This is a genomic window from Mycoplana dimorpha, from assembly GCF_003046475.1.
Classification (GTDB): Bacteria; Pseudomonadota; Alphaproteobacteria; order Rhizobiales; family Rhizobiaceae; genus Mycoplana; species Mycoplana dimorpha.
Map to the genome: position 1 here is coordinate 1 of NZ_PZZZ01000002.1, position 115343 is coordinate 115343.

The window sequence follows — 115343 nt, forward strand, 5'->3', positions numbered from 1 at the left end:
GTTGATAGGCCGGGTGTGGAAGCGCAGCAATGTGTGAAGCTTACCGGTACTAATCGCTCGATCGGCTTGATCGTTCTCATTGTTCATGCTCATCGCATGAACAATGAACACTCTTTGTCCTGACGCGCTGAAGCGCTCCGGACGGGCCGCGCCACGAGGCGCGACGGCCGCTGGCCTTGCGAAGCGATGCTTCGACGAGTGCCCAGGGTGCCGCCCGAGGAAAGAGTTCATTGAAAGACGTGTTCAAAGACAAAAGAGGCTCCGCCTCGCCAGCTTCTCACATCAATTTGCCCTTAGCCGACCTGGTGGTCATGGCGGGGTGGCTGCACCCGTTCCCATTCCGAACACGGCCGTGAAACGCCCCAGCGCCAATGGTACTTCGTCTCAAGACGCGGGAGAGTAGGTCGCTGCCAGGTCTGCTAAAGGCAAATCGATGAACCAATCTTCTCGATCACCGACCGGTCCAGCCGGCACTTGAAAGGGCCGCGCACGCGGCCCATATGCGTTGAAGCGCAAAGAATAACGCGGGGTGGAGCAGCCCGGTAGCTCGTCAGGCTCATAACCTGAAGGCCGCAGGTTCAAATCCTGCCCCCGCAACCAGAACCACCATCCAAACCGCCTCTCAAAAGCTCCTCCGCATAAGCGCCGAGGAGTTTTTTTGCGTTTAAGCGCCAAGTCTGGCGCAGCGGCAGCTCGCGGCTGCCGCCCCGCCAGGCGAGTGTCCAGGTCATGGAAAAGTCAGGTGAGTTCGTCCGGGAGGTTTTACAAACTCGAGGCGGCGCTCGCCGGCCGATGCACGGCCGCCGTTTATTGGCCGTTTGATCAGCTCACGATCCTCGGGGCTGAGGAAGACCGGAATGGCCCACTCGCTGTCGCTGGCGTCAGCATCGCCGCCTACAGCGACAGGCGCCGGACGCGTCGGTAGCACTCGCAGCTTCTGCTCTCCAGAGCGTCGCGATTGAGTACCGCCAGCGAGCCGCGCCAATAGACGAGAATGCCGTCGTCCTGCAGTCGCGAACACACTTCGTTCACGGTGGCCCGCCGCAAGCCAAGCACCTCGGACAGCGCCTGCTGCGTGATCTGGAACGCATCGCCCGTCACCCGGTCAAGGGCGTGCAGCAGCCACCTGGCAATGCGCTGCTCGGCGACATGCAGGCTGTTGCATGCCACCGCCTCCATGGTCTGGGTAATGAGCAGCTTCGCGTAGCGGAGAATGGTTTCGCCCACGCAGGGGAACCGTTCGAGCGCCGCATCGAGGTCGGGGATGGGCATCAATGACGCATAGCCCGAAACCCGCACGATCGAGCGGCTGATGGCATTGCCGCCGCCCATCAGGAGCACGAACCCCAAAAAACCCTCAAGCCCGATCGAGGTTTTCTCGACGCCTCTGCCGTCCTGCATGACCGCCATCAGCGAAAGCACGCCCTCGTGGGGAAAGACGGCATGCGTGAAGGGCGCGCCATCCTCATAGATCATCTCACCGGCATGAATTTCCCGCGTGCTCGAGCGTTCCATCACGAACGTCTGCGCATCGGGGGGTAGCGCACGGATGATCCGGTTTCTGATTTCGAAGCTCCGAGAGATGTCGCGTCCTTTCCAAGCCAGCAAACATGACGATCGTCAAATATGACGATCGTATCGGAACCAAAAAGTATAATGAACGGTCCGCGGCCGGGCAGACACCTTCTCCCCAGGAAAAGGCGGCAAGGAACAAGCATCGGGCCAGATCGATGCGGGTATCCGGGGATCCGGTTTTTCGGGGCCGCCTTCGCGTCGGCTCCTCTCCGCTACCATTACGGTATTCGAGGGTTCGCTTTACCGAAAAATGCTCAGCCTCCGCGTGCCGAGAGCCTGTGGCGTTGGCTTGCATTGTCAACGCTGCTGTGTATACCTGATGTATACATCACTAATGAGTTAGGTGCATCGAGCCGAAATATCACCTTTGAGGAGCATGGGATTGAGCTTGCAAGACGGACACGACGAGATTGTTCTGGCGGTTGAGGCGGTGTCTGAACTGGCGATGCGGGTGCTGACGCGGAATGGTCTGTCGAGCGCGCAGGCAGAGCCGCTGGCTCGCGCAATGGCGGCGGCCGAGCGCGACGATTGCAGATCCCATGGCCTTCAAAGGCTGCTGGGCTGCCTGGACACGATGGCCCATCCACGCTTCAACAGGAACGCGGATCCACGGCCGCAGGAGGTCTCGGCCGCGGCCACCAGGATCGATGCCGATTTTGGCTATTCGCTGCTCGCATTCGAGCGCGGACTGCCGCTGCTGGTGCAGAAGGCACAGGCCCTCGGCGTGTCGGTTCTGGCGATCAACAACTGCTTTCACTCCACCGCGCTGTGGCCGGAAGTCGAAGCCATCACCGCCCATGGCCTGGCGGCGCTTGTCATGAACCCGAGCCACAGCTGGGTTGCGCCCGCCGGCGGCTCCAAGCCGGTGCTGGGAACCAACCCGATTGCGTTCGGCTGGCCTCGCCAAGGGCATCCGCCCTACGTCTTTGACTTCGCCACAAGTGCGGCCGCACGCGCCGAGATCGCCCTCCACCGCAGGGACAACAAGACGATCCCGGTGGGGTGGGGCATCGATTCCGATGGCAACCCAACCACCGATCCGCAGGCCGTCCTGTCCGGGGCGATGCTGACGTTCGGCGGGCATAAGGGGTCGGCGCTCGCCACCATGGTCGAACTGCTGGCGGGGCCGCTGATCGGGGACATGACGAGCATGCAGTCGATGGACTTCGATGCCGGGGCGAAAGCCGCCCCGTGCCACGGAGAGCTTGTCATCGCCTTCAACCCGGCTCTGCTGGGCCGCGACAGCATCGAGCGCAACGATCAGGCGGCCGAGGCGCTCTTTGGCGCAATTGCCGGTCAGGGAGCAAGGCTGCCGTCGGAGCGGCGCTACCGGGCACGGCTGCGAAGCGATGCCGAGGGTATCAGGGTTTCCCGTGCGCTTCACGACCGGATCCTCGCCCTCGCAGGCGGCTGAGGACCCGCGGGTTCCGATTGCGCCTCGGAGATCTCCAGATGGCCGAATTGCGCCGCGTTTCCGGCATGTTTTCACGCGGCTGAACCCTCCGGGTGGCCGCATAGCCGGTTGCGGCGATCCGTCGATCCCGTCATGATCCCGCAGCGACCGCGGCAATTATTGTGATCCGGCCAGACATCTTCGCTCTTGCAGTGAAGGTGCAACGGATGCAACCTGTCCCGCACAAGGATCCCAGCCATCCGGCCCGATGACCGTGGCAAGGAGGGACATCGATCGTGTTCGGACTGACCGCGCTTGAACTGGCCCGTATCCAGTTCGGTTTCACCGTTTCCTTCCACATCATTTTTCCAGCCATCACCATCGGGCTCGGCAGCTACCTGGCCGTGCTCGAGGGGCTTTGGCTATGGACGAAGCAAACCGTCTACAAGGACCTGTATTTTTTCTGGGTGAAGGTATTCGCCGTCAATTTCGCCATGGGTGTCGTCTCGGGGCTCGTGATGGCCTATCAGTTCGGCACGAACTGGAGCTACTACTCGGCCTTTGCCGGCAGCATCACCGGTCCGCTGCTTGCCTATGAGGTGCTGACGGCCTTCTTCCTCGAAGCCGGCTTCCTTGGCGTCATGCTGTTCGGCTGGAACAGGGTGGGTCCCGGTCTGCATTTCCTCTCGACCCTCATGGTGGCGCTGGGCACGCTCATCTCCGCCACCTGGATCCTTGCCTCCAACAGCTGGATGCAGACGCCGCAGGGATTTGAGGTCGTCGACGGGGTGGTGGTGCCGGTGAACTGGTTCTCGGTGATCTTCAATCCTTCCTTCCCCTATCGCCTCGTCCATATGACGCTCGCCGCCTATCTCACCACCGCGCTGTTGGTCAGTGCCTCCGCAGCCTGGCATCTTCTGCGCGGCGACGACAACGACCGCCTCCGCACCATGCTGTCGATGGCGATGTGGATGATCCTCGCCGTCGCGCCGATCCAGATTTTCGTCGGCGACCTGCATGGCCTGAACACGCTCAAGTACCAGCCCGCGAAAATTGCGGCGATCGAAGCACACTGGGAAAACAAGCCGGGCCAGGGCGTGCCGCTCGTCCTGTTCGGATGGCCGGACATGGCGGCCGAGGCGACGCATTACGCCGTCGAGATACCCAATCTCGGCAGCTTTATCCTGACGCGCGAGTGGAACGGCCAGTTCCCCGCGCTGAAGGAGTTCGCCCCCGAGGACCGGCCGAACTCCACCGTGGTGTTCTGGAGTTTCCGGGTGATGGTGGGGCTCGGCCTGTTGATGCTGCTTCTCGCCCTCTGGGCCCTGTGGCTGCGCTGGAGAGGTCGCCTGTACGACACCCGGGCGTTCCTCCACCTGGCGACATGGATGGGACCCGCCGGGCTGGTCGCCATTCTCGCCGGCTGGTTCACCACCGAGATCGGACGTCAGCCCTGGATCGTTTACGGCGCCATGCGGACGAAGGACGCCGTGTCCAATCATTCAACGCTGACGATGAGCATCACCCTCGGTGTGTTCGTGGTGGTCTATGTCTTCGTGTTCGGCATCGGCACCCGCTACATGCTGAAGCTGATCGGGAAGGGACCGGACAACAACGAGGAGGTTCCGCCCGAGAAGGACTCGCAGCCGCATCGCCGCCCGGCACGGCCGCTTTCAGCAGCACCCGACGATGTCGACGCGCAGCCATCGACCAGTTAACCAGGAGAGACCGGAGCAATGGGCATCGATCTTCCCGTCGTCTGGGCCGTCATCATTGCCTTCGGGCTGATGATGTATGTGGTGATGGACGGTTTCGACCTCGGCATTGGAATCCTGTTCCCCTTCATTCGCGATCGGGCGGATCGCGACGTCATGGTCAATACCGTGGCGCCGGTGTGGGATGGCAACGAAACCTGGCTGGTTCTCGGCGGCGCCGCCCTGATGGCGGCTTTCCCGCTGGCCTACTCGGTCGTCCTCAGCGCGCTCTATCTGCCGCTTGTGTTGATGCTGCTCGGTCTGATCTGGCGGGGCGTCGCGTTCGAATTCCGCTTCAAGGCCGACGAACATCACAAGTCGTTCTGGGACAAGGCGTTCATGGGGGGCTCCTATGTCGCGACCTTCTTCCAGGGCGTCGCACTGGGAGCCTTCCTCAGTGGCTTTCCGACCGACGGGCCGACCTATCTTGGCGGAGCGCTCGACTGGATCACGCCGTTCAGCCTGTTCACCGGCGTCGGCCTGCTCGTTGCCTATGCGCTGCTCGGCTCGACCTGGCTGATCATCAAGACCGAAGGTGACCTTCGCGCCCGGATGGTGGCGCTGGCGCGGCCGATCACCCTTGTGCTTCTCGCCGTCATCGGGGTGGTCAGTCTCTGGACGCCGTTCGAACATCCGGCGATCGCCGCACGCTGGTTCACCTTCCCCAATATCCTGTTCTTCTCGCCGGTTCCGATCCTGGTCCTGCTGACGGCCTGGGCAATCTTGCAGACCCTCGAGCGCGATCCGCATGCGGCTCCGTTCCTGCTTGCCCTGTTTCTGCTGTTTCTCGGCTATAGCGGCCTGGGCATCAGTCTTTGGCCCTACATCATCCCTCCGGACGTTACGATCCGCGCAGCAGCGGCTCCGCCCCAGAGCATGGGGTTCACCCTGGTCGGAGCGCTGTTCATCATCCCGATTATCCTCGGCTACACCGCCTGGTCCTATTACGTCTTCCGCGGCAAGGTGAAGGCCGGCGAAGGCTACCATTGAGAGATGCACCGATGGACCACCACCAAACGCCAGGATCCTGGCCGAAGCGGCTCGGCTGGCTTGTGTTGATCTGGGCTGCAAGCGTGCTCGCGCTCGGTGCGGTCGCGCTGGCCTTCCGCCTGATCATGAACATGGCGGGCCTCACCGCCTGACCATCCGGATGGCTCTGCAACGAGGCTTGCGGCATACGCAGATTGGAGCCCTAGAGGAGCCATTCGATCGGAAGCAAGCCGAGGATCCGAAGGAGCAGGCGCGACATGAAATTCGTGCCCGGCTCTGTCTGGTGGAAAATCCGCACGCCGTCGGTTCCGATTTCCGCCCATGCGATTGCAGCGTCTCCGGTCAGTTCGGGAACATAACTGACCTGATGGAATCGCTCCGAAAAGTAGGTGGAAAGATCCTTGGCCATGCGCGGACTGTCGATCAGGACACCCATTTCGGTATTGAGAAACACGGAGCGAGGATCGAAATTGAACGAGCCGATGAAAATCCGCTTCTCGTCGACGGCAAGGGTCTTGGAGTGGAGACTGGCGCGCGAGGATCCTGCACGGCCTTCCATGTGGGGCTCGTCCCGTGCCGAATACTCCGGCTTGAGCTCGTAAAGTGCCACCCCCGACCGCAAGAGCTGCGGCCGATACTTCGCATAGGCGCTGTGCACGACGACGACGTCGGTCGCCGCTTGCGAATTGGTGAGTATCCTCACCCGAATGCCACTACGCGCCAACGCTGCGAGCATGTCAGAGAAAGCCCTGCCGGGAATGAAATAGGCGGAAACGAGATCCACCGACTGCGAAGGCTTCGAGAGCAGTGCCATCAGTTGCGGGAAAAGCAGGTCTTTGTGCTCGGCTTCGCCCATTCCCTTGGCCGGGTCATCGCTTATCACGACAACCTCGGTCCACTCGAAGCTCAGCGTGCCCGCGACGATCTGCCTGACGAGGTTCGAGCTCCGCAACCGTTCGAAATAGAGCCGCCCATCCGTCGAGCTCGCGGCCTTGCTCGCATCGGACACCATCCGGTCGAGCGCGTTTTGATTCACTTGCCCAACAATGCGGGCAATGGGGTGAGAAGAGCGGCTCTGCCAGTAGCGATCGAAGTCTGCGCCGATGTCGACGGCTGCCTTCCCTGTGACCATAACGTCCGTGTCGAGGAACTGCACGCCGCTTCCGAAGCCGAAGTAAACATCGCCGATGTTGCGGCCCCCGAGGATGCTGACGGCGCCATCCGCGGTGAGCGACTTGTTGTGCATCCGCCTGTTCAGGCGGACGAAGTCGAAGGCATAGCCCAGTGGCTTCAATCTGCGGAAAATGAAGGGGTTGAACAGCCGAACCTCGACGTTGGGCAAGGCATCGAGTGCGGCGAGATCGTTGTCCAGTCCCCTGAGCCCGTTGTCGTCGAGCAGCAGGCGAATGCGGACGCCGCGTCCGGCTGCCTTGCGCAGTTCATCGAGCAGGATCAGCCCTGTCGTGTCGCGCGCCCAAATGTAGTACTGGACATCGAGGGCAACCTCGGCTTCTCGGATCAGCGCGATCCTCGCGGCAAGCGCATCCGGGCCGTCGAGCATGGATATCACGCCGCTGCCGCCGTTTTGCCGTGAAGGCGGCTCCAAGGCGAGCCGGCCGAGCACCGTTGAAGTCGATGCCTCGACAGCGCGGGTGATGGTCCGCCCCTCAAGCGATGGCGGCCTGAATGCAAAATGCGCGGTGGCCAAAACCGCGATGACCAGGGCCACCGTCATCCCGATTCTTGTCAGCACATTTCTCGCGCTCCCCCTCTGACCCCGGACCGGAACAGCCTGAAGGGAGCCCGGTCTCGCGAAAAGAATATCGGAGGATACCGCACCGATAGCATTCGCGAAATGACAACGATCCGGCGCGATCAGGCTTCATCCGTCTCTCATGGACGCCCAAGCAATGCGGATCGACAGGCCAGTTCATAAATGACCGGTTCTGCGGCTGCCTTGCGCAGCGGTCGAGATCGCGGTGGCCGAGGAGCGCGGACCGGTCGGCAGGGAGGCCTACGGATCGTGCGGGTCACGTTCAAAGGGCCAATTCGCGGTTCAGTTCACGACGCCAAGGTTTTTGGGCCGTTGAGCAACGCAGTTCGGGCACCTCAGCGCGCGACGAAGGCCACGAATGCATTGGTTTATCAACTGGCCATGGGCGTCAATTCTCATTCCGGGCAATCGACGCCTTCCCGCCCCGGCGCCTATTCCACGTAGTACTTGGCGTACTGCTTGCGGAACTTTTCCGCGCCGCCCTGATCGGCAAAGGCGGGGAGTTCCTCCATGTCGGTCTTGTTGAGCACGACGCCGAGGATCTTTGAATTGATGTCGATCTCGGCATCCAGCATCTCCCTTACCAGCCGCGCCGGCGTCTTGCCCCACTCCAGGACAAGGATGAAGCCGTCGGCGTGCTGCGCGAATGCCTTCGAGTCGACCAATGGGCCGAGCGGGGCAAGATCGACGATCGTGTAGTCGAATGTCTTGCGCGCGTTCTCCATCAGCGTCGCCATCCCTGGCGCGGTGAAGATTTCGTTCGTGTAGTGGAAGCCCACATCGTTGCTGTCGGTGGCGATCGGCAGGACGGCCAGCCTGGTCTGCTGGTCGACCTTGACCGTGGAGGACCAGGAAACATCATCGAGCACGGCCTCGACCAGCCCGGCCTGGGGCACCGGCTTCAGCATGCGGCTGAGGCTCGGATTGCGCAGGTCGGCGTCGACCAGAAGCGTCCGTTTGCCGGCCGAGGCGAGCAGCAGCGCGAAATTGGCCGCAACGGTGGTCTTTCCCTCGCCCGGTGCGGCGGAAATGATGCCGATCACCCGGTTTGTCCGCCGCTGCAGCAGCACCTCGCAAGCGTGCTTGGCGTGGCGCAGCGTCTCGGCGAAGGCCGATTTCGGCGCCTCGCGGACGATGCGGGTCATCTGCTCGAGCGGCATTGCGTCCTCGATTTCCCCGACCTCGCCGTCATCCACCTGCCGCGGCTTTAGAATGTCGCGCAACGCGAAGCGCTTCTTCGGCTTGCCGCCGATCAGCGGCAGATAGCCGAGCGAACGATGCCGCAGCAGCGAGCGCACGTCGCTTTCGAGCCGCAGCCCGCGCTCTTGCATTTCCAGAACGAACGCCAGTGCCCCGCCCGCCATCATGCCAAGCACTGCCGAAAGCGCCAGCACCATCGTTTTCTTCGGGCTGGAGGGCGCGACCGGCACGCCCGCCTCGGAGATCACGCGCGCCTTGGCGATCGGGAAGGAGCGTTGCTGGGACGCCTGCTCGTAGCGGTTAAGATAGGATTCGTAGACGGCCTTGATGGCCGTGGCCTTCTGCTCCAGCTCGCGCAGCTTGACCTGCGCCTCGTTGGCGTCGGAATTTTTGCCCGCCACAGTGTCGATGCTGTCGCGCAGCGAGGTCTCGCGCGAACGGGCGACCTCGTACTCGTTGCGGAAGGTCGCGGTCATCTGCTGCAACTCGCGGAAGATCTGTTGGGCGAGGTCCTGCTGCTCTGTCCGCAGCGCCACGGCCTGCGGATGATCGGCGCCAAAATCCTTCGTCACCTCCTGCTCGCGCTTGCTGACGGCGGCATGGCGCGTGCGCAGGGCCTGGATGGCGGAGTTGTCGATCTCCTTGGTGGCCATGGCCGAATTGCGGACCGCCCCCTCCGGGCCCTGATCGACGATCGACTTCAACTGCTCGTAACGCGCCGATGCGCTGGCGGCGTCCGCCTGGGCGATGATCAGCTGGCTGTTGAGATCGGCGAGTTGCTGTTCCGACATCAGCGCACCGCGTGTCGAAGTCAGCTTGTTCTCGCGCTTGTAGGTTTCTACCTCCATGGCGGCCGCCTGGGTGCGCTTGCCGAGTTCGTCGAGCCGCTCCTGCAGCCAGACGGAGGCGCGCTCGGAGGCTTCAAGGTTCGCGCTCAACTGGTCGGAGAGGTAGGCGTCCGCATAGGTGCGGGCGACCAGCGCCGACAGCTGTGGATCGGGGGAGGTGAAGGCGACCGACAGGACCGAGCTTCGGCCGACCCGCTCGACCCTAAGCGATTGCTGCAGCTTCGCCGCCGCCTTGTGCCGCTTGGCGTTTGCAGCCGCCTGCTCAGAAACGGGATCCCCTCCGGAGAAGATGCCGGCAACCGCCTTTACCCAGTCCTTGATGGTCGCGACCGGCGAGCGAGGCGGATCGACCAGGTCAGCTTCGCCGGAAAGGTCCGCCTGGTCGACGACGCGCAGCGCCAGCTTTGTGGATTTGAGCAGTTCCACCGTGCTGGCGATGCGCGTATCCAGTTGCTGGGCGTTCTGCGGGGAGGCGTTCTCCTCCTCGGCATAGCGGGACAGGCTGTCATCGAGCAGGATCTGCGTCATCGACGTGTAGAGCGGCGTGGCGATGCCGAGATAGCCGATGCCGCCGACGACGAAGATGCCCGTGCAGACCGCGATCGTCCTCAAGCGCCGCTGCGCTGCAGACAGCAGCCGGTCGATGTCGATAAAGGAATCGGAGCTTTCGGCCTGTCGCGGCAACGGTCTGGTCAACGGTAGACTTCTCTGGTTCATGACAACCTCGCTTTCCCGGATCGGGAAACCCGCCCCGGCGCGGGCCGGGACAGGTCGATAATCGGTTTGGCGTGCTTATGCCGCCTGTATGCGGCCTTGATGAGACAAGACCATGTCCCTAACGGACTCGAATACCGGCCCGCCGATGTCGTCCCGGCCGAGGGCGAGGGCGACGTTGGCTTCGATGAAGCCCTGCTTGGAGCCGCAGTCGAAGGTGCGCCCCTCATAGGGATGGGCGTGGAACGGCCGGCCCTTCGAGAGCCGCAGCATGCCGTCGGTCAGCTGGATCTCGTTGCCGGCGCCGCGCGGCTGGCGGGCGAGGATATCGAAAATCTCCGGCTGCAGGATGTAGCGGCCGTTCAGGTAGAAGTTCGACGGCGCGTCCTGGGGCTTCGGCTTCTCCACCATTTCCGTGACGGCGAAACCGTGCGCTACCGTGTCACCCCTGCCGACGATGCCGTATTTCGACGTCTCGGAAGGCGCACACTGCTCGACGCCGACGACGTTTCCGCCGACCGAAGAATAGAGGTCCATCAGGCCGGCCATGCAGCCGCGGGGACCGTGGCAAACCATGTCGGGGAGCAGCAGCGCGAACGGCTCGTCGCCGATCAGTTCGCGCGCACACCAGACGGCGTGGCCCAGGCCGAGCGGTGCCTGCTGGCGGGTGAAGCTGACCGAGCCGGGTGCCGGCAGCATCGCTTCCAGTTCGCAGACCTGGGCATCCTTGCCGGAGCGCGACAAGGTGGAGATCAGTTCCGGCGCGTCGTCGAAGTGATCCTGGATCGCCTGCTTGTTGCGGCCGGTGACGAAGACGATGTGCTCGATGCCGGCCTCGCGGGCCTCGTCGAGCGCATATTGCACCACCGGACGGTCCACGATCGTCAGCATCTCCTTTGGCATGGCCTTGGTGGCGGGCAGGAAACGGGTCCCGTTCCCTGCGACCGGAATCACGGCTTTGCGCACGGGTCTGAATACTTCCACGGCGTTATCCTTTGCTGCTATGTGGGCCCCTGCCCGAAATGGTTGATCCCGCCGCGCTCGCGCCGGCTCTCCTTGCCGCCCGACCGCCCCGCACGAGGCGGCGCAGGCGAGCTGCGATCGGCATGCGCAGATGCCGCAGCGCCGCCGGATCGGCGATTGCCGTGCGAAGCGCGCGGGCGAGCGCGCCGTTCTTCAGGTGCTCGACGAGGCTCAGGAAGGAATAGGCCTCGTTCAGGCTTCGGGTCCGCCGGCGCTGCGCGGCTGTTGCGGCCGGACCAAGGCTGTGATCGACGACGAAGCGCTGGTCGGACAGGATCATCGCCTCGACGTGGTGCTTCCGAAGTACCCGGGAAATGGAACCTTCCCGGACATGATAGACGTAGCCGGCCACCGGCTCGACGACGCATCGGCCGCCCCGTGCCAGCGCCGAGGCGAGCAGGATGTAGTCCTCACCGATCGAGAGCGACTGGTCGAAGCGTAAGCCATGTTCGACGAGGAAACTGCGCGCGAAGACGGGCTTCATGTAGCCGAAATTGTGCTCGCTGCGGAACAGGACGTTCGAGGCGATGAAGGCCGGCAGCGTCAATAGCGTCTGGCGCTCCAGTTCCGCCTCCGCGAACATCCGGGTTCGCGAACCGTCGGCAGCGACAACCTCGAGATTGTCGACGGCGATCTGGGCACCGGCCCTGGTAGCGCGCGCGATCAGCCGGGCCAGACGGTCGGGCTCGACAGTATCGTCGGAATCGAGGATGGCGACCCAATGCCCGCGTGCGATCTCCAGACCGGCGTTGCGAGCGCCGCCGGGGCCGCTGTTGCGCGGCAGCGCGACCAGGCGGACGCGCGGATCCGCTATGGCTGCGACGACCTCGCGGGTATCGTCGGTGGAGGCGTCGTCGACGACTACGACCTCGACGGCGACGCCTTTCTGCGCCAGTGCGCTGTCGATCGCGCGCACGACCGTTCCGGCGGAATTGTAGGCGGCGATCACGAATGTGACGTCGGGTATGTCGGTCATCGGGTGCTGGCCTCCGGCAGACCGTATTGCTCTATCTCGCGAACCCCCATGAGACCGCTGACGACGCCGGCGTGCATGATCGCGCGCAGGCCGTAGCCGTAGCGGCGCGCGGGGGCGAAGATCGTCACGACGGAAGCCGCGGCGCAGAAAAGCACCTTGGCGGCTGCAAGGCCCACCTGCGCCGGGCGTCCCCGGCCTTCCGCCTGCTGAGCGAGGAGGCGGCCATGGGTCTGGCCCATGCGGAAGCGGCGCTTGGCAAGCCAGCCGAGCGTGGCGCGGCCGGCAATCACCGGTTCGTATACCCAAGCGTCGGGAGCAAAGGCGATGCGGGCGCCGCCGCGTTTCGCCAGCGCAAAGAACTCCGTGTCCTCACCGCCGGTCTTTCCGAGCGCGAGGCTGAAGCGTCGGCCGGCAAGCCCACTCGCCGTCAGCCGCAGCAGGACGTTGCAGGTATAGCCGGTGCGAATCTCGCCGCGGACCCAGACCGGGCGGGTCGAGTGAAAATCGGCCTGCCGCATCCACTCCGGGGCAGGGTCGCCATACTTCGCCTTGACGGGGCCGAGCACCACGTCCGCATCGCTCGCTTTCATCTGCTCCATCAGGCGAAGCAACCAGTCCGGCGCGGCCGTCTCGTCGTCGTCGATGAAGGCGAGGAACTCGCCGCGGCTGTGGTCCAGGCAGGCATTGCGCGCGATCGAGATGTTCGACGCCGGGCAATGCACATAGTCGATCCCGAACGGCATCTCCGGGCGCAGTCTCTCGACCAGCGCCTCGGCGCTCGGCGTGATGTCGTTGTCGGCCACGATGATCCGCACGGAGCAGTCGTCGGGCACATCGAGCAGGGCGAGCGAGCGCAGCGTTTGCTCCAGATGCGGACGCCGGAAGGTGCAGACGGCGATGTCGACGCAGCAGAAGGGCAGGGCGGTCGTCGGGGTCATGGCGCCACCTGCGCGCCGGTTCCGTAGACCGGCGCCTGCCTGCGGCGACGATCCAGAAGTTCGCGCCAGAAACCCGCCGACCAGGCGAAATGCATCACCATGGCCGAAACTGCGGCAAGCGGGCCATAGGGATTGCGTTGGCCAACGGCCATCCACACGCCATAGCCAAGGCATGCGGCCACCCAGAGGCCGGCGGGCAGGACTGCGGCCCAGTTGATGAAGGCAAGCAGCGCACCCGCCGTCACCGGTACCACCGAAAGCGGTATCATCTGGCGCAGGCTCGGCCGGGTGCGATGCTTCAGCACGTTGCGGGCCCGGCCGCGGCCGTAGGCAAAATACTGCCTGAAGAGCGGGCCGACGCTGGCGCGCGGATAATAGACCATGCTCGTCTTGTCGGTCATCCAGATCCGGTAGCCGGCAGCGTTCAGGCGGAAGTCGAGCTCGGCATCCTCATTGTGGGTGAAGGTCTCGTCGTAACCGCCGACCGCCTGGAATGCGGCGATCCGCATCAGGGCGTGATGGCCATGGTCGGTCCAGTGGCTGGCAGCGCCAAGGCGATGGCGAGCGCCGCCGTTGCCGAGCTTGGAGTTCTGGGCGACGGCGGTCGCCTTCTGGAAGGCGCCGAACCCGACCGTCTGCATGGCGACGACGACAGAGTCGGCGCCCGTCGCCGTGGCCTCGTCGACCAGCTGCTGGCAATAATCGTCCGGATAGTCGCCATGGGCGTCGATCCGGATCAGGTAGTCGTGCTGCGCCCCGAAGGTGGCGACGGCGAGGTTCACCGCCGCGCTCTGGATGCGCTTCGGATTGTCCAGCAGCACGACCTGCGGCTTTTTAGCCGCGATGTGGCGGACGATATCCCGCGTCCCGTCGGTACTGCCGCCATCCACGACGACGAGCGTCGCCTCGAGGGCTTGCAGCGCGCCGCCGAGCCTGTCGATCAGCGGGCCGATATGAGCGGCCTCGTTAAGGCAGGGGATGACGATCAGGCAGCGCACGGAGTTGAGGGTTTCGTCAGTCATTCAGGTCCGCCTCCATGGCTGTGGTCTGCGCCGGCGTCCGAAGACGACGGGTCGGTCGCGGTGCGCCGGCCACTTGCGTCAGCCGACGCACCAGCGCCTCGCAGTCGCGGCGCCCGGCGGCCCATGGTCCGGTTCCCTGCCCGGCGATGCGTGCGAAACGCTCGAGGTAGTCTTCCTGATCGATTGTCGAGAAGAGCTCGACCAAGTTGTCGACGGTGGCATCCGCAAGAACCAGCCCGATGTCCCTGCCGGCGATGTAGCGGGCGGTTTCGGTTCCGGAGATAGCGATCGGCACGGTGCCGTAGCGGCAGCCCTCGTAGAGGCGGTTCGGCAGCAGCCAGGCCGAGTTCAGGCCTTCCTCGTAGAAGTCGATCGCCCAGCAGAACTGGACCTCGTCGTAGATCTCGGCGAGGTCTTCCGGATTGCGATAGGCGCCACGGAAGGTCATGAACGGCTCGCCGCGCATGAAGGTGTCGAAGTCCTTCAGCTCCGCATAGGCCGGCCGGCCGCGGATCACGACCTCGACCTGTCCTTCCATCGCCCGGGAGAAGCGCGACAGCAGGTCCAGCGACTTGCGGCAGCGCAGCGCCCCGAACCAGCCGATCCGCCAGGGTTCACCCGCCTCCGGGCAGCGCGGCTGCGGCGCCGAAGGACGATCGTCGTGCAGTTCCAGGACCTTGTTCTCGAGCAGCAGGATCGGCGCGTCGATGCCGGAGAGCGGCCGGAAGTAGTTTTCGATGAAAGCGGGCGAACTCGTGACTAGCAGCCGCGCGGTCCGCCCGAGCCCTGCTTCGGCGGCTCTCATTACCCGGCCCAGCCAGTCGCTGCGCAGGAGCAGGCGATGGATGTCCAGGCATTCGTAGACGATCGGCACGTCGCCGCCCATGACGGCCACGGCCCGGCGGGCGATGGCAAGCATTTCTAGGTTGCGCGCGATGATGAGGTCGGGTCGTTCCACGCCCTTCAGAGACTGGCGCAGCCTGTAGCAGGCCTTGGCGACCGCTCCGGCGCGCTGCAGGAAGCGGGCATCCTCGGTCGTGCCGAGATCAATCGGCGCCACGTCGTTGATCGCAGCACCCGACTTCCCGCCGCGCCGAAAGCCGGCAAGCGTAACGCTTGCATTGCCCGCCTGCAGGCCGAGCACCCGGCGCCGGACCGCGGGGTCGGCAAGGTCGTGCGCCAGATAGAGAATTCGCAGCATCGGGGTTCCGTCTTCTGGCCCGAACGGGCCGGGCTGGTTGCGTGTAAAATCCCGGCTGGCGCGGCGTGCGCCTGCCGGGATCGACGATGGTGGGGTAGTGCTCAGTTCAGCGTGCACGCCACGGATTCGGAGAACTGGCACTTGTCACCGGGCGCAGTGAAAGCGATCCGGTCAATCTGCATGCTGGTCGGGGCGGTGTAGGAGAACGCGCCCATCCAGTTGCTCAGCGTGTCGGTGCCCCAGAGGCTGACAAAAATCTTCTGGGCGTTGACGGGGAGTTTCGTCGCGTCCGTCACCTCATGCACCAGTCGCCCGTTGACGTAGTAGCGCAGGCGCTCCTTTTCCCAGACGAAGGCATAGTCGTTGAAGCCGCGGTTGGCGCCGCCGGGCACGTCCGCCAGCGCCTCGTTGCCGCCCTTGCCGGAGACATACTGGTTGAGCTGCACCTTGGCCGGGTTCTTGCCGAGAACCTCGAAATCGATCTCGTCATGGGGCTTCTTGTCGGCCGGGCCGATATAGGTGAAGAAGGCCGAATTGAGCCCGGAGCCATCGGCTGTCTTCATCCGGACCTCGTAGGTGCCGTAACCGAAGCGCTTGCGCGTCTGGATCTCGCCGCAGGTGAAGTCCCGCTCGCCGAGCTTGCGCTTCTCGAAGGTGAGCGATAACACGCCATCCTTGACTTGCACCTGGTCCTTCGACCAGGTGCAGTTCTGGTGCGCGCCGTTGTTCCAGCCGTCGGAGACGTACCAGACCGATGTGTCGAGCCTATCGAAGTTTTCCACGAAGGAGGCGCCGGTCGCGCCTTCCTGAGCGAAGGCGGGGACGGAGAAGGTTGCCGCAAGGATCGCCGCAAGAGCGGGTTGGATGGTTCGTTTGATCATGGCCGATAACACCTTTCAGCGTTGCGAGCTCGCCGAGCAGCCTGCGGGCTGCGCGGAAGGGACCGCGCCACTGGCGGGCGATCCCATTGCGTTGCCGCGCCTGGCGCGGTTGCCCGTCAGGAGCGCGTGCAGGGTGGGGAGCCCTTGCCGCACCAGGGCGTGGGAGGGGATGAGGATCGCGAACGCCAGCAGCGGCGCTGCGAAATAGAACAGCGGGTAGTTCTCTGTGCCGAGCCGGTTCCACGCCATCCAGAGCGCGACCAGCAGCGGATAGTGGGCGCAGAAGATCCAGAAGCTGAGACCGCCACCGGTTGCCAACCGTCCGCCGAGGCGGGTTTGTACGAGAAATGCGGAGAGTGCCCAGGCACCGACAATGCCGGAAAGCGCCGTCGCCGAGCGCAGCGCGTCCAGCCACACCGGGAATTCAGGCCCGGTGACGTAGAGGCCGACGGACAGCAGCAGCGCAGCCGAAAGGACCGCGAGCACGATGGCGCCCGCATGCCGGTCCACGGCCTTGAGATCGATCCGGTGCAGCGCAACGGCAATTCCGACCCCGAAGCCGAAGAGGATCGACTTCTTCAGGAAAAGGCCGTTCGGCACCGGCAGAACGGCATAGGCGAGGAATGCCAGCAGGGTGGCGCGGGGATGGTGCATCAGAAGATAGCCCAGCACCGGCGACAGGAGCAGGCATAGCAGTAGATCGCGCAGGAAATAGAGCGGCAGGTTAATTGGCCAGCCTTCGGCGGCAAAGGCCAGGGTCGCCACCTCCCGCGGCGTGGCCCCGACGACGTCGGGCAGATACCCGGCGCCGATGCCGTTCTTCTGGGCGAGCCAGACGAGCACGAGGAAAGCGCCGTTCCAGAGCAGGAAGGGCACGAGAACCGTCCTTGCCTTCGAGCGAAGCATCGTGCCGTAGCTGAAGCCGTCCAGTCCGCGCCGGAACAGGAGATATCCGGAGATCGCGCTGAGGCAGGGAACGCCGACCCGGAACAGGCTGTCGCCGAGGAACACGCGCACCCAGTCGATCAGCCCGTTCGCACCCGTGAACGGGCTATTTGCCGGATCGTAGGGCACGTGCACGAAAACGATCCCCGAGATCAGCAGTATGCGCATCAGGTTGATTCGCGACGACACGTTCGCGTTCATTTCCACGATGTCAGCCACCTCTATCTGGGCCGTTGCCACAGCCGGTTCAAACAGAGCGGACCGGTACCGCTTTCCTACGAAGCGACGCCAAGTCCGCCGAGAAAGGGTAGGTCGCATCGGGCAGGAAAATATGGCAGTGCAGCAAAAAACGATTCGCATGGGGTTGCAGGGCGGCGTCGATCGGCGGTGAAATCCCGGTCTGCTGACCTCGATCCGTCCGCCGTCTGTCCGGAAAACGGCCGAAGGCACAGGGTTTTGCAGAATCCGCTTATAGAAGCGCAGGCAGGCAACGGCAGATTGCATTGAAAGCCGCGAATTTATTGGAGAATTTGCCGAAACTTGCGATTTGGCAGTTCAATCGCGCGGCGAGAACGGCGGAATATGGCGGACCTGTGGCAGCCGGACCGCGGTCTGCCGGCTTATTCGGCAGGTTCGGCCGCAGCGACAGCCGCAGGCTTGCGTGCGAGTTCGAGGAGCCTTCGCAGGAGGCGCCGCTCGGTGACGAGGAGGAGCGCGCCATAGACGAAGCCGCCGATCAGCGCTCCTGCGACGACCTGCAGCGCGGCGTTCGGCACCAGCGCGCCGAAATGGACAAGCAGCAGCCGCACCACCAGCGCCATCACGAGCGCCGTGAACATGGGGCGGCAGGAGAGCAGGAAACCGCGCCAGAACGGCGTGCCGTCAGCCCGGAAGACGACGTAGGAATAGCCGACGAGCACCAGGCCGTTGACGATGCAGAGCCACACCATCGCCTCGACCAGCGAACCCTGGTAGGCGCCGTAGGCCACCGCAACAGTCGTGACCGCCGCCCGCAGGATGGCCCACCAGAAAAGCGTGCCGCCGCGGCCGATGCCCTTCAGATAGGGGATAAAGGTGCTGCAGGGCGTCAGAATGCCTTTCGACAGGGCCAGCAGTCCCAGTACCGGCCAGGCATAGGCCCACTGATGGCCGAACAAGGTCATCATGGCCGGCTCGGCGATGGCCCACAGGCCGAACATCATCGGCGCCAGCAACACGGTCGTCACCTGGGTGCTGAGCATGAGCGCATTCGAGCGCCGCGCGCGGTCCTGCATCATGCTGCCGAAGGCCGGGAAGAGGACGCCCATGACGGCCGACAGGACGACCTGGTTCGGAATGCTCGAGAACCGGTTCGCCGCGGAATAGGCGCCGGCATCCGCCAGGCCGAGAAAGCGCGAGATGATCACCATCGGCGACTGGAAGCTGACGAAATTGGCGATCTCGGAACCCATCATGCCGAGGCTGAACCGCGTCATCCCGAGTACTTTGCGCATCGAGAATGAAAAGCCGGGCACATACCGTGAGACGGCAAAAAGGCCGGCGATACGGATCAGCGCGGACAGGAAGATCTGCGCCACGAGCGCCCAGACCCCGAGCCCGGCGAGCGCCAGCAAGACGGCTGCGAGCGCACCGGCCGATTCGGAGATCATGTTCCAGAACGCGTCCTTGCTGAACTGCATGCGCCGCGCCAGCAGCGCATAGGCGACGTCGCCACCGAGCTGCAGCGGCACCAGCAGGCTCAGGATGCGCACCAGATAGGCCGCGTCGGAGGCCCCGAGCAGCGTTGCGACCGGCTCCGCCCACACGAAAAGCCCGAGCGCCATCAGACAGGAGATCGCCAGATTCGCCCAGAAGACGGAGTGGATCGTCTGCATGTCCTCGTCGCGCTGGACGATCAATGCCGATGCCAGACCAGCCCCCGCGATCATGGCCATGAACTGCACGATCGTAAGCGCGACGGCGACCGCGCCGAACTCCTCCGGCGACAGGATTCTCGCCAGAATCGGCACCGTGACAAACTTCAGCCCGAATGTGCTTGTCTTGGATAGCACGCTCCATCCCACGTTGCGCGTGACCGATTTGGCATTGACGACGGTGGGCATGGCAGCATCCTGAGCAAGCTGAAGAGAGCGAAAACCGCTTGAGGATCAACGCTGTAGGTAAGGCCTAACCCGATGGGAAAAGACCAGGCACACCTCTTTTAGGAAGACCGCAAGGGCGAAAAGATGGCGAAGCTGACTGTTGCAATCCCATTCTACCAGAAGGAACCAGGCATCCTGAGGCGGGCGCTCGCCTCCGTGTTCGCCCAATCCTTCGCAGACTTCGACGTCATCGTGGTCGACGACCAGTCGCCCTTTCCGATCGATGAGGAACTGGCGCCGCTTGCGCCCGAGCAGCGCGCCCGCATCACCGTCATCCGGCAGGACAATGCCGGTCCCGGAGGGGCGCGCAACACGGCGCTCGACAATACCCCGCCCGGTACGGAGTTCGTCGCCTTCCTCGATTCCGACGACGTCTGGGCCCCTGATCATCTGCGCAACGCCTATGATGCCATGACCCGTTTCGGGGCGGATTGCTACTGGGCGTCGATCACCGGCGGCGAGGCATTCTATTATCATTTCGGCGTCGCCGATCTCGAAAAGACCGAGCGGGTCGAGCGCCTGCAGGACGAGCCGCTCTTGGTCGAGATCCCGGAGCTTTCCAGCGTCATGCTGAAGAACTGGAGCTTCCTCCACCTCTCCTGCATGGTGATCGGCCGAAGCCTGTTCGAGACGGTCCGCTTCGATCCAAAGCTGCGGCTTGCCGCCGAGGACGTGCTGTTCTTTTGCGACTGTGTGCTCGCGGCAAAGCGTGTCGTTCTGTGCGATGCGCCGGGTGCCGTGCGCGGCGAGGGGATCAACATCTTCCACGGGATTGACAACGATTCCCCGCAGTTCCTGAAACAGCAGTTCAATACCTGGGTGGCACTCGACACGCTTGAGGGCCGGTTTGCGCGCCGTTCGGCCGAAGCGGCCTCCATCCGCTCCTACAAGAGCACGGCGCGACGCCAGGCGCTCTGGAGCCAGGCCCGGCTCGTCAAGCGCCGCAAGCTGCCGCAGGTGGAGCTGCTCGCCAAATGGGTCTGGCGCGATCCCGCGCTGTTGCGCAGCGCCTTCGAGCTCGCCGCTGGCAAGTTCTCGCGCTGACTGCCGCCACCTTACAGACAGACCCATCGCGACAAGGAGACCTGCATGAGGCCCTATTACTGGGAATCGCACCATGGCAATTTCGGCGACGACCTGAACCTCTGGCTCTGGGACTTCCTGTTGCCGGGGTTCCGCGGGGTTCACCCGGATGTCCTGCTCGTCGGGGTCGGCACCGTGCTGAACCGCGCGCTGCTGCCGGAAGGCGGGCGCAAACTGGTGCTGGGGAGCGGCTTCGGCTACGGGTCGCTGCCGGACATGGGCGATCGGGGCGAGTGGGATATTCGTTGCGTGCGCGGCCCGCTCACCGCGCGCAAGATCGGGGTCGATGAAAGCCTCGGTATCATCGACCCCGCCGTGATGGTGGCCGAGATGCCCGAGTTCCGGCATCTGGCGAAGGCGCACCGCATGAGTTTCGTGCCGCATTGGGAGTCGGCCATCGCCGGGCTTTGGCCGGAGGTCTGCGCCACGGTCGGCGTCAACTTCATCGATCCGCGCGGCGATGCGAAGGAGGTGATCGCCGAGATCGCCCGATCGGAGCTGGTCATCGCCGAGTCCATGCACGGCGCGATCCTGGCCGACGCCTTCCGGGTTCCCTGGATCGCGGTGACCACTTCGCGCAACATCAACAGTTTCAAGTGGAACGACTGGGCGAGCACGGTGGGCGTGAACTATCGGCCGCGCCAGGTCCCTGTGTCCAGCCGGGCCGAGGCGATCATCAAGGGCACGCGCTTCTGGGGCGTCGGCTTCGAGTCGCGGTCGCCAGCCGAGGCGCCGGCGGAGCGGTCTGACGGCGAGCTGATAGTGCGGACGCCGGCTCGGACATCGCTGCGCTCGGCTGCCAAGCAGATGCTTGCCGCGCCCTCGGCGCTGGCACTGTGGCAGGCAAGCCGGGCCGAGCCGCAACTGAGCGCCGATGCGGTGCTCGCCGAGCGCAAGGATCGCTTCCTTGCCGTTCTGGACGGGGTGCGGCGCGATTATCTTTGACGCCTCACCGCCATGTCGATCGTGGCTTCCTATCCGGAGCGGGAGGGGGCGGCGAGCAGGTAGCGGACCGCGCCGGTCTCCGGCGCCGCAGGCACGGAGCGACGGAAGCGCGCCGTCTTGTCGGTGAATATGCCGCCGGCGATCGCCGGAAATGCCGCCGGATTGGTCGCCACATAGGCCAGTGCGCGCCGGAACCCGCCCTGCTGCTTCAGATCAAGAAAGTGCCGCAGCTCGTAGCGCGCCCGGATATGGCGCTCGTGGCGGCTGATCAGCGACCGCGCCCGCGGCGACAGGCCGGATTGCGACAGCATTGCGCGATCGGCCTCGTAAAGACGCTTCAGGTCGTCGGTCCGGTGGCTGCCGCTCAGCGAATCTCCGCGCACGACGGCGCCGTAGCCGCAGCTATGGATAACCTTGTAGCGTGCGCCCTGCGCAAGGGCGCGGGCATAGAGGTCGTAGTCTTCGCCAAGCCGCAGCTGTTCCTGGTAGCGAAGGGCGTGCCTGTCCAGGAATTCGCGGCGCATCAGCGGTTTCAGAAAGCCGATTTCGCCCCTGCGGACGCCGCGCCGGGAGATGTTGCCGGCAACGAAGCCCGCCAGGGTGAGGGAATATGGCCGCGGCTCGAGATCGGCGATTTCGAGGGCGCGTGAGGCGCTGGATTGATCGACGAAGGCGATGTTGTCGGCGATGAAGTCCCAGTCGTCTTCTGCGAGCAGGCGCGAAAACCGTCCCGGCAGCAGGAAATCGTCGGCGTCGAGCACGGCAAGGATCGGCGCTCGGGAAACACGGATCGCATGGTTGCGGGCGGCGGAAGGGCCGCGGTTCTGGTCGAAGCGGTGGACCTGCAGCCGCCCGCTCGAATCCGCGGCGGCAAGCGCGGCAGCGCCGGTGTCGTCGGTCGACCCGTCGTCGATCACCACAACTTCGCTGGTTTCCCGCTCGCCGAGCGCCGACGACACGGCGCGTCCGATGGTCAGGGCAGCGTTTTTTGCAGCGATGATGACGCATATTCCATTGTTCATCGTCCCGGGGGCCTCCGTTGCGTGTGCGTCCATCCAGACGCATGTCCTTTGGCGTGCCGGCGCCTGGGCGCGTCACGGCACGGCGGCAACATGGGGGACGATCGTGTCGCCATCGCGACCAAAGCTCGTCTGCGCACAGGCCGACGTGCTTGGACGGACCATGTCGTGGAGCGGCGGCAGGCTAGAGGTTGGGCTGCCCGGGCTCTTTCAGCCGGGATATGCGGAGGGATGCGGCAGAATTCTCCGCGGCGGTTCGGGCGGTTCCTTCGACCCTGCGTCGCCTCTGGACTTCCTTCCAGACCAGGAAGACCACCCCTGCAAAATAGCCGATTTGCAGCAGAATGGCGCACACAAGCGTCTTGACGAGCGTTTCCGCCGGCGAACCCGTCAGGCCGTAGGTTGCGGCTGCGAAGACCAGCAAGGCGCCGATCATGCTCACGAATACGCGCGGACCATACATCGGTTAGCCTGCAATCGTCTGCTGAGTGAAAAACATCATTTCGAGGTGAGCTCCTCCGGGGCGCCCCGGCTTTGTGCCGAGTATACCGACCGCATCGCGCCGGTTCAATCGCCGGCTGTTTTCATCGCAGGACCCGCCGGGTGCAATTCAACATACCGTTATCGCAGGAAAAATGCGGCGAATCGCCGACGCGACGGGCCCCCTCATTGCCGCATTCGTGCCGCAATGCAGCAATGGCGAGAGCCGGGAGATGGCCGGATACAGCCTGTGGTAGGCGCAGCCACCCCGACCCGATAACGTTTTATTACAGGCTCCTGCGCTGTTGGCTCCCTTCGATTTGCACGTTCAGGAAATGTTGCGGCGCATCATTTCGCGATAGGGCAAATTTAAACCACGGAAAAATCTGGAGTTCGATAGACCACGCAGGCCGCTTTATAGCTTGGACCAGTTTAGAGCGCCAGTTTTGCTCGTTTTTCGGCTATATGCGGGAATATCGGATAATAGTAGTAACTTTCAGTGGCCACTTCGTTCCTGGAACTACTAGAGATTACACCGCTGCAGGGCGCTATTCATATATAAGCGCCTTCTGAAACGATGCGGGCCCGCCGGCAGCTCGCAAAAATATCCTTTTGAAAACAAATTATGACCATACGCGACGGTTTGGATAGCGCCGCCCCAAGTGGGCTGGACCAATTCCAAACGGGTAACGGAGCCAATTCTATGAAATCCGCGACACAATCGGCCGGCACAACTTTACCGAGCGCCGCTGGCCCCGCAGTCCCGCCGCTCGGCGGCGTTTCAAAGCGCGGGTGCGACATCGTGGCAGCAGTGCTGGCCCTTGCTTTCCTGGCCCCGGTCTTTCTGCTGATCGCGGCGCTGGTCAAGGCTTCCGACGGAGGCAGCGTCTTCTATGGGCACCGCCGCGTCGGCCACAACGGAAGAAGCTTCCGCTGCCTGAAGTTCAGGACCATGAGGGTGGATGCCGACCGTGTTCTCCAGGATTATCTGCGGGCCAATCCGCGAGCGTACGAGGAGTGGCGCAGCACGCGCAAGCTGAAGGACGACCCCAGGGTCACTGCTGTCGGCGCGGTGCTGCGCAAGCTGAGCCTCGACGAACTGCCGCAGCTTATCAACATCCTGCGCGGCGAGATGAGCGTCGTCGGTCCCCGCCCGGTGGTCGAGGACGAACTGGACCTATACGGGGGCGCTGCGGCCTACTACCTGCGTACCCGGCCGGGGCTGACCGGCCTGTGGCAGGTCAGCGGCCGCAACGACGTCTCCTACGCCACGCGCATCGCATTCGACACGCAGTATGTCCGCACATGGTCGCTCGCAAGGGATCTGGCCATCGTCTGCCGGACCATCCCCGCGGTCTGCCTGTCACGCGGCAGCTACTGATCGAATCTGCACCGCTGGCCGTCGGCTCGCTCCGCAGGGAGCGGGCTCTTGCCTAGATAACGGAACCATCCATGAGAACAGTTGAAAAGCCGGCACTGTCCCGCCTTCGCACCGCCGCCGCGGGACTCGCCTTCGCCTTTGCGCTCGCCCTTGCAGGACAGGCGGCCGCCGAGGAATACCGCCTCGATGTGCTCGACAAGCTCCGCGTCCGGGTCGTCGAGTGGCAGACGGCGGAGGGAGCCGTGCGCGACTGGTCCGCGATCAGCGGCGATTACGCCGTCGGTGCGTCCGGCGCCATCTCGTTGCCGCTCGTCGGCGAATTGCCGGTGTCCGGCCGGACTACTGCCGAGGTGGCCGACGAAATCGCACAGCGCATGCAGAAGCTGTTTGCGCTGCGCGACCTGCCATCCGCCTCCGTCGAGCTGGCCCAGTACCGGCCGATCTATGTCGCCGGCGAGGTGCAGAAGCCAGGCGAATATCCTTTCGCGCCCTCGATGACGGTCCTCAAGGCCGTCAGCCTCGGTGGCGGCCTGAAGCGCGGCGATGCCGGCCAGCGTTTCGCGCGGGATTTCATCCGCGCGGACGGCGATGCCTCGGTGCTGGTTGCCGAGCGCAACCGCCTGCTCGTCCGGCGCGCCAGGCTGCAGGCCGAACTGGCGGACAAGGACAGCATCGCCCCGCCGGCGGAGCTGAAGGATGCCCCTGACCTGGCGGCTCTGATTGAAAGCGAAACGGCGCTGATGGTCTCGCGCGACCGGCGGCAGAAGGTGCAACTGGCTGCCCTGGCAGACCTCAAGACACTGCTGCAGACCGAGATCGCCTCCCTGAACAAAAAGGCCGAAACGCAGGCCCGCCAACTGTCGCTGGTGGAGGAGGACCTGCAGAAGGTCGACAGTCTCGCGGAGAAAGGCCTGACCGTGAGCTCCCGCAAGCTCTCCCTCGAGCAGCGGGTCGCCGACGTGCAGGCCTCGCTGCTCGACATCGACACCGCCGCACTCAAGGCCAAGCAGGACTTTAGCAAGGCCACCCAGGACGAGACCAACCTGAAGAACGACTGGGACGCGGCACTGGCCCAGGAGATGCAGAACACCGAGCGCGAGCTCGAGGCCGTGACCTTGAAGCTTGCGACCAACCAGCGGCTGATGTCGGAAGCGCTGGCGCAGTCGGCCGAGGCCGCCGCCATGAAGGAGAACGCCACCGAGGCGGAGATTGCGTTTGTGATCGTCCGCGAGAAGGACGGCCGCGCCACCGAAATCCCGGCGACGGAGACGACGCAGGTTCTGCCAGGCGACGTGATCAAGGTGCAGTACAACGTCGCCATGCGATGAGGATGCAATGAGGATCGCCAAGCCAAGTCTGGTGACGCCCGGAGCGAACGGCATGTACGGCGTTGCCGCCGTGGCTGCCTCGCTGTTCGTCTTCGCCTACTCGTCGCGGTTCGGCCAGGTGTCGATCCTTGCCTATTACGGGCTGTGGCTGCCGCTCGTGCTGGTCGACTATCGCCGCGTGCTCGGCAACTACACGCGCTATCTGTGGATCTTCGCCTTTGCGATCTTCGCCTGCCTGACGATGTTCTGGTCGGCGGCGCCCTCGCAGACGCTACGCACCGGAATCCAGTACCTCTCGCATGTGGTCTGTGCGCTGATTGCGATGCGCACCATCGACAGCCGCACGCTGGCGCGCGGCGTGCTCATCGGCGCCGGCCTCGTCCTTGCCTATTCCTTCGCCTTCGGCGTCTACCACGCCGATCCGCTCGACGGCACCGTCAGCTTCGTCGGCGCCTTTTCCTCGAAAAACCAGCTCGGCTTCTACGCCTCGCTCGGCGTCTATTTCGCGGTGGCCGCCATCCTCTTTCTCGGCGAGCGTCGCCTGTGGCTGGCGGTCGGCGCCGCCGTCGGCCTGCTCTCGGCCTATGCGCTCGTTCAGTCGCAGTCGGCGACCTCCGTCCTCACGACGGCTGCGATCGCCGGCTGCGCGTTCGGGCTTGCTATGCTGACGCGGCTTTCGCCGCAGCACCGGAAGGCGCTGTTCGTCGCCGGCTCGGTGGCTCTCGTCGTTGGCGGGGCCGCCTTCATATCCGCAGGCGGCTACGAAATGGTGCTCGGCGCCTTCGGCAAGGACGCGACGCTGACCGGCCGCACCTATCTCTGGCAGCAAGGCATCGAGGCCGCCGCCGCTACCCCATGGGTGGGGGTCGGATACCAGGCCTATTGGGTCCAGGGCTTCTCCGAAGCCGAGCGCCTATGGGAGGAATTCTATATCGGCACCCGCTCCGGGTTCCATTTCCACAACACCTTCATAGAGGCCGTGGTCGAAACCGGAGGGATCGGGCTGGCGCTGCTGTGCATGGTCGTCGTCGTCACGGTGGCCGGGCACCTCCGCCGCTTCCTCTCGGCCGACGGCGATCGCGAGGCAGCCGTGCTGCTTGGCGCGGGCCTGCTGCTGGCGATGCGCGCCTTCGTCGAGATCGACATCATGAACCCCTATCACGTCGGCTCCTTTCTCCTTTACTTCGCCGCCGGCAAGCTGACGCTTCCCGCTCGACGGAGTGGGCCGGTTTCGGTGCGATGGCCCGCGCCGAGGCTTGCGGCCGCCACGCTCGCCCGGACCTGGCGATGAGGACGCTCTACGGCATTCAGTATCTGCGCGCGGCGGCGGCGATTGCCGTCGTGCTGTTCCATGCCGCCGAGCGGACGGGTGGGCACTTTGGCATCGGCGCGGCCGGGGTCGACGTGTTCTTCGTCATCAGCGGCTTCGTCATGTGGCTGGTCAGCGAGCGCCGGCCGGTGACTCCGGGCCGCTTCCTCACCGATCGCATCGTGCGCATCGTTCCGACCTATTGGCTCGCGACGGCCGTGATGGTGTTCGGCGCCTTTGCGGGCCTCTTCCCGAATCTCTCGCTTTCGATCGGCCATTTGCTCGGCTCTCTGCTGTTCATTCCCGTCGCCTCGCCGAGCAGCGGCGAGGTCTGGCCGGTGCTGGTGCAGGGCTGGACGCTGAACTACGAGATGTTTTTCTACGCCATTTTTGCTTTGGCCCTGCTGCTGCCGAAACGGAAGCGTTTGCCGGCGCTTGCCTTGACGTTTGCGAGCCTGGTGGCGGCAGGCATGGCGCTGCAGCCGGACGATCCGCTGCTTCGGACCTACACACGGCCGATCATCCTGGAATTCGTCGCCGGGATGGCGTTGGGGCGGTTCTGGACGGAAGGACGCGTTCCGCCGCCGCCAATCGGCGCGGCGCTCGTGATCCTCGCGATCGCCGGTTTCGCGGCGATCGAGTTCTTCCGGCTGCCGTTTGACGAGTGGAACTGTGGGCCGCTGGCCATCGCCCTCGTGCTTGGCGTCCTGAGCCTGGAAGCCAAGGCACGGCTGCGTCTTCTGCCGCCTCTGGCCTTTCTCGGCGACGCGTCCTATTCGATCTACCTCTGGCACACCTTCGCGGTCTCCGTGGTCGCCAAGTTCGCGGCGCGGTTCGAGCTCGCAGCGCCTGCCGCCTTCGCACTGGCCTGCGTCCTCGGCATCCTTGCCGGCGTGGCCGCGTATGTGCTTGTCGAGCGGCCGTTGCTGACTGCGTCGCGCGGCCGACGAAACCGTGCAGCGGCCACCAGTGCCGCGCTCACCGCCGAGGGTAGGAGCTGACGTGATCCGGCTTCCGGCAGCCGGATTACGTCCTGACTTACCTCCGGATTGATCGCGCGAAGTTGCCGGTCACCGCGTGCCGGCCTTGTCGCTCCCCGTTCCAGTGCCCGATGCGGACAGGCTGGGTACGCCCTGGCAAGCTGCCCTCCACCCGAGGCCGTCCACGGTGCCGCCTTGGGGCCGGTACTCGCACCCCACAAAGCCGGTGTAGCCGAGGGCGTCGATCTCGGCGCAGATCTGGGCATCGTCGAGTTCGCCGGTGCCCGGCTCGTTTCGCCCGGGGACGGCGGCGATCTGGATATGGCCGATATGCGCCATCATCGATCGCAACGCCATGATCACGTCGCCGTGCAGGATCTGGCGGTGGTAGATGTCGAACTGCAGCCTGACGTGCGGCTGGTCGATCTCTGCGAGGAAAGCGAGGGCCCGGTCGAAATCGTTGAGGAAATAGCCGGGCATGTCGCGCCGGTTGATCGGCTCGATCACCAGCCCGACTCCGGCTTCGCCGGTCCGGTCAGCTGCGAAGCGGAGGGCATCGCGGTAGCTGCGGACGGCCGACGCATCGGATGCGTCGGCGATGCCCGCCATCATGTGCAGCAGCGGCGTGCCGATCACCCCGGCGTACCGGATGCCAAGGTCGACTGCGGTGCGGAACTCCTTCGAACGGTGGGGCAGGGCGGCGAGGCCGCGGTCTCCCTTCGACCAGTCGCCCGGAGGCATGTTGAAAAGCGCCTGCTTCAGACCGGCCGCCTGCAGCCGCGCCGCGACAACCTCGGCCGGGTGATCGTAGGGAAACAGGTACTCGACCGCCTCGAAACCGGCATCCGCCGCGGCCTGGAATCTGTCCAGGAAGGCGTATTCGTTGAACATCATGGTGAGGTTGGCGGCAAAGCGCGGCATGTCAGCTTTCCTGCCTGCCGCCGGGCAGGTCGATGCCGGCAATGTTTGCCAGCAGGCGGGCGACGGAGCTGTCGTCGTCGCGGCCCATGCCGGCGGCCTCGGTCATGACGAACAGCTGCAAGGCGGCGCTTGCGATCGGCAGCGGGAACTTCTGACGACGCCCGATATCGGAGACGATGCCGAGGTCCTTGGTGAAGATCGAGACGGCACTGTGCGGCGTGTAGTCGCCGGCCAGCACATGCGAAATGCGGTTTTCGAACATCCAGCTGTTGCCGGCCGACTTGGTGATGACATCGAACACGCGCGAGATGTCGAGGTCCAGGCTCTTGGCGAAGGTGATCGCCTCGCAGGCAGCAGCGATGTGAACGCCGGCCAGAAGCTGGTTGACGATCTTGAAGGATGAGCCGACGCCGGGTTCCGCGCCGAGCTCGTAGACGGTGCCCGCCATTGCCTGCAGCGCCGGCCGGGCGGCTGCGAAGGCATCTTCCGATCCGGAGGCCATGAAGGTCAGCTCGCCGCGGTCGGCCTTGACCCAGCCGCCGCTGATCGGCCCGTCGAGATAGAGAAGCCCGCTTTTCTCGGCACGGCGGCCGAATTCCCGTGCCTCCGTCGGCGCCATGGTCGCGCAGGATATGATAACAGATCCCGGCGTCAGGGAGGCGATGATGCCATCAGGGCCAAAAAGGACGGACTCCGTCTGGGCGGCGTTGACGACGACGACCACGACGATGCGGGCGGGCTCGACCGCATCGGCCGGATTTCGGCAAGCGGTTCCTCCGGCCTCCGCCAGCGCGGAAAGCGCATCGGGGTCGACGTCGAATCCGCGCACCTGAAACCCGCCGCGCAGCAGCGATCGCGCCATCCCGAGCCCCATCGAGCCGAGGCCGATCACGGCGACGCTGGCGGCTTCTTGGTCGGGCTCAGTTGCCGCGTTCTCGCGATCCAGTATCATCGACAGCACTCCGGAAAGATGTTGAGGCGAGTATCTCAGCGCTAACATCAATTTCAGAACACATCCCCTAGCCAAGATCAAGCGGTATATGTTAGCGCTGAGATCGGAACGACGTCCAGGGAGACGGGTGGATGCAGACGGCGACGCTGGCGCATGTGGCGCGATTGGCCGCGGTGAGCGAGAACACCGTCTCGCGGGTTATCCGCAACAAGGGACCGATCGCGGAAGAGACCCGCAGGCGCGTCCTGGCGGCAATAGAGCAGCTCGGCTACCTCCCGAACCGGGCCGCGGGCGCGCTGGCGTCGTCCTCGTCGCTGATCATCGGCGTCCTTTTGCCGTCGCTGTCAAATATCGTGTTTCCCGAGGTCCTGCGTGGCATCCATGCCGGGCTGGCCGACACGCTGTACCAGCCGATGATCGGCGTCACGGACTATGACCTCGACCAGGAGCAGCGGCTGCTGGCCTCCCTGCTGGCCTGGCAGCCGGCCGCGATCATCACGACCGGCTTCGAACATACCCAGGCGAGCCGGCGCATGCTGGCGAATGCGAGGGTCCGCGTCGCCGAACTGATGGACATCGACGCCAGGCCTATCGACGTCGCGGTCGGGCTATCCCATCGCAGCGCGGGCGTGGCGACCGCGCGGCACCTGGTGAGCCGGGGTTATCGTCGCATAGGCTATGTCGGGCACGACTGGACAGCCGACCGCCGCGCCGCCTTGCGCTACGAGGGCCTTTGCCAGGGATTGCAGGAGGCCGGCCTGTCGCTGGTCGCCGAACAGCGTTTCGATGGGCCGAGCTCGACGCTTGCCGGCCGCGATACGCTGGCGCGCCTCGTCGAGGGGGACGCCAGCGTCGACGCCGTCGCCTTTTCCAACGATGACATGGCGGTCGGCGGCTTCATGCACTGTCTGGCGGCCGGTATCGCGGTGCCGGGGAGGCTGGCGCTCTTCGGCTTCAACGGCCTCGAGATCGGCCAGGTTCTGCCGAAGCCGCTTGCGACGATCCGGTCCAACCGGTTCCTGATCGGCAGGGTCGCCGTCGAGAAGCTGCTCGAATCCGGCGAACGATCGGCCGAACCGCAGGTGATCGACACGGGCTTCGAAATCGTCGCGGGGGCAACCGCGTGAGTCTGAGCCAGGGGAGGAAAACATGCTTCTGGGCGCCATAGCCGACGACCTTACAGGCGCGACCGATCTCGCCCTGATGCTGTCGCGCGAAGGAATGCGAACGGTGCTTGCGGTCGGCGTGCCGCCGGACGATTTCGAATACCAGGGCGCCGACGCCGTTGTGGTGGCCTTGAAGTCGCGCACCAGTCCGGCGGCGGAGGCAGTCACGCTTTCGCTTCGCGCACTCGCCTGCCTGACCGGGTCGGGGGCCCGGCAGGTCATGTTCAAATATTGCTCCACCTTCGATTCCACGCCCGAGGGCAATATCGGGCCTGTCGCCGAGGCCCTGCTGGAGGCGCTTAAGACGGATATCACGATCGTCTGCCCTGCCTTCCCGGCAAACGGTCGAACCGTCTATCAGGGGCACCTCTTCGTCGGCGACCAGCTGCTGTCGGAAAGTCCGATGAAGGACCACCCGCTGACGCCGATGACCGATTCCAGCCTTGTCCGGCTGATGCACGCGCAGACGCGCCTGCCCGTCGGCCTTGTCGACCGCAAGACGGTTGCAGGTGGTCCTGCCGCTGTTCGGGATGCCTTCGAACGAGCCCGCGGCCAAGGAACGAAGCTGCTTGTCGTCGATGCGATCTCCGACGACGACCTGCGGGTGATCGGGGAGGCCGCGGCCGGACTGCGGCTCGTCACCGGCGGCTCGGGGATCGCAATCGGGCTTCCGGAAAATTTCCGACGGGCCGGTCTGCTCGGCGTTAGCCGGATAACGAGCCGGTTCGCCGCGCCGCCCGGCCGGGCGGTTACACTGGCGGGGTCCTGCTCCAGGGCGACCCGAGACCAGATCGCGACGGCGCTGGCAGCCGGAACGCCGGCCTTCAGGGTCGATCCTGTCGCGATCGCCGAGACACGGCTGTCGCCGGGCCAGGTGGTTGAATGGGCAGTGGCTACGGAGGGAGTGCCGCTGATCTATTCCAGCGCCGAGCCGCAGGCAGTGCGGGATGCGCAGCAGCGGCTGGGGCGGGATCGCGCCGGCGAGATCGTCGAACACTTCCTGGCCGATGCCGCTGCAGGGCTTCTGGACCGCGGCTTCTCCCGCTTTCTCGTGGCGGGTGGGGAGACCTCCGGTGCGGTTGTCGGGGCACTCGGCGTACCGGCGCTTCTGATCGGTCCCGAGATCGATCCCGGCGTGCCCTGGACGCTCAGCCTCGGCAGCGAGCGCCCGCTTGCGCTGGCGCTTAAGTCGGGCAATTTCGGCGGCACTGGGTTTTTCTCGAAGGCCTGGGAGATGCTGTCATGACGGCGATCCTTTCGGAAGAGACCCGCATGCGCGACGAGATCGTGGAGGTTGGCCGGTCGCTGTTCGACCGGCTCTTCACCTTCGGCTCGACCGGCAATATCAGCGTCCGGCTCTCCAGCGGCGAGACGCTGATGACTCCGACCAATACCTCGCTCGGCCGGCTGGACCCCGGTCGCTTGTCGAAATTTTCCGCCGACGGCGTGCACATTGGCGGCGACAAGCCCACCAAGGAAGCCTTTCTCCACCAGTGCATGTATTGCCAGCGGCCGGAGGCCGGCGCCGTGGTCCACCTGCATTCGACCCATGCGGTGGCCGTCAGCATTCTGGACGGCCTCGATGAGACCGACCTGCTCCCGCCGCTCACGGCCTATTACGTCATGCGCGTCGGGCGCCTGCCGCTCGTTCCCTACTTTCCGCCAGGCGATGCCGCGCTGGCCGAAGCCGTGGCGGCGAAGGCCCGGGAAAGCCACGCGGTGCTGCTCGCCAACCACGGGCCCGTTGTGGCCGGCGCGACCCTGAGGGACGCCCAGTACGCCAGCGAGGAGCTGGAGGAGACCGCGAAGCTGTTTCTGCTGTTGCGCGGCGAGCGCATCCGGCCGCTGACCGGCGCGCAGCGTGACCTGTTGCGGGAAAGGTAACCGCCTCGGAAATCCGGATTGCACGCGTGTCGGCCGATGCGCTGCACAATGCCTTTGCTGCACTGCCGCTACGATCTGCCGTTGACTAGTCATACTTTTGCCCGTTCTATGCAACTGATCTGGTGGACCAACCAGTAGTCAGTTAACGGCGAAAGGGCAGAATGAACGGGCGACCGATCCTCACGCAGATGCCGGAAGTCGGGCACAGGCTCGACCGCCGCACCGCGCGCGACGTGATCGCGGAAAAGCTCATGGTGCTGATCGCCACCAACATGCTCCGCCCCGGCGACGAGCTTCCCGGCGAACGCGAACTCGCCCAGGTTCTCCATGTCAGCCGCGAGACCGTGCGCGGCGCGATCCAGACGCTTGCCGCACGCGGCATCGTCGAGGTTTCGCAGGGCAGCCGGACGCGCGTCGCCAATGTCGATCTCAGCGATGTCACCGTGACGATCGCAACCCCGAATGCCATCGACAGCTACGATCTCGACAGCGTCCACGCCGCGCGGCTGCACATCGAGTTGAAGGTCGTCGGCGACGCGGCCGAGCGGATCGATGTTGCGACGCTGGAGAAGCTCGACAGCCTTCTCGAGGCGCAAAAGCTCTGCGGCAGCGATCCGATGCGCTTTTTGATCTGCGACCGCGAATTCCACCTGGCGATCTACCGGGCCTGCGGCAATACCCTGCTCGCCGATTTCGTCACCGATCTCTACACCTACATGATGAATCACCGTCGCATCGCCATGTCGCGCCCCGGCGCGATCGAGGCGAGCTACGAGGACCATGCCGGGATCGTCGCGGCCCTGCGGCGACACGACCGGACGGCGGTGGTCGATGCCTTCCGGCATCACCTGATGCGCATCTACGAGACGACGCGGGAGCTTTTGGGCGAAGCCGCGCCGGCGCACGAGCATACACGGGGAGATACGGCACGCTGATCCGGTCGGACCGGACGGCACAACGGGGAGGTTGGCCGCGCATGCATGTGATGGTGATAGGCGCTGCCGGAATGATCGGCCGCAAGCTGGTCCAGTCGCTGGCCGCCGACGGCACGGCGATCGGTGCCGAGATCGAGCGGCTGACGCTGGTCGACGTCGTCGCGCCGTCCGTGCCGCCCGCATTTCCGATGGCAGAGGCACTGGAAATCGATCTCTCCCAGCCGGGCTCGGCCGCGCCGCTTGTTGCCAGGCGTCCGGATATCATCTTCCACCTTGCCGCGGTCGTGTCCGGCGAGGCCGAAACCGATTTCGACAAGGGCTACCGCGTCAATCTCGACGGGACGCGGGCACTGTTCGAGGCGATCCGCCAGGAGGGGGAGCGCGAGCCCTATCGGCCGCGGGTGCTCTTCGCCTCGTCGATCGCCGTGTTCGGCGAGCCGTTCCCCGAAAAAATCGGCGACGAGTTCTTCACGACGCCGCTGACGAGCTACGGCACGCAGAAGGCGATCTGCGAGCTGCTGCTGGCGGACTACACCCGCAGGAGGTTCTTCGACGGTGTCGGCATCCGCCTGCCGACGATCTGCATCCGCCCGGGCACGCCCAACAAGGCGGCGTCTGGCTTCTTCTCCAACATCCTGCGCGAGCCGCTTTCGGGGAAGGAAGCGGTGCTGCCGGTCGACGAGAGCGTGCGGCACTGGTTTGCAAGTCCACGCTCTGCGGTCGGCTTCTTCCTGCACGCCGCGCGCATAGACACGGCGGCGATCGGGCCGCGTCGCAACCTCACTATGCCCGGGCTTTCCGCCCTCGTCGGCGAGGAGATCGAGGCGCTGCGGCGCGTTGCCGGCGACAAGGCCGTGAAGCTGATCCGCCGCGAACCGGATCCGGCGATCCGGCGGATCGTCTCCGGTTGGGCGACTGATTTCGACGCGAGGCGGGCCCTTGCGCTCGGCTTTTCGGCGGAGAAAAGCTTCGACGAGATCATCCGCATTCACATCGACGACGAACTGGGAGGAAGCATCTGATGGCGCGCGCAGGGCAGACAGGCAAGGGCAGGATTGCGCTTGTCACCGGTGGCGGCACCGGGGTCGGGCGGGCGATCGCCGAAGCGCTCGCGGCCGAAGGCTACGCCGTCGTTATCACCGGCCGGCGGATGGAGGTGCTGGACGCCTCTGCCGCCGCCATCGCCGGCAATACAGGCGCCACCGTTAAGGCGGTGCCCTGCGACATCGGCGACCCGCTGCAGGTGTCGAGCCTGTTCGAGACGATCCGCACGCAGTTCGGCCGCCTCGATCTGCTCGTCAACAATGCCGGCAGCAATACGCCGGCGATCCCGATGGAGGACCTGACCTTCGAGCAGTGGAACACGGTGGTAGCGGCCAATCTCACCGGCGCCTTCCTGTGCACGCAGCAGGCGCTGCGGCTGATGAAGGCGCAAGAGCCGCGCGGCGGACGCATCATCAACAATGGCTCGATCTCGGCGACCACGCCCCGCCCGCACTCCGCCCCCTATACAGCCACCAAGCACGCGATCACCGGGCTGACGAAATCGACGGCACTCGACGGGCGGCCGTTCGACATCGCCTGCGGCCAGATCGACATCGGCAACGCGGCGACAGAGATGACCTCGAAGATGAGCTCCGGCGTGCTGCAGGCCAACGGCGAGATCGCCGCCGAGCCGACGATCGCAGTCGAGCACGTCGCCAACGCCGTCATCTACATGGCAAGCCTGCCGCTCGATGCAAACGTGCTCACCATGACGGTGATGGCGACCAAGATGCCGCTGGTCGGCCGCGGCTAGCGGCCGGTTTTGAATGATCTGGATTGCGGCAGAAGGCCAGGGAGGCCCGCCGCAGTTGCCGGGTCGATGCGAATGAAAAGGTTCTGGGAGGAACGCATATGGCAGGTGTCGACTTTGTCGATGTGAGAAAGTCGTTCGGGGCCTTTCCGGTGATCAAGGGCGTCGACATCGGGATCGAGGATGGCGAGTTCGTCATCCTCGTCGGACCGTCCGGCTGCGGGAAGTCGACTCTGTTGCGGATGCTGGCTGGTTTGGAAAACATCACCGCAGGCGAGATCCGCATCGGCGGGCGCGTCGTCAACGCGCTGCCGCCGAAAGAGCGCGATATCGCCATGGTGTTCCAGAACTACGCGCTCTATCCGCACATGACCGTTGCCGACAACATGGCGTTCTCGCTGATGCTGGGCGGAGCGGCCAAGGCCGAGATCGACAAGCGCGTCAACGCGGCGGCCGGCATCCTCGGCCTTTCCAAGCTGCTCGACCGCTATCCGCGTCAGCTTTCCGGCGGCCAGCGCCAGCGCGTCGCGATGGGCCGGGCGATCGTGCGCGATCCGCAGGTCTTCCTGTTCGACGAGCCGCTCTCGAACCTCGATGCCAAGCTGCGCGTCGCCATGCGCTCCGAGATCAAGGAACTGCACCAGCGGCTGAAGACGACCACCGTCTACGTCACTCACGACCAGATCGAGGCGATGACGATGGCTGACAAGATCGTTGTCATGCACGACGGCATTGTCGAGCAGATCGGCGCGCCCCTGGAACTCTACGACCGCCCCGCCAACCTCTTTGTCGCGGGCTTCATCGGCTCGCCGGCGATGAACATGATCCACGGCCGGCTGGATCCGGACGCTCCGGGCCGCTTCCTGGCCAATGACGGCACCGCGCTGCCGGTCGCAAGCCCGCCGGCGGCTGCCCGCGGCCGCGATCTCGTTTACGGCCTTCGTCCCGAATACATGACGCTCGCCGACGACGGACTGCCGGCCGAGGTCGTGATCATCGAGCCGACCGGCTACGAGACCCAGATGATTGTTCGCCTCGGCGGAACCGACGTCACCTGCATCTTCCGCGAGCGCGTCAACGTCCGACCGGGCGAGGTGGTGCGTCTCAGCATCGACGCCGGTCACGTGCATCTCTTCGACGTCGAGACAGGCCGAAGGCTGTTCGACTGAATACCACCCGAGACGTCCAATGCGCGGGAAGAGGAGCCCGTCGCAGCGGTTCGATCGGGCGGGCCGTTTCCGGCGATGCCGGGAGCCGATGCCGCAGCATCCGCCACACGGGACGGCGGTTGCGCGGAACGCACATTCCCGTATTTCAAGGAGGAGCATTATGACAATCAAGAGACGTGATTTTCTTGCAGCTTCCGCCGCTGCGGCAGGCGTTGCCGGCCTCGGCATCCGTCCGGGTTTTGCGCAAGCCGCCGAACCGACCTACACGCCGGAACCGGGCGCGAGCCTCCGGCTTCTGCGCTGGACCCCCTTCGTGAAGGGCGATGAGGACGCCTGGCTCGCCAACACGGCGAAGTTCACGGAAGCAACCGGCGTGCAGGTGCGCGTCGACAAGGAGAGCTGGGAGGATATTCGCCCCAAGGCCGCCGTTGCCGCCAATGTCGGCTCCGGCCCGGACCTGGTGATGTGCTGGTTCGACGATGCCCACCAGTATCCCGACAAGCTCGTCGACCTGACGGAGCTCGCCAACTATCTCGGCGGCAAGTACGGCGGCTGGTATGACGGCATGAGGGGCTATGCCGCACGCGGCGACAAGTTCATCGCCATGCCGCTGACGGCGATCGGCAACGCCGTCGTCTACCGCGACAGCCACATGAAGGCGGCCGGCTTCAGCGAGTTCCCGAAGGACACCGACGGCTTCCTGGAACTCTGCAAGGCGATGAAGGCCAAGGGCACGCCCGCGGGCTTCCCGCACGGCAAGGCCGTCGGTGACGGCAACAACTATGCCCACTGGCTCCTGTGGAGCCACGGCGGCAAGATGGTCGACGAAAGCGGCGTCGTCACCATCAACAGCCCGGAAACGCTGAAGGCGATCAACTACGCCAAGGCGCTTTACGAAACCTTCATCCCCGGAACGGAAAGCTGGCAGGACATCAACAACAACCGCGCCTTCCTGGCCGGCCAGGTGTCGCTGATCGCAAACGGCGTCTCTGTCTATTACGCCGCGAAGAAGGACCCGGCACTGGCGGAGATCGCAGCCGACATCCGTACCACCAACTTCCCGATCGGCCCGGTTGGACAGAGCGTCGAACTCTGCCAGACGAGCTCGCTGCTTCTGTTCAATCACACGAAATATCCGGAAGCCGCCAAGGCCTACATCAAGTTCATGATGGAAGCCGACCAGATGAACGCCTGGATCTCCGGCTCCAGCGGCTATTGCTGCCAGCCGCTGAAGGCGTTCGCCGACAACCCGGTCTGGACCGCCGATCCGATCCACGCGCCTTACGCCAAGGCGTCCGAAATGCTGCGCCCGAACGGCTATGCCGGCCCGCTCGGCTATGCCTCGGCCGGCGTGATGGCGGATTACGTGCTCGTCGACATGTTCGCCGCGGCCGTGACCGGTCAGATGTCGCCGGAAGATGCGATGGCCGAGGCCGAGCGCCGCGCCAACCGCTACTACCGCGTCTGACCCAGAAGGGCGGCCCACAGGCCGACAACCGGGAAGGCGCGGTCATGCCACCGCGCCTTCCACCCCTGCTGCGAAAACGAGAGTTCTTGCAGCAGTAGCAGGCCGTCCGGCACGCGCACAGGCGCTGCCATCCAAGGAAGATGCCCCGGGAGAAGTTCGATGACGACCGTGCCCACCACCCAGATGACCGCTACGAGCACGTCCTGGCTGCAGAACAACAACGTGCTCGGCTTCCTCTTCATGCTGCCGGCGGCGGTCTTCCTCGTCTGCTTCCTGACCTACCCGCTCGGCCTCGGCATCTGGCTCGGCTTTACCGACACCCGGATCGGCCGCGACGGCATCTTCATCGGGTTCGAGAACTACGCGTTTCTCGCCCGCGACCACGTGTTCTGGCTGTCGGTGTTCAACACGCTGCTCTACACCTCGGTCGCCTCGGTGCTGAAGTTCGCGCTCGGGCTCTGGCTGGCGCTGCTCTTGAACGAGAACCTGCCGTGCAAGTCGTTCTTCCGGGCGATCGTGCTGCTTCCCTGGGTGGTGCCGACGGTGCTTTCGGCGCTGGCTTTCTGGTGGATCTACGACAGCCAGTTCTCGATCCTCTCCTGGTCGCTGATGAAACTCGGGCTGATCGACGGGCCAATCAACTTCCTCGGCGACCCGACCAACGCGCGCATCTCGGTGATCGCCGCCAATGTCTGGCGCGGTATTCCCTTCGTGGCAATCTCGCTGCTCGCCGGCCTGCAGACCATTCCCGCCTCGCTGCAGGAGGCTGCCTCGCTTGACGGAGCGACGAGCTGGCAGCGCTTTCGTTATGTGACATTGCCGATGCTGACGCCGATTATCGCTGTGGTCATGACCTTCTCGGTGCTGTTCACCTTTACCGATTTTCAGCTCATCTACGTGCTCACCAAGGGCGGGCCGGTGAACGCCACACACCTGATGGCGACGCTCTCCTTCCAGCGCGGCATTCCGGGCGGCCAGCTCGGCGAGGGGGCTGCGATCGCGGTTGCGATGATCCCCTTCCTGCTCGGCGCCATCATGTTTAGCTTCTTCGGTTTGCAGCGCCGCAAATGGCAGCAGGGCGGCCAGGATTGACTTTCGGAGACGACGATGACCTCGACCGCAAACGCCAAATCCGACGCTCTCACCGATAATGCCGAGGGCATGAGCTACCTGAACCGCCTGCCACGGCGAATCGTGACGCTCTACCTGCCGATGGCCGTGTTCGTCTTCGTGCTGCTGTTTCCATTCTACTGGATGGCGATCACGGCGGTGAAGCCGAACGCGCAACTGACGGACTACAACAACTACAGCCCCTTCTGGGTGGTCGAGCCGACGCTCGATCACATCAAGTACCTGCTGTTCGAGACCTCCTACCCGGGCTGGCTGTGGAACACGATGCTGGTCGCGGTCTGCTCGACCTTCCTGTCGCTCGCCGCCTCCGTCTTCGGTGCCTATGCGATCGAACGCGTCCGCTTCACCGGCGCCCGGCCGGTCGGACTGATGATCTTTCTCGCCTATCTGGTGCCGCCGTCGATCCTGTTCATTCCGCTCGCCTTCATCGTCTTCAAGCTCGGCATCTACGATAGCCGGCTGGCGCTGATCTTCACCTACCCGACCTTCCTGATCCCGTTCTGCACCTGGCTGCTGATGGGCTATTTCCGCTCGATCCCCTTCGAGCTCGAGGAAAGCGCGCTGGTCGATGGTGCGACGCGCTGGCAGATCCTTGTCCGGATCATCTTGCCGCTTGCCGTTCCCGGCCTCATCTCGGCCGGCATCTTCGCCTTCACGCTGTCCTGGAACGAGTTCATCTACGCGCTCACCTTCATACAGTCCTCGGAAAACAAGACCGTGCCGGTGGGCGTGCTGACCGAACTCGTCAGGGGCGACGTGTTCGAATGGGGGTCGCTGATGGCGGGCGCGCTGTTCGGCTCGCTGCCCGTGGTGATCCTCTACTCCTTCTTCGTCGACTACTACGTCTCGTCAATGACTGGCGCGGTGAAGGAATAGCAATCAAAGGGACGGGTCAGCCGGACTGCGCACAAAACCAAGCCGGCAGCGATGGTGTAACGCTGCCGCAGGACAGCGTCGCTGCGCTAACGGAACCGGCCGCGCGGCCGCCCGCATCGTGTTGCTCCGGCAGCGAACACTCCAGCTCCATCAATAACGCATGCCTCGCCTGCAGGCGTGTGCCTTCAAATTGTGCAGATGCGAAACCATATGATGAGTACCGCACAAATGGAGAGAAGAGATGAGCATCCGCAAGAAAATTCAGGACATCAGAGCGCGTCGTCGGGCTATTCGCGAGCTCAACATGCTCGATGACCATTCGCTCGCCGATATCGGCATTTCGCGCGCGCAGATTCGCACCGTCGTCCACGGCGGCCGTTGAGGCGGCCGGCTCGTCCCCGGGCCATCAAGCCTAAATATCACGCGTCCAGATCCATGTCCGTCAGCCCGCCGCAAGGCGGGCTTTGCGTTTGGGTCACGGACTCCGGAGGCAGTGCGACTGCCGCCTTCGCACCTCACAATCTGTCCCGAGCTCTCCGCGCCTGTGGTGTGGAGACTGAGGCTGCTGCATGCCGCCGGCAGGGCCTGTCAGGTAATCCGCGCAGAGCCAGCACGAGCAGCGCGATATCGGAGCTGCGATCCCTTGCTCAAGTCACGCAGGCCGAGCATCCATCAATTGGTTTAGCAGCCATACATTTGTCCAACTGGGATTCTGGTCGGTTTCGGTTAGAAACAACATAGGCTTAGGCCTTCATAGCGGCGATTGAGGCTGCCCTCCGATGCGGCTCGCGACCGACACAAGGAGACTTCATCAGAACTGTCTCGCAACAACTCTCCGAACCAGCCGGAACTGCATTTGTATATTTTCGCGTTCATGGGGGGCGAATGAATTCAGTCGAGTGCATGGCCGCCCATGGCAATGTCCGTGCGCCGCATGCCAGCCATTTGAGAGCGAGTTGACATGGAACGATCAGTAATCGCTGTCATCGTGACGTACAACCGTATCCACTCTTTGAAGAAAACTGTTCAGGCGGTGCTCAAGCAGAGTTTTCCGATCCGCGAAGTCATATTCGTCGATAACAAAAGCACGGATGAAACTCCAATATATCTGCGAGAGTTGGCGCAACGGGGAGCGACTTACCCAATCCGCGTCGTCAGCATGGAAAGGAACGAAGGCGGTGCGGGGGGATTTGCCAGTGGCGTCCAGGAAGCCTACGAACGCGGCGCTGATCTTATATGGCTGATGGACGACGACTGCATCCCAGACCCTGATGCACTTGAGAAACTCGTGCACGCTTTTGAGGTCTTGACCGAAAAGTTAACCGCTGCTTCGGCCACGCCGGCCGAGCTTACGGAACCCGGTTTTGTATGCTCCAACGTCAGATGGAGAAACGGCGAAGTCTGCGAAATGAATATCCCAAACCCGACAGGTGACTGGAGCCGATACTACGTTCCGGAGAATCCCTATGTCGGCGTCGATCAGTGTTCTTTCGTTTCAATGCTTGTAAATGCGCGCGTAATCGACGCGGTCGGCTACCCGGTCCGTGAATTCTTCATATGGTTTGACGACGTCGAATTTTCGAGGCGCATTGCGGAGAGATATGCAGGATTTGCAATTCTTGACAGCCTTGTCGTCCATGACATGCCTCACAATAGAGGTGTGCACTTTAGTGATGTGAGCACGGAGAACGTCTGGAAGTACCGCTACGGTATCCGCAACGAGGTAGCCTATCTGGCCTCCAGCCCCTTGGGCATGCTGAGGGCCGCTCGCTTTATTGCCGCGCAAGTCTCCCATATGTCCGCCAACAAGGTGCCCCTGTCGCTTCGGGCGCAGATTCTGTTTGCGGGACTGTCCGGTTTCACCTTCCGCTATCGGGCGAAGATTCGGTATCCGGCAGTCCGCTGTCAGTTGCGAAATAGTTCGACCATCAAATCTATTTCTCCTCACCCCGAAGGCGCGGAAACAGATGTATGATTGGCTGATTGTCGGAGCCGGATTTGCCGGAAGCGTTCTTGCAGAGCGTTTGGCGTCCCAGCGAAACGAACGAGTTCTCCTAGTCGACCGTCGACCTCATGTCGGTGGCAACGCGCATGACTATTATAACGATGACGGAATACTCATTCATCAATACGGGCCGCACATCTTCCATACCAATTCAAAGCAGATTTTCGACTATCTGTCTTCGTTCACCAAATGGCGGCCTTACTCGCATAGGGTTCTTGCCGAAGTGGACGGAATGCTTGTTCCGATTCCGATCAATCTCGATACGGTGAACCAGCTTTATGGCCTTGACCTCAACTCGGAACAACTGGCTGACTGGTTTAGCGCGCGCGCGGAGAAGGTGGACTCGATCTGCACGTCCGAGGATGTGGTTGTGTCGGTGGTTGGGCGAGAGCTCTACGAGAAATTTTTCCAGGGATATACGCGCAAGCAGTGGGGGCTGGATCCTTCGAAACTCGACAAGTCGGTGACGGCCAGGGTGCCCGTCCGCACCGATCGCAATGACCTATATTTTTCGGATGAATACCAGTTCATGCCGCGTCATGGCTACCACCGGCTCTTTGAAAATATGCTGCGCAGCAGCAACATTCATGTAATGACGCAGACCGACTATCGTGACGTTAAGGACAGGATACCCCACAGGCGTGTAATCTACACTGGTCCGATCGACGAGTACTTTGAATTCTGCTTCGGACGGCTACCGTATAGATCGCTCCAGTTTGAGCATGTAACCCGCGACGTTCCTTGGCACCAGCCGGTCGCTGTCGTAAATTATCCTCAGACAAAGGACTACACGCGCGTTACGGAGTACAAGCATCTTACCGGGCAAAGTCATCCTAAGACGACGCTTTCGTATGAATATCCATCGGACGTAGGTGATCCATACTACCCTGTTCCGAATGCAGAGAATCAGGAGCGGTTCAAGAAATACGAATGTCTGGCAATGAACACGCCTGACGTGTGGTTTGTGGGTCGTCTTGCCACTTACAGATACTATAACATGGATCAAGTCGTGGGGCAGGCGCTCAGTACTTTTCGGCGCATCTGCAACACTGTTGAGACCGGTTCATAGCCATGCGAACTCTAACCTCGTTGTGCAAAAAGGAGACGGCCGTGATCGCCCAGGCGGCTTCGGCCTTCAGGTGCTGCTAGCAGGTTGCAACGTGCTTCACGTTGTCGCCAAGCATCCCTTCTTGCCACGCAACTTGGCGCGTTAATCGACGGAGCGTAGCGTAACCGGTCCGGCCGACGCAATCGTGCAGGACAAGGGCAAACTCGCCGCTGGCCATCAGCGCCTCCGTCAGCTTTTGCCCGCCTCTCGAATTCGAACCATCGACGAACACAAGTCCAGCGAAATCTGCGAGGCGGTCCGGGTCGATCAGCAGGGCCGCTCTTGCCGTGACGTAGACGAGATCACCGGGGCGAAATGCAAAACCAGACTCCTTGCCGGTGACCTCTTTGGCACGAACCTGAATGAGTTTCGGGGACCAGGGACTATTTCTCAGGCTCTGCCTGAACGATCGCTGGCCCAGGTTCAGCAACGAAGGCTCCAGGATTACCCCTCGCAAGGCCGGCTCACCCGAGGTGACCCTGCCCACATGCAAGGTCCAGTCGTTCTCGGTAAGGCGCTTCTTCAATCCTCGCAATCTGGCTTTGGCGCGGTCCACGACAATGCTGGAAGTTGCCCTCGCGGCCCTCTTGATGGCGGCGATGCGGGTGCTAGGACGTGCCGCAGGTCCCATCTTTGACAGATCGTCGCCTGCCTGGACCGCCGCGGCGAGCGCATCCTGGCCGCAGGCTCGTAGCATCCGGTTCAATTGTTGTAGCCATTCATGCTCGTCGGAAGCTGGCAAGGGTGCAATCGATGCCCGCCAGGTGCCGCCGCTGGATAGCTGTGTGACGTCCAGTTTCAAGACGGCGCGGATTCGATCGAGTTCCTGGTGGACAAGGTGGGGGAACTGCAATGCCCTTTCTGTAGCTGAATCAACATCTCCGCTACACAGGGCAATCCTGATCCACATGGCCCATGCGACAGGATCCGGATCCTTGCATTTGTGATACGCAAACGTGAGGTCCAGCCATTTCTTCAGGCTTTGCCGGGCATCTTCGGTGCGCCCTTGCATCAACTGGCAATAGGCAAGACCGACAAGAGCCTCGGGAATGAACGCGAAGTTCAGGCACCGCAAGAAGCTCTCTTCTGCAGCATCCAGCGTGGAAGCAGCAATCGCCTCCCAGCCCTTCCGGAGCAGCATTCGGTCCAGGCCCCTGCCAACCACCTGGTAGCTGCTTTGACGAGCGAGTCCCGATACTATCCGAAATCCCCCGGTAGGGCTCTCCTGGACGATCGTCTCGCCTGCCTTGAGCTGACCCCTCAGATCGAACCACTCTCTGATCTGGCGTCTCTCTGCCATGGTGTGGCGAGCGTGCACCAGGTCGTGCCCGGCCTTCGCAATGTCGTTGCGCTTTTCCTCGTCAGCAAAGAGGGCGTCGAGTTTATCGGCGATGTCTTCAGGCGTGGCGAAAACGCAGTTCTCCATATCGCGAAAGCCGATATTCTCCAGTGCTGCAGTACGTTCAGCAACGAGACATGCGCCGGTTGCCGGGATTTCCAGGTGCTTTCGAACGAGATCCCGGGTAACTGAGCCGCAGGTCGGCACGAACCTTGCGGCACTGAGCAGTCGAGCATAGTTTTCGCCGAAAGGGGTCTGCGGCGCTCCGGACTGCACTTTCCAGCCGTTGTGTGGGCATATCATCGTCGGGTACCGTGCAGATACGGTGCGCGAGATCGCATTCCGCCATGGATAGAACCCGATCTGACTGCCCGTGATCAGGATCGGTATGTTCTTTTCTAGGCCGTAGTCGCGGAAAATTGCGGGATCGATGAAGTTTGGCCAAGTGTAGAGGCGGTCAGCAATCTCTGGAGTATATTCACCCATAGCGACTGAGTGAGTAAAAAAGGTTTCGACCCCCCATTCGGCCATATCGGCGATGAAGGTCGCTCTCGCCGAATCGAATGCGTCGGCATGAAGGAAGCCGAGCTTCGAGATTTGCGGATGAGCAGAAACATTGCGGAGCTGCCGCTCACCTGAATCTACGCCTGACTCGAATAGTACAACGTCTGGCTGAATCCGGTCGCAGATTTCGTCGTAGTCTCCAGCAGGAGGCAGTTCAATCACCTCAAAAAACTGACCAAGGCATCGACTTTGCTCGATTACGTGCGTCTTCAGGAATTCCGGCATGCCGGTGCGCAGTGACCTGAAGAAGATGAGTCTCGGAAGCGGCCTCTGCAAATCGGGCATGGACATTATGCGCGCGCTCCTTGTTCCGGGATTGTGACGCCGCTGCAGCGGCCACTTGCGCTCTGATTGAGGAGGTCGGCAGTCATCGCGCAATATGCGACAGCGTCGGGTGCACTTCCCCTATTCTGGTCCATTCGACGCAATTCGGCGGTGCCCCACACGCGTTGACAGTAGCGCCCATCAGGATGTTCTCCGAAGCGTGCCACTGCTGGGGTCGGGCGACAAGCGGTGCCTCGATCCTGTCAAGCAAGATACCAGGGATTCGCCCGGGCCCAGGCCACCGTTTGGGCGATGCCGGTTTCGACTTCGGTGGTCGCCTGCCACCCGAGCCGCTCGCGGGCCTTGCTCACATCGGGGACGCGGCGTTCGATGTCTTCGTAGACAGCGCCATATTTCTTGCCGGTCTCGATTGCGGTCGCGGTCAAGCTGCTTGCGCTGTGCCGGAGGCACATGTCGACGACCTCGGCAATCGTCACCTCGGCTGGGTTGCCGAGGTTGAAGACCTCGCCCACGGCGTTCGCGTTCGTCGCAGCGCGTATCACGCCATCGACGACATCGCCGACATAGGTGAAGCAACGGGTCTGCCTGCCCCCGTCGTAGATCTCCGGTGCCTCGTTCCTCAAGGCGCGGTAGATCGATTGCGAGACCACATAGATCGGGTTTTGCCGCGGCCCGTAGACATTGAAGAAGCGGACGATCGACATCGGCATGCCGCTCTTGCGGTAGACGCCAAACAGCATGTGCTCGATCAGAGCCTTGCTGGTGGCGTAACTCCAGCGATCGACGCTGGTCGCGCCGAGCACCCGGTCGTCGGTTTCCTTCCATGGGACCACGGGATTGCGGCCGTAGACCTCGCTGGTGCTGGTGAAGAGAATCCGCACATCGTGCTTTTCGCAGAGCGCGATGAAGTTGCGCGTGCCGATGATCGCGATGTCGATCAGGCTGAGCGGGTCCTCCATGTAGTGGCGAACACCGACCACCGATGCCAGGTGATACAGCGTGCTCGCCTCCGGACGGAAGAACCGCTCGATCGTCGCCTTGTCGCGGATGTCGCCCTGGATGTAGTGGAAATTGGCGTGACTGCGCGCCTCTCGCAGGTTGTTGGCGCGCTCCAGCGGCACGACGTCGAGGCCATGGACCACGACGCCGTCTGCGAGCAGGCGATCGATGAGGTGACTGCCGATCATTCCGGCGGCGCCGGTTACCATGACGCTGTTCAACGCCCCACTCCCTTGTAGGCCAATCCCAAAGTCTGCAGTTCGCCGATCTCGTCGCGGTTGAAGTATCGCCGCCCGTCGTAAACAAGTGCGCCGGGCGCCGCGAGGCTGGCGATGCGCTGGGGCGACAACGTCTTGAAGTCGTCGTGCCCGACCAGGAAAATGACGCCGTCGGCATCCCGCAAGGTGTCGTCCATCGACGGATTGAGCGCCACGCCCCAGCCGTCCGCGTCTTCCTTGCGCACCATCGGATCGTGGATCTCGACCGTTCGGAAACCTTCGCTATGCAGTGCATCCAGTAGCGGCATGACCGGCGTGAGGCGCACGTCGCCGGAATTGGTCTTGAATGCGAGGCCGAGCACGGCCAGGCGGAGGTCGGACAGGACACGGTCCTGGCGCCGGGCCCATTGGGCGATCTGCGAGGCGCAGTAGGCCGGCATGCCGGCATTGACCGCGCGCGAGGTCTGCGGCGTCAGCAGGTCGGCGCCGTGGCGCGCCCCGAGCGCGTGCACGAACCAGGGATCCTTGGTCAGGCAATAGCCGCCGACACCATTGGACGGGGTGAGGATGTTGACGTAGTGCTGGCCCTTCTTCAGGCTGTTGGCGCCGGCAATCACCTCGAGAACGTCGAGATCATGGGGGAGCGCATCGCAAAGCTTTGCCAATTCGTGCGCCAGGGCGATGTTCAGGTCGATCCAGAGGTTGTTCGCCAGCTTGACCATCTCGGCGGCCTCGGGCGAGCTGACGACGATAACGTCCACGCCGAGCGTCTGCCTCCAGAACGACTCGGCGGCCGCGTTGCTGGCCGCGTCGATGCCGCCGACGACGATCGGCAGGCTCTGCAGCTCGCGCAGCGCGTTGCCCTCGGCAAGTCGCTCCGGACTGAAGGCGACGAGCACGTCGGCCGACTGCCGCAGCCGATCGGCCACCAGCGAGCGCGTCACCCCGGGGGGCACCGTGCTCTTGACCATCACCAGCTGCCCGTCGTGCAGGTAGGGCGCCACGGATTCGGTCGCGGCGCGGATATGGCTGACATCCGGCGTGAAGTCTTCAGCAAGCGGCGTGCCGACGGTGATCAGGACGACGCTTGCTTCCGCCACGCGCGAAAAGTCGCAACTGAAGCGCAGGCGTCCGCTGGCCATCTGTTGTTCCGACAGTTCGCCCAGTCCGGGCTCCTTGATCGGCCGTTCGCCGTGCCGGAACGCTGAGATAAGGCGTTCATTGACATCGATTGCGTCGACGTCACATCCCTTGGATGCGAGAACTGAAGCGATGGTCGACCCGATGAAGCCCGATCCGACGACAGCAACTTTCCACATGAGACCCCGCGCCAGTACGGAAAGACGTGCCGCCATCCTTGCACTGGCAGCTCCGCATCGTAATTTGTCCTGTTGGCGGTTGGCCTAACCAATCCGGCGTAGCTCCGGCCGGGGGTTCGAAACGTTGCCCCCGTACATCGGCCAGTCTCCTCCCAAAGTCGGGTGCGACGTGTGAAGCGGCGCGGCCGCGTCACGTAGAGCGTGAGCCTCGGGCCGGCACGCGCGTAGGCAGAAGGCTAGAGCAGTCCCGGACCTAGCCCTTTTTGGTAAACGCGCTGCACTTCTTCTGCAAGGCGCCCCATGGGATACTGCCTTAAACGAGTGCGGGCGGTTTCAATGGGGCATTCACAACGCAGTTGAAACGACGACGGTTACTGCTCTCTAGCTGGTGTGCAGGCCTTTTCTTGGGGTGGAGATTATGTTCTCGAGCATCGCAGCCGTGTTCAAGGAGCGGCGCAGGCGCCCCCGAGGTTCATCGCAAAACCTTCCCCTTTCACCCGCACTGCCGGCGGCGCGCCGATATGATGCGAATTGCGTCGAAGTCGTGCCCATCAAACTTGACGCCCGTCATTCGGACCAGTGGGACGCCTTTGCCCAAGAGTGCGGCGCATCCTTTCAGTCCGCTCATGCCTGGCTTCGGGGCTGGTCGCTGAAAACCCGGTTTCGGCAACGCCTCGAACTTTTTGCGTTTTACCGATCCGGCGAGAAGATCGGACAATGTGCTGTCGGTGTTTCCAAGAGCGAGCGGGCCTTTCTCGACGCGCTGGCATTGAAGCCCGGGTGCGAGCCGCTGTGGGCGGACTGCATGGCCGCGGCTCTTGCTCATCTGGGCTCCGGGCAATATCGCTACGGCTGGCATCTCACCTTGGAAAAGAGCCGTGAAACGGATCTCCGGGCTCTGTCCGGCGTGACCATTGAGAGCGTGCGTCCACTGACCGTGCAGGCCATCGATTTTCGCCGATGGCCAAGCTGGGACGGGTTTTGGGCCAGCACGAGCAGCAACACCCGCCGAAACGCGAAGCGGGGCGAACAGGCTGGACTGAGAGTTGCGGTTCGAACGGGTCTGGCCTGCCTCCTTCACGTGGTGGCAGTCGCTCGATTGCGTTCGATGATGTATGAGCGAAAAGGGATCGAGTTTGATCGCGTGCGTACCGTGGCGGCCTATGTCGGCGGTCATCTTACGGCACCGCAATACCGTCTGGCCGCGATCGCCTCCGACGGCAAGCATCCGCTGGCCGGCTTCATCGGCTATGAATTCGGCATGCATACGTATTACCTTGCCGGCGGCTCGCGGGGTTCCAACAATGGCGCGGCGTGGTACCTGCAGAAGCTGATGCTGCAGCGGGCCTGGGAGCGAAGTGGAGGGCGCGCCAAATTTATCCTGGGATACGTCGACTATGCGATACACGACGAGGCGGTGGGGGGAGGGCTGCTGCGGTCGCGACGGTCCGTCAACGCGTCGGATCATGAAACAAGCGTTGTGACCTTCCGGTATGAGCCGTGAAGATAACAGGCATCCCGCCTAAGGTTGGGTGTCAGCGCCGCCGCAGGCCGACGGTAGAGGATTGTCCGGCGTCACCTCGCGGGGGCGGGGAGCCTTGTTCTTCGGGTACTCGATGTTGCCGGAAAAGGTAGTATCGGAATTCTGGACGGCGTAGTAGTTCCAGTGGCCCTTCTCGATATGGTTGTTGGTGATCTTGATGCCGGTGGTCGAATAACCGTTGACCCCGCCGTAGCTATAGATGGCGTAACCAGCGTCGCCGATCATCAGATTGTTGTTGACCCTCACGTCGTTGATCGAGCCGAAGTCGCTCTTGATGATGATGTTCGATGTCTGGCGGCTGTCGATCGTGTTGCCTTCGATCAATACGCCGTTCTGCCCACCCTGCACCGAAATGCCATCGTAATGTGGCTCGCCAGCGGCCTCGAGATCGTGAATGTAGTTGCCCTTCACCACGCTGGAACCACCCGACAGCACGATACCGTTCTCCGATTTGGAGATGTCATTGCCGATGAAGGTGCCGGCGCCCAAAATGGCGGCGTTGCTCTCGGCCCCATAACCGGGCCCGATGAATTTGCAGTTCTTTACGGTGATGTTCTTGCCGTTCTCGGCCTGGATGCCCCACCAGCCGTCGAACTTGACGACACAGTTCTTGATCACGACGTCCGGCGCGGCAACGTTTAACTGGCCGGTGATGATCTTGCCTTCGATCACCGTGCCAGGCGTCTCGATGGTCATCGGACCGGTATAGTCCGTCAGCTGCGTGCCGGGCGGAACGCCCGTATTGGAAGCGTCCGGAAAGCCCGCGCGTGTGCTGGCCCCGGCATCGCCTTCACAGGCGGCCGCATACAAGAATGCCTGTCGTTGCTGCGAAGACGACCCGGTGCCTGGAGCGGGCGGAACCGTCATGCCCAAGGTCACGAACAGCACCGCCACGGGCGCTGCAACTCGAATGCTGACAGCAAGGCAGGACATCGACCCATCTCCCCAACCAGCAAAAATCGGTGCTTCCACTATGCAGAGCGACGATACTGTAAAGCACTTTTACAAGCTTTGGGCCGGCGGACCCGAGCGTTGTTGCGGGATATCACTTCAAACATCTTCCTGGCTGGTCGTCTAAGGCTTCACCACCCCCGCTGGGCGGAGCCCGTTCCAGCAACCAGTAATACACGTTTGCGGCGGCCATGGGGCCGCCGCAAACAGGCTTTGACATTTGGCGATGAGCGCCGGCAGTGCCGGCGCTCATTCCATCTGAGGGCATGGACTTAGAGGATGAAGTCGCTTGCGGACAGCTTGACGATGCCCTGCAGCTCCAGTTCGAAGTCGTGACGGCCGTCCCCGTTGATGTCGCCCTGGATGATGGTGACATCCTTGTCGGTACCCGGGCGGTCTTCCGTCCGCCAGGCCAGTGCGCCGGGCTTGCGATCAAACAGGGCGTTGTCCTGGGCAATGAAATGGAAGGTACCGTTGCCCTTGGCCGATCCGTTCGCGTCGATAGCCGACAGGTCGATCTTGTCCTGTCCCTTCTGGAAGTCGGTGATGACGTCCCGGCTGGAGTCGGACCCCGCCTCTGCCGCCGACTTGAAGGCGAAGGTGTCGGCGCCAGCGCCGCCCGTCAGGAGATCCTTGCCCGGGCCACCGTGGAGCGTGTCGTTTCCGGCGCCGCCATCCAGCTTGTCCGCGCCGTACCCGCCCTTGAGGACGTTCTTGCCATCATCACCGATCAGCACGTCGTTGTACTTGGAGCCGGTCACGTCCTCGATGCCGATGAGCTTGTCGCCCTGCGCATGGCCACCGGAGGCGGTGCCCGCCTTCAGGTTGATCTGCACACCCGCCGGAGACTTGTCATAGCTCGCCCGGTCCGTCCCGCTGCCGCCGTCCAGCACGTCCGCGCCGGCGCTGCCCAACAGGACGTCGTTGCCGCCCAGACCCTTCATCGTCTCGTTGCCGCTGGTGGACTGGCCGGCGAGCGGCATCCTGTCGTTACCGTTGGTGCCGAGGTAGACCTTGTCCGTGGTCGGCGGGTTCGGATCCGTCGTCGGCGGGGTCGGGTCGGTCGTCGGCGGCGTCGGATCGGTCACCGGCGGCGTCGTCGGGGTGTCCGTATTCGTCGAGCCGTCCAGGAACAGGTCGGTGGGCTTGGGAGCCTGGTTGTTGGGGTATTCGATGTTGCCGGAAATGTGGGTGTCGGAATCCTTTACGGCGTAATAGCCGTAGTGGCCCTTCTCGACGTGGTTGTTGGTGATCTTGATGTTGGTGGTCTTGTAGCCGTTGACGCCGCCGTAGCTGTAGACCGCATAACCGGCATCGCCAATCAGCAGATTGTTGTTGATCGTGACGTTGTTGATGTTGCCGAAATCGCTCTTGATGATGATGTCCGACGTCTGAGTGCTGTCGATCGTGTTGCCTTCGATCAGCACGCCATTCTGGCCACCCTGAACCGAGATGCCATCATAATGCGGCGAACCGGCGGCCTCAAGGTCGTGGATGTAGTTGCCCTTCACCACGCTGGAACCACCCGACAGGGTGATACCGTTCTCCGACTTGGAAATGTCGTTGCCGATGAAGGTACCGGAGCCCAGGATGGCGGAGTTGCTCGAAGCTGAATAGCCCGGACCGACGAACTCGCTGTTCATGACGGTGATGTTCGGGCCTTTTTCAGCCTGGATACCCCACCAGCCATCGTACTTGATGACGGAGTTCTTGATCACGACGTCCGGTGCGGTAACGAGCAGCTGGCCCGTGATGATCTTGCCGTCGATCACGGTGCCGGCCTTGGTGATCGTCATCGGACCCGTGTAGGCCGTCAGCTGCGTGCCGGCCGGAACACCCGTGTTGGATGCATCCGGGAAGTGGTTGGCGGTGGCAGCAGCAGGCGCCGCGGCGGCGGCGGCAACCGGGGCGTCAACGGACGGAGCTGCGTCGATGCCATGCTTCGAGGTGCTGCCGAGGGGTGCAGTCGGCGCGGTTACATCAGAGACGCCGACCGGCTTGGTCGAAGAGAGTTCGGTCGACGACTGGAGGTCGGATTTGACGGAGGTTGCGTCGGTCTTATCGGAAACCGACAGATCCCGCCAATCAGCCTTGCTGTCGTGGCGGCCGGAGAACCGCGAGCCGAAGTCGTCGAGCATCTTGCTGACGCGTTCATTGTAGCCTTCGGCATCGATCTTGCCGGAAACGTTCGACAGAAGGTCGAATAGCTTGTCGAGCGTCAGAGCTGCAGTCTGGCCCTTTTCGTTGATGGCATTGTCGATCAGGTCGACATGCGTCTTCTCGGCCAGAGCACCGGCCTTGGTTACATCGCGAATTGTGCTTGTCACTGCTTTTTTGCCTTTCTCCCCACCCTAAACCCTTTGGAGACGGTGGTTCATCTTCGCTGGAAGCCGGAAGTAGTTTTTGTGTTGTCCGGCGTTACGGCGGGGATAATTAGTTTGACTTCTCCGGCGGCGCAACAGGTCAGGTAGGTAAGCAAAATCAATGCGATAGCCTTATTGCTGCCACATTAAGCCGTGGATTTTCGCCTTTACTTTTGAAATAGTTGCAAGAATCCGGGATGCCCAAATTGAGGCAAGGATTCACTCGTTCCTGACCGCCGGAACATCACTGCACAACTTGACGCGTCGGAAAAGCCACTGAAAACATTAGCGGATTCTTATTAAGGGTCGCCGCGCTGGGCGCTTATTTCCCGCAGGAGGCGAGTTCAGTGATTTTTTTGTGAATATCGCAATTTTACAATCCTGCGGAGCAATGGGGCGCGCTGCAATCGCCTCCTCTCGCCCGTGCCGTGCGCTTCCACGCGAATCACAATCGCGAATCCCGGGCCACCGAGACCAGCTTGTCCGTCTGGATCAGGCGGAAAAGGTCTCTGCGCTGCTCAAAATCACGGGCGGCGTCCCGCAAGGCATCCACGCCGCACCTGCGGGGCACGCTAAAGCAACGAATGTGCTGAGCGCGCGCGCGAGAAAGAGAAAGAGAGAGAGAGAGAGAGAGAGAGAGAGAGAGAGAGAGAGGCTCAAGATGGATCCGGATAGCCATCCATCCAGTCCTTTCGCCGCTGCCAGACGATCCGCCATTCGTCGCCAGCCCGCTTCCAGCGTTCGCGGCCGGTGAGCGCGCCGAGAACCGGAACGCCGGTCGCCCTCAACCACACCGCAATCCGCATGGCAATGCGGGCCAGGCTCAGCTGCCATGCGGGCCAGTGCTTTTCGGCAAGCGTCATCTTGCCGGCAAACAGCTTCACCATCTTGCCGGAATAGACCTGCTCCGATGCGCCACCGAAATGCACGATCTCTGACGTTGGCGTGAATCGCGGCCTGGCCCCGAAGGCGCGCGCCCGCAGACACAGGTCGGCCTCCTCGGCATACATGTAGAAGCGCCGGTCAAACCCTCCGAGCTTGCGCCAAAGGTCGGCATCGATGAGCAGATAGCAGCCGGAGACGATGTCGACCTCGCGTTCGCTTTGCCGGTCGAAGCCGCCATAGGCTTCCGAATTGAACAGCGCGGAGTGCGGAAACAGCTTCTGAAGCCCGAAGCCATAGCAAAAGACCGACCAGACCGACATCCGCGCCCAGATCGACGAGGGATCGAGCCGCCGTTCGCCGTCGTAGGTGCGGCCCCCCCAGATCCGCGCCTCGGGCGTGCGCTCGGCGAAGGTCAGCAGGCTTTGCAAGGCCCCCGGAAGAAGGATGGTATCGGGATTGAGCAGCAAGATGCGCCGCCCCCGCGCCCGTTCCGCCATCAGGTTGTTGGCCCGGGCAAAGCCGAGATTTTCGTCCGAGGCAAACACATGGAGCCGCTTGCCGAGTTGGTCGGCGAACTTGGCCTTGATCTGGTCGGCGGATCCATCCGGGCTATTGTTGTCGCACAGCAGCAGTTCAAAGCTCACGCCGGTACCGGTGTCGAACACTGACTGCAGGGCTGCGATGGTTATTGTGGCGGTGTTGTAGCTGACCATGATGATCGACAGGTCGGGGCTGGCCGGTGCGCCGGTCGTAGAAGCGGGTGTCTGCGTCACGTTGTTCACCTCAAGTCATCGGGCGAGTTGGTGCATTCACCGGTCCCAGTCGTGGCGATCGCTTGCCGGCCCGCGCACCAGGATGCGGGCCATCGCATAGCCGCGGTAGGTCCGCACCGCACAGAGACACGCAAAGGCCGTGGCGCGTTGTGTCAGGCCGGCCACGCGGGGTGACGTCAGGACCGTCGGAACCTCGATGAGGGGAGAACCGGAAACCGCAATTGTCCTGCCGATCCATTTGGCGATTCCCCACGGCCCCGGCGTCTTTCCCTCAAAATCATGAGCGATGAGGCGGTCCCACTTGCGGCTCAGTTCGGAGAATTTCTTGCGCGCCGGGTGATAGACGATCATCGGGGCGACATATTCGATGCGGTAGCCCAAGGCCTTCGAGCGCAGTCCCCAGTCTCGATCTTCGGCAATGCCGATACCAGCGAAGGGGCCGACATGACGCAGGACGTCCGGGCGCATGGCAAGATTGCCCGTGCCGGAGAATCCCTTCTTTATATAGTCTTTGTTGCGGTAGGAGTAGATCGCCTCGTAGAGCTCGAGGAATGTTGGTCTGGTCGGATCGGCAAACCCGACCTGTACATCGCCGCCGATGATCTGTGTGTTCGGATTGGCGAATGCCTTTTCTATGTGATGCAGCCAGTCCCGATGCGGGTAGCAATCCGCATCGATGAAGGCCAGCACATCGCCTTTGGCGGTCGCAGCACCCAGGTTTCGGGCAGGACCGGGCCCTGGCGTCTTCTCGGACAATAGCGTCACCCCGGGCCATTCAGCGCAGACGGCTTCCGGCATCCGGCGCGAGGCGTTGTCGACCACGATGATTTCGACACCCGCCTGCACGTCTCGCTGTGCATGCAATCTCGATAGACAGACTTGCAGCTGGTCTTCCTGATTGTAATGCGGAATGATCACCGAAATCAGCATGACACGGCCTTCAGAAGAACATCTGCAACCTCGGTGCGCCGTAGCTGGGGCAGGCCGGAGGCATATTCATCGATCCTGCTATCCATGACGATCACGCATCCTTCCATCACTTGCCGAAGTGCGCGCCACCGCAAACCAGCCAGCGAACCTGCCGACACTGGCTGGGGTGAAGGGGTGAAGGGTTTGTCGATCACGATGCAGAATAATGGCGCTGATCATGAGCCTCGAACCTTCGGCGGAACAGGTCGGTATAGGTCTTGAGGTATCGGGCTGCCTCACCCGTCCAGCAAAAGTCGCGTTCTGCCACGGCTCGACCAACCATGCTCATCTTTTGGCGCCTTGCCGGATCGTCGATGAGGGTGAGGATGCCGTCTGCCAGGGCCTTGGGAGAGTGTTCCGGCACCACCAGCGCAGCCTCGCCGGCTTCCTTCGTCGCCTGGCCCAGATTGAACTGAACGATAGGCAAGCCCAGCATCATGTACTCGAAGACCTTGTTCATCGACAGCTTGTCGTTGAGTTCGCCTGGCGGGTCGGGAATGACCCCGACCTCGAATGCCGACATATGAGCCAACAGTGTTGGACCGCTGAGGTAGCCTGTGAACTGCAGCTGCTGGCCAAGCCCGAGCCTGGCGGTCAACGCCTTCAGGCGGTTGAGTTCCGGTCCGTCGCCGATGATGAGGCAGTTGATGTCGGACCGCTTCCGCACATGCAAAATCTCGGCGAAGGCATGGATCAGCGTTTCCACGCCATCCTGCTGGCCCATGATTCCGAGGTAACCGATCAGGTGCTTGCCAGATGCAGTCAGCGATTGATCAGCGGCGGTAGGCCTGAACCGGGATGCCTCCGGGTAGCTCTTGACGACGACGACGCGATCCGGCGCCATTGCGCCTCGCTCTACGGCGATATCGCGAAAAGCCTCGTTCGTTGCGATGCTCGCGTCCGCCAGGCGAAAGGTCTGCTTCTCGAAGAAGCGCAGGAACCTGTAAAGCAGATCCTTTCGGCCGAACTTGCTGACATACAGCTCCGGGCTGAGGTCGTGGTGGTCGAACACGAAGGAGGTGCCGAACAGAACCTTGTGAAGAAGTGCCACCAGAAAAAGCAGATCGGGCGGATTGCAGGCCTGAATGACATCAATCCGCCGCCGCCGCCGGACCCGAAACGACAGACAGAAATGATAGGTGAGGGCCGTGAAGTACTCGAGGAAATATCCGGTCGCGGAAACTGCCTCCCGTAGCGGATGTCGATAGATGTGGACGCCGTTGACGACCTCATAGCTCTTGTCGTGACCGCGGCCTTTCGGACAGATCACCGACACTTCATAGCCCGCGTCGATAAGTGCAACAGCCTCCTGCCAGACCCGGCGATCAAAGGGAACCGGCAGGTTTTCAACCAGTATCAGGATGTGGTGCTTCATGGAAAACGGCTGCCTCCGGCTCGCGTCCGCGACCTGAAGGGCCAGAATAGGGCGGCCGGTACTTACCTCTCCAGTTGGCAAAGTGGATAGTTGCATGGCCTTTCGTTGACGGGGGAGCGTTCTTATTTGCCGAGCACCACGCCTGATCGCGGCATACGTAGAGGTGTGCCTTGAAGAACGCCGAGGCAATGCGGCGTCTTCTGGCCCTTCGCTTCATCCATGGCGGGACGTCTGCATCATGGACGCTCGCCGCAACCAGTTCGCCGCCCGTCTCGACGCAACCGGCGTTCTTCTGATTGCAGGCAGGTTGCGGCGCCTATCAACGCCATCGCTGCCACCATGCGAGAGATTGGAAACGGGCTAATTTGCTCTCAGCAGTGATCGATACAATGCCTCTTCAACAGCTGCTCCTGCTGTGTCCCAGGACATCGTTAGCACACTTGCTGCGGCCCTTTTCGAATGGGCGTCTGCATCCGGAGCGCAAACCACGTCATCCAGTGCTGCCGCCAGGCCACTGGGGGTGAGCGGGGCGTATCGGACATACGGGTTGTCCAGCACCATGCGATTGTGGCCGGCATCGTTGACCACCGGAATGCAGCCGCAGGCGAGCATTTCGTGTGGCACCAGCGAAACATTGGTCAACGACAGGGCGAGGCCCGCACGGCAGGAATTGTATACATCGTTCAGCTTTTCAGGGCTCGCCACGCCGTGATCGATGAACTTCAAGGAAGTGCCAGCCATGTCTGTGCCGAATAAATGCAGTTCGATTCCCGGCTGGCGCTTGGCAAACAGCTCCAACGCCAGAAGTCCCAACTCAACGGCTCGACGCGGTGTCTCCGGGCGGGCGTAAAAGGCAATTCCCGAACGTCTTGCCGATGCTTCGTAATGGTATCGGGCCGTGTCGCAGCCGAATGGAAAGCTGTCGGTGTCCATCCCGAATTCACGAGACAGCTTGTCAGCCAGCCATCGGCCTGCAGTGATCCCGTGAAAACCCATGCGATAGGTGTTTTCGGCAAGCGCGCTGTTCGTTCCGACCGGATAGAAATAGGGCTCGTAGTCCTGAACGAAATAGAACCGCTTTCCGGCCGTCCCCGCATTATAGACCGCGTAGGCGGACGGCCAGCTGGTCGCCACGACCGCGTGCGCGTCGCTCATCCCGTTTCGCACCCACCCGATCTCGCAGGTTATGCCATAGTGCTGGCGTGCCAGATGCTCATAATACTTCTGGTCGCCGCCATAAGGGTCATAAAAGTAGACGCGGTTTTTGTGGCCCTTGGCTTGCAGGTACCTGATGATACGCGAAATCGTCGTGTGGCCGCCTGAGCCCGGGCCGGCGGGGACCATCACCCAGTTGATCATGATCGGCTGATCGGCGACGATCGGGAGGAGGCAGTTGAGCGGGCGGCGCTCGAGGTCAGCGGCAATCACGTCCTCGGGTCGCACTTCCCAGGTGAACTTCCGAGGCTTGATCCAGTCCACTGCCTTGGCGCGGACCCGATCGGCGACGGCTGTGAAGCCCTCGTTTGTCAACAGATTATAGATCTGGCGCGTGCGGCGCTCGATCTGCAGACGGGTAGAGCTCAACGCGGAGCCGAGCGTCTTCCTTCCTTGCTTTTGCCAGCGAGCAACCTCAACGGCATCGACACTTGTCGTCAGCTTGTCAGCGACGCCTGGCCTGCAATGTGAATAATCGCTGCTGTTTCTTATCTTGTTGTCCATCAGCCGAATCCACCCAAACTGTCGATCGCTCGCGAGCCGTGTTGGAGGTAGAGAGCAGGCGCTATTCTGGTTTCGCGTCAAGCGCATCGGCCGTACTCTGTGATCGACACAGTTCACCTTCCATCGGCGAAATTCGGCGATATTTCCCGCACAGGCAGCGATTTGAAGGCCCGCTATCAACGATCTCGACACTAGCATGCAATGTTGCAGATCGCCGCTATTCATTGGTTTAGGGTGCAATCCCTCACTCGTTGCAACTCATCATTCCGTCTGCTGTCTTGGCGAACCTTGGCGGCGTGCTGGTGAATGGCTGGTGCGATCCGCGCGTGATGGCTGACTGCTTCTGGGACGTGGCCGATGAAAGCCTGTCTTGTCTGCTGCTTGCGATATCTTGCTCGCACGAGTTTCGCGTCCGCCGCGGCCGCCTGATGCTTCGCGGCCGAGCTTCGCGTCGAGTATCCAGGCGCCACTGCCCATCAGGAACAGGAACCACACATAGACAGCCGCCCAAAAGTGCACTGTCGAGCCGACGATCAGGAAAACTGTCATGCAGATCACATAACCGCTGCGATAGGCCGCCTCTCTTTCATCGAGTCCCTTCTTGAAGGCGGCTCCGAACAAAAGCGATCCGTAACAGGCAAGGAGCAGGATTATCGCCGGAATGCCGTGTCGCATGGCAATCAGCAGCCAGAAATTGTCGACGCTTTCCGGCATCCACCAGGGGCGTACCCAGGTGCCCAATCCGATGCCGAAGACGGGATGGTTGGCGACCGACGCTGTACCGGAATCCCATATCGCCAATCGCATCCAGCCCGTCTGAGGATCAAACGTAAAACGCGAAATGTAGAACTGGACGGCGGTTTGATTTGAGCCGATCTCGACGGCGAGATAGCCCATGAACAGTATTCCAAACAGCAGGGCCCATCTGTATCGGAATGCTCGCAGTGCCCTCTGCCATCCAACGAGTCCCCACTGCAACAGGAGGCCGGCGATCGGTGCCGAGGACAATGACAGGAATGCGGATAACGACATGACCGCAGGCAGCCAAAGTGCCCGCCCGCCCTTGCCATAGCCCAGAACCGCGTAGGCGAGTACGACGAGACTGCCGCAGAACGTGCCGTAAAGGATGGAGTGATTAAAGGGCCCCTGTACGCGCCAGAGCCCCATGCGGGGTTCCATCGTCGTGATATCGACGGTCGGAAAAACCAATGCCAGTGTGGTGAGCAACGGTTTGTGGCTCGTTAGCGATTCATATATCGCGAAGGGAAGCAAGATGATGATCAGTTTGCAAACGAACCTGACCATCGCGTGGAAGTCGTCTGCGGTGCGGATGTAGCATCGCGCCAGAAAATAGGCGCCCAAGGTTTCGATGTTCAGCATGCCGATCGCCTCGATCATGGCGAACGGGCCGCCAACGATGGCAAGGCTCAGCGAGCTCCAGAGGCTGAACAATATGACCGTGACGTCTGCGAAGCGGATGGGGCCTGCTTTCCCCCGGACCCACGCGAACAGGCACGGCAGCAGCATCAGCAGTAAAACGATGCGGTAGACCGACAGATTCATCGGCCCGATCGGGATGATCCACGGGGTGACCAGACCGACCAGGAAGGCCTGGACCGGCCAGGGAAGGCGAGTGTTCTTCGAACTGATCAAGCTTGCGCGAAGAGATCGAGGGCGACGTTTAGCAAGCGCCGTGCTCGGCATCCGCGCTGCCGGTGCGGGATCATCGGTCCAACCGGACGTATGACTTTGCATCGCGGGCTCCACATTATCCGTGTGCGTGTTGTGTCCAACGGCTTCTCGGCGGATCGCCACTTCTCAATGCGGGCTCCAGCGAAGAAGCTGCATGCCCAAACCCGGTGCAAGACGCCCACTCACGGCATTGATCGCCCGCCAACAGGAAAGGCCGAAAAGGTGTTTGAGCTCAACTTCGCCCATCTCAGCATTTCCAGATCCTGGGACACATCGTGCATAGAGGCGCAAATCTCTGGACAAGGCAGGTGAGTAATTGATCGATGATCAGGATGCGCGGCTGAGCATCGTTCTGACTCAATACACTTTCCACGCATTGCTCAAGATACCTCCCATACCGATGATTAGGTATGGGGACATCGAGCGCCGATGGACGTTCGCCGCTTCCAATCCCGTGCCTACCAGGCGGTGTGCTCGGCGGCACGTAATTTCCCCGTGTCTGTCGCTGCTGCGCTCTGCGCAGGCACACCGGTGCCGGCCGGGAAAGCTCGTCGCCTCCTTCGCGCGCAGGCGCGACTGCTGATCCATAACATCGCAACCGAACGAGCCAAACAACTTGCCAAGTTAAGCGCAAGCATCTCGCCAGCATCCGATCAATATGCGTTACGCACTTCCATATTCGGTGAGTATTGTAGGCTCTCGGGCACATTCGCCTTTTGGGGGATGGTGATCCGAAGGATCAGCGTCGAGCTGCGCGAAGCAGCCGAGAAATCAAGCTCGATTCAACAAAAGGTCAGCAAATCGCCGAGCCGATCTCATACTCCCAAGGAGGTAGGCGGGTGATCGTTCGGACATGCCAGCGGCTGAAAGCGGTACAATTACCGAGCGGCGGACCGCATCCGCGGGTTACGCCCCTGTGCGACGACTGCGCTAGGCAGGAACGTTATAATAGGGTAAATAAGCTATGTCTCATACGAAATCTTCCAGTTTTAGTAGCGGCAAATCACGGGGGAGTTTTTAGGCCTTTATGTACAATCGAGGCCGACACACGCCTTCCATCGTGTTCCTGCGATACAGGGATATATTGTGCGTTTGTAGGGAGTAACGTGGCTATGATAATGTCAAATGGCAACGAAATAGCAGGCAAACTCGACCACCCTATTGCAATCGGCACGTCCGGCACAATGAACAAGAAGAATTTCGGCGAGGTAAGCTCCGCAAGAGAGCGTTCGCTTTTGATCATCGACAACAGGGCGCTGGATCGAGAGTGCCTGGCGCAGTGCATATCCGCGCACAAGTCCGACATGGAAGTGGTGGCGTTCGGTTCTGTCGAAGAATGGAAGCGAAAGCGCCATGACTATCCACCGCTCGCCGCCGTTTTGCTCAACGTGGGTGGGAGAAAGGTAGCCGAAGCTGCCGTCGCCGACGAAATACGAAAATTTTCGGCCGAATTCGAGGCGCCTGTCATCGTCCTTGCCGACAATGATGACCTGGCGCAGATCATGAAGGCGCTGGAATGCGGCGCCAAGGGGTATATTCCTTCATCCGTCAGTATAGACGTCTGCATCGAAGCCATTGCATTGTCGCTGGCCGGCGGAATTTTCGTTCCCGCCAGCAGCGTCTTCGCCATGCGCCAGGTACTCGAGACAGGTAACCCGGTCGCGCGACCGCTGGCCGGCATGTTCACCGCACGGCAGGCCGAGGTCGTCGAAGCATTGCGGCGCGGCAAGGCCAACAAGATCATAGCCTACGAACTCAACCTGCGGGAAAGCACCGTCAAGGTTCACATCCGCAACATCATGAAGAAGGTCAAGGCCACCAACCGGACCGAAGTTGCCTACAAGATCAATGATCTGCTGCCGGCCGACATTCCCTCCGATACGTCAAGCCGACTGGAGCACTGAGCAAAGCATCCAGCCCTCATGTCTTTAGGCTCCACATTTTCGTGGAGCCTGAACTTTTTTGAGGTTGCCATCGGCGAGTTTCCCGGCAGCTCGCTCTCCACCCGCAACCTTCATCCTCCTCCCGGCACGTCAGTCATAAGCCAGTACCGCGCAGCACGACGAGCGGTGTCCGCGACAGGATCCACATGTCGGTGCTGAGCGACATCATGCGATAATAGCGTGTGTCATGCACGGCCCGCTCGGCGAAGGAGCAGGCGTTCCGGTCGCTGATCTGCCACAGACCGGTCAGGCCCGGGCGCATGGCGAAGTAGGCGGTTCCGGGATATTCGGCGCGCTGTTCGGGCAACATCGGCCGCGGTCCGACCAGGCTCATTTCGCCGCGCAGCACGTTCCAGAACTGTGGCAGCTCGTCGAGCGAGTATTTGCGCAGATATTTCCCCACGCGCGTTATCCGGGGGTCGTGCTCAAGCTTCTGCTTGCGCTCCCATTCAAGTCGCGCCGCAGGGTCGCTGTCCAAGTGCGCCCGCAGCTTCTCGTCTGCACGAGGCACCATGGTCCGAAGCTTCCAAAGCTGGAATATGCGGCCGTTCTTGCCGAGACGCGGCTGACAGAAGAAGGCCGATTCCCCGTCCATCCGCACCAGCAGCGCGAGCAGCCCGACGACGGGCAGGACCATCGGGCTGATCATCAGCACGAAGAGAACATCGATCAGACGCTTGGAGGGGAGATAGAGCGATCGCGAACCAATCGCCGGGATCAGATCTGGCCTGGAAGCAAGCCGATGGGAATGCGGCACGTGGTCTCTCGACATTACAGCCTCCGCATACGCTGAACAAAGCTGCAAGCGGCGACGTCACGGCGGCCCAGTAAAATGGCGTCGGCAAGCCAACGGCACTCAACGTCGTTGGCGGACGGCGTCTTGAATTCGGTCTCGCTTGAGCAACCTTATATTAACCTTATGAAATGGTGTCACAATAAATCGCTGATTAGACAATTCGATCTAGCCTGCGGGCCGTGCCGCGCTCCTCCAGGGGGGGAACTGCTGCGTGGGTGTGTGCTGCCGGCCGTGACCGGCAGACCGCCGCGTGCGGTCAGTTGGCGGCGTGATCCGTCCCGGCCGGCCTACTCTGGTCGTTTCTTTGCTGCGATGCCGCTCCTGCTACGGGAGACGGCGCAAAATGAGGCTGGCTCTGTTAGCGCCACAAAGGTTCGCTTGCGCCGGCAGCAGCCCTTGATAAGGCATTGGTCGGACAGTGCTACCCAAATGGATTAGCAGTGGTCGGATGCGGCTCACCCACCATTGACGATCTATCCTGCTTTGCAAGCGCCCTCGAAAATGGCCGCCATCTTGCACCGCAAGGAATGCTTTATGATCAGCAGCGCGGATTTGCGATTTTATCGATCTCTCCTGGTGAGACGGCTACCGCTGATTATCCTGAGTGCGCTGGTCGTGTTCGGCCTGGCGCTGGTCGCGGCGAATGTGATGTCGGAAAAATACAAGGCGGTCGCCAAGGTCTTGGTCGAGGCGCCGCAGATTCCCTCGGAGCTGGCGCGCTCGTCCGTGGCCATCGGCGCCATCGAGGAGATGCAGATCCTGCAGCAGGCGATCATCACGCGCGAAAACCTTCTCGACCTGGCACAGCGATATGGTCTTTACGCCGGAAGCGAGGTGAAGCCCGCGGACGAGGACATCGTGGCGGATCTGCGCTCACGAATATCGTTCGAGGAGCTGATCCAGGATTCTTCGGCACGGAGTCAGGGCACGACCATCGTGCAGGTCTCTGTTACCGGACGAGATCCGCAGCTTGCGGCTCAAATTACGAATGAAGTCGCCAGGATGCTCGTCGCCAAGAACCAGCAGCGGCGGACCGACCGTGCGGGCAATACCCTGCAGTTCTTCAACCAGGAGGTGGCGCGCCTTGGCACCGAGTTGAGCAGGGTCGAGGCGGATATCCTGAAGTTCAAGACGGACAACAAGGATACCTTGCCCGACAGCATCGAATTCCGTCGAACCCAGCAGAACAGTCTTCAGGAAAGAATAGTGGCGCTCGAGCGAGAAGAGGCCGAGTTGCGCTCAAGGCGAAGCAGCCTCATTGCTACCTACACCAACACCGGCCGCCTGTCGGACGCGTTGCCCCTCACCCCCGAGCAGCAGATGTTGGCGGACCTCAACAGGGCGCTCGTCGAGCAGCTGTCGATTTTCTCCGACAACAGCCCGAGCGTCGCCTCTCTGAAATCGCGTATCGCCGCTCTGCAGAGCAGGGTGCTCGAGCGCCAGCCACGGCAGGCGGAATTGCGCGACAAGGCGCAGCGCGATGCAACGGAGCAGGCCTCCTTTGGCCTTGATCTGCAATTGTCCGACATCGACGAGCGGTTGAAGGCCATCGATGGGGAGCGGGTGGAGGCTACCAAGCGCATCGACCAATTGACGCGTTCAATTGCTGCCACTCCGGCAAGCGAAACCGTCCTGAACGCTCTGGAGCGGAACCACGCCAACATCCAGACCCAGTACAACGCGGCAATTGCACGCCGTGCGGAAGCGTCCACCGGCGAGCAGATCGAGATGCGCTCGGAAGGGGGCCGTCTGACCCTGATAGAAGCGGCCATTCCCCCCCGTGACCCGGCAAACCTGCAAAAGGCGCGTATCGTCAGGCTGATGGGCGCGCCCGCCGGGCTGGCATTCGGAATTGGGCTGGTCATTCTGCTGGAGATACTCAACCGCAAGGTCCGTCGTCCAGCCGACGTCGAAAGGCTTCTCCAGGTCCAACCACTCGCCGTCATCCCCGAAATCGGCGCGAAGCGGCAGAAGGCCGGCGGCACGCGCGGCGGCTTCGCCTTCAGAACCGTGTCGGTCGGTGCCGTGCTGTTCGGATTGCTGCTGGCTGCTGCTCCGCTCGATACCAACCAAGCCGGCGTCAAGCCGCCGGAGAACGGCGTTTCCTTGAGCGCCACTCCCGCGGGCGACCAAGGTCGCGCCCTGCCAATCAGGATTGGACGATAAGCCCATGGAGCAAATCCCAGCACCACTGCAGGAGGCGATGCGATTTCGCAGCGGCGACCGTCTCGTTGAACAGGCCGTGGAAGTCTGCGCGCGCTTCGACCGCGAAATTGCCTGGGACGCCCTGCCGAATTTGACGCTCGACCCGAAATGGGCCGAGCAGAACCGGATAGTGACCTTGAATCACTCCGACCCCGCCCATGCGGCCTTCGACCTGCTTCGGACGAGACTGCTGCGGTGCCTGCAGCAGAACGGCTGGACGTCGGTGGCCATCACCTCCCCGAGCCCATCTTGCGGCAAGTCGCTCGTGGCGCTGAACCTGGCGTTCAGCCTCGCCAACCAGACGGATCGCCGTACCATCCTGATGGATATGAACCTCAAGCAGCCGCATCTAGAAGACCTGCTTGGGAGCCCGAGCGAAGCGTCGATGGAGGACTTCCTCGCCGGCAGGTGCCCGCCCGACGATGTGCTGCGCAGATTTGGAGACAATCTCGCGATCGGCACCAATAGCCGGCCGGTGAAATGCTCCGCCGAGCTGCTTCAGAGCCGGAGCGCAGCGGCGGCGTTGCAGAGCCTGCGCAAGCGGATGAAGCCGGACGTTCTTCTTTTTGATCTTTCGTCGATGCTGCCCAACGACGATGTCATCGCGTTCCTGGGAAATGTGGATTGCGTACTTCTGGTGGTGGCTGCCGAACAAAGCACGCTTGACGACCTGGATGCCTGCGAGCGTGAGCTGTCGGAGCAGTCGAACGTGGTCGGCGTGGTCCTCAACAGATGCCACTATGGCTAGCGGGTTCGGCCCACCCGACTTCATATCGCTGATCGGCGTGGATTGCGCGGCGCGCTGTTGTCGAATGGCGATAGGTGATCGCGACATAAAGGCATGATGAGTGCCGCCTCCGTCGCACAATTCCTGCCCTACCCGGGCGCACGAGAAAGGCTTTTGCTCGCAAAGCGCTGCCAGGTGTCCCGAGGGGAAGCGGACGCCGGGCTGGGGCTGCGAAGCCATTGCGGTTCGGCGCACCCCGATCAGGCGCGGCTTTTGGCAGTGCGAGTCGGCATCCATGAAGGTCGCTAAAAGATGTCCTCATGCCTACCTTTGAGCAGGGCGTTGACGTCTGAGCGCGGCTCGGCCTCCGCGACGCCGCGCCCGCTACACCTTTCGACGAGCCAGCTACTGCAATTTGTTTTCTTTACTCGCTGGCAGGAAAGAACTCTCCTGATCGGCGGAGAAGTCACCGGGGATGGTGTCAGGCCGGTTCAGTATCGCGTCTAGCTCGCGCCATCGCACACTAGCACAGGGGCCGTTGCTGCATGATCGCATCATCTGTTGCCTTGGATGACGGCGTGGTCATTCATCATCCCGATCTGGTCAATCTCTATGGCTGCACGGTCGGAGCCGGCAGCCGGATCGGAACGTTCGTCGAAATCCAGAAGAATGCTTCCGTCGGCCGCAACTGCAAGATTTCCAGCCATACGTTCATTTGCGAGGGGGTCACCATCGAGGACGGTGTCTTTGTCGGCCACGGCGTGATGTTCACCAACGATCTCCACCCGCGCGCGGTCAACCCCGACGGCAGCCTGCAGACGGACACGGACTGGGAGATGGTTCCGACGCTCGTCCGGCGACACGCCTCCATCGGCAGCAATGCGACCATTCTTGCCGGCGTGACCATCGGCGAAGGCGCGCTGGTCGGTGCCGGCGCGGTCGTCACGAAGGACGTGCCCGCCGAGGCGATCGTAGCCGGCGTACCGGCCAGGATCACCGGCCACGTCAAGGACGCGCAGTCCGGGTCTGTATCCGCCAGGAGAGCACGATGATCGGCATTGCGGTCGTGGGATATGGCTATTGGGGTCCCAACCTGGTCCGCAATCTCGCAGAGATTCCGGAAGCCCGCCTCACCCATGTGTGCGATCTCGACAAGGGACGGCTGAGGGCGGTGCAGGCGCGATACCCCACCGTGCAAATCACCGATAATCTGGAGGAAGTGCTGCGCGATCCCCGCGTCGACGCGATCGCGATTGCGACGCCGGTGTCGACCCATTTCAAGATCGCCATGCAGGCGCTGATGTCGGGCAAGCACGTGTTCGTGGAGAAGCCGATGACGGCGACCTCGGAGGAGGGTCGAAGGCTGGTCGAGGAGGCCGCCCGACGCAATCTCGTGCTGGCGGTCGATCACACGTTCATACACACCGGGGCAGTCCGGAAGATGCGCGAGATCGTCGATGATGGGCTCGGCGAGATGTACTACTACGATTCCGTCAGGGTGAATCTCGGGCTGTTTCAGCACGACGTCAGCGTGATTTGGGACCTGGCGGTCCACGACCTTTCGATCCTCGACTACCTGCTGCGGGAGAGGCCGGTGGCCGTCTCGGCGACCGGCATGAGCCACGTCCTCGGCGAGCCGGAGAACATTGCCTACCTCAACCTGTTCTTCGAAAGCCGGCTGATCGCTCACATCCACGTCAACTGGCTGGCACCGGTAAAGGTACGCCGCACCCTTGTCGGCGGCAGCAGCAAGATGATCGTCTATGACGACCTCGAGCCCAGCGAGAAGATCAAGGTCTACGACAAGGGCATTACGTTGAGCGACAACCCTCGCAACGAAGGGGAGAGGGTCTACGACATGCTGGTCGGCTATCGGACCGGCGACATGTATGCCCCGCAACTGGACATGACCGAAGCCTTGACCCGCGAACTCCGGCAGTTCGTGTCCTGCATCGAGCACGACGAGCAGCCCATTGCCGATGGCGCTGCAGGCCTCCGGGTCGTGCGGATCCTGGAGGCTGCAACCCAGTCATTGGCCCAGCGCGGCCGCGTCGTGGACCTCGGTCTGGCAAGGATGATCGCATGATTCCCTTTCTCGACCTGAAGGCGCAGTATGCGTCGATCAAGGACGAAGTCGACGCAGCCGTCCTGAATGTCCTCGCTTCCGCCCAGTATATTCTGGGCGACGAGGTGGCCGCCCTCGAGGAGGAGTTCGCCGACTATTGCGGCGTCGACCATGCCGTGGCGGTGAACACCGGCACCAGCGCGCTGCACCTGTCGCTGCTGGCGGCCGGCATCGGCCCCGGAGACGAGGTCCTGACGGTGCCGTTCACCTTCGTCGCCACCGCGTCGGCGATCTGCTACACCGGCGCAAGGCCGGTGTTCGTCGACGTCGAGCCGGTCACGCTGACGATGGATCCGGCAAAGCTCGAGGCCGCGGTTACCCCGCGGACAAAGGCGATCGTGCCGGTTCATCTCTATGGGCAGATGGCGGACATGGATGCCATCTGCGCGATCGCCGAGCGCCATGGGCTGGTGGTGATCGAGGACGCCTGCCAGGCGCACGGAGCAGAGTACAAGGGGCGACGCGCCGGCAGCATCGGTCTGTCCGGCAGTTTCAGCTTCTATCCCGGCAAGAACCTGGGCGCTTGCGGTGAGGGCGGCATGGTCGTCACCAACGACAGCCAACAAGCCGAAACGATCCGCATGCTTCGCGACTGGGGCCAGAGCCAGCGCTATCATCATGTCCTGAAGGGCTACAACTATCGCATGGATGGCATCCAGGGGGCGATCCTGCGCGTCAAACTCAGGCATCTCGACGCCTGGACGGCCGCCCGCCGCACGCATGCGGCGCAATACTCGTCGCTGCTTGACGGGTCGGCCGCCGTCACGCCCCCGATCGAGGTCACCGGTCGGCGCCATGTCTACCATGTCTATGCCGTAAGAAGTCACCAGCGCGCCGATCTGCAGCACCGCCTTCAGGCACAAGGCATCCAGTCGGGATTGCATTACCCCATACCGGTGCATCTGCAGGAAGCGCACCTGGATCTTGGCTACGCCGAGGGCGATTTCCCGGTGTCCGAAGCCGCCGCGCGCGAAGTTCTTTCCCTGCCGATCTATCCCGAAATGACGCCCAGGCAGGTCGCGGAGGTGGTTTCCGCGGTGGAGCAGGATAGCTATGTCTGTTGAACCGGAGCCGATGGTGAGGCTGGTGAAGGCGGTGCATGGACAGCGCGACATGGCTGCCGACCCATCTTACGAGCTGCAGCTGGCGGAAGAGCTGAGAAAGACTTACGGACCGGCCGGTCTGAGCGAGCTCTATGGGCGCTTTTCCTCTGGAACCGGTTTCATCGACGACCTCATGCGCCGGGTGATCTGTCGCGCGCTGGTGCGCAAATGTGGCTCGGGCCTCCGGATCGCCAGCGGCGTCGTCTTCAGGCATCCAGAGACATTCGAAATCGGTGACGGCGTACGCATCGAGTCGGGGGCCCACATCCAGGGGCGACATGATGGATCCTGCGTCATCGGCCACAAGGTGTGGATAGGTCCGCAGGCCTTTTTGGATGCACGTGATCTGGTCCTTGGGGACTATGTGGGATGGGGACCGGGCGCGAAGATCCTCGGGTCCACGCATACGGGCATGCCGCATGACGTGCCGATTATCGCGACCGATCTGCAGATCCGCCCGGTTCGCGTCGAGGCGTGGGCCGATATCGGCACCAATGCGACCATCCTGCCGGGCGTCACGATCGGAAAGGGCGCCATGGTCGGTGCCGGCGCCGTTGTCGTCACCGATGTTCCGCCGTTCTCGATCGTTGCCGGTGTTCCCGCGCGCTTCGTCCGCTGGCGAAAAGAAACTGACCCGGAGCCGACTTCATCATAGGGAGCATGTCATGAAGGATAAGCGGATCTTGATTACGGGCGGCGCCGGCCTGATCGGCTCGCACATCGCCGACCTGGTTTCCCTGGAAGGTCCGCGGGAGATCCTGATTCTCGACAATTTCGTCCGTGGTCGGCGGGAGAACCTGGCGCGAGCCGCGTCGATCCTGCCGTTGACGATTGTCGACGGCGACATCCGCGATCGCGACCTGCTGGCAAAGCTCGTCGAGGGCGTGGACGTGGTGTTCCACCAGGCGGCTATCCGCATCACCCAGTGCGCCGAGGAGCCGAGGCTCGCCTTCGATGTGCTGGCCGCGGGCACGTTCGACGTGCTCGAAGCTGCCGTGAAGGCGGGCGTATCGAAGGTGGTGGCTGCCTCGTCTGCGTCGGTCCTGGGGCTTGCCGAAGAGTTTCCCACCCGGGAATCGCACCATCCCTACAACAATCGGACGCTCTACGGGGCGGCGAAGGCCTTCAACGAGGGGCTGCTTCGCAGTTTCGCCGAGATGTACGGCCTGCGCTATGTCGCCCTGCGGTACTTCAACGTGTACGGACCGCGAATGGATGCCTATGGCGCCTATACCGAGGTGATGATCCGCTGGATGGAACGGATCGCGGCGGGGTTGCCGCCGATCATTCACGGCGACGGCCTGCAGACGATGGATTTCGTTCATGTCGCCGACATTGCCCGCGCCAACCTGCTGGCGGCCAAGGCGGACGTGACCGACGAGGTGTTCAACGTGGCAAGCGGCAGCGAGACCAGCCTGCGAGAGCTGGCCCAGATGCTGACACGCATCATGGGGGCGTCGTTCGAACCGCAATACCAGCCGGCGCGCAAGGTGAATGCGGTGTCGCGCCGGCTTGCGGACACGCGCAAGGCGGAACGGCGGCTTGGGTTTCGCACCGAGATATCACTGGAGGATGGCCTGCGCGATCTCGTCGACTGGTGGCGACACGAGGTCAAGCGGCAGGCCGGAGGAGAGGCCGCATGAGCGCGACCGGCACACAAATCCCGGTCGCAAGGCCGCTTCTCGGCGAATGGGAAATCGAGGCGGTCCGACGCGTGGTGCAGTCCGGATGGATCACCCAGGGTCCGGAGGTCGCCGCTTTCGAAGCGGAGTTCGCCGCGTTTGTCGGCGCCGGCCATGCCTGTGCGGTGTCGAACTGCACGACCGGGCTTCACCTGGCGTTGAAGGTCGTCGGCGTCGGGCCGGGCGACGAGGTGATCACCGTCAGCCATTCCTTCATCGCGACGGCGAATGCCATCCGGTACTGCGGCGCGGTGCCGGTCTTCGTCGACATCGAACCTGAAGGCTTCAACATCGATCCCGGCCTGGTGGCCGCGGCAATCACGCCGAAAACGAAGGCCATCCTGTGCGTGCATCAGCTCGGAATGCCGTGCGATCTAGCACGGATTGTCGCTCTCGGTCGCGATCATGGAATCCCGGTCGTCGAGGATGCCGCCTGCGCTTCGGGGAGCGAAATCCTGTGGGACGGCCGGTGGGAGAGGATCGGCAAGCCGCATGCGGATATCGCCTGTTTTTCGTTTCACCCCAGGAAGTTGCTGACGACCGGCGACGGCGGCATGTTGACGACCAACGTCGCTGAGTTCGATGCAAAGCTCCGCCTTTGGCGGCAGCATGGAATGGGCGTCTCCGACGTCGTGCGCCATGGCTCCCCGCGCGTGATCTTCGAAAGCTACCCGGAGCTTGGCTACAATTATCGTATGACGGATCTCCAGGCCGCCATCGGGCGCGTACAACTGGCCCGATTGCCAGGTCTCATCTCGGAACGGCGTCGGCTTGCGGATCTCTACAGGGATGGATTGAGCCAGATCGACGGGGTGACGGCACCTGCCGAGAAGCCTTGGACGCGGAGCAACTGGCAAAGTTATTGCATAACACTCCCGGAGCGGCTCGATCAGGCAAGTATCATGCAGACCCTTCTGGATCGCGGCATTTCAACCCGCCGTGGCGTGATGAACGCCCATCGTGAGGCGGCCTATGGCGAGCAGGGTTCGCACCGGGTCTCCGGCGACCTGTCGCGAAGCATCGCTGCGCAGGAAAAATCGATCATCCTGCCGCTTTTCGCGCAGATGACCGAGGCCCAACTGGCCTTTGTCGTGGAGAGCCTGCAACAGGCATGCAGCGCCTCGTCCACGCCGGCATCTCGTCTCCTCAGCGCATCCTGACGGCAGGGCCGATAATCTGGTCGAATGCTTGCAGCCGCGTCTTGCAACGAGCCTCTTTCGCCCAAGGCGGAGATTTGCGCTTTGAGCGGCCGAGCGGTCATTGACCAGCCGCTACCTGGACATCCTTGATCATTCGGACTTCGGGGCCAAGGCCCGGATCGGTGCCGGAAGCGCTTCCTTTGGCAGGATGGCAATCAGGCGCCATAATGAAAAGAGGCCGCTCGCGACCGTGGCCAGGGACCCGACGAAGACCGACTGCCACAGGGGCAGCCAAAGCGTCAGGCTGAAAATCGCGCCGCTGCCGGCGATGAAGACCGCTCCGAGCCCAAGATTGGCCTTGGACCAGCGGAATCCCGTCAGCCGGTTTGTAATGGCGTAAATCAAGCCACCGTGCCAAACGTAGAGACCGAAGAAGGCGATACCCGCTCCGACGGATCCGAACGTGCCGACCAGCATCCACGCCAGCCCGACATGAACGATGGTGGAGGCAAGTTCGGTCCAGAAGAACAGAGAGCGCGACCCTTTGGCCAGGAGGATGTAGCCGAGCGGCCAGGCAACGATCCGCAACATCATGCCCAGGCAGATCCAGCGCAGGATCACCGCCGCGGGGTGGAACTCGGGCGAGTAGAAAAGCCACATCGCGACCGGTGCAAGCGTCAATGTGGCAAGCACACCGGGTCCCGCCAGCAGCAGGCTGATATAGGTCTGATCATTGACGAGCTGGTTGCAGGCCTCATGGTCGAACGCGACTGCCGTCAGGCGCGGGTAGAAGTCAGTGCCCATCGCCTGCAGGATGAAGCCGGCGTATATTCCCCCGAGCGCCCACGCGGCCTGATAGAGCCCGGCCTCGGCAACGCCGCCATCGTGCAGGATGATGAGGCGGATCACGTAGGCCGAGCCGGCTGTCAGCAGGCCGCTGAACATGAAGACGATCCCGAGTTTCAGCAGCGGACTGACCTCGTCGGCAAGCTGGCGGGGGGACATGGCCGTCTGGCTGATGCGCACCTTCTGGCTGCAAGAGCGGGCAATCAGGAACATCGCGGCCGCCGACGCCACGATCGAGGGCGCTATACCGTTGATCCCAAAAAAGAAGACAAGCACCACCGTGATGACGGTCGAACAGAGGCCGGTGAGAATGCTGACTCGGGCGAGGCTTGCGATGTCTCGCACGCCCTGGAGTAGAGCGAGCTGTCCTCCCGCGACAAGTTGCAGGAGGACAGCAAGGGAAAGTAGGGCGACGCCGGCAGTGTGCTGTCCGTCGCCGAATGTAAAGTGGGCGACGGGCCGCGACAGGGTGGCAAGGAGAAACGCACCGATGACGCCCAGCAGAATAGATGTTCGCCGCAATGCCGTCGCGGTGTGTGCCATCCGATCGACGTCGCCTTTGCCGGTTGCCTCGGCAATCTGCCTTACCCCGCTGGATTGGACCCCCAGGCCGGCGATGACCTGGGTGAGGTCGACGATTGACGCGTAAAGCCCCATTTGCCCGACGCCGGTCGGGCCGAGCAGCACGGCCATTGCCTTGCTTCGCACGATGGAGAACATCACGTTGACCAGCGACGAGCCGCCGATCATGGCCATCGCCTTGAGGATCTGGAAATAGCTCTGTTCTGATGCCGCTGTGTCTTCTGTCGCCATCGACTTGCTCGCTGTCATTCAGAGGCCTGCATCATGAAGCCGCGATAGTCTGCCTCGACGATCCGCCGCACGACGGCGTCGGTGCTGGCTTGCCAGGCTGGCGCGCGCCATCCGAATGTCCGTTCGAACTTGTCGCACGAAAGCCGGGAGTTCGGCGGGCGCCTGGCCTTCGCCTTGTAGTCGGCGCTGGTAATGTCGCAGACGTCGGCGGCGGGACCACCCATCGCCCGGCTCGCCTGAAAAATATGTCGCGCAAAGCCGGCCCAGTTCGTTTCACCCGTCCCGGTGACATGGAAGACGCCAGTCGGCCGGTCTCTGGCGGAGTGGGTCGCCACATGTATGATGGCGCGAGCAAGGTCGAGTGCGTTGGTCGGATTGCCCCACTGGTCCGCCACGACATTGACGGTGCGGCGTTCGGCGGCCAGCCGCAGCATGGTCCTGACGAAGTTGGTTCCAAAGGGGCTGTAGACCCAGCTCGTGCGCAGGATGACATGTTTCGGATTGGCACTCGCGACGGCATGCTCCCCCCTTAGTTTCGTGTAGCCGTAGACGGTTCTGGGTTCCGCCTCGTCGTCTTCCAGGTAGGGGTCGGGCGCGTCGCCGGAGAAAACGTAATCCGTGGACACATGAATGATCGGCAGATGCAGTTGGGTTGCGGCTTCGGCAACGCCGGCGGCGCCGACCACATTGATGCGATAGGCAAGGTCCTGTTCGTCCTCGGCCCGGTCGACCGCCGTGTAGGCGGCGGCCGAGACGACGACGTCCGGCTTCGCAGCGGCTATGGCGTCCGGGATGGACGACGGGTCCGCAAGGTCGAGTTCCGGGCGCCCGGCCCTGATCAGCGTGACGTGGGGCATGCCATCGGCCACCTCCGCCAGGCTGGTGGCGAGCTGCCCATGTTTGCCTGTGACGAGGATCTTCATCGTGATCCAACCAGTCTGGCGCCGCAGTCGTCGTCATGCGAGGCTTTGCGTAGCGTGGCCACGGCCAAAACGTGCCGAGCTGCAGCCAGGCATGGCCGACGGGATAACCGGTATGTGCGGTTGACGCCGCTGACCCGAATTCTCAAGGCGTGACCTCCCGCGGGGCAGCAAAGACTTCCGAATCCGCCAATGATGGAGCGTTGCGATCCTTTTCCGAGAGCTGCAACAGGGACGGATCAATCGGCCAGGCGATGCCGATGTCCTTGTCGTCGAAGCGGATGGCTCGCTCATGGGACGGAGAATAGGGAGCGGTCACCTTGTAGATCACCTCCGTGTCGGGCTCGAGCGTCAGGAAGCCATGCGCGAAGCCCTTCGGGACGAGCATCTGATTCCATTCGGCCGCGGAGACGCGGACCGCGCACCATTGTCCGAAGGTGGGCGAGTCGCTGCGGACATCAACCGCCACGTCGAAGATCGAGCCCCTGGCCACTCTGACAAGCTTGTCCTGCCCATAGGGCGGCAGCTGATAGTGAAGGCCGCGCAGAACACCGCGCGCCGCCGAGTAGGAATGGTTCTCCTGCACGAATTGCAGGTGCAGCCCGGCCTGTTCGAATGTCTGCGCATTCCAAGTCTCTGAAAAGAACCCGCGATCGTCGTCGATACGCGCCGGCCGGATCTCCAGCACCCCCTCCAGTTCGAGCGGCCTGATATCAAGACGCATTGGATGTTTCCTCGACCAGTCTCAGGAGGTAGTCGGCATAGGCGGTCTTGCCGAGCAAACTGGCGCGGCGGCGGACCTCTTCCGGCCGCAGCCATCCTTTCTCGAGGGCGATCTCCTCCGGGCAAGCGATCTGAACGCCCTGCCGCCGTTCAACCGTCCGCACGAATGACGAGGCATCCTGCAGGCTGTCATAGGTGCCGGTGTCGAGCCAGGCGTGGCCGCGACCCAGCACGTAGACCTGCAGATCGCCTCGCGACAGATAGATGTTGTTGACGGTTGTAATCTCCAGTTCGCCGCGAGCCGACGGCTCGATCGAACGGGCGATGTCGACCACGTCATTGTCGTAGAAATACAAGCCGGTCACAGCCCAGTTGGACTGCGGCGCAACCGGCTTTTCCTCGATCGCGGTGGCCTTGCCGGTCTCCTTGTCGAAGGTGATCACGCCGTAGCGTTCTGGATCATCCACGTGATAGGCGAAGACCGAAGCGCCCTTCTCACGAGCCGCCGCCTTGCGGCACAAGTCAGGCAGGCCGTGGCCGAAGAAGATGTTGTCGCCGAGGATCATTGCCACGTTGTCCCGGCCGATGAAGTTTCGCCCGATGATGAAGGCCTCTGCCAAACCGTTCGGATGCGGTTGCTCCGCATAGCTGATGGCAAGGCCGAACTCCGATCCGTCCCCCAGAAGGGCCTGAAAGCAGGGAAGGTCGCGCGGGGTCGAGATGATCAGGATATCGCGAATACCCGTGAGCATCAGAACGCTGAGCGGATAGTAGATCATCGGCTTGTCGTAGATGGGGAGAATCTGCTTCGACACCGCGATGGTCAGCGGGTAGAGGCGCGTGCCGCTGCCACCCGCCAGGATGATCCCTTTCATCGCGACCGCTCCTTGTTTGTGGTCCGCCCCGTTGATCTTCTCCGCCGTCCGGTCATTGGCTCGCTTGTTCCGGCTCGCCGTCCTTGGTCTCGACGGCGGCGGCAGGCGCGTCGGAGGGTGCGTTTGGACGCCGGATCCGCGTGACGCGGACAACGTCGCCCGGCTGCAGGGCTGTTGTCTCCTCTGCGACGAATTCCTCGGTCTTGCCGTTCGTGCGCCGGGAGATTTTGAAGGTGGGCGCGGTCGAGGCCGCGCCTGACGCCTGGTTGCCATCGAGCATGTCCAGCAGCTGTTTCTGCCGCGTGGCGCGTCGCACCTGCAGCTGTTTCAGCGCTGCAGTCTCCCTCTGGATCTGGTCGGTGACTTCGACGCGGCGATTATCATCCAGACCTTCGAGATTGCGGGTCGCTTCCGAAATATTCTGCTGCGCCCTCATGATGGCGGTGACCATGTCGAGCCGCGCCGCCTCGTAGCTTCGGAGCGCTCGCTCCAGGTCCGTCTGGCGCGTCGGCAGCATGACACCCTTGTCCACCATGGTCTTGACCGTCGACAGTTCCTTGCGGACCGAGTTCACGTCCTCGTCGTTGTTGGCGATCTTCTTGTTCAATGTCTCGATCTCGCGCCCCATGAGTTCGCGCAGCTCCGAATAGGATCGTGATTGCCGTTCGGTGGCCGCAGCGCGGGCGGCGAAGATCTGCTTTTCCTGATTGTAGACCGTGGCCGCCAGGACGCTGTCCTGATCCGGCGCCGGTTCGAAGCGAAACTCGTTTGCACCCGCCATCTCGGTTTGCAGTCGGGCCAGCCTGATCGTGCTCCGCAGGATGGAGTCGTCGAGCTCGCGCAGTTCGCCGGTAACCTCGGTCGAGCCGCGACCGGACCCGTCGATCTGCCGGTAGGTGCCCCCGGCCATCGCCAGCGCCTGGATTACGGTCAGGCCTTCACGGAACTTGTACTCCCCCTGTGTGGTCACGTCGCCCAGGACATAGACAGGTGGATACTCGACGATCGCGACGGAGGCCTCTGGCCTCTCGCGCAGTCCTATCCTGGCCTTCAACTCATCGGCCACCTTGGCGGCGAAGGCCGATTCATCAAGGTCGCCCACCATGACTGTTCCCAGGATCGGCAGCGAAACCGTGCCGTCCTCGGCGACGATAAATTCCCCGCCAAGCGGCTCCCATCGCTCGTAGGTCCCTTTGGTCGGCATCCACTGGACGACGCTGAGGCGGATCTTGGTCTGCGGCAAGAGCTTGCCCGCTTCCGCAGTGGCGGGCGCGGCGGTGCCGCCCAGTGCGAGTGCCGCGGAAAGCATCAATGCAGTTCGAACGGGGCGACCGCAATCTCGGAAGACAGCCAGCATCGACTTCTCCAGCCTTCATCGTCGGATGCGCATGGTCCATGCGGCTGAGGGCCGCCCGTCCCGTCCGACCTGGCTCCAATCACGCGGTTCAGTGTGCAAATTATTGAAATATTGAGAAGGGGAAGCAGGTGGGCTTTGCATCATCAATTTGGTGAACTGCGGCAAAGGCGGTTTACCCGGGGATCGGTTCCACCCGCCCTTCTGCCGCCGCGCGTCCTTGGTTTTGCAGATGTGAAGGGCGACCGGCGGCTGCTTCGATAGATGGGGGGTGCGGTCGCGTCTTTCCTAGTTCGTTTGGATGAGAACGCGTGCGCGACACGCCCCAGTGCTTTGCCCTTCGGCGCCTTTCTCAGCCCTTTTGCCCCGTCGCGGTCGTTCCCGGGCTGAGCTAAGGTTCACACAGGTGATGCGCAGAACGCATCTGCTCCGCCAGCAGTGACGCCTGTTGGTCGTTCGAGCCCCGCGGGTGAAGGATATGGTGCTTTTGGACGGGAACGAGTATGCCGCCATGCGATCGGGCGCAGCGGGCGTTCGGGGAGGTGCCGAACCGCAGAGGGTCCTTCTGATCCTTACGAATACCGGCAGCGTCTCGAAACGGCTGATCGATGCCGTTGAACGAGAGTTTCCCTGGGTTGTCGTCGAGGAGGTCGATCACGTCCGTGCGGCCTGCCGCTCGTTCTCCCACCCGGTCGCCCTGATCCTCGTCGACATCGCCCTGGTGAAGGAGGCCGAGGCCGCCGCGGCGATCCTGACGCGCATCCATCCCAATGCGCTTGCCGCCATCATCGAGCCGTGCGACAGCCTCCAGGTCACCTCGCTGTCCGCCCTTGCCGATTCCCCGCTGATCCGCAGCGTCCTGCCGATGGATCTGCGTCTCGATGTCTGGCTCTCGATCATCCGGCTGATGCTGTGCGGCGGCGAATATGTTCCACCCGGCTCGATCATGCAGACGCGGTCGGACGGCACCGGACTCCCCGCTCTCGTCCAGGGCGGCAGGAAGCCGATCGCCTGGCGCAAGGCCGAGAGCGACGTTGCCGAATTGACCGCCCGGGAGATGCAGATCCTCGAAATGGTCTCGCGTGGCCTGCAGAACAAATTGATCGCTGCGGGGCTCGGCCTGTCCGAACATACGGTGAAGATTCACCTCCACAACATCATCCGCAAGCTCGGGGTTCACAACCGCACCGAGGCGGCGGCGCGGTTCCGCAATTCGCGGCAGGCCAGTTCGCTGTACGACTGAACTCGACATCGAACCTGTGCCGATCTTGCTCCATCGCCGCCGTATCTCGACGGCATTTCACCCGCCATGCGGCCGCCCCGCCGGCTACTCGGCGAAACCGCCTCGGGCAAACCGTTCGATGTGGCGGGCCGTCCATTCTTCCCAGTAATCGAGGCGCTCGCGATTGATCTCGCCGCGCGCGATTCCGGTTCCAGCGTCGGTCATCAGCGATCCGGGGCGGTGAGCGCCGAAGGAGAGGGGCCGATGCAGACGCCGCCATCCGCGCCAACCGAAGATCAGCTTGAGCCTTGCGATGTATTCGCTGTCGGCGCCCGTCCTGACTTCCTCGTAAAGCCCGGCGCGGGCCAGCACTGCCTCGCGCCGGAACAGCGGCGATGCCGGATTGAGGCGGGTCAGCGGATAGATTTGCCGCGCGTAGAACTGGCCCTCGTCCCCCAGTCGCACCCAGCTGGATAGCGTGAAGACGAGGCCCCCGTCCTTCAGGAGCGGCCGTACCTGTCGGGCGATCTTCTCGGGATGGGCCCAGTCGTCGGAGTCCTGGCAGGTGACGAAGCTGCCGCGTGCATGGGCGAGCGCCAGGTTGCGGGCGGCGTACGGGCCGCCATTGCGGTCGCGCCTCATCAGCCGGACGCGGTCATCGCGGGCGGCGAGCCGCTTGACGACCTCGAAAGTGCCGTCGGTGCTCGCGTCATCCACGACGAGCACCTCGATGTCGCGATAGGTCTGAGCCAGCAGGGATTCGATGGAGCGGCTGATCCGTGTCTCGGTATTGTAGGCCGGCATTGTGATGGTGACGAGCGGACCGCGCACGCTGCCGGCTGCGAGCCGCGAGGTCAGGTTGGCGGCTGACAACGGCCGGGCCGCGTCGATCGGTGCGACCTCTGCCAGCTGGTGCGCGGCCAGGAAGGTGTTCACCAGCCGAAGCCGGTCGCCAGGAGCGGCGGTGGCGTTGGCGAGCAGGAGGTAGAGGTCTGGCTCTTCCGCCGCCTTCCCCTTCGCGATCGCTGCCCTTGCTGCGCAGCGGGCCTCCTCCTCGCGCCCTTCGGCCAGTAGCAGCGCCACGCGCAGGCCGGTGCTTGCGGGCGAAATGGCTTCGGAAAGCGAGTGCGCCGCGGCCGGATTGAATGCAGCGATCGCCGTGGCGGCCTGAACCAGGTTTCTGCCGCGCAACAGCCGGTTACGCCGGGCCCGTTCCAGAAGACGGGTGCCTTCCTCGGTCCGACCCGAGGCGACGAGTGACACGCCGAGGGCCAGCGCTTCGCGACCGGTGGCGGGCGAGCGCAGAAGCGCGCTGGCCGACCTGTAGCACCCGAGCCGATAGAGCGCCCATGCCCGCTCGGATCGCAGCGTCTCGCAGGCAGCTTCAGGCATGGCCAGGGCTTGCGCGAACCGATGGGTCAATATGCGGTAGCGAAACAGAAGACGAGGGAAATGCAGCACCGAGCACCCGTCTGAAAAAGCCGCTTCGGAGAGCCGATGTCCGACTGCGGTCCACTGTTGACAGGCATTATAGCCCCGTGAAGACAGGTGGCCATTCGCCTTCGCCTCATGCGATCGGCGTAGCCGTCTCAAAGGTCGCGAGACCCGAGGAGTCTTCCTGAGTCGCCGGATCGTCGGGGCGCCCGCTTGCCGCCGGCCTATGCCAGCCGCGACAGCAGTTCGGCGAGCGTGGCAGCCTCCGCATCGTCGAGCTTTGCGCCGATATGCGCCTGTATCGATTTTGCGTAGACCTCCCACATGCCGGCACGGGCAGCACGACCTTTTTCGGTGATCACCACCCAGCGGCCGCGGCCGTCCTGGTCGAAGCTCTCCCGCATGACCAGCCCTTCCTTCTCGAGTCGATCGATCAGGCGTGAGAGATTGTACTGCGCCAGCAAGGTGCGTTCCTCGATCTCGTAGGGACGCAGTCGCCCGTCCGGGGCGCGATCGAGCTCCCAAAGAACATCATACCAGCCAAGCGGCGGCTGGTGCGCAGACCGCAAGTCGCGCTCGATGGCCGAAAGCAGACTGTGCTGCGCCCGCATGAGCTGGATCCAGGCACGTGTGACGCTGGCGGAGGGGACGGCGGGTGATGGTACGGTCTTGTTCGACATAGATGCAGTTACATCCATCTTGACGAAATTCGCAACCGGATTTATATGCATATGCATCTATTAACCGGAGATACCGGCATGCGACAGGAAACGCTCACCGCTTATGGTGCAACAGTGCTGCGCCTAAGCCTCGGAACCATGTACCTCTCCCACAGCGTCGTGCTGAAATTGCTGACCTACGGTTTGGGCGGCACCGCCGGCTATTTCGTCTCCATCGGCCTGCCGGCATGGCTGGCCTATGTCACTTTCGCGGCGGAGGCCGTGGGCGGCGCGCTGTTGGTGCTCGGCATCCACACCCGGATCGTGGCGTTGAGCCTGACACCTGCCTTGGTCGGCGCCATCATATGGGCGCATGGCGGCAACGGATGGGTCTTCACGGCACCTGGCGGCGGCTGGGAATATCCGCTTTTCCTCGTTGCCGCATCCATCGCACAGGCTCTGCTCGGCGACGGTGCATTTGCGCTGCGGCCGTCCCGCGCCCCTGCGGCCGTTCACGCGCAGTGACCGCTTGATGGAGACACCTCGATGACAGAGCGAACATTCACCCTCGTCAGCCATCATCTCTGCCCCTATGTCCAGCGCGCCGCCATCGTGCTTGCCGAAAAGGCAATCGCCTTCGAGCGCATCTATATCGACCTTGCGGCCAAGCCCGACTGGTTCCTCGCGGTTTCTCCACTTGGCAAGGTGCCGCTGCTGCAGGTCCGCGACGGAAACGGCGAGCATGTGCTGTTCGAAAGCGCGGCGATCTGTGAATTTATCGATGAAGCGCTGCCGGGAACGCGGCTGCATCCGGCAGATCCGCTGCTGCGGGCCCGCCATCGCGGCTGGATGGAGTTCGGCTCCTCCGTGCTTGCCGACATTTGGGTTCTGGAGACAACCCAGGATGCAGGCGCGTTTGCGGCCAAGCGCCAGGCACTCGCCTCGAAGTTCGCCCACATCGAAGCGGAACTGGGCGAGGGGCCGTATTCCGGCGGACCGGATTTTACCCTCGTCGACGCCGTTTTCGCGCCGGTCTTTCGCTATTTCGACGTCTTCGACGCGATTGCGGATCACGGTATTTTCCAAGGGCTGACGCGAACTCCGGCATGGCGCCGCCAGCTCGCGGCAAGGCCGAGTGTCCGCAACGCGGTCACCGGCGACTATCACGAACGGCTCATGGCTTTCCTTAGAAGGCACGATGCGATCCTGCTCAGGGGCGGTGCCATCGCCGCCTGAATCTTGCCCGCCATCTTCTGTTTTCCGCGGTTCCGTCTTAAAACAGGACGATGCAATCAACGACAGCAGGAAAAGCGATGAACGCACCCCCCGCCAGTGCCCCGGTCGATCCCGTCAGGCTGGATAAGCTCGCCCAAGTCGCCGTCCATGTCGGCCTGCAGCTTCAGAAGGGCCAGGACCTGGTTATGACGGCGCCGATTGCCGCCCTGCCGCTCGCCCGCCTGATCACCAAGCACGCCTACATGGCCGGCGCGGGCCTCGTCAGCACCTTCTATGCCGACGAGGAGGCAACATTGGCTCGCTATCGCCACGCGCCGGACGAGAGCTTCGACCGAGCGACCGACTGGCTCTACGAAGGGATGGCGAAGGCCTATGCCAACGGAGCCGCCCGCCTCGCCATCGCCGGCGACAACCCCATGCTGCTGTCCGGCGAGGATCCGGCCAAGGTGGCCCGCGCCAACAAGGCCAACTCGAAGGCCTACAAGCCCGCCCTTGAGAAGATCGCCAACTTCGACATCAACTGGAACATCGTCTCCTACCCGAACCCGTCCTGGGCGAAGCAGGTATTCCCGAACGATGCCGAGGACGTCGCGGTCGAAAAGCTCGCCAATGCGATCTTCGCCGCCTCCCGTGTCGATTGCGACGATCCGGTGGGCGCATGGCAGGCGCACAATGCCGGCCTCCACCGCCGGTCGGCCTGGCTGAACGGCCAGCGCTTTGCCGCCCTGCATTTCAAGGGTCCGGGCACCGACCTGACCGTCGGCCTGGCCGACGGCCATGAATGGCATGGCGGCGCGTCGGTCGCGAAGAACGGCGTCACCTGCAACCCGAACATCCCCACCGAAGAGGTCTTCACGACGCCGCATGCACTCCGGGTCGAGGGCCATGTCGCCAGCACCAAGCCTCTTTCCCACCTGGGCACGCTGATCGACGACATCCGCGTCCGCTTCGAAGGCGGCCGCATCGTCGAGGCGCACGCTTCCAGGGGCGAGGCGGTGCTCAACAAGGTGCTGGACACCGACGAAGGGGCCCGGCGGCTGGGGGAGGTGGCGCTGGTGCCGCATTCCTCGCCGATCTCGGCGAGTGGACTGCTGTTCTACAACACTCTCTTCGACGAGAACGCCGCCTGCCACATTGCGCTCGGCCAGTGCTATTCGAAGTGCTTCCTCGACGGCGCAAGCCTGACGCCGGAGCAGATCAAGGCGCAGGGCGGCAATTCCAGCCTGATCCACATCGACTGGATGATCGGCTCTGGACAGATCGACATTGACGGTGTCGCCGCCGATGGCGGGCGCGTGCCGGTGATGCGCGCCGGCGAATGGGCTTGATGCGATGCGCACGATCGGGGTTATCGGTGGTGGCGGCTGGTTGGCGGGGGCGCTGCTGCGCCCCGCGCTCGCCGACGGCGTCGTCCGGCCGGGGCACCTGATCCTCTCGTCGCGCTCCGGCCATGTGTCCGGCTTCGATGCCTGGCCGGATATCGGCATTACCAGAGACAATGTGGAACTTGCCCGGTCATCCGAAGTCGTCATGCTCTGCGTACGGCCACACGATCTGTCGGCAATCGATGTCGATCTCACCGACAAGCTGGTCGTGTCGGTGGTCGCCGGTGTCACGGTGGAGGTGCTAGCGCGCGAGTTCGGTGCCCGGCGGATCGTGCGCGCGATGCCCAATGCCTGCGCCGAGCAGGGACTGTCTTTTACGCCGTGGTTTGCCACCGACAGCGTGACCGACGACGAAACCGATTTCATCTTCCGGTTCTTCTCGGCTTCCGGCCGCGCGCACGGCATTAACGACGAGGCGCAACTCGACTATTTTACAGCGTTGACCGGCTCAGGCCCGGCCTTCCCGGCCCTGTTTGCCGACGCGATGATCCGGCATGCGATCAAGGCCGGCATCGACCCGGAGACCGCGGAGGCGGCGGTGCGCCAGCTCTTTCTCGGCGCAGGCGTGTTCATGGCGGGTTCGCAGGCGACCCCCTCGGAGCTCGTCGACACGTTCCTGGAATATCGGGGCACGACCGCAGCGGGTCTGGCTGCGATGATCGAGGCAGACGTGGCCTCCTCGATCTTCCGCGGCCTGTCGGCCGCCTGCCGCCAGGCTTCGAAAGGGCTGCCCTTGTCCTGATCGACGTCGCGATGAGACGCGATTGCCGCCTTGACCGCCGCATGGCCGGGTTCTATTTTTAGAATTATTCTAAACATAGGATCCCCGATGCTTCCCCACCTTTTCGGTCAGTCCAAACGATCTCTTGAGTCGCTCAGCGAGCAGGAAATCCTGGCGCTTGCCATTTCATCCGAAGAAGACGACGCGCGGATCTATCTCGCATATGCGGACGCACTTCGTGAAACCTCCCCGCATACCGCGCAAATGTTCGAGGAGATGGCCCGCGAGGAGAACGAGCATCGGAGGCTGTTGATCGACCTGCATGTCAGGCGCTTCGGTGAGCGCATTCCGCTGGTCAGGCGCGAGTATGTGCGCGATTTCCCAGAGCGCAAGCCTGACTGGCTGATCGCGAGGATGCCGGTCGAGACGGCGCGCGCGCAGGCGAAGACAATGGAGGAGGCGGCCCACCGCTTCTATCTGGAGGCGGCGGCGCGCGCGACGGATGCCTCGACCCGCAAGCTTCTCGGCGATCTGGCGCTTGCCGAGAAAAGCCATGAGGCCAAGGCGCGACAAATGAATGAAGGCGATGAGGGCAGGGCCGCCCGCGCCGAAGAGGACCAGGTGGAGCGGCGCCAGTTCATCCTCACCTACGTGCAGCCGGGCCTGGCCGGGCTGATGGACGGCTCGGTCTCGACGCTCGCACCGATCTTCGCTGCGGCGTTTGCCACCCAGGATACCTGGCAAACGTTCCTCGTCGGCCTGTCGGCCTCCGTCGGCGCCGGCATCTCGATGGGCTTCACGGAAGCCGCCCATGACGACGGCAAGATCTCCGGGCGCGGCTCGCCGCTGAAACGGGGCCTTGCCTCCGGCATCATGACGGCGATCGGCGGGCTCGGCCACGCGCTGCCCTACTTGATCCCGCACTTTGCGCTCGCGACGGCGATTGCCGCTGCAGTGGTGTTCGTGGAGCTGTGGGCGATCGCTTTCATCCAGAACCGCTTCATGGAGACGCCGTTCTGGCGGGCCGCTTTCCAGGTCGTGCTCGGCGGCGGCCTGGTCTTCGCCTGCGGCGTGCTGATCGGCAATGCCTGAAGCAAAAAAGCGACCGCCCTCTCGCGGTCGCTTTACCGTCAAACCGGCGCCCTGGCTTACTTGCCGACCGACGACACCATCACGGCGTCGCCATTCTCGATCGAAACCCACCGTCCGGGATTGAACGACGCCTGGCGTTTCAGGTAGCGGTAGGGCGTCTCGGTCCAGAGCCGCACGTCACGCTCGAGATTGTCGAGCACGAAGTCGCCCTCGGTGGTGCGAACGGTCAGCACGGCATGGCCTTCGCCGTCCGGCTTGCGCACGACGGTGATCAGCAGATCGGCCGGCGAGAAGCCGTTCTCGATCAGCTTGCGGCGCTTCAGCAGCACGTAGTCCTCGCAGTCTCCTGCGCCATCCGGATAGGCCCAGTGCTCGTCCTTGCCGAAGAGTTCCTTGTCGGTCATCGGCAGGATGGCGTTGTTGACTGCGTCGTTCACGGCCCGGATCGTTTGCCAGCCGAAGCTCGTTACCTTGGCGGCGCCGGTGTCGCGGCCGTTCGGAGCGCACTCCGCACGATGCGTTTGGCAGAACTCGTAATGGCCGATCGGCTGCGAGGTCACGGGGCCAGTGGCCATCGACAGCGGCGAAGCCGGGGCGGTCAATGCGGCTGACGACGATACGAACAAGGCTGTCATCGCCACAAAGATAGCCTTAGCACCGGTCATGCGCGCCATGGGGGTCCCCTCGAAAAGTTAACGAAACGTAAATTTCCGAGGGGGCCAAAGTCAATCAGGATGTTCCGCTATGCGACAACATGGTTAAAACGCGCCGCCTGGCGTGACGTTTATGACGCATCGATGATGTGCGACACCGCCTCGAGCAGCTTGTCGATATCTTCCGGTCGCGACAGCCGGTGGTCGCCGCCGCGGATCAGGGTCAGCACGGCGTCGTCGCAGGAAAGGTGCTCCATCAGCCGGATCGCATGGCTGTAGGGCACGTCCGGGTCTTCCATGCCCTGCAGCACATGGATCGGGCAGCCGGCGTCGATGACGCTGCCGAGCACCCGGTTGCGGCGGCCGTCCTCGATCAGCTTCAGGGTATAGATGTTCGGATCCGGCCCATAGGGCGTCGGCTCCTCGAAAAAGCCGCGTTCTGCGAGCGACGCGCGCTGCTCCGCCGTGAGATTGGGTTCAATGAGTTCGACGGTGAAGTCCGGAGCTGGCGCGATCAAAACCATGCCGGCGAGGTCACCACCGTGGCCACGCCGCTGCAGTTCCTGCGCCGCAAGAAGCGCCAGCCAGCCCCCCATCGACGAGCCGACGAGAAGCATGCGCCGCGTCCCGAGCCGGGAGCGGGCATGATCGACGACGGCGAGCGCCTCCTCCAGCCAACGCGAGATCGTGCCGTCGACGAAGGCGCCGCCCGAGGCCCCGTGGCCGGAATAGTCGAAGCGGATGCAGCCCGTGCCGAGCCGCTCGGCGAAGCGCGCCAGTTCAACGGCCTTCGTGCCGCTCATGTCCGAGCGGTAGCCGCCCAGCCAGACGAGGTGCGGCAGGGCGTTGCCCTGACGTTCCGGCAAGAGGATCATGGCGATGTCGCGGGCTTCCGTGTCGGTGCCGACCGTCAATCGCTCGGTGGCGCCGTTCGTTTCGTTCTGGCTCATGCGATGCTCCTGATTGTCGCGGTTCCCGGCCTTTCGGCCGGCTCGTTCCGCCCGTTTGCTGCCCGATCTAGACGATTTGCCGACAGCTGCGACAGGTGGTGATTTTTTCCGCGGGACGTGCTATTGACTTCGGCTCGGTGATTGACACATTGCCGCGAGTGGCGCCAGCGCAGCCCGCGGACGTCAATTCGCCTTGCTCACCCCATCGGAAACTATTCGAGGAGAATACGACCATTCGCAGACCCTTCAAAGCGGACGCCCCGGTCAAGGACGGCCCCCGCTCAAACCGAGAAATCCGGGTACCCCGGGTTCAGCTCATCGATGCCGACGGAACGAACCACGGCGCCGTTCCAACCGATCAGGCCCTCCGCATGGCGGAAGAAGCCGGCCTCGATCTGGTGGAGATTTCCCCGAACAACGATCCGCCGGTATGCAAGATCCTCGATCTCGGCAAGCTGAAATACGCCAACCAGAAGAAGGCGGCCGAAGCGCGCAAGAAGCAGAAGATCGTCGAGGTCAAGGAAATCAAGATGCGCCCCAACATCGACACGCACGACTACGACGTGAAGATGAAGGCGATGAGCCGGTTCTTCGAGGACGGCGACAAGGTCAAGGTGACGCTGAAGTTCCGCGGTCGCGAGATGGCGCACCAGGAGCTCGGCATGAAGCTCCTGATGCAGGTCAAGGAAGACACGACCGAGATCGCCAAGGTCGAGGCGGAACCCAAGCTCGAAGGCCGCCAGATGATGATGGTGCTTGCTCCGAAGTGAGGCCCGCCTCACCCGGCAGGCGTGGGATAAGCCGCCTTCGGGCGGCTTTCTTCGTTTCGGCGACGATCTCCGTGGCAAAAGGCAGGCGGTGCCCCCTGAACGCCCGGCTGAGCCGCCCGCGCGCCGCTGGCGGATTCCGATTGCGCTTTTCGGCATGTTCGGCTACAAGCCCCCCGTCCGAACGGTCCGGCAGGGCATGCCGTGGCCGTTCTTTACGCTGGAGATGCGCCTCGTCAGCCGTCTCGAAACCAAGAAGAATGGAGTAGCAAAATGCCCAAGATGAAGACGAAATCGTCTGCCAAGAAGCGGTTCAAGATCACCGCGACCGGCAAGGTCGTCGCCGCTGCCGCTGGCAAGCGCCATGGCATGATCAAGCGTACCAACAAGTTCATTCGCGACGCGCGCGGCACGATGGTGCTGGCCGAAGCAGATGGCAAGAAGGTCATCAAGAACTACCTGCCGAACGGTCTCTAAGACTTATCTGGCACATTGGACACGTTAAGGAGATCATGACATGCGCGTAAAAAGAGGCACTGTCGGCCACGCCAAGCACAAGAAGGTCCTCAAGGCCGCTAAGGGTTTCTACGGCCGCCGCAAGAACACCATCCGCGCCGCCAAGGCCGCGGTTGACCGTTCCAAGCAGTACGCCTACCGCGACCGCAAGGTTAACAAGCGCAATTTCCGCGCGCTCTGGATCCAGCGCATCAACGCTGCCGTCCGCGAGTTCGGCCTGACCTACGGCCGCTTCATCGACGGCCTGAACAAGGCCGGCATCGAAGTCGACCGCAAGGTGCTGTCCGACATGGCGATCCATGAGCCGGCGGCATTCAGCGCCCTCGTCGAGGCTTCCAAGAAGGCACTTGAGTACCTCAAGGACGCCGGCACGGCGAACGAGTTTGAAAGCGCGGTTCGTTAAGACCAGCGCTTCCCAAGCCTTTTGTACCTAAAGTTGGGAAACCCGCGCTGGCAGGCTGGCGCGGGTTTTTCTTTGAGCCAATGGATTTGAACGATGTCCGATCTCGATTCCCTGAAAAACTCCCTGCTGGCGGACGTCGCGGCCGCCGGCGATGAAGCGGCCATCGAAGCCGTGCGCGTCGCCGCGCTCGGCAAGAAGGGCTCCGTCTCCGAACTCCTCAAGACGCTCGGCACGATGACGCCGGAAGAGCGCCAGACGCGGGGCGCGGCGATCAATGCGCTGAAGACCGAACTGACGGACGCGATTGGAGCACGAAAGAACGAACTGCGCGACGCGGCGATCGCCGCCCGGCTTGCAGCCGAGACCGTCGACGTCAGCCTTCCGGTTCGCCAATCGCCGGCGGAGCGGGGCCGCATCCATCCGATCAGCCAGGTGGTCGACGAGATCACCGCGATCTTCGCCGACATGGGCTTCTCCATCGCCGAAGGCCCGGACATCGAGACCGACTATTACAACTTCACGGCGCTGAACTTCCCCGAAGGCCATCCGGCGCGCGAGATGCACGACACCTTCTTCTTCCCGCCGGATCAGAACGGCGAGCGCAAGGTGCTGCGCACGCACACCTCGCCGGTGCAGGTCCGCACCATGGAGGCCCAGCAGCCGCCGATCCGCATCATCATTCCCGGCAAGACCTACCGGCAGGATTCGGACGCGACCCACTCGCCGATGTTCCACCAGGTCGAGGGTCTCGTCATCGACAAGACGGCCAACGTCGCCAACATGCGCTGGGTGCTGGAGGAGTTCTGCAAGGCCTTCTTCGAGGTCGACAGCGTGACGATGCGCTTCCGCCCGTCCTTCTTCCCGTTCACTGAGCCCTCCTTCGAGGTCGACATCCAGTGCGATCGTTCCTCCGGCCCGATCGTCAAGTTCGGCGAGGGCAGCGACTGGATGGAGATTCTCGGCTGCGGCATGGTGCATCCGAACGTGCTGCGCGCCGGCGGGCTCGACCCCGACGAGTACCAGGGCTTTGCCTGGGGCATGGGCCTCGACCGCATCGCCATGCTGAAATACGGCATGCCGGACCTGCGCGACTTCTTCAATGCCGACGTCCGCTGGATGAACCACTACGGCTTCCGCCCCCTCGACATGCCGACCCTGTTCGGCGGTTTGAGTGCGTAAGCGGTGCGCGTAAGGATCTAGAACGATGAAATTCACACTCTCCTGGCTGAAAGAGCATCTGGAAACGGACGCCACGCTCGAACAGATCTGCGAACGCCTGACCTCGATCGGGCTGGAAGTCGAAGAGGTCGATGACAAGGCTTCATTCAAGCCCTTCGTGATCGCCAAGGTCGTTTCCGCCGAGCAGCACCCGAACGCCGACAAGCTGCGCGTGCTGATGGTCGACACCGGCGCGGGTGCACCCGTGCAGGTCGTCTGCGGCGCGCCGAATGCCCGCGAGGGTCTCATTGGCGCCTTTGCCGCGCCCGGCACCTACGTCCCCGGCATCGATGTGACCCTTTCGGTCGGCAACATCCGCGGTGTCGAGAGCCGCGGCATGATGTGCTCCGAACGCGAATTGGAGATGTCGGACAATCACGACGGCATCATCGAATTGCCGGCCGATGCGCCGGTGGGCGCGAGCTTTGCCGCCTATGCCGGCCTCGACGATCCGGTCATAGAGATCAACCTGACGCCGAACCGCCCCGACTGCACCAGCGTGTTCGGCATCGCCCGCGACCTCGCCGCTTCCGGCCTGGGCACCCTGAAGTTGCCCAAGCCGCCTTCGTTCCGCACGGAAGGCGAAACCCCGGTAAAGGTGACGCTCGACCTTGGCGCGGACACGCATCTGTGCCCCGGCTTCGCGCTGCGCCTCGTGCGCGGGGTGAAGAACGGCCCCAGCCCCCGCTGGATGCAGCAGCGGCTGCTGGCGATCGGCCTTCGCCCGATCAACGCGCTCGTCGACATCACCAACTACATGACCTTCGACCAGGGTCGGCCGATGCACGTCTTCGCCGCCGCCAAGGTGAAGGGTAACCTGACGGTACGCCGCGCCAGGGAAGGCGAAACGGTGCTGGCGCTCGACCAGCGCGAATACACGCTGTCGCCCGCCAACGTGGTGATCGCCGACGACAACGGGATCGAGTCGATCGGCGGCGTCATGGGCGGAGAGCATTCCGGTTGCGACGAGAACACGACCGACGTGCTGATCGAATCGGCGCTGTGGGACCCGATCAACATCGCCAGGACCGGGCGTATGCTCGGCATCATCACCGATGCGCGCTACCGCTTCGAGCGTGGCGTCGATCCGGAATACATGCTTCCGGGTCTCGAGCGCACCACCGAGCTGGTTCTGGAGCTCTGCGGCGGCACCGCCGCCAGCGCGAACGTGGTCGGTTACAAGGCCTACCAGCCGAAGGTGATCGATTTCCCGGTCTCCGAGGTCAAGCGCCTGACGGGCCTTGAAGTCTCCTCGGAGGAGAGCCGCGACATCCTGACGAAGCTCGGCTTCGGCGTGTCGGGCACCGGCGAGCGGCTGTCCGTCTCCGTCCCCTCCTGGCGCCCCGACGTCGACGGCAAGGCCGACCTCGTCGAGGAAGTCATGCGCATCCACGGCGTCGACAACATCCATGCGGTGCCGCTTCCAAGCCATAACAGCGTCAACGGCAAGATACTCACAACGCTGCAGATCCGCTCGCGCCTGGCGAAGCGGGCGCTCGCCGCGCGGGGCATGATGGAAGCCGTCACCTGGTCGTTCATTCCAAAGGCGCAGGCCGAGCTCTTCGGCGGCGGCGCGCCGGAACTGGCGTTGTCGAACCCGATCGCGGCCGACATGTCGGACATGCGGCCCTCGCTGCTGCCGGGTCTCCTGACGGCGGCCCAGCGCAATGCCGACAAGGGTTATGGCGACGTGGCGATCTTCGAGGTCTCCGGCACCTATGAGAACGACCGGCCGGAAGGCCAGCGCCGGGTCGCCGGCGGTGTTCGCCGCGGCACGGCGTCATTGGCCGGTGCCGGCCGACTGTGGTCGAATGCCGCAAAGGGCGGCGGCAAGCCGGTCGACGTCTTCGACGCCAAGGCCGATGCGCTCGCGGTGATCGAGGCCTGCGGGCTGCCGATGGGCAATGTGCAGATCGAGCCGGGCGGTCCCGCCTGGTATCACCCCGGCCGCTCCGGCACCATCAGGATGGGGCCGAAGATCGTGCTCGGCTATTTCGGCGAATTCCATCCAAAGACGCTGTCCGCGCTCGACGTTTCCGGCGCGCTATGCGGGTTCGAGGTCTTCCTGGATGCCATGCCGGAACCGAAGAAGAAGGCGACCCGCACCAAGCCGGCGCTCGAGCTGTCGCCCTTCCAGGCGGTCAAGCGTGACTTCGCCTTCGTGGTCGACAAGCAGGTCGAGGCGGGCGCGGTGCAGCGGGCTGCCCTCGGTGCCGACCGCAAGCTGATCACCGCCGTCACCGTCTTCGATGTCTTCGAAGGCGCGTCGCTCGGAGAGGGGAAGAAGTCCATCGCGATCGAAGTCGTCATCCAGCCCACCGACAAGACCCTGACGGAGGAGGACTTCGAGGCGCTTACGGCAAGGATCGTCGGCAACGTCGCCAAGGCGACCGGTGGCGTTCTTCGCGCCTGATATCTTAGAAGATTGGAAAAAGGGGATCGGTGTCGACCGATCCCCTTTGCGCGTCAGGCCACCTTGGTGGCCTTGACGTTGGAATTGGCGACCGCAAGCTTGGTGAGATCCTTGTCGGTCTGCTCCTCTTCCTTCAGCGTCATTTCGAGCAGCTGCACCACGTCCTTGTGGCCAAGCTGTTCGGCCCAGGTGCGCAGGGTGCCGTAGCGGGCGATCTCATAGTGCTCGACCGCCTGGGCGGCCGAAATCAGGCCGGCGTCGATCGCGGGCCCCGACTTGAAGGAGTCCATGATTTCCTCGCCCTCGGCGATGATGCCTTCGATCGCCTCGCAGGTCTTGCCCTGCGCCCGCCTGCCGAGCGACTCGAAGACCTGCTGCAGGCGCTCCACGTGGCCTTCGGTCTGTTCCCGGTGCTTTTCGAAAGCCGCCTTCAGTTCGGGCGACTGAGCACCGCGCGCCATCTTCGGCAATGCCTTCAGGATCTGCCGCTCGGCATAGTAGATGTCCTTCAGCGTGTCGTAGAAGAGATCGTCCAACGTCTTGTCTTTGGCCATCTGTCTGGTCCTCCTGGGGATGGGATGATCCGGGTGACCCATCTCAACGAAACGATTGGCCAGTTGTTCCTAGCCTCTCGGGCTGTTTTTGAATTGAGGGGCTTTGGACGATATCGGTTCGTGCTGCCACCCGGGCCCAGTCATATTTGGCGCCGGATGGCTCGCACTCTTCGGTGTGGCGCACCAGCGGCCGCGTCAGGTTCCGGCGGCGTCGAGATCGGCCATCTGCTCCGGCGACAGCGACACGTTTGCCGACTTTATCAGGCTATCGAGCTGATCCAGCGTTGTGGCACTTGCGATCGGCGCGGTCACGGCCGGCTTTGCCATGAGCCAGGCAAGCGCAATCTCCGCCGGCCTCGCGCCCGTCTCTGCGCTGACCCTGTCGAGGGCGGCGAGGATCCGCATGCCCTTCTCGTCGAGATACTTCGCAACGCCCTCGCCGCGCGCCTTGCCCTTCGTGTCGGCAAGCGACCGGTACTTTCCGCTGAGGAAACCGCGCGCAAGGCTGAAATAGGTGATGACGCTAATCTGCTCGCGCTGGCACAGCGCGGCGAGCGGCCCTTCGAAGCTCGCGCGGTCGTACAGATTGTATTCCGGCTGAAGTGCCGCGTAGCGCGGCAGTCCCGCCTTGTCGGCGGCATCGAACGAGGCCTGCAGTTGCGCCGCGTCGAGGTTGGAGGCGCCGAAGGCGCGCACCTTGCCGGCCTTGACGAGGGCGGCATGGGCCTCCAGGGTCTCTTGGTAGGGGGTGCGCTCATCCGGCCAATGCGAGAGATAGAGATCGATGTGGTCGGTCTGGAGCCGCTTCAGCGAAGCTTCCACTTCCTGCAGGATCCATTGCTTCGACAGGTCCCGATGCCCCTGTCCCATGTCTGAACCGACCTTGGTGATCAGCACGACACTGTCGCGCGATCGTCCCGACCGCCTCAGCCAGTTGCCGATGATGGTCTCCGATTCACCGCCCTTGTGGCCCGGCACCCAGGAGGAATAGACGTCGGCGGTGTCGATGGCGTTGAAGCCGGCGCCGGTAAAGGCGTCGAGCAAGGCAAATGATGTCTTCTCGTCTGCCGTCCAGCCGAAAACGTTGCCGCCGAAGACAAGCGGCGCGATGTCGAGGCCGGTGCGGCCGAGGGAGCGTTTCTGCATGGACGATCTCCGGGAGTTGGTGAGAAAGACCGGAGCATAGGATGACGGCGGGCCGATTGCACGCGTGAACCTGACCGATCTTTGCCGGTCGCCGCTCTTGCTCGCTGCCGGGCACGGGGCTAGGCTTCGCCAAAACTACGGGAGGTTCCTGCATGCTGCGCTTCGGTATTCTGTCCACGGCGAAGATCGGCCGCGAACTGGTGGTGCCCGCCATCCAGGACGCGGAGAATTGCGTCGTGACGGCGATCGCCAGCCGCGACCTTTCCAAGGCGCAGGCGATGGCGGAGCGGTTTTCGGTGCCACATGCCTTCGGCTCGTACGAGGAGATGCTCGCCTCCGACCTGATCGATGCCGTCTACATCCCGCTGCCCACCGCCCAGCATGTCGAATGGACGATCAAGGCGGCCGATGCCGGCAAGCATGTCCTCTGCGAGAAGCCGATCGCGTTGAAGGCCTCGGAGATCGAGGCGCTGATTGCCGCCCGCGACCGTAACAGGGTGCTGGTGTCGGAAGCCTACATGGTGACCTACAGCCCCGTCTGGCGGAAGGTGCGCGAGCTCCTGAGAGATGGTGCCATCGGGCGGCTGCGCCACGTTCAAGGCGCGTTCACCTATTTCAACCGCGATCCCGCCAACATGCGCAACATCCCTGCGCTCGGCGGCGGCGGCCTGCCCGACATCGGCGTCTATCCGACGATCACGACCCGCTTTACCACGGGCAAGGAGCCGCTCCGCGTGCAGGCGACGACCGAGCGGGACCCGGATTTCGGCACCGACATCTATTCCAGCGTCCGCGCCGATTTCGGCGACTTCGAACTGAGTTTCTACATCTCGACGCAGCTCGCCGCCCGCCAGGTCATGGTCTTCCACGGCGACAAGGGCTTCATCGAGGTCAAGTCACCCTTCAACGCCGATCGCTACGGCGCCGAGGAACTCGAACTGACCAACCAGAACCACGCCCAGTCCCAGCTTTTCCGCTTCCAGGATTCGCGCCAGTACAAGCTCGAGGTGGAGGCCTTCGCGCGGGCAGCGAAGGGCGAACCGGAGGAAGTGGTGACGCTCGAAAGCTCGGTAAACAACCAGAAATTCATCGATGCCATCTACCGCGCCAGCGAAGCCGACGGATGGGAGCCCGTCTGAGGATCGCCATCGGCCTCTACCCCGCTGGCACCGGACGCCCACGCGGCGCGCGGGCTCTTCGCGTCTTAGGCCGCCTGCCACGCTGGCCAACGCCCCAGCCGAGGAGGAACGGCTCCGCGCAAAAAAATGACCTGCGGCCGGGGGCGCCTTCCGGGGACGACAGCAGCGACCCTCTGGCCACAGGCCGCACCGCGGGCCAAAATAGGCCATGAGCATGTTCCCGGATAATGATTCGCCCACCAACCTTGCCGAATACTCGGTCTCCGAGCTGTCCGGATCGATCAAGCGCACGGTCGAGCAGGCCTTCGAACAGGTGCGGGTCCGCGGCGAGATCTCCGGCTACCGCGGTCCGCATTCCTCCGGTCATGCCTATTTCTGCCTGAAGGACGACCGGGCCCGCATCGATGCGGTCATCTGGAAGTCCAGCTTCTCCAGGCTGCGCTTCCGTCCCGAGGAGGGGATGGAGGTGATCGCCACTGGCAAGGTCACAACCTTTCCGGGCTCCTCCAAGTACCAGATCGTCATCGAGACGCTGGAGCCGGCCGGCGCCGGCGCGCTGATGGCGCTGCTCGAGGAGCGCCGGCGCAAGCTCGCTGCCGAGGGGCTTTTCGACGCCGCCCGCAAGCGGCCGCTGCCTTTCCTGCCGCGTGTGATCGGGGTGGTCACCTCGCCGACCGGCGCCGTCATTCGCGACATCCTCCACCGCATCGCCGACCGCTTTCCGGTCCACGTCCTCGTATGGCCCGTCAAAGTGCAGGGCGACGGTTCCGGCGAAGAAGTGGCAGCGGCGATCCGCGGCTTCAATGCCTTGGAGCAGGAAGGCGCGATCCCGCGCCCGGACGTGCTGATCGTGGCGCGCGGCGGCGGCAGCCTCGAGGATCTTTGGAGCTTCAACGACGAGGCGGTCGTCCGCGCCGCAGCCGATTCGCAAATCCCGCTGATTTCCGCAGTCGGCCACGAGACGGACACCACGCTGATCGACCATGCCGCCGACCGGCGCGCGCCGACGCCGACCGGAGCCGCGGAGATGGCCGTTCCCGTCAAGGCCGACCTCGACGCCGCCCTTGCGGCGCTTTCGGCCCGCCTCAAGGGCGCTGCGACGCGACAGATGGACGGCCGCCGCCAGGCCCTGCGCGCGCTGGCGCGGGCACTGCCCTCGCTCGACCAGCTCCTGGCCTTGCCGCGCCGGCGCTTCGACGAGGCGGCCGCCGGCCTCGGACGCGGGCTGCAGATGAACACGCTCAACAAGCGGCGGACGTTCGAGCGGGCGGCGGCGCATCTTCGGCCTGAGCTTCTTGCCGGGCGTATCATCGAGCGCCGGCAGCGGCTTGCCGACGCCCTGCAACGGGCCGAGCGGGTCATCGAACGCCGGATCGATCGGAGCAGGGCCCGGATCGGCACCCTCGATGCGGCTTTGGGTGCGGTGCCCTCGCGCATCGCCGCGAGGGCCGAACGCGCCCGCGACCGGCTGAGCGGCCTCGTCCGCCGCGCCGATACCGCGCTCGCCGGTGACGTGTCGCGCCGCAAGGCGCTGCTTGCCGCCCATGACCGCATGCTGCAGTCGCTGTCCTACATGAAAGTTCTCGAGCGCGGCTACGCGCTGGTGCGCGACGAGGAGGGCCACGCGGTGAAGCAGGCGGCGGGGCTCGGCCCGGGGGCGGCTGTCACCATCACCTTCGCCGACGGCACCGTCGATGCCGTCACCGGCCCGCCTCAGGCCGGCGGCGCCGTCCCACCGGCGGCTGCGGAACCGAAGCGGAAGATCGCTAAACCGGCGGCGACCGCAGACGGCCCGCCCAAGCAGGGATCGCTGTTCTGAGCCGCCGCTTGGCGCGGCAGCGGCCGCTCGGCGATGCCGCTTGACCGCGCGAAGGACGCCAAGCAGGGCAACCTGTCGATCGCGTGCGCCGTCCGGCGTCGTCGTGCAGCATGATGATTATGTCGTAGACAGGCTCAAGTCGGGTCGCTTCAGCCACTAATATCCGGCGCCAGAGCTAAACCAGGGTCGCAATCAATGGCAGAGTTTCCGCAACAGGCGAAGGTCGTAATCATCGGTCTCGGGGGCATTGTGGGGGCGTCCGTCGCCCATCACCTGATCGAGCGCGGATGGGACAATATCGTCGGCCTCGACAAGTCCGGCATTCCGACCGATATCGGTTCGACCGCCCATGCCTCCGACTTCTGCTACACGACCAGCCATGACTACCTGTCGGTCTGGACCACCCAGTACTCGATCGATTTCTTCGAGAAGATGGGCCATTACGCCCGCATCGGCGGCCTGGAAGTGGCCCGCACCGGCGACGATGCCTGGATGGAGGAGATAAAGCGCAAGCTGACCTCGGCCAAGGCGTTCGGCACCCGCGCCCATTACGTTTCGCCGGCCGAAATCAAGAAGCTGTTCCCGCTGATCGAGGAAGACAAGGTCCAGGGCGGCCTGTTCGATCCCGACGCCGGCCTCGTCATTCCGCGCTCGCAGACGGTTGCCGGCAAGCTCGTCGATGCCGCCGAAAAGACCGGCAAGCTGCAGGCCTTCGCCAATACTCCCGCCCAGTCGCTGATCGTCGAGAACGGCCGCATCAAGGGCGTCGTCACCCATCGCGGCACGATCATGGCCGACCATGTCGTCGTCTGCGCCGGCATCTGGGGCCGCCTGATTGCCGAGATGGTTGGAGAAGACCTGCCGGTCATGCCGGTCGACCACCCGTTGACCTTCTTCGGCCCGTACAACGAGTTCGAAGGCACCGGCAAGGAGATCGGCTATCCGCTGCTGCGCGACCAGGGCAACTCCGCCTACATGCGCGACACCGGCGACCCGAAGACCACCGAGGGCGGCCAGATTGAGTGGGGCTACTACGAGACTGATAATCCGCGCCTCTGCCACCCGCGCGACATCCTTGAAAAGCACGAGGCGCGCTTGTCGCCCTCGCAGCGCGACCTCGAGATGGAGCAGATCCTCGAGCCGCTGGAAAAGGCCATCGAACTGACGCCGATCCTCGGTGAGCTCGGCTACAACGAAGGTCACTCCTTCAACGGCCTCTTGCAGGTTTCGGCCGCCGGCGGCCCGTCGTGCGGCGAGAGCCAGAAGGTGCGCGGCCTGTGGTACTGCGTCGCCATCTGGGTGAAGGACGGTCCGGGCTACGGCAAGCTGATCGCCGACTGGATGACCGACGGCCGCACCGTGATCGATCACAACGGCATCGACTACGCCCGCTTCTACCCGCATCAGCTGGAAGAAAAGTACATCGAGGGCCGCTGCTACGAGTCCGCCCAGAAGATCTACTTCCCCGCCGTGCATCCGCGCGAGCCTTTTGCCAATGGCCGAAACGTCAAGCGCTCGCCCTTCTATGAGCGTGAGGTCGAGCTCGGCGGCTATTTCATGGAACTCGGCGGCTGGGAGCGTGCGCATGGCTACAAGGCCAACGAGCATCTCCTGGAGAAGTACGGCGATCGCGTGCCGGTCCGCGAGAACGAGTGGGACAACCGCCACTTCTGGCGCGTCTCCAACGCCGAGCATCTGGCGCTGAGCGAGGATTGCGGCATCATCAACCTCTCGCATTTCCACATGGTGGACATCGAAGGTCCGGACCATGTCGAGCTTCTCGAATGGCTCTGCGCCGCCAAGATTGGCGGCGATGCAAACATTGGCAAGGGCATCTACACCCACTTCCTCGACGACGAGGGCATGGTTCGCGCCGACTTCACGGTCTTCCGCATGGCCGATCGCTGCCGCCTCGTGAACGGTGCCGATGCCGGCCCGCGCGACTTGCACTACATGCGTCGCGTCGCGGAGGATCGCGGCCTCGACGTCACCATCACCGACGTTTCGGAAAAATTCATCACCATCGGCATCTGGGGCCCGAATGCGCGCACCACGCTGAAGAAGGTGGTTGCCGATCCGGCCGGCCTTGATGTCGAAAACTTCCCCTTCGCCGCGATCAAGCCGATCGAGATCGCCGGCAAGACGGTCAGCGCCTTCCGCATCTCCTATGTCGGCGAGCAGGGCTGGGAACTGCACATGAAATACGAGGACGGCCTTGCCGTTTGGGATGCGCTGCGCTCCACGGGCGTCATGGCGGTCGGCGTCGAGACCTATGCAAACTCGCGCCGCATGGAAAAGAGCCTGCGTCTGCAGAACGCCGACCTTCTCACCCAGTACAACCTCATCGAGGCCGACCTTGCCCGCCCGAAGGTCAAGGAGGCCGACTTCCGCGGCAAGGCGAAGCACCTGGAATACAAGGCGCGCGACCACCAGCCCGCCATGCTCTGCACGCTGGTGATGACGGAGAATACCGACCGGAACGGCGTGAAGCGCTATCCGCTCGGCAACCTGCCTGTCATGGATCCGGAAACCGGCGAGGTTCTGGTCGATGAGCTCGGCCGCCGCTCCTACACGACGTCGATCGCCTTTGGCCCGACGATCGGCAAGAATATTGCGCTCGCCTACCTGCCGCACGCCTATTGCCAGGAAGGCCGCAAGCTCAACATTCAGTACTTCGCCGAGACTTACCCCGTCGAGGTTGTCGGGATCGGCTACAAGCCGCTCTACGACCCGGAGAACCTGAAGCCCCGCACCTGATTGCGGTGCCGCTGCGGCGGCGAGGTCCTGTCTCTTGACGAAAGGCGTGCCGGTTCATAGCGGCGCGCCTTTCGCATTTTGGGAAGGCTTGCGCGGCCGCTGCAGGGGCCCAGCCCGCGATGCGACTCCACGTTATAGGTGCGCCGTCATTCGAAGGTGGCCAGCAGCTTTCGCAAAAGTGAGTCGAGCTCCTGGCGTTCTGCGGGGCTCAGTGCTTCCACGAGCCGGTGCTGATTCTCGACATGGGCGGTCACCGCCTCTTCGACCGCCGCCAGTCCCTTCGGCGTCAGGCCGACCAGCACGCTGCGCCCGTCGCCCGGGTTCTGGACTCGCTCGACCATACCGGTCTTCTCCAGCTGGTCGATGCGGTTGGTCATCGTGCCCGAGGTCACCATCGTCGCGGCGAGAAGATCCCCCGGCGAAAGCCGATAGGGCGCACCCGAGCGGCGCAGCGTCGCCAGCACGTCGAAGCTGGCGCGGGAAAGCCCGTGCTCGGCCAGCACGCGTTCGATTTCACGCGCCAGATGGGCCCGCAGGCGGCCGAAGCGCCCGAGCAGCCCCATCGGCGCTACGTCGAGGTCCGGCCGTTCCCGACTCCATTGGGCGAGGATTCTGTCCACGTGATCCATGGCAGGACTATCAGCAGGATTTCTCTTGACGTCAAGAGAAACTGAGATATCTTGAGGTCAAGATAAAAAGGAGAGTCCCAGTATGAGCAGATGGCACGATGTCCTCATCACCGCGATCGCACCAACGATCTGGGGCAGCACCTATATCGTCACGACGGAACTGCTGCCGCCGGGCTATCCCTTGACGGTTTCCCTCCTCCGGGCATTGCCGGCCGGGCTCCTTCTGCTCCTGCTCGTGCGCCGCCTTCCGGAGGGGATCTGGTGGGCGCGCACCGTCCTGCTCGGTGCTCTCAACTTCTCGTTCTTCTGGGCCATGCTGTTCGTCTCGGCCTATCGCCTGCCCGGCGGCGTCGCGGCGACGGTCGGGGCGATACAGCCGCTGATCGTCATCGTTCTGTCGCGGTTCGTCATCGGCACGCCGATCCGCGCCCTCTCCGTGGTGGCTGGGATCGGCGGCATTGCCGGAGTCGCCCTTCTCGTCCTGACGCCGCATGCGACGCTCGATCCGCTCGGCATCACGGCCGGCCTCGCAGGTGCCGTCTCGATGGCGTTCGGGACCGTCCTGTCGCGCCATTGGCAGCCCCCCGTTTCGCCGCTTACCTTCACGGCCTGGCAGTTGACGGCCGGAGGCATCCTGCTGATCCCGGTCGTCCTGCTGCTCGAACCGCCGCTGCCGCCGCTGACCGGCACCAACCTTCTCGGCTTCGCCTATCTTGGCCTGATCGGCGCCGCGCTTACCTATATCCTGTGGTTCCGGGGCCTTTCGCGGCTCGGGCCGCCGGCCGTCGCCCCGCTCGGCTTCCTCAGTCCGCTGATGGCGGTCCTGCTCGGCTGGGCGATCCTGGACCAAACCCTCACGCTGCTGCAGGCAGCCGGCATGGCGGTGGTGCTGGCAAGCGTCTGGCTCAGCCAGTGGGTCCAGACCACGGTGCGTCGAACCGACCAATTGCCAGGCGACGGCGGCCTTCCTATTTTCAAGGCATGGAACAAGCCGTAGAGAGCCGCCGCTCGCACTTCGAGGACATCCGCGCCAGGGCGCGCGACGAGATGGCCGCGATCGGCATCGGCGCCGAGTTCATTCCGATTCTCGTCGAAACCTTCTATGGCCGGGTGCGCGCGCATCCGGAGCTCGGGCCGGTATTCGACGCGCGCCTGTCCGGCCGCTGGCCGGAGCACATGGAGAGGATGAAGCGGTTCTGGTCGGCGGTGGCGTTCAAGGACGGTGGCTATGACGGCAAGCCGGTGATGGCGCATCAGGGGGTCGCCAACATCAACCCGCCGCTGTTCCAGGTCTGGCTCGGCCTCTTTTCCGCAACGCTCGACGACCTCGCGCCGACGCAGGAAGCAAAGACCTGGTTCATGGCGACCGCAGAGCGGATTGCCCGCAGCCTGGTGCTGTCGCTGTTCTACAATCCCGCCGACGACGATCCGGGCCGCGGCCGTGCCTGAAGCGGATGCGCCGCCCGGGCGCGCTCGTCAGGCCTCCGGCCGCACAGCCGCCGTGACGCCGGCGCTTGCCGCCACCACCAGCGCCGTTCCAAGCATCTGCAGCGCCGTCATCGCCTGGCCGAGGATCACAAAGCCGGCCAGCGCACCAATGGCCGGCTCGAGGCTCATCAGGATGCCGAAGGCCGCTGTCGGCATGCGCCTCAGCGCAATCATCTCCAGCACATAGGGAAGCAGCGGCATCAGCACGGCAAGGCCGAGCATCGTCGACAGCACGCCCGGCAACATCATCTGCGGCAATTGTGCTACTGCTGCCGGAGCGCAAACGCCAGCCGCGACGAGCAGCGCTATCGCCAGCCCTTCCAGTCCCGGAAGCAGCCGGCCCGTCTTCTTCATCAGGACGATGTAGGCGCCCCAGCCGATGGCGGCGCCGGCGGCCAGCAGCAGTCCTGCCGGGTCGCCCGTCCAGCTTTCACCGTCGTGGCTGAGGAGGACGACACCAGCCAGGGCCGCGATGGGCCAGGCGAGCCGCCGGCCGGTCAGGCCGCCAAAGGTCGCGACTGCGAGCGGCCCAAGGAACTCGATGGCAACTGTTAGGCCCAGGGGGATGCGCAGGATCGCTGCATAGAAGCAGACCGTCACCGCCGCGATCGCTATGCCGAGCAGTATCGCGCTCTTCCATTGGGCGCGGCTATAGGTGCGCACCGGCGGCCGCAGGATCGCCAGCAGAATGAGGGCGGCGAACAGCAGGCGCAGGAAGCTCGTCGCGAACGTGCCGAACGCGCCGACGACGCCGGTCGAGAGAGCCGATCCGATCTGCATGCCCGACATCGACAGGAGGCAGAAGACGACGCCGGTGAACAAGGCGGCGCGCCACGCCGGGCGGACCGGGCCGACGCCGGTCTCATCGGGAACGTCCGTCGCTGCGCTCGGATCCACGATACGATCTCCTCCGGGTATCACTCGTAACGGAAGAGTTGCCGTGCTTCAATTGATAGTGGTGGTGCTAAGTTTCAGCAGCTTGATGGCGGGCCGTCGCGGTCCGGCATCGCAGTGCCGGCGGGCGGAGGCGGAGCCGGGCGGGCTGCCCGGCTCCGCAGAAGTTCGGACGATCAGGCCTGGCGCAGCGGCGAGATCGAGATTTCCACACGGCGGTTCTGCGCACGTCCGGCCTCGGTGGCGTTCGACGCGATCGGCCGGTCCTTGCCGTAGCCCATTGCCGAGATCCGACGCTGGTCGACGCCGCGCGAGCCGAGATAGTTTGCGACCGAATAGGCGCGCCGCTCCGAAAGCCCCTGGTTGTACCCTGCCGAGCCGGTGGAGTCGGTATGCCCGTCGACGTCGATCAGCGACTTGTCGAACTTGCGGAGCACGATCGCCACCGAATCGAGCGTCGAATAGAAGCCCGGAACGATCTGGTCCTGATCCGTGGCGAAGGTGATGTTGGAGGGCATGTTGAGGATGATCCGGTCGCCGGCGCGGGTCACCGATACGCCGGTGCCCTGCAGCTGCGCGCGGAGTTCGGCTTCCTGGTTGTCCATGTAGTTGCCGATCGCGCCGCCTGCGAGCGCCCCGACGCCGGCGCCGATCAGCGCGGCGTTGCGGCGTTGCACCGGATTGTTGCCGACGAGAAGCCCGGTCGCGGCGCCGAGACCGGCACCGATCAGCGCGCCGCCGGCGGTGTTCGACATCTTCTGTTCACCCGTATAGGGATCGGTGGTCGTGCATGCGGAAAGATAGATTGCGGAGAGCGAGAGAATGGCGATTTTCTTGAACATGGAGACCGTTTCCGAGCGTTTGTCGTGATTCTGTTTCAATCTATGGATTACGGCAGGAACATGAACGGCGAGCGTCTGTCCCCAGCCTGCAAAATCTTCAGTCTTCGATGCCCTTGAGCACGTTGGCGACGTTCAGTCCGATTTCCGGAACGCCGTAGCCGCCTTCCATGACCACCAGCAGCGGTACCTTGCTGGCGGCGACCGTCCGGCCCATCGCGATGTAGTCGGGGGAGGTCAGCTTGAAGAAGGAGATCGGGTCCTTTTCGAACGTGTCGACGCCAAGCGAAACGACGATGGCCTCGGCCCCGAATTCGCCGATGCGTTTGAGTGATTCCGCGAGCGCCGCGCCCCAAATGCTGTAGGGCGTGCCACGACCCATCGGATAGTTCTGCGTCGTGCCCGTGCCCGCGCCCTTGCCGGTCTCTTCCGCATAGCCAAGGAAATGCGGGAAGGCCTCGGCGGGGTCGCCGTGCAGCGAGGCGAAGAAGACGTCGCCGCGTTCGTAGAAGATGTCCTGCGTGCCGTTGCCATGGTGAAAGTCGACGTCGAGCACCGCAACCTTCTTGGCGCCCTTATCGAGAAGGCGCTGTGCGGCGACGGCCGCGTTGTTGATGAAGCAATAGCCGCCGAACATGTCGATGCCGGCATGGTGGCCCGGCGGACGGCACAGCGAGAAGGCCGCCTTGTGGCCGGAAGCGACGAGATCGGCCCCGTCGATCGCCGACGACATCGACGACAGCGCCGCCTCCCAGGTTCCGGGCGAAATCGCCGTCTCGGCGGCGTTGCAGTAGTAGCCGAGTTGTCCTTCGATGTCGGTCGGGATGCGTGGCGAGGTCCGGCGCACGGGGAATGACGTGGCGATTGCCTCGCCCTGGTAGCCGGCCGCCTTCCAGCGCTCCCAGGCTCCTTCCAGGAACGTCAGGTAGCCGGCGTCGTGGACCTTGAGCGCCGTCTCGAGGCCGTGTCTGGCCGGGGCGACGACGTCGGTGAAACCGGCTTCCTTCACTGCCGCAAGAATCCATTCCGCACGGAAGGGTGCCTCGAAGGGCTGCACGAGTTCACCGCCGTGGAGTTCGGTCCTAGCGTTCCTGAGCTTGTGATCTTCCGAGAATACGACTCGCATGCAAGATTCCCCCGTTTCGGTGCGCGGACGTTATCCTCTAAGCGCCTCGTGAGGCAAGGCACCCCGAGCGGCCATCCAGCATCGCTGTGCGGTTGTGGCCCTCGTGGCCGGCCAGCCGATGTCGCTCAACCGGAGGGAGCAACCCCTTGAAGGGCGAGCGGCGCCAATCCGCCTGCGTCGAGCGCCTCGTCCGGTTTTCCACCCGCCAGACGCAGCGCCACAATTGGGGTGCTTGATCGATCGTGCCGAAGGCGATCTTCGACTTGTGTCGGCTGGGGCGGAGGCGCTTGCGCGAGGCGATTTCTCGCGGCCCGGTAAGGTCCGAACCGCATGAGGGGCAATGCAATCCTGACGTTCAGTATGCGACTTTGTCAGGCGCAATTGGCGAAATATGGCGTAAAACTCCTTGCTTTCGCGAAATAACTGGCATTCACTTCGCCATATCGATGCAAAACAACAAGGGGAAGGATACAACATGGCATCTCGGCTCCTCAACCTGCGTGCGGCACTGGTGCTCGGAGCAGTGCTCCTCGGTAGCAGCCCGGCGCTCGCCGAAGCGGTCCTGCATCGCGGCAATGCCGGCGAGCCGCAGACGCTCGATCAGGCGCACACCTCCATCAACATCGAGGAGTTCATCCTCAAGGACCTCTATGAGGGGCTGACGATCTATGACGCGGCGGGCAAGATCATCCCCGGCGCCGCCGAGACCTGGGACCTGTCTGACGACGGCCTGACCTACACGTTCAAGCTGCGCTCTGACGCCAAGTGGTCGGACGGTTCGCCGGTCACGGCGGAGGACTTCGTCTTCTCGTTCCAGCGGGTCGAAGACCCGGCGACCGCCGCCGGCTACGCCAATATCCTCTACCCGATCAAGAATGCCGAAAAGGTCAACAAGGGCGAGATGAAGCCGGAGGATCTCGGCATCAAGGCGATTGACGACAAGACCGTCGAGATAACGCTCGAGCGTCCGACGCCCTTCTTCCTCGAGCTTTTGGCACACCAGACCGCCCTGCCGATTTCAAAGGCGAGCTTCGAGAAGAACGGTACCGAATTCGTCAAGCCCGGCGTCATGGTGTCGAACGGTGCATTCAAGCTCGTCAGCCACGTTCCCAACGACAATCTCGTCGTCGAAAAGAACCCGAGCTACTGGGACGCCGCCAACGTCAAGCTGGACAAGGTGGTGTTCTACCCGATCGACGACCAGGCCGCCTCGGTCCGTCGCTTCGAGGCCAAGGAAATGGACCTCGTCTACAACTTCTCCGCCGACCAGATCGACCGCCTGCGCGGCGCCTATGGCGACCAGGTCCACGTGTCGCCGACGCTTGCCACCTACTACTATGCCTTCGACACCCGCCAGGAGCCCTATAGCGACGTGCGGGTGCGCCGGGCGCTCTCCATGGCGGTGGACCGCGACTTCCTGGCCAAGGAAATCTACAGTGGATCGCAGATCCCGGCCTACTCCATGGTTCCCCCGGGCATCGAGACCTACGGCGATCCGGCCAAGGCGGACTTTGCCACGCTCTCCCAGCTGGACCGCGAGGACAAGGCGACCGAGCTGATGAAGGAGGCCGGCTACGGCCAAGGCGGCAAGCCGCTGGACATCGAGATCCGCTACAACACCAACCCGAACCACGAGCGCGTAGCCACCGCCGTCGCCGACATGTGGAAGAACACCTTCGGCGCCAAGGTCTCGCTGGTAAACCTGGACGTGTCCTCGCACTACGCCTACCTGCAGGAGGGCGGCAAGTTCAACGTCGCGCGTGCCGGTTGGGTGGCCGATTATGCCGATGCGGAGAACTTCCTGGCACTCAACCTGAGCTCCAACAAGACGTTCAACTACGGCCATTATGAAAATCCGGAGTTCGACGCGCTGATGAAGAAGTCTTATGAGGAGACGGACCCCGCCGCCCGCTCCAAGATTCTTCACGAGGCCGAAGCGCTGCTGATGCGCGATCAGCCGATTGCACCCTTGCTGGCCCAGGCCGATCTCTGGCTCGTCTCCGGCCGTGTGCAGGGCTGGCAGGACAATGCCGCCAACCAGCATCTGAGCCGGTTCCTGAGCGTTTCCGAATAACGACAGGAGGCGGCGCGCGGGGACGTCTTCCCGCGCGCCGTTTCACGGGAGAACGGGCATGATGTCCTTCGTATTGCGCCGCCTTGCGAGCGCGGTGCCGACGCTTTTCATCGTCGTCACCATTTCCTTCTTCCTAATGCGGTTTGCCCCCGGTGGGCCCTTCAATCTCGAGCGTCCGCTGCCTCCCCAGACGATGGCGAACCTGATGCGGACCTACCAGCTCGACCAGCCGCTCTGGCGCCAGTACGTCACCTATATCGGCAACGCAGTCACCGGCGATTTCGGCCCGAGCTACGTCTACAAGGACAACACCGTTGCCGAACTCATCGGCAAGGGCCTGCCCTATTCAATGGAACTCGGGTTCTACGCGCTGCTGCTGGCGTTGATCGGCGGAGTGCTGATGGGCACGGTTGCGGCACTGCGCCAGAACAGCGCGCTCGACTTCTCGGTCATGTCGCTGGCTACGATCGGCACGACGGTGCCGAACTTCGTCGTTGGGCCCGTTCTGACCCTGGTTTTCGCCATCAGTCTGTCGCTGCTGCCGGCCGGCGGGTGGGGCGATGGCTCGCTGCGCTTTCTGATCCTGCCGATGATCGCGCTGGCGCTGCCGCAACTGGCGGTCTTCGCACGGCTTACACGCGGCTCGATGATCGAGGCGCTGCACGCCGATCACATCCGAACGGCGAGGGCCTACGGGCTTCCCGGGCGCGTCGTCGTCGTGACGCATGCGATGCGCGGCGCCCTGCTGCCGGTGGTGTCTTATCTGGCACCCTGCGCCGCTGCCCTGCTCACCGGCTCGGCCGTGGTCGAGACGATCTTCACCATCCCCGGCGTCGGCCGGTACTTCGTGCTCGGCGCCATCAACCGCGATTACACCCTGGTGATGGGCACGGTCATCCTGATCGCCATCTTCGTCATCGTCTTCAACCTGGTGGTCGATATCCTCTATGGCCTTCTCGACCCCAGGGTCCGCCATGACTGACATCACCGCCCCCCCGCTGCAGGGAACTCCGAAAACACGAAGCCGCAGCCTCTTCCAGTTGGCGCTCATCCGCTTCCGCCGCAACAGGGCGGCGATGGCCGGCTGCGTGATTCTGCTGCTGATCGCAATGTTCTCGTTCCTCGGGCCCCTGTTCGTGCCGCACACCTACGATCAGGTATTCCCGTCCTATGTGACGATCCCGCCGAGCCTCGAGCCGCGCCCCGACGCGTCGAAGCTGCAGGACGCGATCGAGGGCGTCGCCGCCCGGGCACGGGTGCGCCTCGACAGCTTTGCCGTGGAGGGCCAGAGCTTTACCGCGACGATCAGTGCCGACGAGCCGATTGATCCGCGTGCGACGCGCTATTTCGACCGTGCCAACGAATTCCGCGACACCAAGGTGGACAGCAGCCGCGACAACGGCCGAACGTTGATGCTCACCGGCAAGGTCGATCGAGACTATTTCGTCTTCGGCACGGACACCAACGGCCGCGACCTGCTGGTGAGGGTCATGCTCGGCGGCCAGATATCGATCGCCGTCGGCCTGCTGGCGAGCCTCGTCTCGCTCGGCATCGGCGTTCTCTACGGTGCGACCTCGGGCTACGTCGGCGGGCGCATCGACAACGTCATGATGCGGCTGGTCGAGATCCTCTATTCGCTTCCCTTCGTGTTCCTGGTGGTTGTGCTCGTCGTGTTCTTCGGCCGCAGCTTCATCCTGATCTTCCTCGTCATCGGCGCGGTCGAGTGGCTCGACATGGCCCGCATCGTGCGCGGCCAGACGCTGGCGCTGAAGCGGCGCGAATTCGTCGGCGCGGCAGAGGCGCTGGGGTTGACCGACTGGCAGATCATCCGCCGCCACATCATTCCGAACACGATCGGACCCGTGATCGTCTTTGTCACCGTGGTGGTGCCGAAGGTGATCCTGCTGGAAAGTTTCCTTTCCTTCCTCGGGCTCGGCGTGCAAGCGCCGTTGACGAGCTGGGGGGCGCTGATTTCGGAAGGTGCAAACAACATCCAGTCGGCGCCCTGGCTGCTGATCTTCCCGTCGATTTTCTTCGTCACGACCCTGTTCTCGCTGAACTTCGTCGGTGACGGCCTGCGCGACGCGCTCGACCCGAAGGACCGCTGAAATGGCAGAGACGAGCGACACGATCCTGGCGATCCGCGGCCTGAAGGTCGACTTCACGACGCCGGACGGCGTGGTCAACGCCGTCAAGGGGATCGATCTCGACGTCCGTGCCGGCGAAACGCTCGCCGTGGTCGGCGAATCCGGCTCGGGTAAGAGCCAGACCATGATGGGCATCATGGGGCTGCTCGCCAGGAACGGCACCGTCGGCGGCTCCGCCGCGTATCGGGGCAGGGAACTGATCGGGCTGCCGCCTTCGGAGCTGAACAAGATCCGCGGCGCCAAGGTGACCATGATCTTCCAGGAGCCGATGACGTCGCTCGATCCGCTCTATCCGATCGGCCGGCAGATTGCCGAGCCGATCGTCCACCACCGCGGCGGCAGCTACCGGGATGCCCGCAAGCGTGTGCTCGACCTTCTCGAACTGGTCGGCATTCCCGAGCCCGAACGGCGGATCGACAGCTATCCGCACGAGCTGTCCGGCGGCCAGCGCCAGCGTGTCATGATCGCCATGGCCCTGGCAAACGAGCCGGACATCCTGATCGCCGACGAGCCGACCACGGCGCTCGACGTCACCATTCAGGCGCAGATCCTCTCCCTCTTGCGCATGCTGCAACAGCGCTTCGGCATGGCAATCGTGCTGATCACCCACGACCTCGGGATCGTACGGCATTTCGCCGATCGCGTGGCGGTGATGCGGCGCGGCGAGGTGGTGGAGCAGGGGAGCACCGCTGCGATCTTCGAGCGGCCGTCGTCGGACTACACGAAGATGCTCCTGGCGGCCGAGCCGCGCGGCCATAAGGCGCCCCCGCTCGACTCTGCACCGATCGTGCTCGAAGGGCGCGACGTGAGCGTGGACTACCAGATCGGTGGAGGTTTGTTCTCCGGCGGGCACAGGATGTTCCGGGCTGTCGACCGGGTCACGGTCCGACTGCGGGAGGGCCAGACGATCGGCATCGTCGGCGAATCCGGTTCCGGGAAGTCGACGCTGGGACGGGCGCTCCTGCGGCTGATCCCCGGAGCCGGCTACTACCGTTTCGGTTCCACCGACATCTCCGGTTTCGACCGGGCGCGCATGCGCCCGCTGCGCCGGGAAATGCAGCTCGTCTTCCAGGACCCATACGGTTCGCTGTCGCCGCGGCAGACGGTCGGCGAGATCGTCACGGAAGGGCTGTTCGTGCATGAGCCGAGCCTGAGCAAGGCCGAGCGGGATCGCAGGGCGGTGGCAGCACTCACCGAAGTCGGCCTCGATCCCGAGGCGCGCAACCGCTACCCGCACGAGTTCTCCGGTGGCCAGCGGCAGCGCATCGCGATCGCCAGGGCGATGATCCTGAAGCCCCACCTCGTCATCCTGGACGAACCCACCTCGGCCTTGGACCGTTCGGTGCAGGGCCAGGTGATCGAACTGCTGCGCAGGCTGCAGGATAGCCACAGGCTGTCCTACATCTTCATCAGCCACGATCTGTCGGTGGTAAAGGCGATGTCGGACTACGTGGTGGTCATGAAGGACGGCCGGATCGTCGAGGAAGGCGAAACGGCTGCGATCTTCGAATCACCCCGCGAGGCCTATACGACATCGCTGATCAACGCCGCTTTCAATGTCTGAGCTCGAATAGCCCGGACGATCACGCACGGCGAGATCGCACTCCGTTTCTCGCCCGTATCCCTCTACCCAGAAGCCTCGGAAGGCCTTGGCGCGCTTACTTGTCGTTGCTGGCCGGCTCCGGATAGGTGTAGGGCTGCCGTGGCGGCGGCTCGTCGCTCTGGTAGAGCTTGAAGCTGAACGTCGAGCCGGAGCGCATGGCCCGGTGCATGCTGGTCTTCCCATGGACGATCGGCGGCAGCTTGTACGACGGTTTGTCGTCCGATTCGCGGGATTGGGCGTGAGCGTTGCCGGCTGCCGCAAGGATCAGGACGGTTCGCAACAGGAGTTTCATCTCGCACCCCTCGGCAAGAGCCCTTCAATCAAGGCATCATGCCAAAGATAGGCCCCGCGACGGCACCGCACTAGAGATTGCTCGTTGAATGGACTGTTTCCTGTCCCGGCGGTTGCGCCGTGCCCGAGCCGCCGGGCTGCGGCTTTCATGCGATCGCCAAATCCGTGTCGGGCGATCTTTCTCAGCCCTCGAAGAATTCCTTCATGCGCGCGAAGAAGCCGCTCGACTCCGGGTTGTTCTCCTTGGACGAGATTTCCTCGAACTCCTTCAGCAGTTCGCGCTGCCGCTTGGTCAGCTTCTGCGGCGTCTCGACCTGCACCTGGATGTACAGGTCACCGACCTGGCTGGAGCGCAGCACCGGCATGCCCTTGCCCTTCAGGCGGAACTGTCGACCGTTCTGCGTGCCCTCGGGCACGGTGACGCGCGACTTGGTGCCGTCCAGCGTTGTGACGTCGAAGGTGCCGCCGAGCGCCGCCGTCGTCATCGAGATCGGCACCCCGCAGTGCAGGTCGGCGCCGTCGCGCTGGAACAGTTCGTGCGGTTTCACCGAAAGGAAGATATAGAGGTCGCCCGCCGGCCCGCCACGAAGGCCCGCCTCGCCTTCGCCGGCCAGCCGAATGCGTGTGCCGTCCTCGATGCCTGCGGGAATATTGACGGACAGCGCGCGCTCCTCGGTGACCCGCCCGTGGCCGTGGCACTTGGTGCAGGGGTCGGGAATGATCGTGCCGCGACCGTGGCAGGTCGGACAGGTGCGCTCGATCGAGAAGAAGCCCTGCGCCGCGCGCACGCGGCCGGCACCCTGGCAGGTGCCGCAGGTCTGCGGCTTGGTGCCGGGCTTGGCGCCGGAGCCGGAACAGACTTCGCAGGTGATCGAGGTCGGCACCCGGATCTGCGCAGTCTTGCCGTTGTAGGCCTCTTCGAGCGAGATCTCCATGTTGTAGCGCAGGTCGCCGCCGCGCTCGCGACCGCCGGAGGAGCGCCGCTGACGCCCGCCGCCCATCATCTCGCCGAAGATGTCCTCGAAGATGTCGGAAAAGCCGCCCGCGCCGAAACCGCCGCCGCCAAAGCCGCCGCCGCCCATGCCGCCATGCTCGAAGGCCGCGTGGCCGTAACGGTCGTAGGCGGCCCGCTTCTGCGGATCCTTCAGGACTTCGTAGGCTTCGTTGACTTCCTTGAACCGGACCTCGGCCGCGGCATCGCCGGGGTTCTTGTCGGGATGATACTTCATCGCCATCTTGCGGAAGGCGCTTTTCAGTTCCTTCTCGTCGGCGCCCCTGGACACACCCAACGTTTCGTAGAAGTCAGTTTTAGCCATATCACTTCCGCGCCCGTCTCATGGACGGAGTCTCATTCGTTGAAAGGGAAACTGCCAGCCGTGCACTGATGTATCCGGCATCACGGCGAAAAGGCAAGATGGCGGGCCGCCGGCGGGCAAGGAAAGCCATGACATCGTCGCCGCCTTGAACGGGAAACATCATGGCCGTGTCCTTGTTCGTCGTCCGCCTCTTCTGCACCGGAAAGGCCGGCCGCGCGGGTCGCGGCCGGGTGATGGTCGTCAATCAGGAGGCCGACCGCTTGCGGTCGTCGTCGTCCTTGACTTCCTCGTAATCGGCGTCGACGACATTGTCGCCGCCCTCGGATGCCGAAGACGCGCCGGCTTCCGCCTGCTGGGCCTCGTAGATCGCCTGGCCGAGCTTCATGGAGACTTCCATCAGCGTGTTGGTCTTGGCCTTGATGTCCTCGGCGTCCGGCTCGGAGGCCTCGATGGCCGTCTTCAGAGCGGCGATAGCATCCTCGATGGCCTTGCGGTCATCGGCGGAGACCTTGTCGCCGTATTCCTTGAGCGACTTTTCGGACGAATGAACAAGGCTCTCGGCCTGGTTCTTGGCCTCGACCGCCTCGCGGCGCTTCTTGTCGCTCTCGGCGTTGGCCTCGGCGTCCTTGACCATCTTCTCGATGTCGGCGTCGGACAGGCCGCCCGATGCCTGGATGCGGATCTGGTGCTCCTTGCCGGTCCCCTTGTCCTTGGCCGAAACCTGGACGATGCCGTTGGCGTCGATGTCGAAAGTCACCTCGATCTGCGGCACGCCGCGCGGCGCCGGCGGAATGCCGACGAGGTCGAACTGGCCGAGCAGCTTGTTGTCGGCAGCCATTTCGCGCTCGCCCTGGCTGACGCGGATCGTCACGGCGGACTGATTGTCCTCGGCGGTCGAGAAGGTCTGGCTCTTCTTCGTCGGGATCGTCGTGTTGCGCTCGATCAGACGGGTAAAGACGCCGCCGAGCGTTTCGATGCCCAGCGACAGGGGGGTGACGTCGAGCAGCAGAACGTCCTTGACGTCGCCCTGCAGCACGCCTGCCTGGATGGCGGCGCCCATGGCAACCACTTCATCCGGGTTGACGCCCTTGTGCGGCTCCTTGCCGAACAGTTGCTTGACGGTCTCCTGGACCTTCGGCATGCGGGTCATGCCGCCGACGAGGACGACCTCGTCGATCTCGGCAGCCGAGACGCCGGCATCCTTGAGCGCGGCCTTGCAGGGGGCCATCGTCTTCTGGATCAGGTCGTCGACCAGCGCCTCGAACTTGGCGCGCGTCAGCTTCATCGTCAGGTGCTTCGGACCGGATGCGTCGGCGGTGATGAACGGCAGGTTGATCTCGGTCTGCTGCGACGAGGAGAGCTCGATCTTGGCCTTCTCAGCAGCTTCCTTGAGACGCTGCAGGGCCAGCTTGTCGTTCGTCAGGTCGATGCCCTGGTCCTTCTTGAACTCGCCAGCCAGGTACTCGACGAGGCGCATATCGAAGTCTTCACCGCCGAGGAAGGTATCGCCGTTGGTGGACTTCACCTCGAACACGCCGTCGCCGATCTCGAGAACCGAGATGTCGAAGGTGCCGCCGCCAAGGTCGTAGACGGCGATCGTCTTGCCGTCCTTTTTGTCCAGGCCGTAGGCGAGGGCAGCCGCGGTCGGCTCGTTGATGATGCGGAGCACTTCGAGGCCGGCGATCTTGCCGGCGTCCTTTGTGGCCTGGCGCTGGGCGTCGTTGAAGTAGGCCGGAACGGTGATGACGGCCTTCTCGACCTTTTCACCGAGGTAGGACTCGGCGGTCTCCTTCATCTTCTGAAGGATCATGGCGGAGATCTGCGAGGGGGAGTAATCGGTGCCGTGTGCCTCGACCCAGGCATCGCCGTTGCCCGCCTTGACGATCTTGTAGGGCACCATGCCCTTGTCCTTCTGGGTGGTCGGGTCGTCGAAGGTGCGGCCGATCAGGCGCTTGATCGCAAAAAGGGTGTTTTCCGGATTCGTCACCGCCTGGCGCTTGGCCGGCTGGCCGACGAGACGTTCGCCATCTTCCGTGAAGGCAACCATGGAGGGCGTCGTGCGGGCGCCTTCGGCGTTCTCAATGACTTTCGCGTCCTTGCCATCCATGACGGCGACGCAGGAATTTGTCGTTCCGAGGTCGATACCGATAACTTTTGCCATGTCATTCTCTCCTTGAAGCGAACTGCCCGGAACCCGATCAGGCATTCGTCTGGCAGCCCCTAGTGGGATGGTATTGCAGGAATTCGCGACGGAACGCCGCGGTTTCCGGCTATATAAGGATCAGCCTAGGTGACTGCAAGGCGTCAATCGTCTGGAAAACACGAGAGATCAAGGCGCTTCAGCCTCCGCAAATCGCCATCGCCAACTAGATGTGGGAGGGCGGCTTAGCTCCGTCAAGATCGGCCGGGCGGACGAAATGAAGAGGGGAATGGGCCGGCCTCAGCCGCCGATCAGCACATCGAGCAGAGTGGAGCGCCGCTTCGGCTGCTGCCCCACATCGGCGGGCGGGATTGGCAGTCCGCCCGCGTCGCCGTTGACCGGCCTGGGCGGAATGACCGCCTCCTCTATGGCGGTTTTGCGGCTGCTGGTGCCGAGGGCGCGCGCGACCATTTCGGCCAGCGTTTCGGCACCATCTTCCGTCGGCGCCGCGTTGATTCCCGCGACAGGAAGATCAGCGCCGCCCGAGGTGCCGAACAGCGGCGAGGGCGACAAACCCTCGTGCGCGGCGACCATGAACCGGCTCCAGGCCTTGGCTGGCAGTCCGCCGCCGGTCACCTTCTTCATCGACTTTCCGTCGTCATTGCCGAACCACACGCCGGTCGTGAGGTTTGCCGTATAGCCCACGAACAGTGCGTCGCGGAAAGACTGCGTCGTGCCGGTCTTGCCGCCAGCCTGCCAACCCGGCAGGCTGGCCCGCTTGCCGGTGCCTTCGGTCATGACCCGCAGCATCATGCCGTTCATCATCGAGACGATCTCCGGCGCGAGAACGCGGGGCGGGTTGTCGTACGCGTTCTCGTAAAGCACCTCGCCCCTTGCCGTCGAGATGCGCCGGATGATGTGCGGCGTGGCCTTGTAGCCGCCGTTCATGAAAGGCGCGTAGGCAGAGGTCAGTTCGAGCAGGGTCACCTCCGAGGTGCCGAGCGCGATCGACGCGTTGGCCTGCATCTCGGATTCGATCCCCAGCCGGTGGGCGAGCTTGACCACCTGGTCCGGGCCGACCTCCATGACAAGCTGGGCGGCGATGGTGTTCAGAGAGCTGGCGAGTGCCGAGCTGAGCGTTACCTGGCCGCGGTACT

The 115343-nt window shown here is 63.4% G+C and carries 99 protein-coding genes, 1 tRNA gene and 2 rRNA genes (1 of these 102 running past the window's edge); 57 read left to right on the forward strand and 45 right to left on the reverse strand.

Features of this window, described 5'->3' with window-relative positions:
• From C7449_RS03615 to C7449_RS03625, 3 genes are all read left to right on the forward strand, one after another.
• Positions 1-74: ribosomal RNA gene (locus tag C7449_RS03615) — 23S ribosomal RNA — on the forward strand; the annotation flags it as partial.
• 227 nt (positions 75-301) lie between these two features.
• Positions 302-416: ribosomal RNA gene (rrf, locus tag C7449_RS03620) — 5S ribosomal RNA — on the forward strand.
• A 107-nt stretch (positions 417-523) separates the two neighbouring features.
• Positions 524-600, forward strand: a tRNA-Met gene (locus C7449_RS03625).
• Positions 601-894: 294 nt separating this feature from the next.
• Here the strand turns inward: C7449_RS03625 and C7449_RS03635 are convergent.
• The gene (locus tag C7449_RS03635) at positions 895-1515 is read right to left on the reverse strand and encodes a Crp/Fnr family transcriptional regulator (protein ID WP_108001440.1); all 621 of its coding nucleotides are present in this window, start codon (positions 1513-1515) and stop codon (positions 895-897) included.
• Between the two features lie 436 nt (positions 1516-1951).
• Between C7449_RS03635 and C7449_RS03640 the strand changes: the two genes are divergently transcribed.
• The 4 genes from C7449_RS03640 (at position 1952) to C7449_RS03655 (ending at position 5864) form a co-directional block, all read left to right on the forward strand.
• Positions 1952-2989 carry an Ldh family oxidoreductase gene (locus C7449_RS03640; RefSeq protein ID WP_108001441.1) on the forward strand — a complete coding sequence of 346 codons (1038 nt, stop codon included), beginning with the start codon at positions 1952-1954 and terminating at the stop codon, positions 2987-2989.
• 275 nt (positions 2990-3264) lie between these two features.
• Positions 3265-4686: a cytochrome ubiquinol oxidase subunit I gene (locus C7449_RS03645; RefSeq protein WP_108001442.1), complete on the forward strand. Its 1422-nt coding sequence runs from the start codon at positions 3265-3267 to the stop codon at positions 4684-4686.
• 18 nt (positions 4687-4704) lie between these two features.
• The gene (gene cydB / locus C7449_RS03650; RefSeq protein ID WP_108001443.1) at positions 4705-5712 is read left to right on the forward strand and encodes a cytochrome d ubiquinol oxidase subunit II; all 1008 of its coding nucleotides are present in this window, start codon (positions 4705-4707) and stop codon (positions 5710-5712) included.
• Positions 5713-5723: 11 nt separating this feature from the next.
• Positions 5724-5864 (forward strand): DUF2474 domain-containing protein, encoded by a 141-nt coding sequence (locus C7449_RS03655; RefSeq protein ID WP_108001444.1) that lies wholly within the window; start codon positions 5724-5726, stop codon positions 5862-5864.
• A gap of 50 nt (positions 5865-5914) precedes the next feature.
• Here C7449_RS03655 and C7449_RS03660 read toward each other — a convergent pair whose 3' ends face one another.
• The 10 genes from C7449_RS03660 to C7449_RS03705 form a co-directional block, all read right to left on the reverse strand.
• Entirely contained in the window at positions 5915-7447 is a 1533-nt protein-coding gene (locus C7449_RS03660; RefSeq protein WP_108001445.1) for a phospholipase D family protein, read from the reverse strand.
• A gap of 470 nt (positions 7448-7917) precedes the next feature.
• The gene (locus C7449_RS03665; protein ID WP_108001446.1) at positions 7918-10251 is read right to left on the reverse strand and encodes a polysaccharide biosynthesis tyrosine autokinase; all 2334 of its coding nucleotides are present in this window, start codon (positions 10249-10251) and stop codon (positions 7918-7920) included.
• Positions 10252-10326: 75 nt separating this feature from the next.
• Entirely contained in the window at positions 10327-11232 is a 906-nt protein-coding gene (locus C7449_RS03670; protein ID WP_108001447.1) for a UTP--glucose-1-phosphate uridylyltransferase, read from the reverse strand.
• A gap of 4 nt (positions 11233-11236) precedes the next feature.
• Complete coding sequence (locus C7449_RS03675; protein WP_108001448.1) at positions 11237-12247, reverse strand: glycosyltransferase family 2 protein; 1011 nt, start codon at positions 12245-12247, stop codon at positions 11237-11239.
• Positions 12244-13185 carry a glycosyltransferase gene (locus C7449_RS03680; protein ID WP_108001449.1) on the reverse strand — a complete coding sequence of 314 codons (942 nt, stop codon included), beginning with the start codon at positions 13183-13185 and terminating at the stop codon, positions 12244-12246. Before C7449_RS03680 ends, C7449_RS03675 begins: the two co-directional genes overlap by 4 nt.
• The gene (locus C7449_RS03685) at positions 13182-14207 is read right to left on the reverse strand and encodes a glycosyltransferase family 2 protein (RefSeq protein ID WP_108001450.1); all 1026 of its coding nucleotides are present in this window, start codon (positions 14205-14207) and stop codon (positions 13182-13184) included. Before C7449_RS03685 ends, C7449_RS03680 begins: the two co-directional genes overlap by 4 nt.
• The gene (locus C7449_RS03690) at positions 14200-15408 is read right to left on the reverse strand and encodes a glycosyltransferase family protein (protein WP_108001451.1); all 1209 of its coding nucleotides are present in this window, start codon (positions 15406-15408) and stop codon (positions 14200-14202) included. Before C7449_RS03690 ends, C7449_RS03685 begins: the two co-directional genes overlap by 8 nt.
• Positions 15409-15509: 101 nt before the next feature.
• A complete protein-coding gene (exoK, locus tag C7449_RS03695) occupies positions 15510-16289 on the reverse strand; it encodes an endo-1,3-1,4-beta-glycanase ExoK (RefSeq protein WP_108001452.1) in 780 nt (259 codons plus the stop codon).
• A 15-nt stretch (positions 16290-16304) separates the two neighbouring features.
• Entirely contained in the window at positions 16305-17435 is a 1131-nt protein-coding gene (locus C7449_RS03700; RefSeq protein ID WP_108002038.1) for an acyltransferase family protein, read from the reverse strand.
• 419 nt (positions 17436-17854) lie between these two features.
• On the reverse strand, positions 17855-19336 hold the full coding sequence (locus tag C7449_RS03705; protein ID WP_108001453.1) for a lipopolysaccharide biosynthesis protein: 1482 nt from the start codon (positions 19334-19336) through the stop codon (positions 17855-17857).
• A gap of 123 nt (positions 19337-19459) precedes the next feature.
• Between C7449_RS03705 and C7449_RS03710 the strand changes: the two genes are divergently transcribed.
• Together C7449_RS03710 and C7449_RS03715 are read left to right on the forward strand one after the other, a co-directional pair.
• Positions 19460-20419, forward strand: a complete 960-nt coding sequence (locus C7449_RS03710) for a glycosyltransferase family 2 protein (protein ID WP_108001454.1) — start codon at positions 19460-19462, stop codon at positions 20417-20419.
• A 45-nt stretch (positions 20420-20464) separates the two neighbouring features.
• Complete coding sequence (locus tag C7449_RS03715) at positions 20465-21403, forward strand: polysaccharide pyruvyl transferase family protein (protein ID WP_108001455.1); 939 nt, start codon at positions 20465-20467, stop codon at positions 21401-21403.
• Positions 21404-21432: 29 nt separating this feature from the next.
• Here the strand turns inward: C7449_RS03715 and C7449_RS03720 are convergent, their stop codons facing one another.
• Complete coding sequence (locus C7449_RS03720; RefSeq protein WP_108001456.1) at positions 21433-22425, reverse strand: glycosyltransferase family 2 protein; 993 nt, start codon at positions 22423-22425, stop codon at positions 21433-21435.
• Positions 22426-22606: 181 nt separating this feature from the next.
• Positions 22607-22858: an exopolysaccharide production repressor protein gene (locus tag C7449_RS03725; RefSeq protein ID WP_374828320.1), complete on the reverse strand. Its 252-nt coding sequence runs from the start codon at positions 22856-22858 to the stop codon at positions 22607-22609.
• Between the two features lie 747 nt (positions 22859-23605).
• Here C7449_RS03725 and C7449_RS03730 point away from each other — a divergent pair.
• From C7449_RS03730 to C7449_RS03745, 4 genes are all read left to right on the forward strand, one after another.
• Positions 23606-24283, forward strand: coding sequence for a sugar transferase (locus C7449_RS03730; protein ID WP_108001458.1), 678 nt, complete (start codon positions 23606-23608; stop codon positions 24281-24283).
• Between the two features lie 71 nt (positions 24284-24354).
• Positions 24355-25611, forward strand: a complete 1257-nt coding sequence (locus C7449_RS03735; RefSeq protein ID WP_108001459.1) for a polysaccharide biosynthesis/export family protein — start codon at positions 24355-24357, stop codon at positions 25609-25611.
• A 7-nt stretch (positions 25612-25618) separates the two neighbouring features.
• The gene (locus C7449_RS03740; RefSeq protein WP_108001460.1) at positions 25619-26902 is read left to right on the forward strand and encodes an O-antigen ligase family protein; all 1284 of its coding nucleotides are present in this window, start codon (positions 25619-25621) and stop codon (positions 26900-26902) included.
• A complete protein-coding gene (locus tag C7449_RS03745; RefSeq protein ID WP_108002039.1) occupies positions 26899-27921 on the forward strand; it encodes an acyltransferase family protein in 1023 nt (340 codons plus the stop codon). Before C7449_RS03740 ends, C7449_RS03745 begins: the two co-directional genes overlap by 4 nt.
• Positions 27922-27990: 69 nt before the next feature.
• On the opposite strand, the gene otnI is transcribed toward C7449_RS03745, so the two are convergent.
• Positions 27991-28821 (reverse strand): 2-oxo-tetronate isomerase, encoded by an 831-nt coding sequence (gene otnI, locus C7449_RS03750; protein ID WP_108001461.1) that lies wholly within the window; start codon positions 28819-28821, stop codon positions 27991-27993.
• Position 28822: 1 nt separating this feature from the next.
• Positions 28823-29773 carry an L-threonate dehydrogenase gene (gene ltnD / locus C7449_RS03755; RefSeq protein ID WP_108001462.1) on the reverse strand — a complete coding sequence of 317 codons (951 nt, stop codon included), beginning with the start codon at positions 29771-29773 and terminating at the stop codon, positions 28823-28825.
• Positions 29774-29904: 131 nt separating this feature from the next.
• Here ltnD and C7449_RS03760 point away from each other — a divergent pair, with 131 nt between their 5' ends.
• The 13 genes from C7449_RS03760 to glf all read left to right on the forward strand — a co-directional run bounded on the left by C7449_RS03760 (position 29905) and on the right by glf (position 43271).
• Positions 29905-30900, forward strand: coding sequence for a LacI family DNA-binding transcriptional regulator (locus C7449_RS03760; RefSeq protein WP_108001463.1), 996 nt, complete (start codon positions 29905-29907; stop codon positions 30898-30900).
• A gap of 22 nt (positions 30901-30922) precedes the next feature.
• Positions 30923-32185 carry a 3-oxo-tetronate kinase gene (gene otnK, locus C7449_RS03765; RefSeq protein WP_108001464.1) on the forward strand — a complete coding sequence of 421 codons (1263 nt, stop codon included), beginning with the start codon at positions 30923-30925 and terminating at the stop codon, positions 32183-32185.
• A 26-nt stretch (positions 32186-32211) separates the two neighbouring features.
• Positions 32212-32823, forward strand: coding sequence for a 3-oxo-tetronate 4-phosphate decarboxylase (gene otnC, locus C7449_RS03770; RefSeq protein ID WP_374828319.1), 612 nt, complete (start codon positions 32212-32214; stop codon positions 32821-32823).
• A gap of 161 nt (positions 32824-32984) precedes the next feature.
• Positions 32985-33758, forward strand: coding sequence for a FadR/GntR family transcriptional regulator (locus tag C7449_RS03775; protein WP_108001466.1), 774 nt, complete (start codon positions 32985-32987; stop codon positions 33756-33758).
• A 41-nt stretch (positions 33759-33799) separates the two neighbouring features.
• Positions 33800-34780: a D-erythronate dehydrogenase gene (gene denD / locus C7449_RS03780; protein ID WP_108001467.1), complete on the forward strand. Its 981-nt coding sequence runs from the start codon at positions 33800-33802 to the stop codon at positions 34778-34780.
• Positions 34780-35556: an SDR family oxidoreductase gene (locus C7449_RS03785; RefSeq protein WP_108001468.1), complete on the forward strand. Its 777-nt coding sequence runs from the start codon at positions 34780-34782 to the stop codon at positions 35554-35556. The genes denD and C7449_RS03785 overlap by 1 nt, the downstream gene beginning before the upstream one ends.
• Positions 35557-35654: 98 nt before the next feature.
• Entirely contained in the window at positions 35655-36722 is a 1068-nt protein-coding gene (locus C7449_RS03790) for an ABC transporter ATP-binding protein (protein WP_108001469.1), read from the forward strand.
• A 160-nt stretch (positions 36723-36882) separates the two neighbouring features.
• Positions 36883-38190, forward strand: a complete 1308-nt coding sequence (locus tag C7449_RS03795; protein WP_108001470.1) for an ABC transporter substrate-binding protein — start codon at positions 36883-36885, stop codon at positions 38188-38190.
• 159 nt (positions 38191-38349) lie between these two features.
• On the forward strand, positions 38350-39282 hold the full coding sequence (locus C7449_RS03800) for a carbohydrate ABC transporter permease (protein WP_108001471.1): 933 nt from the start codon (positions 38350-38352) through the stop codon (positions 39280-39282).
• A gap of 15 nt (positions 39283-39297) precedes the next feature.
• Positions 39298-40197, forward strand: a complete 900-nt coding sequence (locus tag C7449_RS03805; RefSeq protein ID WP_108001472.1) for a carbohydrate ABC transporter permease — start codon at positions 39298-39300, stop codon at positions 40195-40197.
• Positions 40198-40438: 241 nt separating this feature from the next.
• Complete coding sequence (locus C7449_RS03810) at positions 40439-40579, forward strand: DUF1127 domain-containing protein (RefSeq protein WP_108001473.1); 141 nt, start codon at positions 40439-40441, stop codon at positions 40577-40579.
• A 579-nt stretch (positions 40580-41158) separates the two neighbouring features.
• Positions 41159-42172, forward strand: a complete 1014-nt coding sequence (locus C7449_RS03815) for a glycosyltransferase family 2 protein (protein WP_108001474.1) — start codon at positions 41159-41161, stop codon at positions 42170-42172.
• A complete protein-coding gene (gene glf / locus C7449_RS03820) occupies positions 42165-43271 on the forward strand; it encodes a UDP-galactopyranose mutase (protein ID WP_108001475.1) in 1107 nt (368 codons plus the stop codon). Before C7449_RS03815 ends, glf begins: the two co-directional genes overlap by 8 nt.
• 76 nt (positions 43272-43347) lie before the next feature.
• On the opposite strand, the gene C7449_RS03825 is transcribed toward glf, so the two are convergent.
• From C7449_RS03825 to C7449_RS03835, 3 genes are all read right to left on the reverse strand, one after another.
• A complete protein-coding gene (locus C7449_RS03825; RefSeq protein WP_108001476.1) occupies positions 43348-45504 on the reverse strand; it encodes a glycosyltransferase family protein in 2157 nt (718 codons plus the stop codon).
• A gap of 236 nt (positions 45505-45740) precedes the next feature.
• The gene (locus C7449_RS03830; RefSeq protein WP_210204695.1) at positions 45741-46718 is read right to left on the reverse strand and encodes an NAD-dependent epimerase/dehydratase family protein; all 978 of its coding nucleotides are present in this window, start codon (positions 46716-46718) and stop codon (positions 45741-45743) included.
• Positions 46715-48070, reverse strand: coding sequence for a nucleotide sugar dehydrogenase (locus C7449_RS03835; protein ID WP_342588230.1), 1356 nt, complete (start codon positions 48068-48070; stop codon positions 46715-46717). Before C7449_RS03835 ends, C7449_RS03830 begins: the two co-directional genes overlap by 4 nt.
• Before the next feature lie 382 nt (positions 48071-48452).
• Here C7449_RS03835 and C7449_RS03840 point away from each other — a divergent pair, with 382 nt between their 5' ends.
• On the forward strand, positions 48453-49538 hold the full coding sequence (locus C7449_RS03840; protein WP_108001479.1) for a hypothetical protein: 1086 nt from the start codon (positions 48453-48455) through the stop codon (positions 49536-49538).
• 18 nt (positions 49539-49556) lie between these two features.
• Here the strand turns inward: C7449_RS03840 and C7449_RS03845 are convergent, their stop codons facing one another.
• The 7 genes from C7449_RS03845 to C7449_RS03880 form a co-directional block, all read right to left on the reverse strand.
• Positions 49557-50471, reverse strand: a complete 915-nt coding sequence (locus C7449_RS03845) for a right-handed parallel beta-helix repeat-containing protein (RefSeq protein WP_245414283.1) — start codon at positions 50469-50471, stop codon at positions 49557-49559.
• Between the two features lie 329 nt (positions 50472-50800).
• Positions 50801-52855: a calcium-binding protein gene (locus C7449_RS22320; RefSeq protein ID WP_280952454.1), complete on the reverse strand. Its 2055-nt coding sequence runs from the start codon at positions 52853-52855 to the stop codon at positions 50801-50803.
• Positions 52856-53547: 692 nt separating this feature from the next.
• The gene (locus tag C7449_RS03860) at positions 53548-54549 is read right to left on the reverse strand and encodes a glycosyltransferase family 2 protein (RefSeq protein ID WP_210204696.1); all 1002 of its coding nucleotides are present in this window, start codon (positions 54547-54549) and stop codon (positions 53548-53550) included.
• A 36-nt stretch (positions 54550-54585) separates the two neighbouring features.
• The gene (locus C7449_RS03865) at positions 54586-55479 is read right to left on the reverse strand and encodes a glycosyltransferase (protein WP_108001481.1); all 894 of its coding nucleotides are present in this window, start codon (positions 55477-55479) and stop codon (positions 54586-54588) included.
• A gap of 190 nt (positions 55480-55669) precedes the next feature.
• The gene (locus tag C7449_RS03870) at positions 55670-56893 is read right to left on the reverse strand and encodes a glycosyltransferase family 4 protein (RefSeq protein WP_108001482.1); all 1224 of its coding nucleotides are present in this window, start codon (positions 56891-56893) and stop codon (positions 55670-55672) included.
• Between the two features lie 360 nt (positions 56894-57253).
• Complete coding sequence (locus C7449_RS03875) at positions 57254-58612, reverse strand: rhamnosyltransferase WsaF family glycosyltransferase (protein ID WP_245414284.1); 1359 nt, start codon at positions 58610-58612, stop codon at positions 57254-57256.
• 261 nt (positions 58613-58873) lie between these two features.
• On the reverse strand, positions 58874-60367 hold the full coding sequence (locus C7449_RS03880; protein ID WP_245414285.1) for an O-antigen ligase family protein: 1494 nt from the start codon (positions 60365-60367) through the stop codon (positions 58874-58876).
• Positions 60368-60733: 366 nt separating this feature from the next.
• Between C7449_RS03880 and C7449_RS21525 the strand changes: the two genes are divergently transcribed.
• The gene (locus C7449_RS21525; protein WP_146165040.1) at positions 60734-61147 is read left to right on the forward strand and encodes a hypothetical protein; all 414 of its coding nucleotides are present in this window, start codon (positions 60734-60736) and stop codon (positions 61145-61147) included.
• A gap of 341 nt (positions 61148-61488) precedes the next feature.
• Positions 61489-62208 carry a LuxR C-terminal-related transcriptional regulator gene (locus C7449_RS03885; protein WP_245414299.1) on the forward strand — a complete coding sequence of 240 codons (720 nt, stop codon included), beginning with the start codon at positions 61489-61491 and terminating at the stop codon, positions 62206-62208.
• Positions 62209-62341: 133 nt separating this feature from the next.
• Here C7449_RS03885 and C7449_RS03890 read toward each other — a convergent pair whose 3' ends face one another.
• Positions 62342-63019: a sugar transferase gene (locus C7449_RS03890; protein WP_108001485.1), complete on the reverse strand. Its 678-nt coding sequence runs from the start codon at positions 63017-63019 to the stop codon at positions 62342-62344.
• A 558-nt stretch (positions 63020-63577) separates the two neighbouring features.
• Between C7449_RS03890 and C7449_RS03895 the strand changes: the two genes are divergently transcribed.
• The 8 genes from C7449_RS03895 to C7449_RS03930 all read left to right on the forward strand — a co-directional run bounded on the left by C7449_RS03895 (position 63578) and on the right by C7449_RS03930 (position 72045).
• On the forward strand, positions 63578-65209 hold the full coding sequence (locus tag C7449_RS03895; RefSeq protein WP_170115791.1) for a GumC family protein: 1632 nt from the start codon (positions 63578-63580) through the stop codon (positions 65207-65209).
• Between the two features lie 4 nt (positions 65210-65213).
• The gene (locus tag C7449_RS03900) at positions 65214-65996 is read left to right on the forward strand and encodes a CpsD/CapB family tyrosine-protein kinase (protein ID WP_108001487.1); all 783 of its coding nucleotides are present in this window, start codon (positions 65214-65216) and stop codon (positions 65994-65996) included.
• A gap of 524 nt (positions 65997-66520) precedes the next feature.
• Complete coding sequence (locus C7449_RS03905; protein ID WP_108001488.1) at positions 66521-67027, forward strand: acyltransferase; 507 nt, start codon at positions 66521-66523, stop codon at positions 67025-67027.
• On the forward strand, positions 67024-68061 hold the full coding sequence (locus C7449_RS03910; RefSeq protein WP_108001489.1) for a Gfo/Idh/MocA family protein: 1038 nt from the start codon (positions 67024-67026) through the stop codon (positions 68059-68061). Before C7449_RS03905 ends, C7449_RS03910 begins: the two co-directional genes overlap by 4 nt.
• Entirely contained in the window at positions 68058-69164 is a 1107-nt protein-coding gene (locus C7449_RS03915) for a DegT/DnrJ/EryC1/StrS family aminotransferase (protein WP_108001490.1), read from the forward strand. Before C7449_RS03910 ends, C7449_RS03915 begins: the two co-directional genes overlap by 4 nt.
• Positions 69154-69858, forward strand: a complete 705-nt coding sequence (locus C7449_RS03920) for an acyltransferase (protein ID WP_108001491.1) — start codon at positions 69154-69156, stop codon at positions 69856-69858. The genes C7449_RS03915 and C7449_RS03920 overlap by 11 nt, the downstream gene beginning before the upstream one ends.
• Positions 69859-69868: 10 nt before the next feature.
• Positions 69869-70846, forward strand: a complete 978-nt coding sequence (locus C7449_RS03925) for an NAD-dependent epimerase/dehydratase family protein (RefSeq protein ID WP_108001492.1) — start codon at positions 69869-69871, stop codon at positions 70844-70846.
• Positions 70843-72045 carry a DegT/DnrJ/EryC1/StrS family aminotransferase gene (locus tag C7449_RS03930; RefSeq protein WP_108001493.1) on the forward strand — a complete coding sequence of 401 codons (1203 nt, stop codon included), beginning with the start codon at positions 70843-70845 and terminating at the stop codon, positions 72043-72045. Before C7449_RS03925 ends, C7449_RS03930 begins: the two co-directional genes overlap by 4 nt.
• Positions 72046-72174: 129 nt before the next feature.
• Here the strand turns inward: C7449_RS03930 and C7449_RS03935 are convergent, their stop codons facing one another.
• The 5 genes from C7449_RS03935 to C7449_RS03955 form a co-directional block, all read right to left on the reverse strand.
• Complete coding sequence (locus tag C7449_RS03935; RefSeq protein ID WP_108002044.1) at positions 72175-73683, reverse strand: O-antigen translocase; 1509 nt, start codon at positions 73681-73683, stop codon at positions 72175-72177.
• A gap of 14 nt (positions 73684-73697) precedes the next feature.
• On the reverse strand, positions 73698-74606 hold the full coding sequence (gene rfbD, locus C7449_RS03940) for a dTDP-4-dehydrorhamnose reductase (protein ID WP_108001494.1): 909 nt from the start codon (positions 74604-74606) through the stop codon (positions 73698-73700).
• 142 nt (positions 74607-74748) lie between these two features.
• Positions 74749-75327: a dTDP-4-dehydrorhamnose 3,5-epimerase gene (rfbC, locus tag C7449_RS03945; protein WP_108001495.1), complete on the reverse strand. Its 579-nt coding sequence runs from the start codon at positions 75325-75327 to the stop codon at positions 74749-74751.
• The gene (rfbA, locus tag C7449_RS03950; protein ID WP_108001496.1) at positions 75317-76201 is read right to left on the reverse strand and encodes a glucose-1-phosphate thymidylyltransferase RfbA; all 885 of its coding nucleotides are present in this window, start codon (positions 76199-76201) and stop codon (positions 75317-75319) included. Before rfbA ends, rfbC begins: the two co-directional genes overlap by 11 nt.
• A 52-nt stretch (positions 76202-76253) precedes the next feature.
• Positions 76254-77558: an SLBB domain-containing protein gene (locus C7449_RS03955; protein WP_146165042.1), complete on the reverse strand. Its 1305-nt coding sequence runs from the start codon at positions 77556-77558 to the stop codon at positions 76254-76256.
• 475 nt (positions 77559-78033) lie between these two features.
• Here C7449_RS03955 and C7449_RS03960 point away from each other — a divergent pair, with 475 nt between their 5' ends.
• Positions 78034-78798, forward strand: a complete 765-nt coding sequence (locus tag C7449_RS03960) for a helix-turn-helix transcriptional regulator (RefSeq protein WP_108001498.1) — start codon at positions 78034-78036, stop codon at positions 78796-78798.
• 84 nt (positions 78799-78882) lie between these two features.
• Here C7449_RS03960 and C7449_RS03965 read toward each other — a convergent pair whose 3' ends face one another.
• Both C7449_RS03965 and C7449_RS03970 read right to left on the reverse strand, forming a co-directional pair.
• Complete coding sequence (locus tag C7449_RS03965; protein WP_108001499.1) at positions 78883-80169, reverse strand: glycosyltransferase family 2 protein; 1287 nt, start codon at positions 80167-80169, stop codon at positions 78883-78885.
• 266 nt (positions 80170-80435) lie between these two features.
• On the reverse strand, positions 80436-80948 hold the full coding sequence (locus C7449_RS03970) for a MarR family winged helix-turn-helix transcriptional regulator (RefSeq protein WP_108001500.1): 513 nt from the start codon (positions 80946-80948) through the stop codon (positions 80436-80438).
• Here C7449_RS03970 and C7449_RS03975 point away from each other — a divergent pair.
• From C7449_RS03975 to mbfA, 5 genes are all read left to right on the forward strand, one after another.
• A complete protein-coding gene (locus C7449_RS03975; RefSeq protein WP_245414301.1) occupies positions 80943-81395 on the forward strand; it encodes a DoxX family protein in 453 nt (150 codons plus the stop codon). The two genes, C7449_RS03970 and C7449_RS03975, sit on opposite strands and share 6 nt — an antisense overlap.
• A 21-nt stretch (positions 81396-81416) precedes the next feature.
• Positions 81417-82106, forward strand: coding sequence for a glutathione S-transferase family protein (locus C7449_RS03980; protein ID WP_108001502.1), 690 nt, complete (start codon positions 81417-81419; stop codon positions 82104-82106).
• Between the two features lie 77 nt (positions 82107-82183).
• Positions 82184-83434, forward strand: coding sequence for an aminopeptidase (locus C7449_RS03985; RefSeq protein ID WP_108001503.1), 1251 nt, complete (start codon positions 82184-82186; stop codon positions 83432-83434).
• A gap of 4 nt (positions 83435-83438) precedes the next feature.
• Positions 83439-84233, forward strand: coding sequence for a pyrroline-5-carboxylate reductase family protein (locus tag C7449_RS03990; protein WP_108001504.1), 795 nt, complete (start codon positions 83439-83441; stop codon positions 84231-84233).
• Positions 84234-84320: 87 nt separating this feature from the next.
• A complete protein-coding gene (gene mbfA / locus C7449_RS03995; protein WP_108001505.1) occupies positions 84321-85304 on the forward strand; it encodes an iron exporter MbfA in 984 nt (327 codons plus the stop codon).
• A gap of 56 nt (positions 85305-85360) precedes the next feature.
• Here mbfA and C7449_RS04000 read toward each other — a convergent pair whose 3' ends face one another.
• Positions 85361-85978, reverse strand: a complete 618-nt coding sequence (locus C7449_RS04000) for a transglutaminase-like cysteine peptidase (protein WP_108001506.1) — start codon at positions 85976-85978, stop codon at positions 85361-85363.
• A 110-nt stretch (positions 85979-86088) separates the two neighbouring features.
• Complete coding sequence (locus C7449_RS04005; protein ID WP_108001507.1) at positions 86089-86907, reverse strand: alpha/beta hydrolase; 819 nt, start codon at positions 86905-86907, stop codon at positions 86089-86091.
• 233 nt (positions 86908-87140) lie between these two features.
• On the opposite strand from C7449_RS04005, the gene infC reads away from it, so the two are divergent.
• The 5 genes from infC (at position 87141) to pheT (ending at position 92224) form a co-directional block, all read left to right on the forward strand.
• Positions 87141-87677, forward strand: a complete 537-nt coding sequence (gene infC, locus C7449_RS04010; protein WP_108002045.1) for a translation initiation factor IF-3 — start codon at positions 87141-87143, stop codon at positions 87675-87677.
• Positions 87678-87947: 270 nt separating this feature from the next.
• On the forward strand, positions 87948-88151 hold the full coding sequence (gene rpmI, locus C7449_RS04015) for a 50S ribosomal protein L35 (protein ID WP_108001508.1): 204 nt from the start codon (positions 87948-87950) through the stop codon (positions 88149-88151).
• Between the two features lie 40 nt (positions 88152-88191).
• On the forward strand, positions 88192-88593 hold the full coding sequence (gene rplT / locus C7449_RS04020) for a 50S ribosomal protein L20 (protein WP_108001509.1): 402 nt from the start codon (positions 88192-88194) through the stop codon (positions 88591-88593).
• A 93-nt stretch (positions 88594-88686) separates the two neighbouring features.
• Complete coding sequence (gene pheS / locus C7449_RS04025) at positions 88687-89772, forward strand: phenylalanine--tRNA ligase subunit alpha (RefSeq protein WP_108001510.1); 1086 nt, start codon at positions 88687-88689, stop codon at positions 89770-89772.
• A gap of 25 nt (positions 89773-89797) precedes the next feature.
• A complete protein-coding gene (gene pheT / locus C7449_RS04030) occupies positions 89798-92224 on the forward strand; it encodes a phenylalanine--tRNA ligase subunit beta (RefSeq protein WP_108001511.1) in 2427 nt (808 codons plus the stop codon).
• A gap of 53 nt (positions 92225-92277) precedes the next feature.
• On the opposite strand, the gene C7449_RS04035 is transcribed toward pheT, so the two are convergent.
• Positions 92278-92778, reverse strand: a complete 501-nt coding sequence (locus C7449_RS04035) for a YciE/YciF ferroxidase family protein (RefSeq protein ID WP_108001512.1) — start codon at positions 92776-92778, stop codon at positions 92278-92280.
• 195 nt (positions 92779-92973) lie between these two features.
• On the reverse strand, positions 92974-93924 hold the full coding sequence (locus tag C7449_RS04040; RefSeq protein WP_108001513.1) for an aldo/keto reductase: 951 nt from the start codon (positions 93922-93924) through the stop codon (positions 92974-92976).
• Between the two features lie 152 nt (positions 93925-94076).
• Between C7449_RS04040 and C7449_RS04045 the strand changes: the two genes are divergently transcribed.
• The 3 genes from C7449_RS04045 to C7449_RS04055 all read left to right on the forward strand — a co-directional run bounded on the left by C7449_RS04045 (position 94077) and on the right by C7449_RS04055 (position 99639).
• On the forward strand, positions 94077-95063 hold the full coding sequence (locus tag C7449_RS04045) for a Gfo/Idh/MocA family protein (RefSeq protein WP_108001514.1): 987 nt from the start codon (positions 94077-94079) through the stop codon (positions 95061-95063).
• 208 nt (positions 95064-95271) lie between these two features.
• On the forward strand, positions 95272-96882 hold the full coding sequence (xseA, locus tag C7449_RS04050; RefSeq protein WP_108001515.1) for an exodeoxyribonuclease VII large subunit: 1611 nt from the start codon (positions 95272-95274) through the stop codon (positions 96880-96882).
• A 195-nt stretch (positions 96883-97077) separates the two neighbouring features.
• The gene (locus tag C7449_RS04055; protein WP_108001516.1) at positions 97078-99639 is read left to right on the forward strand and encodes a GcvT family protein; all 2562 of its coding nucleotides are present in this window, start codon (positions 97078-97080) and stop codon (positions 99637-99639) included.
• A 146-nt stretch (positions 99640-99785) separates the two neighbouring features.
• Here C7449_RS04055 and C7449_RS04060 read toward each other — a convergent pair whose 3' ends face one another.
• Complete coding sequence (locus tag C7449_RS04060; protein ID WP_108001517.1) at positions 99786-100268, reverse strand: MarR family winged helix-turn-helix transcriptional regulator; 483 nt, start codon at positions 100266-100268, stop codon at positions 99786-99788.
• Between the two features lie 82 nt (positions 100269-100350).
• Here C7449_RS04060 and C7449_RS04065 point away from each other — a divergent pair, with 82 nt between their 5' ends.
• Together C7449_RS04065 and C7449_RS04070 are read left to right on the forward strand one after the other, a co-directional pair.
• The gene (locus C7449_RS04065; RefSeq protein WP_108001518.1) at positions 100351-101265 is read left to right on the forward strand and encodes an EamA family transporter; all 915 of its coding nucleotides are present in this window, start codon (positions 100351-100353) and stop codon (positions 101263-101265) included.
• Positions 101250-101717, forward strand: coding sequence for a group III truncated hemoglobin (locus C7449_RS04070; protein WP_108001519.1), 468 nt, complete (start codon positions 101250-101252; stop codon positions 101715-101717). Before C7449_RS04065 ends, C7449_RS04070 begins: the two co-directional genes overlap by 16 nt.
• 27 nt (positions 101718-101744) lie before the next feature.
• On the opposite strand, the gene C7449_RS04075 is transcribed toward C7449_RS04070, so the two are convergent.
• From C7449_RS04075 to C7449_RS04085, 3 genes are all read right to left on the reverse strand, one after another.
• Entirely contained in the window at positions 101745-102653 is a 909-nt protein-coding gene (locus C7449_RS04075; RefSeq protein WP_245414286.1) for an EamA family transporter, read from the reverse strand.
• Positions 102654-102826: 173 nt separating this feature from the next.
• Complete coding sequence (locus tag C7449_RS04080) at positions 102827-103492, reverse strand: OmpA family protein (RefSeq protein WP_108001520.1); 666 nt, start codon at positions 103490-103492, stop codon at positions 102827-102829.
• A gap of 97 nt (positions 103493-103589) precedes the next feature.
• Positions 103590-104615, reverse strand: coding sequence for a histone deacetylase family protein (locus C7449_RS04085; RefSeq protein WP_108001521.1), 1026 nt, complete (start codon positions 104613-104615; stop codon positions 103590-103592).
• A 475-nt stretch (positions 104616-105090) separates the two neighbouring features.
• Here C7449_RS04085 and C7449_RS04090 point away from each other — a divergent pair, with 475 nt between their 5' ends.
• The 4 genes from C7449_RS04090 to C7449_RS04105 are packed head-to-tail and all read left to right on the forward strand — an operon-like array spanning position 105091 to position 110400.
• Complete coding sequence (locus C7449_RS04090) at positions 105091-106689, forward strand: peptide ABC transporter substrate-binding protein (RefSeq protein WP_108001522.1); 1599 nt, start codon at positions 105091-105093, stop codon at positions 106687-106689.
• A 58-nt stretch (positions 106690-106747) separates the two neighbouring features.
• Entirely contained in the window at positions 106748-107671 is a 924-nt protein-coding gene (gene oppB / locus C7449_RS04095; RefSeq protein WP_108001523.1) for an oligopeptide ABC transporter permease OppB, read from the forward strand.
• A complete protein-coding gene (locus C7449_RS04100; protein ID WP_108001524.1) occupies positions 107664-108797 on the forward strand; it encodes an ABC transporter permease in 1134 nt (377 codons plus the stop codon). Before oppB ends, C7449_RS04100 begins: the two co-directional genes overlap by 8 nt.
• Before the next feature lies 1 nt (position 108798).
• On the forward strand, positions 108799-110400 hold the full coding sequence (locus tag C7449_RS04105) for an ABC transporter ATP-binding protein (RefSeq protein ID WP_108001525.1): 1602 nt from the start codon (positions 108799-108801) through the stop codon (positions 110398-110400).
• 94 nt (positions 110401-110494) lie between these two features.
• Here C7449_RS04105 and C7449_RS04110 read toward each other — a convergent pair whose 3' ends face one another.
• From C7449_RS04110 to C7449_RS04125, 4 genes are all read right to left on the reverse strand, one after another.
• The gene (locus C7449_RS04110) at positions 110495-110731 is read right to left on the reverse strand and encodes a hypothetical protein (protein WP_108001526.1); all 237 of its coding nucleotides are present in this window, start codon (positions 110729-110731) and stop codon (positions 110495-110497) included.
• Positions 110732-110912: 181 nt separating this feature from the next.
• On the reverse strand, positions 110913-112046 hold the full coding sequence (gene dnaJ, locus C7449_RS04115; protein ID WP_108001527.1) for a molecular chaperone DnaJ: 1134 nt from the start codon (positions 112044-112046) through the stop codon (positions 110913-110915).
• Between the two features lie 244 nt (positions 112047-112290).
• Positions 112291-114207, reverse strand: coding sequence for a molecular chaperone DnaK (gene dnaK / locus C7449_RS04120; RefSeq protein WP_108001528.1), 1917 nt, complete (start codon positions 114205-114207; stop codon positions 112291-112293).
• Positions 114208-114486: 279 nt separating this feature from the next.
• On the reverse strand, positions 114487-115343 hold the 3' portion of the coding sequence (locus C7449_RS04125; RefSeq protein WP_108001529.1) for a transglycosylase domain-containing protein. The gene runs 1372 nt beyond the window's last position; only the last 857 of its 2229 coding nucleotides appear in the window; its start codon lies beyond the right edge, outside the window; its stop codon occupies positions 114487-114489.

Excerpts from the sequence above, each read along its gene's own strand:
- xseA (WP_108001515.1), top strand. The coding sequence starts at position 95,272 with ATGAGCATGTTCCCGGATAATGATTCGCCCACCAACCTTGCCGAATAC.
- C7449_RS03920 (WP_108001491.1), top strand. The coding sequence starts at position 69,154 with ATGTCTGTTGAACCGGAGCCGATGGTGAGGCTGGTGAAGGCGGTGCAT.
- otnK (WP_108001464.1), top strand. The coding sequence starts at position 30,923 with ATGCTTCTGGGCGCCATAGCCGACGACCTTACAGGCGCGACCGATCTC.
- C7449_RS03865 (WP_108001481.1), bottom strand. The coding sequence starts at position 55,479 with ATGCTGATTTCGGTGATCATTCCGCATTACAATCAGGAAGACCAGCTG.
- C7449_RS04045 (WP_108001514.1), top strand. The coding sequence starts at position 94,077 with ATGCTGCGCTTCGGTATTCTGTCCACGGCGAAGATCGGCCGCGAACTG.
- C7449_RS03915 (WP_108001490.1), top strand. The coding sequence starts at position 68,058 with ATGATTCCCTTTCTCGACCTGAAGGCGCAGTATGCGTCGATCAAGGAC.
- pheS (WP_108001510.1), top strand. The coding sequence starts at position 88,687 with ATGTCCGATCTCGATTCCCTGAAAAACTCCCTGCTGGCGGACGTCGCG.
- rplT (WP_108001509.1), top strand. The coding sequence starts at position 88,192 with ATGCGCGTAAAAAGAGGCACTGTCGGCCACGCCAAGCACAAGAAGGTC.
- C7449_RS03730 (WP_108001458.1), top strand. The coding sequence starts at position 23,606 with ATGAAATCCGCGACACAATCGGCCGGCACAACTTTACCGAGCGCCGCT.
- C7449_RS03980 (WP_108001502.1), top strand. The coding sequence starts at position 81,417 with ATGACAGAGCGAACATTCACCCTCGTCAGCCATCATCTCTGCCCCTAT.
- C7449_RS03675 (WP_108001448.1), bottom strand. The coding sequence starts at position 12,247 with ATGACCGACATACCCGACGTCACATTCGTGATCGCCGCCTACAATTCC.
- C7449_RS03715 (WP_108001455.1), top strand. The coding sequence starts at position 20,465 with ATGAGGCCCTATTACTGGGAATCGCACCATGGCAATTTCGGCGACGAC.
- C7449_RS03685 (WP_108001450.1), bottom strand. The coding sequence starts at position 14,207 with ATGACTGACGAAACCCTCAACTCCGTGCGCTGCCTGATCGTCATCCCC.
- C7449_RS03835 (WP_342588230.1), bottom strand. The coding sequence starts at position 48,070 with ATGGCGGCACGTCTTTCCGTACTGGCGCGGGGTCTCATGTGGAAAGTT.
- C7449_RS03875 (WP_245414284.1), bottom strand. The coding sequence starts at position 58,612 with ATGGACAACAAGATAAGAAACAGCAGCGATTATTCACATTGCAGGCCA.
- rpmI (WP_108001508.1), top strand. The coding sequence starts at position 87,948 with ATGCCCAAGATGAAGACGAAATCGTCTGCCAAGAAGCGGTTCAAGATC.
- C7449_RS03805 (WP_108001472.1), top strand. The coding sequence starts at position 39,298 with ATGACCTCGACCGCAAACGCCAAATCCGACGCTCTCACCGATAATGCC.
- C7449_RS03895 (WP_170115791.1), top strand. The coding sequence starts at position 63,578 with ATGATCAGCAGCGCGGATTTGCGATTTTATCGATCTCTCCTGGTGAGA.
- C7449_RS04080 (WP_108001520.1), bottom strand. The coding sequence starts at position 103,492 with ATGTTCAAGAAAATCGCCATTCTCTCGCTCTCCGCAATCTATCTTTCC.
- C7449_RS03960 (WP_108001498.1), top strand. The coding sequence starts at position 78,034 with ATGGTGCTTTTGGACGGGAACGAGTATGCCGCCATGCGATCGGGCGCA.
- C7449_RS04100 (WP_108001524.1), top strand. The coding sequence starts at position 107,664 with ATGACTGACATCACCGCCCCCCCGCTGCAGGGAACTCCGAAAACACGA.
- C7449_RS03910 (WP_108001489.1), top strand. The coding sequence starts at position 67,024 with ATGATCGGCATTGCGGTCGTGGGATATGGCTATTGGGGTCCCAACCTG.
- cydB (WP_108001443.1), top strand. The coding sequence starts at position 4,705 with ATGGGCATCGATCTTCCCGTCGTCTGGGCCGTCATCATTGCCTTCGGG.
- C7449_RS03690 (WP_108001451.1), bottom strand. The coding sequence starts at position 15,408 with ATGCTGCGAATTCTCTATCTGGCGCACGACCTTGCCGACCCCGCGGTC.
- C7449_RS04000 (WP_108001506.1), bottom strand. The coding sequence starts at position 85,978 with ATGGCGCGCATGACCGGTGCTAAGGCTATCTTTGTGGCGATGACAGCC.
- C7449_RS04060 (WP_108001517.1), bottom strand. The coding sequence starts at position 100,268 with ATGGATCACGTGGACAGAATCCTCGCCCAATGGAGTCGGGAACGGCCG.
- C7449_RS03825 (WP_108001476.1), bottom strand. The coding sequence starts at position 45,504 with ATGTCCATGCCCGATTTGCAGAGGCCGCTTCCGAGACTCATCTTCTTC.
- C7449_RS03955 (WP_146165042.1), bottom strand. The coding sequence starts at position 77,558 with ATGCTGGCTGTCTTCCGAGATTGCGGTCGCCCCGTTCGAACTGCATTG.
- C7449_RS03635 (WP_108001440.1), bottom strand. The coding sequence starts at position 1,515 with ATGGAACGCTCGAGCACGCGGGAAATTCATGCCGGTGAGATGATCTAT.
- C7449_RS03680 (WP_108001449.1), bottom strand. The coding sequence starts at position 13,185 with ATGACCCCGACGACCGCCCTGCCCTTCTGCTGCGTCGACATCGCCGTC.
- C7449_RS03935 (WP_108002044.1), bottom strand. The coding sequence starts at position 73,683 with ATGGCGACAGAAGACACAGCGGCATCAGAACAGAGCTATTTCCAGATC.
- C7449_RS03660 (WP_108001445.1), bottom strand. The coding sequence starts at position 7,447 with ATGACGGTGGCCCTGGTCATCGCGGTTTTGGCCACCGCGCATTTTGCA.
- C7449_RS03785 (WP_108001468.1), top strand. The coding sequence starts at position 34,780 with ATGGCGCGCGCAGGGCAGACAGGCAAGGGCAGGATTGCGCTTGTCACC.
- mbfA (WP_108001505.1), top strand. The coding sequence starts at position 84,321 with ATGCTTCCCCACCTTTTCGGTCAGTCCAAACGATCTCTTGAGTCGCTC.
- ltnD (WP_108001462.1), bottom strand. The coding sequence starts at position 29,773 with ATGATACTGGATCGCGAGAACGCGGCAACTGAGCCCGACCAAGAAGCC.
- C7449_RS04090 (WP_108001522.1), top strand. The coding sequence starts at position 105,091 with ATGGCATCTCGGCTCCTCAACCTGCGTGCGGCACTGGTGCTCGGAGCA.
- C7449_RS04110 (WP_108001526.1), bottom strand. The coding sequence starts at position 110,731 with ATGAAACTCCTGTTGCGAACCGTCCTGATCCTTGCGGCAGCCGGCAAC.
- C7449_RS03640 (WP_108001441.1), top strand. The coding sequence starts at position 1,952 with ATGGGATTGAGCTTGCAAGACGGACACGACGAGATTGTTCTGGCGGTT.
- otnC (WP_374828319.1), top strand. The coding sequence starts at position 32,212 with ATGCGCGACGAGATCGTGGAGGTTGGCCGGTCGCTGTTCGACCGGCTC.
- C7449_RS03905 (WP_108001488.1), top strand. The coding sequence starts at position 66,521 with ATGATCGCATCATCTGTTGCCTTGGATGACGGCGTGGTCATTCATCAT.
- rfbD (WP_108001494.1), bottom strand. The coding sequence starts at position 74,606 with ATGAAGATCCTCGTCACAGGCAAACATGGGCAGCTCGCCACCAGCCTG.
- dnaK (WP_108001528.1), bottom strand. The coding sequence starts at position 114,207 with ATGGCAAAAGTTATCGGTATCGACCTCGGAACGACAAATTCCTGCGTC.
- C7449_RS03880 (WP_245414285.1), bottom strand. The coding sequence starts at position 60,367 with ATGCAAAGTCATACGTCCGGTTGGACCGATGATCCCGCACCGGCAGCG.
- C7449_RS04065 (WP_108001518.1), top strand. The coding sequence starts at position 100,351 with ATGAGCAGATGGCACGATGTCCTCATCACCGCGATCGCACCAACGATC.
- dnaJ (WP_108001527.1), bottom strand. The coding sequence starts at position 112,046 with ATGGCTAAAACTGACTTCTACGAAACGTTGGGTGTGTCCAGGGGCGCC.
- C7449_RS03655 (WP_108001444.1), top strand. The coding sequence starts at position 5,724 with ATGGACCACCACCAAACGCCAGGATCCTGGCCGAAGCGGCTCGGCTGG.
- C7449_RS03745 (WP_108002039.1), top strand. The coding sequence starts at position 26,899 with ATGAGGACGCTCTACGGCATTCAGTATCTGCGCGCGGCGGCGGCGATT.
- C7449_RS04040 (WP_108001513.1), bottom strand. The coding sequence starts at position 93,924 with ATGCAGAAACGCTCCCTCGGCCGCACCGGCCTCGACATCGCGCCGCTT.
- rfbA (WP_108001496.1), bottom strand. The coding sequence starts at position 76,201 with ATGAAAGGGATCATCCTGGCGGGTGGCAGCGGCACGCGCCTCTACCCG.
- C7449_RS03970 (WP_108001500.1), bottom strand. The coding sequence starts at position 80,948 with ATGCATATGCATATAAATCCGGTTGCGAATTTCGTCAAGATGGATGTA.
- C7449_RS03925 (WP_108001492.1), top strand. The coding sequence starts at position 69,869 with ATGAAGGATAAGCGGATCTTGATTACGGGCGGCGCCGGCCTGATCGGC.
- C7449_RS03705 (WP_108001453.1), bottom strand. The coding sequence starts at position 19,336 with ATGCCCACCGTCGTCAATGCCAAATCGGTCACGCGCAACGTGGGATGG.
- C7449_RS03975 (WP_245414301.1), top strand. The coding sequence starts at position 80,943 with ATGCATCTATTAACCGGAGATACCGGCATGCGACAGGAAACGCTCACC.
- C7449_RS03700 (WP_108002038.1), bottom strand. The coding sequence starts at position 17,435 with ATGAACGCGAACGTGTCGTCGCGAATCAACCTGATGCGCATACTGCTG.
- C7449_RS03790 (WP_108001469.1), top strand. The coding sequence starts at position 35,655 with ATGGCAGGTGTCGACTTTGTCGATGTGAGAAAGTCGTTCGGGGCCTTT.
- C7449_RS03965 (WP_108001499.1), bottom strand. The coding sequence starts at position 80,169 with ATGCCTGAAGCTGCCTGCGAGACGCTGCGATCCGAGCGGGCATGGGCG.
- C7449_RS03800 (WP_108001471.1), top strand. The coding sequence starts at position 38,350 with ATGACGACCGTGCCCACCACCCAGATGACCGCTACGAGCACGTCCTGG.
- C7449_RS04005 (WP_108001507.1), bottom strand. The coding sequence starts at position 86,907 with ATGAGCCAGAACGAAACGAACGGCGCCACCGAGCGATTGACGGTCGGC.
- C7449_RS04070 (WP_108001519.1), top strand. The coding sequence starts at position 101,250 with ATGGAACAAGCCGTAGAGAGCCGCCGCTCGCACTTCGAGGACATCCGC.
- C7449_RS03795 (WP_108001470.1), top strand. The coding sequence starts at position 36,883 with ATGACAATCAAGAGACGTGATTTTCTTGCAGCTTCCGCCGCTGCGGCA.
- C7449_RS03725 (WP_374828320.1), bottom strand. The coding sequence starts at position 22,858 with ATGATCGGCGCCTTGCTGGTCTTCGCAGCCGCAACCTACGGCCTGACG.
- C7449_RS03810 (WP_108001473.1), top strand. The coding sequence starts at position 40,439 with ATGAGCATCCGCAAGAAAATTCAGGACATCAGAGCGCGTCGTCGGGCT.
- C7449_RS04055 (WP_108001516.1), top strand. The coding sequence starts at position 97,078 with ATGGCAGAGTTTCCGCAACAGGCGAAGGTCGTAATCATCGGTCTCGGG.
- otnI (WP_108001461.1), bottom strand. The coding sequence starts at position 28,821 with ATGCCGCGCTTTGCCGCCAACCTCACCATGATGTTCAACGAATACGCC.
- C7449_RS03735 (WP_108001459.1), top strand. The coding sequence starts at position 24,355 with ATGAGAACAGTTGAAAAGCCGGCACTGTCCCGCCTTCGCACCGCCGCC.
- C7449_RS03760 (WP_108001463.1), top strand. The coding sequence starts at position 29,905 with ATGCAGACGGCGACGCTGGCGCATGTGGCGCGATTGGCCGCGGTGAGC.
- C7449_RS03740 (WP_108001460.1), top strand. The coding sequence starts at position 25,619 with ATGAGGATCGCCAAGCCAAGTCTGGTGACGCCCGGAGCGAACGGCATG.
- oppB (WP_108001523.1), top strand. The coding sequence starts at position 106,748 with ATGATGTCCTTCGTATTGCGCCGCCTTGCGAGCGCGGTGCCGACGCTT.
- rfbC (WP_108001495.1), bottom strand. The coding sequence starts at position 75,327 with ATGCGTCTTGATATCAGGCCGCTCGAACTGGAGGGGGTGCTGGAGATC.
- C7449_RS04085 (WP_108001521.1), bottom strand. The coding sequence starts at position 104,615 with ATGCGAGTCGTATTCTCGGAAGATCACAAGCTCAGGAACGCTAGGACC.
- C7449_RS04035 (WP_108001512.1), bottom strand. The coding sequence starts at position 92,778 with ATGGCCAAAGACAAGACGTTGGACGATCTCTTCTACGACACGCTGAAG.
- C7449_RS03890 (WP_108001485.1), bottom strand. The coding sequence starts at position 63,019 with ATGTCGAGAGACCACGTGCCGCATTCCCATCGGCTTGCTTCCAGGCCA.
- C7449_RS03885 (WP_245414299.1), top strand. The coding sequence starts at position 61,489 with ATGAACAAGAAGAATTTCGGCGAGGTAAGCTCCGCAAGAGAGCGTTCG.
- C7449_RS03990 (WP_108001504.1), top strand. The coding sequence starts at position 83,439 with ATGCGCACGATCGGGGTTATCGGTGGTGGCGGCTGGTTGGCGGGGGCG.
- C7449_RS03775 (WP_108001466.1), top strand. The coding sequence starts at position 32,985 with ATGAACGGGCGACCGATCCTCACGCAGATGCCGGAAGTCGGGCACAGG.
- C7449_RS03900 (WP_108001487.1), top strand. The coding sequence starts at position 65,214 with ATGGAGCAAATCCCAGCACCACTGCAGGAGGCGATGCGATTTCGCAGC.
- C7449_RS03720 (WP_108001456.1), bottom strand. The coding sequence starts at position 22,425 with ATGAACAATGGAATATGCGTCATCATCGCTGCAAAAAACGCTGCCCTG.
- C7449_RS03710 (WP_108001454.1), top strand. The coding sequence starts at position 19,460 with ATGGCGAAGCTGACTGTTGCAATCCCATTCTACCAGAAGGAACCAGGC.
- pheT (WP_108001511.1), top strand. The coding sequence starts at position 89,798 with ATGAAATTCACACTCTCCTGGCTGAAAGAGCATCTGGAAACGGACGCC.
- C7449_RS03870 (WP_108001482.1), bottom strand. The coding sequence starts at position 56,893 with ATGAAGCACCACATCCTGATACTGGTTGAAAACCTGCCGGTTCCCTTT.
- C7449_RS03840 (WP_108001479.1), top strand. The coding sequence starts at position 48,453 with ATGTTCTCGAGCATCGCAGCCGTGTTCAAGGAGCGGCGCAGGCGCCCC.
- C7449_RS04105 (WP_108001525.1), top strand. The coding sequence starts at position 108,799 with ATGGCAGAGACGAGCGACACGATCCTGGCGATCCGCGGCCTGAAGGTC.
- C7449_RS03665 (WP_108001446.1), bottom strand. The coding sequence starts at position 10,251 with ATGAACCAGAGAAGTCTACCGTTGACCAGACCGTTGCCGCGACAGGCC.
- C7449_RS03930 (WP_108001493.1), top strand. The coding sequence starts at position 70,843 with ATGAGCGCGACCGGCACACAAATCCCGGTCGCAAGGCCGCTTCTCGGC.
- exoK (WP_108001452.1), bottom strand. The coding sequence starts at position 16,289 with ATGATCAAACGAACCATCCAACCCGCTCTTGCGGCGATCCTTGCGGCA.
- denD (WP_108001467.1), top strand. The coding sequence starts at position 33,800 with ATGCATGTGATGGTGATAGGCGCTGCCGGAATGATCGGCCGCAAGCTG.
- C7449_RS03985 (WP_108001503.1), top strand. The coding sequence starts at position 82,184 with ATGAACGCACCCCCCGCCAGTGCCCCGGTCGATCCCGTCAGGCTGGAT.
- C7449_RS03815 (WP_108001474.1), top strand. The coding sequence starts at position 41,159 with ATGGAACGATCAGTAATCGCTGTCATCGTGACGTACAACCGTATCCAC.
- glf (WP_108001475.1), top strand. The coding sequence starts at position 42,165 with ATGTATGATTGGCTGATTGTCGGAGCCGGATTTGCCGGAAGCGTTCTT.
- C7449_RS21525 (WP_146165040.1), top strand. The coding sequence starts at position 60,734 with ATGGACGTTCGCCGCTTCCAATCCCGTGCCTACCAGGCGGTGTGCTCG.